The organism is Actinoplanes sp. NPDC051405 (assembly GCF_055586185.1).
Genome location: NZ_JBVJIR010000012.1, coordinates 112,920 through 228,262 on the forward strand (window position 1 = coordinate 112,920; position 115,343 = coordinate 228,262).

Genomic DNA, 115,343 nt, shown 5'->3' on the forward strand with positions numbered 1-115,343 from the left:
ACCGCGACCAGCAGGCGGTCCCCGACGTCGTGGCCGAGCGAGTCGTTGACCGTCTTGAAATCGTCCAGGTCGACCAGCAGCACGGTCGCGGACGCCTCGTTGAGCAGCGCGGCGTGCAGCACGCCGCGGAACCGGGCCCGGTTGGCCAGCCCGGTCAGGCTGTCGTGGCTGACCTCGTGCTGCAGCCGTACCTCCTGGCCACGGATGTCGCTGAGCAGCCGCTTGTTGTCCCGGAAGGCCACGAACTGCCGGGCCGTGACCAGGACGCTGACCAGCACGGCGGCGATCAGCGAGACCCGGCCGGGCCACTGCAGCGGCCCGGCGGCCACGGCGATCAGCGGCAGGTCCGCGGCCGCGATGGCCAGGTACGGCAGCAGCGGCGAGGACCGGCGCGACACCCGGCGACCGCCCAGCGTGGCCTGGGCCTGCGCGCGCACGGCTAGAGTGAGCAGCACCGGCGCGATGGGCAGCACCACGGCCTGCGACGGCACCCCACCGGCGTTGCCGAACGTGGTGGCCAGCACGGCCACCCCGGCCGCGGTCAGGCCCATGGCCGCGACCAGCCGCATCGCGGTCCGGTCGACCGGGCCGTCACCGAGGTACGACACCTTGGTGATGCCGCCGACGGTGAGCAGGAACGCCAGCCCCACCAGGGACAGCGTCTGCGGCGCCCAGCGCTCGGTGGCCGTCAGCATGGGAGCGAGGCCGAAGTGCCACAGCACCGTCGCGCAGCCCAGGAACGCGACGAGCCGGTCCAGATGCATGCGCCAGCGCTCGGCGGGATCCATCGAGCCCGCCGGCACCCGGGCGACGGCCCACATGGCCAGCGCGAAGCCGAGCCCGACGCAGCCGGCGGCGGACAGCGTCATGTCCGGCGGCATGTCGCCGACCGAGAACCGGGCGGCGTTGACGGCCATCAGCACGTAACCGGTGGTCATGAAAGAGGCGGCGATCAGCAGGGTGAGCCAGAAGCGGCTGGCCGTGCGGTCGCCGCGTACGGTGCGCCAGAGCTGGAACAGCCCGATCACCGCGAAGACACCGCCCAGCGGCACCGCCAGGTAGGCGATCGCCACGTGCCCGGCGCCGACGGTGCTGAACAGCAGGAACCACAGCCAGCTGGCGACGGCGAGGGCGGCGGTGATCCACACGTAGCGTGCGGGTGCGCGGGTGTCCTCGGCCATGCTGAAAGCATCGGCGGTGAACGGCTCGGATGTAGCAAAACCGGGCTGACCGGGATTGCTCGCAAGATCGCCGTGGTCCACCGGACCAGGCTGCCGTACGGACGGCCCGCGGGCCATCCGCGAAACGGACTATCGCCCCGGACCGGCCCTGACCACCGCGGCGGGACCGGATCGGCCGAAAGACAGAGGGCCGGCCGGGGTATCCGTCCCTGGCCAGATGTGCGCCGGGGTGGGCCGCCGCGATGCTGACTGCACTGTCGCACTCTGCTCAGGGGGATCCGGATGACGTCCGTACCGCACCACTACGACACCACGCCGCTGGCGCACACGGACGTCCTCGTCCTGGACTACCTGGCCGCGCTCTGGGGCGCCAGCGAGGACCTCGCCCCCGAGCTGCGTGACGAGCTGATGACGACCGTCGCGGACTACATCGCGATGCGGCGTACCTCGGTGGCCGATCCGCTGGAGGACCCGCGGCACATCCTGCACCGGCTCGGTCCGCCGGAGGCGCTCGCGGCCGCGGCCCGCCGCGGCCGGATGCCGGCCCACCTGCGCCGCCCGGTCCTGCCCGCCCCGCTGCCGCCACCGGACGCCACGTCGTCAGCGGGACCCGAGTACGCGGGGATCGCCCTGCTCACCGCCGGCTCGGTGGTGCTGCCGGTGATCAGTCCGCTGGCCGGGCTGATGCTGGTGTCCGGCTCGCCGCGGTGGAGCCCGGCGCAGAAGACCGCCGCCTGGGTGCTGGCCGGGCTGCCGGTCTTGCTCGGCTTCGTGCTGGTGATCGGGGCGGCCGCCTTCGGCGGGGGCGAGGCGGCGGTGCTGCTGGCCTACCTGGGGATGGTCGCCGGCGCCATCATCGCCGGGCTGTCGCTGCTGCCGGGCCTGGCGGCACGCCGCCGGTACTAGAAATCGGCCGGCTGTCGCTGCTGCCCGGCCTGGGGGCGCGCCGGCGCTACCGGGGGTCGGCGGGCTCGCGCAGGGTGGCGCGGGCCAGCACGGCCAGCGCCAGCGCGGAGTGGGCGGGGAGCAGCGCGATCATCGGGAACTCCCCGTCGAAGAGGAAGCCCACGGCCAGGGCGGCCACGATGCCGGCGGCGATCGACAGCGCCCCGGCGACGGCCGCCCGGGTCAGCCCGGTCGCGCCGCGCACCACGGCCACGAACCCGGCCAGCGCGGCGAGCAGGGCGAACAGCACCGCCACCCGGGTGGCCGGGAGGCCGAAGACGGCGGCCCGGCCGACCTGCGGGATGGCGGAACACAGCCCGGCGAGCAGCGGCAGCTCGAACAGCGGCGGCAGCAGCCAGGCCAGCGTGGCGACCCAGCGCAGAGTGGCGGCGCCAGCCGGTGTTTCCGTCATCTGCAGCCGCCTTCGTCGCCCGTTACCGGGACCAGTCTGCCCCTAGCCCGCAACCCCGGCGCCCAGCGGGTCGGCCAGCAGCTGCTCGAAGGCGAGCTCGGCCGCGCCGATCAGGGCGGCGTTGCGGCCCAGGGTCGCGGCCCGCAGCTGCACGTGTTCGCGGGAGGCCGGCAGAGCCATCGCGTCCACGCGGCGGCGGACCTCGCCGGCGCCGGCCGCGTACACCTCACGCAGTGAGCCGCCGAAGACCACCAGGTCCGGGTTGACCACGTTGACCAGGTTGGCCACCCCGAAGCCGAGCCAGTCCGCCACCTGGCGGACCGCCGCGCGGGCCACGGGCTCGCCGCCGGCCGCCGACCCCAGCACGTCGAGGACGGCAGCCCGGTCCCCCGGCCCGCGGCCGGCGTGGCGCAGCAGCGCGTTCTCCCCGATCTCGGTCTCCCAGCAGCCGCGGGAACCGCAGCCGCAGGGCAGCCCGTGCCGGTTGACCACCATGTGGCCGACCTTGCCGCCGTGCCCGCGGTGGCCGGCGACCAGCCGGCCGCCGGTGATGATCCCGGCGCTGACCCCGAGATCACCGTGCAGGTAGATCAGGTCGTCGATGCCCGCGGCCACGCCCCGGACGTGTTCGGCGAGCGCGGCGATGTCGGCCATGTCCCCGGTGACGAAGCCGGGCCCGGCCGGCAGCGCCTCGTCCAGGGCGGCACCGAGCCGCTCGTCCGCGGCGCCGATCCGGATCCGGCCCTCGGCGTCGCGGCTCGTGTCGGCCACCGCGACGGCCCCGCCGATCGGGGGCAGGGCGTCGGACGCGGCCGAGTCCCGCATCGCGCGGAGGAAGCCGGCCAGCGGCGCGACGGTGTCGAGCACCGGCATGCCGGGCGGGCGGGGAATCTCCCGCAGGTCGAGGATCCGGCCGCCGAGCCCGACGCGGGCCGCGCGCAGCTGGTCGGCCTCGATGCTGAGGGCATACGTGTAGACCCGGCCGGAGCAGGGGCTCACGACCAGCGACGGCCGGCCGGCGCGGCGGGCGGCCGTGGGGGCCTCGGCCTCCTCGGTGACCAGGCCGGCCGCGGCCAGGTCGGCGGCGAGCGCCCCGATGGTGCTGCGGTTGAGTCCGAGCCGGCCGGTCAGCTCGGCCCGGGAGGTGGGGCCGTGCACGTGGACGAAGCGCAGCACCGCGCCGAGGTTCTGCCGGCGGATCTCCTCCTGGCTGGCCCCGGGCGCCGCCGGCAGCGGCAGCTCCGCGGGACGCCCCGGGCCGGACGGCTTGGACCGTACGGGTGTCGCCACAGTCCAGCCTCCTCCCGATCGTCCATTTTGTCGGTATCGAGGACGACAAAGGGTCCCCGGAGACGGACTCCGGGGACCCAAGGGCCGTCAGGTACTACCGAGCCGTCACGCCTTGGTGAGCGGGGCGAGCTTCGGGTCGTTCGCGTACGCCTCGGCCGCGTTGGCCTTGGTCACGGCGACCGGCGGGAGCAGGAAGGTGTCGACGACCTTGCTGCCGTTGTTGTAGGACTTCTGGTCGTTGACCTGCGGGGCGTTACCGGCCTGCAGGGCCTTGACCATGTTGATGGTCTCCTTGACCAGGTTCCGGGTGTCCTTGTTGATCGTCATGTACTGCTCGCCGGCCATGATCGACTTGATCGACTCGACCTCGGAGTCCTGACCGGTGACGACCGGGACCTTCTTGCCGGCGCTCTTGATCGAGGTGATGATCGCGCGGGCCAGCGTGTCGTTCGGGGAGAGGACGCCGTCCAGCTCCTTGCTGCCGTAGGTCGAGGTCAGCAGCTGGTCCATGCGGGCCTGCGCACCCTCGGCCTTCCAGCCCTGGATGGCGGTCTGCTTGACCTCGGTCTGCTTCGAGCCGACGACGACGTCGCCCTTCTCGATGGCCGGCTTGAGGACGTCCATCGCACCGTTGAAGAAGACACCGGCGTTGTTGTCGTCCGGCGAGCCGGAGAACAGCTCGATGGTCCACGGGCCGGTCGCCTTCTTGGCCTTCATGCCGTCCAGCAGGGCCTGGCCCTGGAGCTGGCCGACCTTGAAGTTGTCGAACGCGACGTAGTAGTCGAGGTCCGGCGTGTTGGTGATCAGGCGGTCGTACGCGATGACCTTCGCGCCGGCCTGGTGCGCCGCGGCGACCTGGGTCGACAGCTGCGCGGCGTCGGTCGCGCCGATGACGATGACCTTGGCACCCTTGGTCACCATGGCGGTGATCTGGGCCTGCTGGTCGGCCACCGTGGTGGACGCGCCGGCGTACTGCACGTCGCTCTGGAAGCCGGCCTCCTTCAGGCCGTTGGTGAACAGGTCACCGGCGAGAACCCAGTTCTCCGAGGTCTTGGCCGGCAGGGCCACACCGATGAGGGAGTTGGCCGCGAAGCCCTTGGCCGGGGCGTCCGAGCCGGACTCCTCGTCACGGCCGCCGCCGCAGGCCGTCAGGGCCAGCATCGAGATGGCGCCGATGGCCACCGTCTTGGCAAAGAATGTACGCATTGGGGGGAAGTGCCCTTCTTCAGAGGTGATACGGGTGAGAGGGGGTTCGGTGACCGTCAGCCGGCCACCGACGTCTTGGCGGGCTCGCGGCCCGCTTCCGACGTTGCCGGCGGGGCGGATGCCTCCCGGCGGAAGGGCCGCATGATGCTCCCGATGACCGAGAAGCGCCCCTGGCTCTTGTTGTAGACATCCAGCGCGACCGCGAGCAGCAGGACCAGGCCCTTGATGATCTGGACCCGGTCGGTGCCGACGCCCTGCAGCTGGAGGCCGTTGTTGAGCACGGCCATGACCAGACCGCCCACGATGGAGCCGCTGATCGTGCCGATACCGCCGGCCACCGCCGCGCCACCGATGAAGACCGCGGCGATCGCGTCGAGTTCCCAGCCGTTGCCGTCCTGCGGGCCGGAGGCCGCCGAACGCGCCACGAAGATCATGCCGGCCAGCGAGGCGAGCACGGACATGTTCATCATGACGAAGAAGTTGACCCGCTTGAGCTTGACGCCGGACAGCTCCGCGGCGCGCGAGTTGCCGCCGACCGCGTAGATGTGCCGGCCGCCCGCGGTGTTGCGGGTGTAGAACGAGTACAGGATGACCAGGGCGACCAGGATGATGCCGGAGACCGGGAAGCTGGTGCCCACCCGGCCGCTGGCGAAGCGCAGCGCCACGAAGGCGAGCACGCCGACCATGACGGCCATCCGCAGGATCGAGACCCACAGCGGGCCGGCGTCGGCGTCCATCTCGTGCCGGGTACGCCGCGCCTGCACCTCACGCCAGATCACCGCGAGACAGGCGGCCAGGCCCAGCAGCAGGGTCAGGTTGTTGTAGCCGGTGTTCGGCCCCACCTCGGGCAGGAAGCCCGAACCGATCACCCGGAAGCCCTCGGGCACCGGGATCGTGTTGGCGTTGCCGATGAACTGGTTGCCGCCGCGGAAGATCAGCATGCCGGCCAGCGTCACGATGAAGGCGGGCACGCCGATGTAGGCCACCCAGAAGCCCTGCCAGGCCCCGATCGCCGCGCCGATGACGAGGCCGAACAGGATGGCCAGCGGCCAGGGCAGGTCCCACTCCGTCATGGACTTGGCGACCAGGATGCCGGCGAACGCGGCGATCGAGCCGACCGACAGGTCGATGTGCCCGGCCACGATCACCATCAGCATGCCGATGGCCAGGATCAGGATGTAGGAGTTCTGCTGGAACAACGCGATCAGGTTGTCCGACCGCAGCGTCAGCCCGTCCGTCAGGAACTGGAACAGCAGGACGATCGCCACCAGGGTGAAGATCATGCCGAACTGGCGGGCGTTGGAGGTGGTACCTCCGAAGAGGTTCTTCTGAAGGTCCTTGAATCGGCTCATCGGGTCTGCATCTTCTTCGTCGAGGTCATCTGCTTCATGAGGGTCTCCGGATCCGCGTCCTGGCGGGGGATGTCGCCCGTGATCTGGCCTTCGAACACGGTGTAGATGCGGTCGCAGAGCCCGATCAGCTCGGGCAGCTCCGAGGAGATGACGATGACGCCCTTACCCTGGTCGGCGAGCCGCTGGATGATGCCGTAGATCTCGTACTTCGCGCCCACGTCGATGCCACGGGTGGGCTCGTCGAGGATCAGCAGGTCGGGGTCCGTGAACATCCACTTCGCCAGGACGACCTTCTGCTGGTTGCCGCCGGAGAGCTTGGAGACACCCTCGTCGACCGAGGGCGCCTTGGTGCGCAGCTCTTTGCGGTAGGACTCGGCGGCCTTGTACTCGGCCACCTCGTCGAGGACGCCGCGCTTGGTGATCTTGGACAGCTTGGCCGCCACCGTCGACGTCTTGATGTCGTCGAGCAGGTTGAGGCCGATCGCCTTGCGGTCCTCGCTGACGTACGCGAGCCCGTGGGCGATCGCGTCCGCCACCGACTTGAGAACGATCTCCTTGCCGTCCTTGATGATCGTGCCGGACTCCCAGACGCCGTAGGAGCGGCCGAACACACTCATCGCGAGCTCGGTGCGGCCGGCGCCCATCAGGCCGGCGAAGCCGACGATCTCGCCACGGCGCACCACGAAGTTCTCGTTCTTGCAGACCTGGCGCTCGGCCGAGATCGGATGCCGCACGTTCCAGTTGCGCACCTCGAAGAACACCTCGCCGATCTTCGGCGTGTGGTCCGGGAAGCGGCTGCTGAGCTCGCGGCCGACCATGCCCCGCACGATCCGGTCCTCGTCCACGCCGTCGGCCTTGACGTCCAGCGTCTCGACCGTCCGGCCGTCGCGCAGGATGGTGATCTGGTCGGCGATGGCCTCGATCTCGTTGAGCTTGTGCGAGATCATGATCGAGGTGATGCCGCGCTCCCGGAAGCCGCGCAGCAGGTCCAGCAGGTGCCGGGAGTCCGCCTCGTTCAGCGCGGCGGTGGGCTCGTCCAGGATGAGCAGCTTGACGTCCTTGGCGAACGCCTTGGCGATCTCCACCAGCTGCTGCTTGCCGACGCCGATGTCCTTGATCAGGGTGTCCGGGTCCTCGCGCAGCCCGACCCGGGCCAGCAGCTCACGGGCCTGGCGCTGGGCGGACTTCCAGTCGATCGCGCCGCGCCGGCGGGGCTCGTTGCCCAGGAAGATGTTCTCGGTGATCGAGAGCTCGGGGATGAGGGCGAGCTCCTGGTGGATGATCACGATGCCGGCGTGCTCGCTGGCCCGGATGTCCGAGAAGCGGGTCTCGGCCCCTTGGTAAACGATGTCACCGTCGTACGTGCCGTACGGGTAGACCCCGCTGAGCACCTTCATCAGCGTGGACTTGCCGGCACCGTTCTCGCCGCAGATGGCGTGGATCTCGCCGGCCCGCACCACCAGGTTGACGTCGGCGAGAGCCTTGACTCCGGGGAACTCCTTGGTGATGGAACGCATCTCCAGGAGGATCGGCGCGTCGCTCATCGCTCGCACCACCTCGCCAACGTCATGGATGCCTCCGGGAGGGATCTGGCTTTCACATGGTTTTGTTGCCGAAGGCAACCTATTCAGAGCAGAAGATGATTCGCAAGTTTCTAGATCACCGGACAGGTAACAATCCGGCAATAAAGAGCCGGGGGGGGGGGGGGGGGCCCCCCCCCCCCCCCCCCCTTTCCCCCCCCCCCCCCCTCCCTCCCCCCCCCCCCCCCCCCTCTCCCCCCCCCCCCCCCCCCCCCCCCCCCCCCCCACCCCCCGCCCCCCCCCCCCCAACCACCCCCCCCCCCCCCCCCCCCCCCCCCCCCCCCCCCCCCACCACCTTTGTTCAAACGTTGACTTAATTTTTCCTTAGTGGTCCGCGTCACATAGACGATCTTCGTGGCAGCGAAGATCACCTTCGGCCAGCTAGCTTCCTGACGCCCGGTCGACGCCGGGCGCTTTCACGGGGAGAAAGTCTGTGCTGGTCAATCGTCGTTCGCTCCTTCCTGCCCTGGTGACGTGGGGCCTGGTTCCCGCCCTCACCGCCGGGCTCACCATCGCGTGGCAAGCCGAGCCGGCCGCTGCCGCACCGCCGGTCCCGGCCCGGGCCGAGCCGGCCGCCGACGCCGGACCGTCGCCCGAGGACGTCGCGACCCGCCAGGCTCGCGACACCGGCCGGCCCGTGGAGGTGGTCGAGCGGCGGGCCGAGGACGAGATGCTGTTCGCCAACCCGGACGGCACCTTCACCGCGGAGATCACCGCGGGACCGCAGCGGGCCAAGCAGGCGGACGGGTCCTGGTCGGCGATCGACACCACCCTGGTACGCCGGGCCGACGGCTCGGTGGGTCCCCGGGCGGCCGCCGTGGATCTGACGTTCTCCGGTGGTGGCAGCGAGCAGCAGCTGATCCGGCTGGCGGACGACGGCAAGGCGGTGGCCATCGGCTGGCCGGGCAAGCTGCCGGCCCCGGTGCTCTCCGGTGACACGGCCACCTATGTGGAGGCTCTGCCGGGGGTCGACGTCAAGGTGAGCGCGTCGGGCACCGGCTACTCGTACGTGATGGTCGTCAAGTCGGCCGAGGCCGCGGCCGACTCGGCGCTGGCCCGGCTGAGCCTGCCGGTCGAAGGCCACGGCCTGGCGATGCGCGAGACCGGATCCGGCGGCCTGTCCATGGTCGACGCCGACGGCTCGGTGGTCTTCGAGGGCGACCAGCCGGTGATGTGGGACTCGGCCGCCACCGTGACCGGTGCGGCACCCGCGGCCCCGGCCCGGACGACGGCGGCCGACGTCCCGGCCGGGCCGGCGGACGCCCCGGTCCCTGCCGACGAGTCGGTCGCTCCCAGCGCCGGCGACCGGGTGGCGGACGTCGACCTGGGCGTCGCCGCGGAGACCCTGACCCTGGTGCCGGACGCCGCCCTGCTGGCCGACCCGAAGACCGTCTATCCCGTCTACATCGACCCCGATCAGGGCATCAAGCGCACCGACTGGATGTACGTCAGCAGCGCGCACCCGGGCACGGAGTACTACAAGTTCAAGGACGACGAGGGCGTCGGCCGCTGCTCGAACTGGGGCGGTTACGTGTGCAGCAGCAGCGCGTACACCAACCGGATGTACTTCAAGTTCACCCCGGTCAAGGCCGACTGGGCGGACCGGGTCGTCAGCAAGGTGAAGTTCACCGCGGTCGAGACGTGGTCCTTCTCCTGCACGGCGAGCTGGGTCAACCTGAACCTCGTCGACGCCGGCCGGGTCGACTCGGGCACGAACTGGAACAACAAGCCGGCCGACGGTGACCTGATGGTCGACCGCAAGGTGGCCTACGGGCGCGGCAAGTCCTGCGATCCCGATGCGCCGCCGTCGCCGGTCGAGTTCGCCGACAACAAGGAAGAGACCAACGAGAACCTCACCTCGACGGTGAAGGCGAAGCTGAAGGCCGGGTCCCCGATCGCCTTCTCGCTGAACGCCAAGGACGAGAGCGACGGCAACAGCTGGAAGCGCTTCGAGGGTGACACCGCCGCCCTGTCGGTCACGTTCAACACCCGGCCCGGCAAGCCGTACGGCGAGAAGACCACCAGCCCCACAACCGGTTGCGTCACCGGCGCCGCGCGCCCGTTCGTCCGCGACGCCACGCCCGACCTGCAGGTGACCGCGGTCGACGACGAGACCAGCCAGAACCTCAAGGTCACCTTCGAGGTGCTGGACATCGCCACCGGCAAGACGGCCCACAAGGTGACGGTTGATCCGCAGAAGCAGCAGGGCTCCTTCATCGCGCCGGTTCCCGCGGGCAAGCTCGTGCACGGGCACTCGTACAAGTGGCACGCCCTGAGCAACGACGGCCTCGACGACGCCATCGCCTGGTCGGACTGGTGCGAGCTGTCGATCGACCTGGAGGAACCGGCGGTGGCGCCGGTGGTGACCTCGGACGACTTCCCGAGCGAGGGGCGCGGCAAGCCGGTCGGCCAGAGCGGGGTGTTCACCTTCAGCTCCGGTGCGGTGCAGGACCCGGCCTACGGCAACGACATCGACTACTACAAGTGGTCGCTCACCACCGACGTGCCGACCAACACGGTCAACAATTCCGCACTGGGCGGCTCGGGCGTCTCGCCGCCGATCACCCCGACCAGCTTCGGCCCCAACGTGCTCTACGTGCAGAGCTTCGACCGGGCCGGCAACTCCAGCCCGCAGCTGCGTTACGTCTTCCGCCCGACGCGGGCCTGCGACGACCCGGCGGCGGACACCTGTGCCGCCGCGGTGTGGCTGCTCGACGAGGGGACCGGTACGACCGCGGCCGACGGCTCCGGAAAGGGCCACTCGTTGACCGTCTCCGGTGCGGAGTGGGCCTCCGGTCAGCTCGGCGCGGGCGACAAGGCACTGCGTCTCGACGGTACGGCCGACTCCGCGTCCACCGCGGCGGTCGTGGACACCCGTCAGGGGGTGACCGTGGCCGCCTGGGTGAAGCCGTCGAGCTTCGCGCACAACGGCACGGTGGTCAGTCAGGCCGGCACGTACGGCAGCGGCTTCGCGCTGGGCTACTCGGCCGGCACCAAGCGCTGGGTCTTCGGGCGGCACAAGTCCGACAAGGCCAACCCGGCCGCGAGTGACCTGGTGCAGGTGTCGGCCGGGACGATCGAGGCCCCGGAGCTGGACAAGTGGACCTACCTGACCGGCGTCTTCGACCCGGCGGACAACATGCTGCGGATCTTCGTCGACGGCCGGGAGCAGGGCGCGGTCAAGTACACCGGCACGATCTGGGACGCCACCGGCAGCCTGCAACTGGGCCGGGCCCGCGCGAACGACAAGTGGGCCGACCTGTTCGCCGGTGACATCGACGACGTCCGGGTCTTCGCCGGCGTTCTCGACCCCGCCGACATCGACGGGCTCTGGTTCGCCAGCCGCCCCCCGGCGGCCTGATCCGCCGTGCCGACTCTCCGGAAGGAAACATCCATGCGCCGCGCCTCACTGGCTGCCGGCCTGGCGGGACTGCTGCTCACGACCTTCGCGGCGGTACCGGCCCGGGCTGACGACGTCGTCGACGAAGCGGCCCGGGAGGCCCGCCGTCCCAAGACGCAGCAGTCCGTCTCGATCGACGTCGGCGAGGAGGGCATGCAGCCCCCGCTCACCGTCGGCGAGGACAACTCGCCGGCGCGGGTGGCGTGGCCCACCCCCGCCGCGGCCACGGTGGCTGTGCCGGCCGCGGCCGACCAGGGCACTGCCACACCCGGCGGCCTGCCGGTGACCGTGCAGGCCCCGGACCAGACCACCACACCGGCGCCCAGCGCCGTACGCGTGGAAGTGCTGGACCGGGCGACCGCTGACCGTGCCGGGATCGACGGCCTGCTGCTGTCGGTGTCCCGCTCGGACGGCAGAGCCGCGAGCGCCGAGGTGAACCTCGGCCTCGACTACTCCGCTTTCGCGCGGGCCTACGGCGGGGACTGGGCGAGCCGCCTGCGCCTGGCCAGCGTGCCCGCCTGCGCGCTCACCACCCCGGACGAGCCGCAGTGCCGCACCAGGACACCGCTGGACACCCACAACGACCTGGAGAACGAACGCGTCGTCGCCGATGTCCCGGCGCCCCCGGTGGCAACCGGCGGCACCAGGTCCCGGATGGCCTCGGCCTCCGCGGCGGCGGCCGGAGTCGGCCTGCTCGCCGTCTCGAGTGGCGCCAGCGGTGGCACCGGCAGTTACTCGGCGACCTCGCTGGCTCCCTCAGGCAGCTGGCAGAACAGCGGCAACACCGGCAGCTTCTCCTGGCAGTACCCGTTGCGGGTGCCGCCGGCGCTGGCCGGCCCGTCACCGCAGCTGAGCTTCGGCTACTCCTCGGCGAGCGTGGACGGCCGGGTCGGCTCGACCAACAACCAGCCGTCGGTGGTGGGTGAGGGCTTCGACCTCGCGGTCGGCTTCATCGAACGCTCGTACCGCTCCTGCACCGACGACGGCCACGACGAGCGCGGCGAGGAGAAGTACGACCTCTGCTGGCACTCGGACAACGCGACCATGTCGTTCGCCGGCCGCAACGGCGAACTGGTGAAGAAGTCCGCCGACGAGTGGCGGCTCAAGTCGGACGACGGCACGAAGATCACCCGGGAGACCGGCGGCTTCCACGACGGGCACGACAAGCAGAACTGGGTCGTCACCACCACCGACGGCACCCGGTACTACTTCGGCAAGGGCAAGCGGACCGCCGACGACACCGAGAGCACCGAATCGGCCTGGCAGGTCCCCGTCCACGGCGACGACGCCGGCGAGCCGTGCCACGACGACAAGTTCGCCGACTCGCGCTGCCTGCAGACCTGGCGCTGGAACCTCGACTACGTCGTCGACGCGCACGGCAACACGATGACCTACTACTGGAACACCGAGACCAACCGCTACGGCGCGAACCGTGACGACAAGTCCGTGCAGTACGACCGCGGCGGCTACCTCAAGCGCATCGAGTACGGCGAGCGCTACGGCGACGAGCGGGAGACGAAGGCCCCGGCGCGCGTGCTGTTCTCGGTCGCCGAACGGTGCAAGGGCGACGACGCCGACTGCGAGCCGGGGGACCTGAAGGAGGGCACCGCCACCCGGTGGCCGGACGTGCCGTTCGACCAGATCTGCACGGACGACGAGAGCTGCGAGGAGCAGTGGTCCCCGACGTTCTTCACCCGCAAGCGGCTGAAGTCGGTCACCACCCAGGTCCTCGGCGGCGCCGACTATCGTGACGTCGACTCCTGGGAGCTCGCGCAGTCGTACCCCGACCCGGCCGACGCCTCGACCGCCTCGCTGTGGCTCGACTCGATCACCCACACCGGCAAGGCCTCCGGGGCCGACATCACGCTGCCGAAGACGACGTTCACCAAGGCCCCGCTGGACAACCGGGTCGACCGGGACGGCGACGACCGGCTGGCGTTCAAGAAGTTCCGGATCACCGGCATCCAGTCCGAGTCCGGCGGCCTCATCTCGGTGAACTACGCCAAGACCGAGTGCACCTGGAAGGACCTGCCGACCCCGGAGACCAACACCCGGCGGTGCTACCCGTCGTACTGGTCGACCGAGGGACAGATCGGCGAGGACACCGACTGGTTCCACAAGTACGTGGTGGAGTCGATCGTCGAGAACGGCCGCACCGCGAACAGCGTCGCCAAGGTGACGAGTTACCAGTACCTCGGCGGGGCCGCCTGGCACTACGACGACAGCGAGATCACCAAGGCCGACAAGAAGACCTGGGGCCAGTTCCGCGGCTACCAGACCGTGCGCACGATCGTGGGTGGCACGGGCACCGCCGACCGGCTGCGCACGGAGGCGACCTTCCTGCGCGGGATGGACGGCGACCGCAAAGGTGAGGACGGCGGCCGCAAGGGCGAGACCGTCACCGCCAGCGACGGTACGGAGGTCACCGACCACGACCGCTACCAGGGCTTCCTGCTGGAGCAGCGGACGTTCAACGGTGAGTCCGGTGCGGAGATCTCCGGACTGGTCAACACGCCGTGGCTGTCGGAGCCGACCGCGAGCGAGGGCGCCGACGACGCCCGCCTGCTGGCCATCAAGAAGGCCACCAGCCGCACCGCGCTGGACGGCGGCAAGGTCCGGCGCACGTCGGTCGAGCACGAGTACGACGGCTACGGCATGCTCCGGTCCTCCGACGACAAGGGCGACCTCGCCGTCAGCGGGGACGAGTCCTGCACCGAGAACTGGTACAACCGCAACGTCGACAAGCGGCTGCTGACGCTGGTCAGCCGGGTCCGTACGGTCTCGGTGGGCTGCGACGCCACCCCGAGCCTGCCGGCCGACGCGGTCTCCGACGTGCGGACGTCGTACAACGGCAAGGACTTCGACGAGACCCCGGCCAACGGTGACGTCACGCGCACCGAGCAGGCCGAGTCGTACACCGACGGCAAGCCGAACTACCTGACCGTGGCCCGGTCCAGCTACGACAAGTACGGCCGCCTGCGGTACTCGTACGACGCCGCGAACAACCAGACCGAGACCAGGTACGTCCCCGCCGAGGGCGGACCGGTCACCGGCATGTCGGTGATCAACCCGCTGGGCCAGGACACCATCTCGACCGTCGACCCGGCGTTCGGGCTGGTGACCCAGACCGAGGACGCCAACGACCAGCGGACCGCACTGCGCTACGACGCCCTGGGCCGGCTGGTCAAGGTGTGGCTGGCGGGCCGGTCGGTCGAGGCCGACGTGCCCGACATCGAGTACGTCTACTCGATCCAGACCGACAAGCCGGTCTCCGTCACGACGAAGACGCTGACGCCCAACGGTGGCGTCCGGACCTCGTACGCGCTGTACGACGGAATGCTGCGGCCGCGCCAGAACCAGGAACCGTCGCCCAACGTCGGCCGGATCATCACCGACACCCAGTACGACTCGCGCGGCCTGACCGTGGAGCAGGCGGGCCCTTTCTACAACAAGGAGGCGGCCGGCACGACGCTGGCCGACACCTCCTCCGCCGAGGGCAAGCTGCCGCTGACCCAGACCGTCTACGACGCCGCCGGCCGGGCCAAGGAGGAGATCTTCAAGGTCGGCCAGACGGAGAAGTGGCGTACCTCGACGTCGTACCACGGTGATCACACGGACGTGACGCCGCCGAAGGGCCAGACGCCCACGACGTCGTACACGAACGCCCAGGGCCTGACCACCCGCCTGCTGGAGTACCACGGCGCCAAGGCCGAAGGCCCGGCGGACACCACCAGATACAGCTACGACAAGGCGGACCGGCTCGAGGAGATCGAGGACGCCGCGGGCAACCTGTGGAAGTACGGCTACGACCTGCTCGGCCGCCAGACCAGCTCGACCGACCCGGACGCCGGCTTCAGCACCACCAAGTACAACAAGCTGGACCAGGTCGAATCGACGACCGACGCCCGCAAGCGCACGCTGGCCTACAAGTACGACAAGCTCGGCCGGCCCGAACTGCTGGAGGAGGTGCCGGCGGCGCCGGCCACGACCCGGACCAAGCTGGCCGCCTGGACCTATGACACGGCGATCCTCGGCCAGGGCCGGGCGGCGACGGCCACCCGCTACGTCGGCACCAACGCCTACACCTCGACGATCTCCGAGTACGACGTGGCGGGCCGGCCGAAGAACACCTCGGTCACCATCCCGGCGTCGGAGAACAACCTGGCCGGCACCTACGCGGCCAAGGCCACCTACAACATCGACGGCAGCCCGGAGACGATCACCAGCCCGGCGGCCGGTGACCTGACCGCCGAGACGCTGCGCTACGGCTACAACGCGCGCGGCATGCCGACCTTCCTCACCGGCACCTCGGGCTACGTGCGGGACACCACGTACTCGGACTTCGGCGAGGCGCTGCAGTACACCCTGGGCACCAGCACGGCGAGCAAGTACACGTGGCTGACCCAGGCGTACGAGGAAGGCACCCGCCGTCTGCAGAACGCCCGGGTGGACCGCGAGGCGGTGACCGGCACCGACACCAACGCGACGTACGCCTACGACGCGGCCGGCAACATCACCAGCATCGCGGACCAGCCGAGCCAGACCGGCACCAAGGCCGACGTCCAGTGCTTCCAGTACGACTACCTGCGCCGTCTCACCGAGGCGTGGGCCCAGGCGACCACCGCGTGCGCGGCGACGCCGGTCGAGTCGGTGCTCGGCGGCGCGGCCCCGTACTGGCAGAGCTTCAAGTACGACGTGGCCGGCAACCGGACCGAGGAGGTCACCCACCGGACGGTCGCCACGGGCACGGACGTCAAGAAGGTCTTCAAGCCGTACGGCAAGGGGGCGCAGCCGGCCCACGCGGTCGACCGCACGGACGTGACCAGCACGACCGCGGGCAAGGCGGTGGCCACGGCCGACACCTACAAATACGACGCCAACGGCAACACCGTCGAGCGCAACCTCGCCGGCAAGCCGGGTGAGGTGTACCGCTGGGACGCCGAGGGCCGGGTGTCCGAGGTCCTCAAGGCGGGGGTGGTGGTCGCGTCGTTCGTCTACGACGCCAACGGCAACCGCCTGATCCGCCGGGACATCGCCGGCAAGGCGGTGACGCTCTACCTCGGCGGCATGGAGCTGAAGCTCGACACGTCGACGGCTGACGTGAAGACCCAGAAGGTGACGGCGACCCGCTACTACAGCTACGCCGGCATGGCTGTGGCGGTGCGCAGCAAGGCCGCGGTGACCTGGCTGGCCGGTGGCCAGAACGGCACCGCCGAACTGTCGATCAACGCCGCGGACTCGAAGGTGGTCCAGCGCCGCACGCTGCCGTTCGGCGGTGTCCGCGGCAGCACCGGGGCCTGGCCGGGGGAACGGGGTTTCGTCGGCGGGACCAACGACGCGCTGACCGGGCTGATCCACCTCGGGGCCCGCGAGTACGACCCAGCGACCGGCCGCTTCCTGTCGGTCGACCCGGTGATCGACTTCAGCGATCCGCAGCAGCTGAACGCCTACGCCTACGGCCGCAACAACCCGTTCGCCTTCCCGGACCCGTCCGGCATGTGGTGGGGCTGGAGCAACACCGGCCACCTCGCCCTGGACGTGATCGGGCTGGTGCCGGCCTTCGGCGAGGCCGCCGACCTGGTCAACGGCGTCTGGTACGCGGCCGAGGGCAACTATGTGGACTCGGCGCTGTCCTTCGCCTCAGCCATCCCGATCGCCGGATACGGCGCGTCGGCGGCCAAGGGCGCGAAGTACGCCGACGAGGCGATCGACGCGGTCGACGCGGCTGTCGACACAGCCAAGACGGCGGACAACGCCACCGACGCGGCCAAGGCGGCGGACAACGTGGTGCCGCCCGCGGCACCGAAGGCCGCGAATCCGCCGAAGCCGGACCCGCCCGCCAAGCCCAAGGACGCACCGTCCGGCGCCAAGGACGCCCCCAAGAAGTCGGACGGCGACCCCTCGGGTGGTAAGGGCAAGGGCGACGGCGGTGGCGGTGGCGGCGGCAACAACGGCGGTGGCGGCGGGGGGAAGAAGTCCCCGGACGGCGGGGACGAGCCCGACCTGGGCAAGAAACTGGAGTATTTCTTCGGCAATGCGACCGGACGTAAACACAACATCGAACGCTCCGGCGACATGGCGAGCCAGTTGAACAGAATCGGTTTGCAGGACAACGCCGCGGGCCGGGCGATTTTCGAAAAGAATCTTCGCGACACCTATGCCGATCCGGGCTCGGTGATCGGTACGCAGGACAATGGACGAACCCTGCGCAGAGGATTCCTGGCCGGTCCTGGAGGCTTCCTGTCGATCGATACCGTGTGGGACGGCAACAGGCTGGTGACGGGTATGATCTTCGGAAGCAATTCCCGGTACCGGGCGATGAATATCGTCTCGCAGACCGGCCAAAAGGGATAACGTGTCTGCGGCCGGCGCCCCGATGGGGGCGCCGGCCTTCACGTGGAGGTCACTTACTTTGATCATCTCTCTCGGCGACGCCACGGCGATTGTTCGTGAGTGGGCTGACGCCACTGTCGCGGAGGTCTCGGGGCCGGCGGGCATGACGATGCTGAGCAGTCCGCTTTCCGCCGACGGTTCCTTCTTCACGGTGCGGATCGACCGGATCACCGAGCCCGGGAGCACCATCAGCCTCGGCCTGCACGGGGCCCGGCCGTCCATTGCGCCGACCTTGTTGGGCCGCACGTGGGCGGATGCGATCTGGATAGGTGCGGACCTGGCGGCCTATGCCGTGGACCTGCGCTCCGGCCGGGTGACGGAGACCACCTTCGAGTCGCCGTTCATGGAGTTCTTCGTCTCGCGGAAGCTGGACTTGCTCGTGGCGGTCTACGAATCCGGGATGCGCTGTTTCGATGCTGACGGCTCCGAGCGGTGGCGCGCCGACACGGATCTCATCGAGGACCTGCGGTGGACGGATGAGGCGGTGACCGTCGAGCAGTTGGGCCGGCCCCCGGTGGTGCTTTCTCTGGCGGACGGGATCGCCGTCACGGATGAGTGACTCGGAGGAGCAAGCTCTGCGAGAGGTGGTCGGCGGCCGCATCGAGCGGATCCGGCTCTGGTCGGCCGAGGAGACGCCGTCCGACGAGATGAGATCGCCGTGGTCCTCGACGTCGATCACGGCGTGGTGGTCTCGACCACGGCGGGTGAGCTCGCGCTGGCCTGGCGGATCGACGGCTACCACGAATACCTCAGCGTCGTCAGCGATCCCGCCGCCAGCCCGGCGGCCTGGGTGAATCGGCTGGTCGACGTTTCCGACAGCCTGCCCTGGCGCGTGCTGATCGGTGCGACCGTCACGGGCGCGGGCACAGCCACGGCTGAGGCGGAGGACGGCAGCACGCTGCTGTGGCCGGTCCGGCTGGCGACCGGCACCGGGCCCAGCCTGACCGTCGCGCTCGGCGAGGTGAAAGACGGCGAGGTGGAGGACTGCGCGGTGGAGTATCGGCCCAGCAATCTCGTAGCCGTTCTCGACCGCCGGATCGCCGAGGGCTACGCCATCGGGCCCGGTGGCTAGGCCGCTTGGGGTAGCGACCTCGCCGACCTTCGCTGACTGCGGCGGTGGGACGGTCAGTGGGCGGTGGCGAGCGCCGGGTTCGCGTCCTCGACCGGGAGCTGCCACGGGCGGACCACCAGCAGCAGCACCACGTTCGCGGCGAGCATGCCGCCGGCGATCACCAGGGCCATGCTGACCGCGCCGGTGCCGAGGACGCCGACCAGGGGAGCGGCCAGCGCGCCCACGCCGAACTGGACCGCGCCGAGCAGGGCCGCCGCGGTGCCCGCGGCCTCGCCGTGGCGGGACAGGGCCAGCGCCGGGGCGTTCGGCAGGGCCAGGCCGGCCGCGGCCAGGACCAGCCACAGCGGGACCAGCACGCCGGGCAGGCCGCCGAAGCCAGTGGCCGCGAAGAGCAGCAGGACCAGGCCCGCGACCGCGCCGCCGGCCAGGGAGCTGATCAGGATCTGCGACGGGGTCCAGCGGCGCAGCAGCCGGACGTTGAGCTGGGTGGCGGTGATCAGGCCGATCGCACCCGCGCCGAAGACGTAGCCGAACTCCTGCTCGTTCAGGCCGTACTGGTCCTGGAAGACGAACGAGGAGCCGGAGACGTACGCGAACAGCGCCGCCATCGCGAGCCCGGCCACCAGGATCAGCCCCAGGTAGGCCCGGTCGCCGAAGAGCCGGCCGTAGTCGCGCAGGGTGCCGGCCACGCCGCCGTTGCGGCGTCGCTCGGCGGGCAGCGTCTCGGGCAGGGCCAGCGCGGTCACCGTGAGCATCGCGATGCCGAACAGGGCCAGCACCACGAAGACGCCGCGCCAGGATGTCCAGTTCAGGGTGATGCCGCCGAGCGTCGGGGCCAGGATCGGCGCGGCGCCCATGACCAGCATCAGCCGGGAGAGCAGCTTGGCGGCGGCGAGACCGGTGAACAGGTCACGCACGATCGCCATGGCGACGACCGCGGCCGCCGCGGCGCCCAGGCCCTGCAGGACCCGGAGCGTGCCGAGCAGCGCCAGGTTGGGGGCGATGACGCAGAGGACCGACGCCAGGATGTGCACGGCGACGCCGGCCAGCAGCGGCGCGCGGCGCCCGACGGCGTCGGACACCGGGCCGATCAGCAGCTGGCCCAGGGCCAGGCCGGCCAGGGTGCCGGTGAGGGTCAGCTGGACCGCGGCGGTGGTGGTCTGCAGGTCGTCGGTGATCGTCGGCAGCGACGGCAGATACATGTCGATGGTGAGCGGGCCGAGGGCGATGAGGAAGCCGAGCACCAGCACGAGCTGCAGCCGCTCGCGCGGGGACAAGAGCGCCCCGGGCGTCTGCGCCGTCGGCGGTGCTGCGAGGCGTTCGGGCGCCTGGGTCATGAAAGTGGATCCCATCTCGTCGTCCGTTCGGTCGCTGTCCAGCGTCCGACACAGGTATGACAAGTTCGGGCCTCCGGCGGGGATTCCCCGGGCCGCAATTTGGTGCCGCCCGTCACAGTCGCAAAAATTGTTTCGTTTCCGGCGGGTAAAAAGGCCCGGCGCGCCCACCGAAGAATGGTAATTCGGTTGACGCGCCGGGCCCGGTGCCGACTATCGGGGGATCAGAACGGCGTCAGCACGATGCCGGCCTGCCGCGGGTCGCCGTCGTGCACCAGCGACTCCTGGTTCTGCACGTCGTCGAAGGCGAAGCCGTACGCCTTACCGTCCACCATCTGCTCGTGGATGATCCGCGAGTAGTGGTTGGTCAGCGTGCCCTTGTAGAAGTCCGCCGCGGTACCACTGGGCTGGGTGTCCAGCGTGCCGAGCGTGCTGCGGTGCAGCGCCGCGCAGAGCGTCCGCGCGATCGGCCCCACGACCTGGTCGTTCGGCGCGCCCAGGGCCCCGTCGCAGCCCCACACGTTGGCCGTCGAGGGCTTGGTGAAGGAGGCCACCGTCCGGCCGGTGGTGTCGGTGAAGTTCATGACGTTGCCGGAGGTGCGGCCCAGGAACTTGGTGTCCGGGCGGTCGCCGAACGGCACCACGGTCAGCGTCCGGCCGGCGTAGGCGTTCCAGGCCGACGTGATGTACGGGTCCAGGTACGTCGCACTGAACTGTCCGCCGTCAGCCGCCTTGCCCGGGGCGAGCACCCGCAGCACGGTCCCGTCGGCCCGGGTGTAGACGGTCTTCTCGAAGCCCGGCTGGGCCTTGACCCGGTCGATGACCCGCTGCCGGCCGCCGGCCTTGAGCTCGCCGGTCTTGCTGGTCACCCCGTTGCCTCCCTGCACCGAGACGATGTGCGGCACGGCGAACATGTCCACCTGTGAGCTGTTGAGCCACAGGCCGGAGTCGTTGAGCGTGAACTCGCTCCAGTCGAACAGGATGTCCTTGTTCGGGTCGGCGCCGGCCCACGGCGCGGGCTGGACCAGGCCGTCGGTGCTGAGCCGGAAGTCGAGCTTCTTGCCGAAGGACATGTAGAGCCGGCCGGAGAGGTTCTTCGGCATCTTGATGGTGGTGCTGCCGCCGTTGGCCGGTCCGGGGATCGACACGTCGGGGGCCGGCGCCGGGGTGGGCTGGCCGCCGGTCCAGTTGGTGAACGTGCCGGCGCCGTTGACGTAGCCCAGCTTGCCGGTGGTCAGGTTGACGCCGAGCAGGTAGAGGTGAACAGCATCGGAGCGGCCGGTGTTGTTGGTGACCGTGACCGGCAGCAGGTTCGAGGCCGGCGGCGGTGACGGGTTGCCGGTCGGGGCCGTGGTGGGCGCCGTGGTCGGCGGCCGGGTGGTCGGTGCGGTCGTCGGCGGCCGCGTGGTCGGCGCCACCGTGGGGTTGTTCGTGGTCGGCGCGACCGTGGGGGCGGTCGGGCCGCCGCCGCAGGGCTGGCCGTTGAGCAGGCAGTTCAGCGGCGTGCCACCCGCGCCGACCATGCCGAAGGAGACCTTCGCGCCGGCCGCGACGGTGCCGTTCCAGGCCCGGTTGGTGAAGGTTCGGTGGTTGCCGGCGGCGACCATGTCGGCGTCCCAGAAGCTGCCGATCGTGGCGCCGGCGGGCAGGTCGAACTCGACCTTCCAGGAGGTCATCGCCGACGAGCCGCCGTTGCTGATGGTGACGTCGCCCTGCCAGCCGGAGCCCCAGTCGGACGTCTTGGTGAAGGCCGCGGTCGCCGCGGCGGCGGACGCCGGCAGGGCGATCCAGGTCGTCCCCGCGGCGCCGAGCACGGCGGCCACGGAGAGGATGAGTGTTCGTTTGCGGCGCATGGGGGACTGCCTCCGGAGGGGGATGTTCGGGGGATGCGCCTAATTATTAGGACTCCTAACTGCGAATCCGTTAATTAAGACCGTCATTAAAGTTTTTCTAACGGAAGCCGCACACAAAGAGTCGCCCGCCGATCGCGGACAGCGCGATCGGCGGGCGATAACAGTTATTCGCTATGCGCGACGCCACTTCTGGTTCGCGCCGCCGGTGCAGTCCCAGAGGATGAGCCGGGCCCCGTCGTTGGCGTTCCAGGCGTCGATGTCGATGCACTTGTTGGCCTGCGGGTTGACCAGGTCGCCGGCCGCCGACAGGACGAACTGCTGCGCCGGGTTGCCGCTGCAGGTGACGATCTGGATCACCGCCCCGTTGGCCGTCGAGCCCCAGGCGACGTCCATGCACTTGTTGTTGGAGGTCTGCAGCGTGCCGTTGACGAAGTTCCACTTCTGCGCCGCGGTGTTGTTGCAGGTCCACATCTGCAGCCCCACGCCGTCAGCGAAGTTGGCGTTCGGCACGTCGATGCACTTGCTGTTCAGGTTGCTGATCAGCGAGCTGCCCCCGCTGCCGCCGCCGCTCGTGGTGAGCGACAGGCCGTAGACGCCGAGGATCTCGTTGACCGGCTGGAACCACATGGTGCCGCCGGACGAGCAGTTACCGCTGCCGCCGGAGGTCACACCCTGGGCCTGGTTGCCGGAGATCCACGAGCCGCCGGAGTCGCCCGGCTCGGCGCACGCGTTGCTGCGGGACAGGCCGGAGACGGCGCCCTGGGAGTAGACGATGGTCTCGTCGCGGCCCAGGATCGTGCCGCAGCGCCACCCGGTGGTACGGCCCGAGCGGCAGACCGAGCTGCCGATCGCGGCGTCCTGCGAGCCGGCCACCAGCACGTTGTCGCCGGCGTAGTTGTTGACCCACGGCTGCGGGGTCCAGTTGCCGTTGGTCCGGACCCACGCGTAGTCGTTGCCGGGGAAGGAAGAGCCGGCGAAGGTGCCCTGCGCGACGTTGTTGTAGCCCAGGGTCGGGCTGTTCACCCCGCCGCAGTGCCCGGCGGTGACGAAACCGCCCGCGACCGAGAAGCCCACGGAGCACAGCGTGTTGCCGTTGATCACGTACTGGTCGCCGCCGCGGATGTCGTACATCGGCTTGGGCGCCTCGGCCGACTCGACGACGGTGACCGCTCCGGCTCCGCTGCTCTCGGCGAAGGCGCGGGCGGCAGCCGCCTTGCCCGGTGCCGCGGTCACCACGACCTTGTTGGCGGCGACGTCGACGTACCAGCCGCGTACCACCGTGTTCTTGATCTTTGCCGCGTTCTTGTCGAGCTTGCGGCGGGAGGCGGTCAGGTCGGCGTCGCTGTGGGCGACGACCTTCGGGGTCGCGCCGGCCGCGCGGACCGCGTCCGCGGCCGCGGGGTCGGTGACGGCCACGGTCAGCCGGGAGCCGTCCGCGGGAATCCATGCCCCGCCGAAGCTGGAGCCGAGCCGGGTGCGCAGCTGCTTCTCGACCACCGGGGCGCCGGCCTCGGTGGCGAGGCGGGCCGCGATCTGATCGTCGGTCAGCCGTAGATCGCGGCGCATGGCGGCGACCATGCCGGGGGCCATGTCGAACCGGGCGGCCGCGGTGGGTGCGGCCGGCGCCGGTGTGTCGGCGGCGAAGCTGGTGGCCGGTAGCAGGCCCAGAACGGTGAGCGCCGCGGTGGCGACGCCCAGGGAACGGACAGCACGGGACATGGGGGATCCTTCCGCTGAGCTGGGGGAACTCCGGGGGAACGGAGAGCGCTCTCTGAATCGGAGTCTGTCGATTTGTTAACGAAGTGTCAAGAAACTTCGGTGATCGTTGTCCATCGATGTCATCGCGTCGCGCCACGCCGCTTGGCGCCGGAACGTGCTAGCTTTGTCGAGTTGCCGTTCCGATTTCTCATATTTGCCAGAGCCTGGTGGGTATCCGAACCCACTGGGCTTTTGTCGTATGAGTCCGGTTTCCTGATCCTCTACGGGCGGCGACGGAGTTCGCGAGGTGCGGGCTCCCTGTGGTTTCGAAAGGGTTCAGCATGGCTGTCGGCACAGTGAAGTGGTTCAACGCGGACAAGGGCTTCGGCTTCATCACCCAGGACGGCGGTGCGCCGGACGTGTTCGCTCACTTCTCCGCCATCGCCTCTGACGGGTACCGCACCCTCGAGGAGAACCAGCGGGTCGAGTTCGACATCGAGCAGGGCCAGAAGGGCCTGCAGGCGGCGAACATCCGTCCCATCTGACGAACGTCGGCGAGGGCCGTGCTTCCGCGTGCAGCGGAGGGCACGGCCCTCGGTCGTTTTCCCCCCCCGGCTCGACTCCCCGGTTCGACTATTGCAATGAAACGAGATCTGTGAAGACGTACTCCGGAGCCCCTTACGCGGCCGCGACCCACAGCGCGCTGCAGCGGCGACTGCTGCGCAACGCCTCATTCCCGCCGCGCACGGGACAGCAGGACGCCCTGAGGATGGGCCCTGTGCCGATGGTCCCGGAGGTCCACCTCTTCCTGGCCGAGGACTCGGTGCTGCTCTGGGCCCGGCTCGAGGCCGAGGACGGCGGCCCGCTGCCCGCGCCGTACTGGGCGACGCCCTGGCCGGGTGGTCAGGCCCTGGCCCGGTACGTCCTGGACAACCCCGAGGTCGTCGCCGGCCGGCGGGTCCTCGACCTCGCGTCCGGCTCCGGGCTGGTCGCCATCGCCGCCGCCCTCGCCGGCGCCGCCGAGGTGACCGCCAACGACACCGACGGCTACGCCATCGCCGCGATCCAGGCGAACGCCAACGCCAACGGCGTACAGATCGCCACCGTGGTGGAGGACATGACCGACGGTGACGGCGCGGACTTCGAGGTGATCCTGGCCGGAGACTGCCTCTACACCGCTGAGGTCGCCGCCGTGATGCTGCCCTTCATCGGGCGCGCGATGCAGCGGGGCGCGACCGTGCTGCTCGGCGACCCCGGCCGCGGCTACGCACCGCCCGGACTGCTGCGCACCCTGACCACGTACGAATCGGCGCCCCTGGTCTCCGGCGAGGACGGCCAGCGCGACCAGACGAGCGTTCTCACCCCGGTGGCTGTGGCACTCACCAGCTGACGGTCCTCGCGGTTTCCCGGTCGGACGTGCAAGGCTGAACGCTGACACGCGTGCGACCGGGGGTTGCTGGATGATCGTGGGGTACAAGTCGTGGGCATGATCAAGGTGGTCGGGCTCGTCCTGCACCCGCGGCGGGACTGCGGTGCCGCCATCGACGCCATCGTCAGGTGGGCCACGTCGCGGAACGTCACCGTGCTCGGCCTGCACGACGAGATCAACCGGATCGACTGCGACGCCGTCGCGGTCGACGCCGAGGAGATGGTCGAGCGCGCCGGGCTGCTGGTCAGCCTGGGTGGCGACGGCACCATGCTGCGCACGATGCGCCTGGTCGAGGGGCGCAAGACGCCCGTCCTCGGGGTCAACGTGGGCCGGCTGGGCTTCCTCGCCGAGGTCGATCTGCCGGACCTGCCGGGCGCCCTGTCGTCGATCGACGAGCACCGGTTCACCATCGAGCCGCGTACGGCCGTGCGCACGGTGCTGCCCGGCGGCGAGGAAGTCTCCGCCTTCAACGACATCGCGCTGGTCCGGGTGCCCGGTGACGGCCTGGCCCACGTCGGCATCAACGTCGAGGGCAGCAACTTCGTCCGGTACGCAGCCGACGCCGTGATCGTCGCCACACCGACCGGCTCGACCGCGTACAGCTTCTCGGCGGGCGGCCCGATCGTCTCGCCCAACGTCGAGGGCCTGCTGGTCTCCGCGGCCGCCGCGCACTCCTCGTTCAACCGCTCGCTGGTGCTGTCCCCGGACGAGCAGCTCGAGCTCGACGTGCTGGCGACCAGCGGCCGGCTGGCCATCGAGGTCGACGGCATCATCCAGGGCTACGCCGAGGCGGGCCAGCAGCTCGCCATCATCCCGGTGCCCGGCGCCGCCCAGGTCATCCGCTTCGGCCAGACCTCGTTCTACGAGCGGGCGCGGCGCAAACTGCGGGTCGAGGGCAGCGCCCAGGTCGGCTCCGGTGACGTCACGGACGCGACCGTCGTGGACAGCTTCGAGCAGTCCCGCTACGAGATCCTGCTCGGCGGGGAGCTGGCCGGGGTCCTGCACTACCGCCGTCACAGCGGGCAGGTCGAGCTGGCGCACACCGAGATCGACCAGGCGTTCGAGGGCCGTGGGCTGGCCGGCCGGCTGGCCTCCGCCGCGCTCGAGGACGCCCGCGGCCGGTCCACGCCGGTCGTGGTGACCTGCCCGTTCGTCGCCGGTTACCTCGACCGGCACCCCGAGTACAAAGAACTGCTCGCCGCGGAAGGAAACCCCGGATGACCAAGCCCGTCTGTACCCACCTCGATCAGGTCCAGGACGTCAAGCCGTCCGGCGACGGCTGCGTGGAGTGCCTGGCCGAGGGTGGCCGCTGGGTGCACCTGCGGGTCTGCATGACCTGCGGGCACGTCGGCTGCTGCGACTCGTCGCCCGGCAAGCACGCCACCGCCCACTTCCACGCCACCGGCAACCCGATCGTGCAGTCGTACGAGCCGGGTGAGGACTGGTGGTGGTGCTACCAGGACAACGTGGCCTTCGAGGTCGCGGACGCCCCCTCGTTCACGCATCCCTGAGGACTGACGCATGGGCCACCCCGCCATCCTGACCGTCGACGACGATGCCTCGGTGTCCCGGGCGATCGCCCGGGACCTGCGCCGCCGCTACGGCGAGGCGTACCGGATCATCCGCGCCGCCTCCGCCGCCGAGGCCCTCGAGGCGCTCAAGGAGCTCAAGCTCCGCGGCGGCCGGGTGGCCGTGATCCTGGCCGACTACCGGATGCCGCAGATGAACGGCATCGAGTTCCTCGAGCAGGCGATGGACCTGTTCCCCAACGCCCGGCGTGCCCTGCTGACCGCGTACGCGGACACCGACGCCGCGATCCAGGCGATCAACGTGGTCGACGTCGACCACTACCTGCTCAAGCCCTGGGACCCGCCGGAGGAGAAGCTCTACCCGGTCCTCGACGCGCTGCTGGACGCCTGGCAGGCCACCGGGGACCGTGAGGTCGAGGACATCCGGGTGGTCGGGCACCGGTGGAGCGAGCCGTCGTACCAGATCCGGGACTTTCTGGCGCGGAACCTGGTGCCGTACAAGTGGCTCGCCGCCGACGACCCGGAGGGCCGCCGCCTGCTGGAGGCCGCCGGGGTGGGCCCGGAGTCGATCCCGCTGGTGGTCACCGCGGACGGCCGGGCCATGGCGCAGCCGAGCAACTCGGAGGTCGCCGAGGCGGTCGGGCTGTCGACGGCGCCGGAGCGTGACTTCTACGACCTGATCATCGTGGGTGGCGGGCCGGCCGGGCTCGGCGCGGCCGTCTACGGCGCCTCGGAGGGTCTCAAGACGCTGCTGGTGGAGCGGCAGGCGGTCGGCGGGCAGGCGGGGCAGAGCTCCCGCATCGAGAACTACCTCGGCTTCCCCGACGGCATCTCCGGCGCGCAGCTCACCGACCGGGCCCGCCGGCAGGCCGGCAAGTTCTCCGCCGAGGTGCTCAACACCCGCGAGGTGGTCGGGCTGCGCACCGACGGCTCGGCCCGCACGCTGTACTTCGCCGACGGCGGGGAGATCTCCGCGCACTCGATCGTGCTGGCCACCGGCGTCGCGTACCGGCCGCTGGTCGCCGAGGGCGTCGCCGAGCTGACCGGCTCCGGCGTCTACTACGGCTCCGCCGCCACCGAGGGGCCGTCCTGCGCGGGCAGCGACGTCTACATCATCGGCGGGGCGAATTCCGCCGGTCAGGCGGCGCTCTTCTTCGCCCGGTACGCCCGCAGCGTCACCCTGCTCGTGCGCGGCGACTCCCTCGAGGCGTCGATGTCGTACTACCTGATCCAGCAGCTCAACAAGATCGAGAACGTGCACGTCCGGACCCGGTGCGAGGTGGTCGGCGCCCAGGGCAACGGGCACCTGCAGGCGATCACCATCTGTGACAGCAAGAACAACACGGTGACCAGCGTCGAGTGCGGCTACCTGTTCGTCTTCATCGGCGCCGAGCCGCGCACGGACTGGCTCGGCGGCGCCGTCGCCCGCGACGAGAAGGGCTTCGTCTACACGGGCCCGGATCTGCTCACAAATGGCACCCGTCCAGCGGGATGGGATCGGGACCGGGATCCGTTCTACCTGGAGTGCAGTGTTCCCGGCATCTTCGCCGCCGGCGACGTCCGGGCCAACTCGGTGAAACGGGTGGCCTCGGCGGTCGGCGAGGGCGCGATGGCCGTCACGCTGGTCCATCGTTACCTGGAGGCACAGTAGATGTCCGCGCCCGCTGAGAGCGGCAGGCTCACCCCTGCCGAGTTGAGGACCCTGTTCCTGTTCGAGAAGCTGACGGACGAGCAGCTGGGCTGGATCGCCGACCACGGCCGGGTCCGGCACGTGATCGCCGGTGACGTGGTGATCGCGGAGGGGGAACCGGCCGACGAGTTCTTCGTCCTGCTCAGCGGCACCATCGCGCTCACCCGCCGGGTCGGGCAGGACGACGTGCAGACCATCCGTACGGAGCAGCGCGGTGTGTACATGGGCGCCACCCAGGCGTACATCCGCGACGAGGGCCTGGAACGCAAGTACATGGCCTCCATGCGGGCGCTGGACGACTCCGACTTCTTCGTGCTCTCCGCCGCGGACTTCGGCTGGATGATGCGCGAGTGGTTCCCGATGGCGATCCACCTGCTCGAGGGCCTCACCCTGGGCATGCGCAACACCCAGGCGGCCATCTCGGAACGGCAGCGGCTGGTCGCCCTCGGCGCGCTCTCGGCGGGCCTGATGCACGAGCTGAACAACCCCGCCGCGGCGGCGTCCCGGGCCACCGGCGCGCTGCGTCAGCGGGTCGCCGGCATGCGGCACAAGCTGGGCATGCTCGCCGCCGGCAAGGTCGCCCCGGAGCGGCTGGACGCGCTGGTGGAGCTCCAGGAGGACGTCATCGAGCGGGCCGCCAAGGCGCCCACCCTGACCGCCATGCAGGCCGCCGACCGTGAGGACGAGCTCGGCGACTGGATGGAGGAGCACAACGTCACCGGCGGCTGGGACCTGGCGCCGGTCTTCGCCCAGGGCGGCCTCGACATCGAGTGCCTCGAGCTGATCAAGGCCAAGGTCGTCGAGCCGGGCCTGCTCGACCAGGCGATCCACTGGATCGGGTACGCGCTGGAGACCGAGCAGCTGATGAGCGACATCGAGGACGCGACCGGCCGGGTCTCCTCCCTGGTGGCCTCGGCCAAGCAGTACTCCCAGCTGGACCGGGCCGCGCACCAGTGGATCGACGTGCACACCGGCCTGGACAGCACCCTGGTCATGCTCGGCCACAAGATCGGCGAGGGCGTCAAGGTGGTCAAGGACTACGACCGCAGCCTGCCCCAGGTGCCCGCGCACCCGGCCGAGCTCAACCAGGTCTGGACCAACATCATCGACAACGCGGTGCAGGCCATGCACGGCGCCGGCACGCTGACGATCCGCACGTACCGCGAGGACGACCACGTCATCGTGTCGATCGGCGACACCGGGCCGGGCGTGCCCGAGGAACTGCGCAAGCGGGTCTTCGAGCCGTTCTTCACCACGAAGGCGGTCGGCGAGGGCACCGGGCTGGGCCTGGACATCTCGTACCGGATCGTGGTCAACGGGCACGGCGGCGACATCGTCCTGCAGTCGCAGCCCGGGGACACCAAGTTCCTGGTCAGCCTGCCGCTGGCCGAGCAGGCGTCCCGTTAATGAGATGAGCCGCGAGCTCCGGCTCCCTATGATCAGGCACAGCGGTGGGCGGCTCCCCGCGGTGCTTCCTTCTCCACGACTCTTAATCGCAATCTAGCGTCGCGACTCTCCGCCCACCGCTTCCGTATGTCCCGGGGGAGGGCCGGACCATGGATTCACTCGCAGTCGTACTGCTGCGCCGTACCGCCAAGGTCGCGGTCTCCGCGGCCGGGCCCGCCACGACCGACGGCGCGGCCTGGGCCCGCGCCCTGGAGGCCGACCTCGCCGAACGGGGCTGGCTGTTGCACCACGAGCTGCGGTCCGCGGCCGCGCGCCTGCCGCACCCGCTGCGGGTGCAGTGGGCGGACTGGCTGCTCGCCACGGTGGAGCAGATGGTCGGCGCCGACCGCACCATGATCCCGCTGTACCGCTCGTTCCCCGACACCCCGCGCGACACCGACGCGGTCTTCGTCCGCCGGCTGCTGACCCACCTGCTCGCCGTGCCCGGCGCGCCCTGCGTGCTCTGCGGCCGCGACCAGGGCGGCGAGCCCCTGGACCCGTGCGGGCACCCGGTGTGCCGGGCCTGCTTCTCGCCCGAGCAGTTCAGCGCGTGCCCGATCTGCGGCCGCCGGCCCGCGGCCGGCACGCCCTACCTGCCGATGGTCGCGCCGCGCGGGCGCCGGCCGGCCGGACCCCCGATCCAGGTACGGCTGCTGCGCCTCGAAACGGACCCGGCCGTCGCTGCGACCGCGCTGCGCGACGAACTCGTGGCCCGGCCCGCGGCGCTGGGCGAGGCCGACCGGGACGATCTGGCGGTGCTGGTCGCCACTGCCCCGACGGAGCTCGACTGGCTGCCCGAGACGGTGCCGGCGCGGGAGACGCTGGCAGTGGTTCTGGCGTGGGCGCTGCACGCGAGCGCGCTCACCGAGGCGTACCCGGCTGTGCTGGCCGAGGTGCGGCGGCGCTGGCAGACGGCGACCGATGCGGGGCGGACGCTGTGGGCGTACTCCGGGGGAGACCCGGGGCTGATCCTGCCCGCGCGGGCCGACGGGCCGTCCGCGCCGGGTGAGGCCTGGCGGCCGGTGGACGAGCCGGCCACGCCGGTGCCGGTCACCCGGGTGCGGGCCCTGCCGCGGGCGCTGCGACGGGCCGTGCTCGCGCACCTGGAAGCGTGCGGGGCGGGGGCGGCGGCTGAGGACCTGCGGCGGCATGCTGCGGTGTGGAAGCGGCTCGGGGAGCGGCTGCACCCGTACGAGCGAGTGGCGGCCCACCCGGGCGCGGCGGTGGCATTCGCGGCGCTGCGCGAGACCCGGACGGCGCGGGACTCCGCGCTCGGCGCGGCCATCGTGGCCGGTTGCGCTGCGGACCCGCGCCGCCTGGTCCTGACCGGGCACGACGACGGTACGGTCACCGTCCGCGTCCGTTCCCACGCGGCTCTGGTGGAGCAGGCGTTCGCCGAGGGTGACGCCCGCCGGGCGGCGCGGCTGCTCAGCGAACGCCCGGGTGAGCTGTGGCGGCGGGTGGATCAGCTGCTGCGGGCTTCCGGGCCTGAGGGGCACGGGGCGCTGACGGATGTGCTGCGGGACAGTGCGGGGCGGGCCGCGCCGGGCGTGCTGGCCGCGGCGGCCGCCGAGCTGAACGGGCGGCACGAGACGGTGGCGGCGACTCCGGAGCAGCTGGCGGCGGTGTCCGCGGCCCGGGCTGCGGGCGTGGTGCGCGCTCGCGGTGCGGCCTACACGACCGCCTCGGCCGCCGCCTCGGCCGCCGCCACGGCCGAGGCAGTGGGCAACGGCTTGGGGCGGGTGCTTCGGGCCGCCCTCGGAGCTGTCACCGGCCGATCCGTCGCAGATGACGTGCCGCGTCGGGATGTGGGTGCCGCGCGCCGGCCCGGCGACACCGTGCCGGTCCCGAACGCGGTCCCCGACGGTGGCGCCGCTCCCGGCGGTAGCGTGGCCGCCGATGGCAGCGCGGCCGTTGATGGCGGCGCGGCCGTTGATGGCAGCGTGGCCGTTGATGGCGGCGCGGCCGTTGATGGCAGCGGGGCTCCTGGCGGTGGCACGGCCGCTGATCGGGGCGCGGCGTCTGGCGCGGGCTTCGATGCCGCCGGGGGCACGGCGCCCGAGGCGGGCACTGAGTCCGGCGGGGACGCCGGGCCGGATGCAGGTCTCGTCGCGCCCGGGGCGGGTGCCGCCGGGATTGTCGGTGGGCGGCCCGGGCCGGGGATGCCACGGCGCGTCTTCTTCCCGCGGGGCAGCACCGTCACCACCTGGACGGAGCCCGAGCGGCGCGAGCCTCTGCCGGCCGCGGCGATCGCCGCCGTGCGTACCGTCGTCGACGACGAGCTGGCCCGCCGGGCCGCGTCCCTCGATCGTTTCGACGTGGCGGTGATCGACGCCGCCCTGGCGCGGGTCCCCGCGCCGATGCGGGAGCGGGCCGCCTCGGCCCAGTTCGCGGGCTGGCCGCGCGGCAGCGTCCGCGCGCTGCCCGGCGCCTCGGCGCTGCGGTTGTTCCTGCACTGGGAGGACACCGAAGCTTCCCGGGTCGACCTCGACCTGTCCTGTGCCTTCTTCGACGCGGACTGGCGGCGGCTGGGGCACTGCGACTACACGGAGCTGCGGTTCGCCGACGATGCCGCCGTGCATTCCGGTGATCTCACCTCGGCGCCTGCTCCGCTCGGGGCGACCGAGTTTCTCGATCTGCGGCTGTCGCTGCTCGCCGAGCGGGGGGTGCGCTACGCGGTTCCGGTGGTGCTCAGCTACAACGCTGTGCCGTTCGAGCTGCTCACCGAGGCTTTCGCCGGGCTGATGCTGCCGCTCGACGGTGGCGCGCAGTTCGATGCCGCCCGGGTCGAGCAGCGGTTCGACCTGCGGGGTGATGCGCGGATGCTGCTGCCGATGGTGCTCGACCTCGCGGACCGGCAGCTGCTGTGGACCGATCTCACCCTGCCGGGGCGTGGCTACGGCCACAGTGTCGGCCGGCACGGCGATCAGCTGGCGCGGGCCGCCGCGGATCAGTGGGAGCACTTCGCCGGCGGCAACCGGGCGACCCTGCTCGATCTGATGGCGTGGCAGGCGGCCGGCCGGGCGGACCGGGTGCTCGTCGCCCACGCGGACGGGACCTGCACCGAGGTCGCGCCCACCGTCGCGGCGGTTCGTGCTGCCGCCGCCGCGGGCACCGGAGCGCCGGCCGCGGTGGACGGGGTTGAGGGTCGTACCGTGCTGGCCGCGACCACCGACGGTGCGGCGCTGGATCGGCTCGTCCCGGTCCGGGTCGCCGCGGGCTCGGTGGCCCTCACGGTCACCGGCCGGCCGGGCGAGCCCTGGACCCAGCTGCATGCCCCCGAGGCGATGGGCCAGCTCGCTCCGCGGTAGACGAAGCCGTCGGCGCCCCCGCAGTTGCGGGAGCGCCGACGGCCGGCGTTCGTCAGTGCTCGAGCAGCCCGCGCACGTAGGCCGCCTGGCCCACGTGCTGGGTGTCGTCGTTCAGGATGCTCACCAGGCGCACGCCCAGCGTGACCGGCGGATCCCAGGACTCGTCGACCACCCGGTCCAGGTCCCCGTCGGTCAGGCCGCCGAGGTAGGACAGCGTGCGCTCGTGCACCGCCTGGTAGTAGTCGACCAGGACCTCGGCGCTGCCCGGACGGACGGCCTGTACCTGCGCCGTCGTGTGGCCGTAGCCGTTGTCGTCCGGGTCCGGCTTCAGGCCGAACTGCTCGGCCCGGTCACCGGTCACGTACACCTGGTCCTGACCGGTCAGTTCGGCCAGGTAGCCGTCCTGGATCCGGGTCAGGTGCCAGACCAGCCAGGCGACCGTGTTGGCCCCCTCGGCCGGGGGCGTCCGCAACTGCTCCGGGCTCAGCCCGTCGACGGCCGACCGTACGAGCTCGGGAAGCCGGTCGAAGGCCTCGATGAGCAGATCTTTGCTGTGCACTGACGCCCTCCGCGGTGCTACTCGGTCGCGCCCTGGTCCGGGGCGACGTCCTGGTTCGGCTGTTGCTGCTGGTCCTGCTCGCCGGTGCCGTCCGGGGTGGCCGGCTCCGTGCCGGTGTCCGCCGGCCCGGTCGTCGGGGCCGTGGTCGGCTCCGTCGTGGTTTCCGTCGGGGTCCCGGTCGGCTCCGTCGTCGCCGTGGGCTCCGGGTCACCGGTCGCATCCGTCGCGGGCTGCTCGCTCGGCGCGACCGACGGGCCCGGTGCGGGCCGGTCGGTGGACGAGTTGTTGCCGACGGCGTTGCCCAGGGTGGTGCCGGTGGTGTCGGTGACGCCGACCTTGGTGGACAGGGGCTCCCCGAAGGCCTTCTCGGACATCCAGATCGCACCCATGGCGAGCACGAACACCGCGCCGGCGAGCATCGCCGCCCGTCCCCAGCGGACCTGCCGCTTGCGGGCCGGCTCCGGGACCGTGTGCGAGGGCAGGTCCTCCTCGGTCGCCGCGGCGACCTCCGGGGTGCCCACCGCGGCGGGTGCCTTGACGAAGGTGGGCGCGATGGTGCTGAGACGCTTGGCGCCCCTGTTCAAGGACCTCTGGTAGATCTCCGTCCCGACCGAGCCGACGACACTGGCGACCGCGGCACCGGCGAGGGTGCCGGCGACTCCCAGGAAGGAGCCGATGACTGCCGCGGTGACTGCCGCGAGTGTGCCCGCGATGACTTTGGTGATCTCGATGCCGGACCAGAGGCGGTCCGGTGCGTGCTCGCTCATGTCCTCCTCGCATCGAACTGCTGTAAGCGGGCAAAACGTCAATGTTTACCGATGCGCTCGCCGCTAAACCATCCCTTCTCGGCGAGCACCTCCCGCAGCGGCCGGATGATCAGCCCTTGCTCGTCGGCGAGGCGCTGTCTGGCCAGCTTGCGGGTGCGCAGGATACCGATCAGGCCGATCGCGCCGATCGCATACTGCACCGACATCGCGACCTTGAAATCCGCGATGCCGTACGTGGCCTGTCCGCCGGTGCGCGCGTCCAGGATCAGGCCGACGAGCAGGATCGACACCAGCGAGGCGACGAAGCCGCCCACGTTGACGATGCCGGTGGCCGTGCCGAGCCTGTTCGGCGGGTTGAACGTGCGGGCGAACTCGAAGCCGATCATCGAGCCGGGCCCGCCGAGGCCGAGCGCGAGCACCAGCACCACCAGCACGGCCAGCGGGGCCCGCCCCGGCCAGGCGATGATCAGGCCCCAGCCGAGCGCGTTGGCCGCGATGACGCCCAGCACCAGCCAGGAGCGGCGCAGCGGATGTCGCTGCACCAGCACCCCGACGACCGGACCGGCGGCCATGCCGGTCAGCACGAACACGGTCAGCAGCACGCTCGCCGTGCCCCGCGACAATCCCTCCCCGGCCACCAGGAACGGATAGCCCCAGATCAGCGCGAAGACCGTGCCGGGGAACTGGGTGGTGAAGTGGGTCCACAACCCGAGCCGGGTGCCCGGATGCCGCCACGCGCTCGCCAGGTCGGTGCCGAGCTGGCGCAGCGTGAGCGCCTCACCCGAAGTGACCCGGCGCTGCGGGCTGTCATGCAATGCGACCAGCGCGACGACCGCCACGAAGACCCCGGCGGCGGCCGCCGAGACGAACGCGGTGGTCCAGCCCGGACCGGCCAGCAGGGCGGCCAGCGGTACGGCGCTGAGCACCTGCCCCAGCTGCCCGACGAGGCCGGTCAGCTGGGTCACCACGGGCACCCGCCGGCCGGGGAACCATTGCGGCACCAGGCGCAGCACACTGATGAAGGTCATCGCGTCGCCGGCCCCGACCAGCACCCGGGCGACGACCGCCCCGGTGATCCCGTCGGAGAACGCCATCAGGGCCTGGCCGGCCGCCATGATGACGGCGCCGCCGACCACCAGCCGCAACGAGCCGAACCGGTCCAGCAGCACCCCCACCGGCACCTGCAGGCCGGCGTAGACCAGCAGCTGCAGAACGGCGAACGAGGCCAGCGCGCCGGCGCCGATGTCGAAACGGACCTGCGCGTCCAGCCCGGCGACGCCGAGGGACGTGCGGTGCAGAACCGCGACCACGTAGGCCGACAGCCCCACGGCCCATACCGCCCAGGCCCGGGCACCGCCCAGCATGACAACAACTCCATCCGATCGCGTGCCCCCACCCTTGCTCCGAAGGCGGGGGCACGACAACGATCCGGGTCACAAAAGGGACGTGGGACCCGTCACGCCACTCGACCGGGTGGTTCCGCGGCGTCAGCCGAGCAGCGCCGGCGCCGGGGTGAGATGGGCGGTGAGCCAGCCGACCGTCTCCCGCAGATACTCCGCGCGGGAGGCGCGGTGCTGCAGTTCGTGACCCTCGCCGGGGAAGAGCAGATACTTGTGCGGGACGCCGCGCTCGGCCAGGGCCGCCGCCACCTGCTCGGCCTCGATCACCGGCACGTTGCTGTCGTTCTCGCCGTGCACGATCATCAGCGGCGTCCGGAGCTTGTCGATGTGCGTGATCGGGGAGAGATCGCGCAGCAACTCCGCGTCGGCCACCGGATCGCCGTACTTCGACACCGCCGCCGCGGCGATCCACGGCTCGGTGTGCTCGTAGAAGGTCGCGAAGTTCGACATGCCGCACACGTCGATGCCCACGGCGAACATCGACGGGTACGTCGTCAGCGCGGCCAGCGTCAGGTAACCGCCGTACGAGCGGCCCATGCAGCCGACCCGCGCCGGATCCGCCACGCCCTGCGCGACCAGATAGCCCACGCAGGCCGCGACGTCGCCGATCGCGGCGTAGCGCAGGGCGCCGTTGTCCGCGTTGACGAAGCTGCGGCCGAAGCCCGAGGAGCCACGCACGTTGGGCGCGAAGACGGCGATGCCCCGGTCCACCAGCGACTGGAACAGCGGGCCGTGACCCGGCCGCTCCTGCGCCTCCGGGCCGCCGTGCAGCCACAGCATCGTCGGGTGCGGGCCCGCCCCGGACGGCCGGAAGAGCCAGCCGCTGATCTCCAGGCCGTCGTGCGAGGCGAAGCGGTGCAGTACCGGCCGGACCGCGTCCGGTGCCGGCTCCTCGATCGAGACCGGGTGCAGTTCGCCGTCGTACGTCCACACGCCGTGCGGCTGGCCCGGCCCCTCGGCAGTGAACACCAGGGTGCTGCCGTCGAAGCACCAGGACACGCCGGAGGCCACCGCCCCGGGCAGCTCGACCTTCGTGGTGTCGCCGCCGCGCAGTACGGTCAGCTCGGACTCGCCGCCGCGGACGTTCCAGAGCACCGCGATCGCCCGGCCGTCCGCGGTCAGCGCGAACGACTCGACCTCGGCGGTCTCCGACGACGCCAGGATCTCGGCCTTGCCGTCGGCCACCTGGATCAGCACCGGGAGCTCGCCGGCGTCGCTGCGGGCGTACACCGCGCCGTCGGGGCCGAAGCAGGCCTGCTCGCCGCTGGTCACGTACTCCTCGACGCCGGTCGCCAGGTCGCGCACCACGATGTAGCGGCCGCTGCGCGGGCCGTGGCGCAGCAGCGCCCGGCTGCGGTCGGGGGAGACGTCGAACAGCGACACCAGCTCACCGGTGGTGATGACCTCGCGGGTGCCGTGCTCGGCGTCCACCAGCACGGTGGTCTCGAGGTTTTCGGTGACCACGAGCAGCGGGCGCCCGGGCAGCCAGCGCACGTTGTCGGCGCTGTCCGCGCCGAAGCCGGCCACCTGGTGCAGCGCCGAGCCGTCCGGGCGGACCAGCCACACCTCGGTGCGCGGCGCGCCGCCGGGAGCGATCAGGCAGGCGAGCCACCCGCCGCCGGTCGACCACTGCACCGAGACGACGGGGTGCTCACCGGTGTCCACGAGGAAGGTCAGCTCGCTGCCGACCGGCTGCACCCACACCTTGGGCGAGCCGCTGCGGTCGGAGACGTACGCCGCGTGCCGGCCGTCGGGCGAGAGCGCCCCCGACCAGCTGCCGGAGACTTCCGAAGGAAGGGTTCCCGACTGCCGATTCAGCCACCCCACGGGCAGCACGGTGACGTCGACACGGTTGAGCTGACCGGTCATACGGGTCCTCCCTCGGTTTGCTAGATCCCCTTGTCCTGCAACCACATCTCGAGCAGCGCCAGCTGCCACAACTGGTTCGCCCCGAGCGTCGTACGAGCAGTGTTCGGGTCGGCCAGCAGCGCGTCAACGTACTCCTGCCGGAACAGTCCGCGCGCCCGGGCCGCCGGTGCGTGCAGCGCGTCGCGGACCAGCTCCAGCATCGGCCCTTCCAGGTGCCGGATCCCGGGAACCGGGAAGTAGCCCTTGGTGCGGTCGATCACCTCGTCCGGCACCACGCCGCGGGCCGCGTCCTTGAGCACGCCCTTACCGCCCTGGGCCAGTTTCAGCTCGGGCGGGCAGGCGGCGGCCAGCTCGACGAGCTCGTGGTCGAGGAACGGCACGCGCGCCTCCAGCCCCCACGCCATGGTCATGTTGTCGACCCGCTTGACCGGATCGTCGACGAGCATGACCTGGGAGTCCAGCCGCAACGCCGCGTCGACACTCGTGGTGGCGCCGGGCCGGGCGAAGCTCGCCGCGACGAACTCGCGGCTCACGTCGGTGTCGAGCAGCCACTCGGGGGAGAGCTGGCGGGCCAGCTCACCGTACGGCCGGTCGAAGAACTCCCGGGCGTACGCGTCCACGGCCTGCTCGCGCGGCACGTCCCTGAGCGGCGGGTACCAGCTGTAGCCGGCCAGGATCTCGTCCGCGCCCTGCCCCGACTGCACGACCTTGACCTGCTGCGAGACGTCCTCGCTGAGCAGGTTGAAGGCGATGCAGTCGTGGCTGACCATGGGCTCGCTCATCGCGGCGACCGTGCGCGCCACCGCGGGCAGGAAGCGGTCCTTGCCGATCCGGATCTGGTGGTGGGTGGTGTCGAACTGCTTGGCGATGATGTCGGAGTACGCGAACTCGTCGCCGCTCTCGCCGGCCGCCGACTCGAAGCCGATGCTGAACGTGGTCAGCCCGCGCTGGCCCTGCTCGGCCAGCAGCGCCACGATGTAACTGGAGTCGAGCCCGCCGGAGAGCAGCACGCCGACCGGCACGTCGGCGACCATCCGGCGCTCGACGGCGGTGCGCAGCGACTCGTGGACGGCCTCGGCCCACTCGGCCCGCGACTTGATCAGCGTGCGGGTGTGGTCGGCCTCCCAGTAGACGCGCTCGACCGACGTGCCGTCCGCCTCGATGATCCGGACCGTGGCCGGGGGCAGCTTGCGGATGCCGCTGACCATCGTGCGGGGCGCCGGCACGACCGAGTGGAAGGTCATGTAGTGCTGCAGGGCCACCTTGTCGATCGAGGTGTCGACGTCGCCGGCGGCCAGCAGGGCCGGCAGGGTGGACGCGAAGCGCAGCCGGCCGGGGGTCTCGGCCAGGTACATGGGCTTGATGCCGAGCCGGTCCCGGGCCAGCATGACGCGGCCCGTGGCGTGCTCGGCGATGGCGAAGGCGAACATGCCGAGGAAGTGCTGCACGCAGTCGGCGCCCCAGCGGTGGTACGCCTTGATGATCACCTCGGTGTCGGAGGTGGACACGAAGGTGTAGCCGTAACCGCGCAGTTCGTCGCGCAGCTGCTGGTAGTTGTAGATGCAGCCGTTGAAGACCAGGGTCAGGCCGAGCTGGGAGTCGGTCATCGGCTGGGAGCCGGCCTCGGAGAGGTCGATGATCTTGAGCCGGCGGTGCCCGAACGCGATCGGGCCGCGCTGCCAGAGGCCTTCGCCGTCGGGCCCACGGGACTGCAGGCACGGCATCATCCGCCGGACGGCGTCGCCGTCCGCTGCCTGGGCGTCGTACCGCAGTTCGCCGCCGATTCCACACATGGCCTGAACCTCCTTGGGGGCAGTTGGAGGCGCACCCAAGATTGACCAGGGTGTGCTGCTCCCGTTTCGATTGTGTATCGCGCCAGTAACGCTCTTACCCGAAGAGCCAGCTCTACCCGAACAGCCACGTGTCCTTGGAACCGCCACCGCGCGAGGAGTTGACGATCATGCTGCCGGCCGGGGCGACCCGGGTCAGCGCGGCCGGCGCGACCACCGACTGGCTGCCGGTGAAGACGAACGCGCGCAGGTCCACGTGGCGCGGGGCTAGCTGGTGGCCGTCGAAGACCGGGTGGGTGGAGAGGTCGACGACCTCCTGGGCCACCCAGCGGTGCGGTGCGGTGCGGATCTGCCGGCGGACCGCGGCGATGTCCTCGGGCGAGGCGTGCGGGCCGATCACGATCCGGTCGCCGCCGTAGCCGTCGACCGGCTTGCAGACCAGCTCCTCCAGCCGGCCGAGCACCTGCTCGCGTTGCTCCGGGATGCCGCACAGGTACGTCGGCACGTCGGCCAGCAGCGGCTTCTCGCCCAGGTAGTACTCGATCAGCCGGGGCACGTACGCGTACACGGCCTTGTCATCGCCGATGCCGTTGCCCAGGGCGTTGGCCAGCACCACGGTGTCCGCGTGCAGGGCGGTGACCAGGCTCGGGCCCAGCGGCATGCCGTCCGCGCCGGGCGAGTGCACCAGGCTGTCCTCGCCCATCCGCAGATAGATCACGTCGACCGGAAACTTGCGGCCGTTGCGGACGCGGTGCACCCGGCCCTCGTCGACCAGCAGCTCGGTGCTGCGGACCAGCGGGACGCCCATCTCCTCGGCCAGCATCCGGTGCTCGAACCAGGCCGAGTCGTCCGGGCCCTGGCTGAGCACCACCACCGCCGGGTTGTCGCCCGCCGCCGGGCCGGCCGCGTCGAGCAGCGCCCGCAGCAGCAACCGCGGGGTCTCCTCGATGCTGAGCAGGTCGTCGGGGCGGGGCAGCTCCGGCAGCACGCTCTCGGTGAGCCGGCGGTTCTGCATCGCGTACCCGATGCCGGAGGGCACCCGCAGGTTGTCCTCCAGCACGCACCAGTTGCCCTCGCCGTCGCGGACCAGGTCCACGCCGGCCACCTGGGCGCGGACGCCCGGCCGGCTGACCAGGGCGCCGCTGGGGCGCAGCTCCGGGGAGCCGTCGATGACCCACTCCGGCACGATGCCGTCCTTGACCACCACGCGGTCGGTGTAGACGTCGTTGACGAACGCGTCCAGCGCGCGGACCCGCTGGATCAGGCCGGTCCGCAGCTCCCGCCAGTCGGCCGCGGGGACCAGCCGGGGGACCAGGTCGAACGGGAACAGCCGGGTCGCCGCCTCACCGGCCACGCTGAAGGTGATGCCGCGGGCGCGCTGCTCGTCGTCCCTGACGTCCTCGCGGCGGCGCAGCCCGGCCGGGCCGAGTGCGCTGAGCACGTTGACGATTCCCTGGTAGTCCGGCATGACGTCGCCGTCCGGGAACGCCTCGTCACCGGCCACCGCGTACGGGGTGAGCCCGGCCGGGACGGTCTGCCCGCCCGGGCCGATGCCGGTCGCGCCGCCCCGGGTGTCGGCGATGACCAGGTCGACCACGTCGGAGATGCGGCCGCGGCGGGTCATCGCGCGGCGCTGGCGGGCCGCGGAGCTGCCCCGGCTGAGCGCCTGCACGGACAGGTCGAAGACCTGCTCCCAGTCGCCGAGCTCCTCCAGCTGGGGCCGCAGCTCGGCGATGAGCCGCTCGACGGCGACCGCCGCGGGCACCGGCACGGGGGAGCGGGGCAGGTCGAGCAGGTCGCCCTCCAGACCGGACCGGGCGGCCCGCCACATCGCGGCGCGGTGCAGCGGGGGCCGGATCACCTCGATCGGCCTGCCCGCGCGGTAGTCCTGCCGGGCCCGCAGCACGAGCCCGCGGAACAGCCCGGCCAGCAGCACCACGGTGTCGGCGTCGGGGCTGGAGTCGGTGACGCGCAGCTCCACGGTCGGCAGGTGGGCCGAGGGACGGACGTCGAAGTAGACCATCTTCGGGTCGGTGATCGTGCCGGACGCGATCAGGTCGGCCACCAGGGCGTCGTGGTCGGCGGCCGAGGTCACCACGCCGCTGTCGCCGGCGGTCGGCCAGCGCAGCCAGACCAGCGAGCGGACGCTGGCGTAGCCGCTGTCCTCACCCATCCAGTACGGGGAGCTGGCGGACAGCCCGAGCAGCACCGGCAGCGCCGGGGCGACCCGCTGGGCGATCGACACCGCCTCGTCGCGGTCGGGGACGCCGACGTGCACCTGGGCGCCGCAGATGAGCTGCTCGCGGGCCAGCATCTGGTATTCGTCGAGCATCCGGCGGTACCGCGAGGTGGGGGTGACCGGCAGGGAGTCGAGGTCGACCAGCGGGACCGTGCCCGCGGCGACCAGGCCGAGGCCGAGCGACTCGGCGACACCGATGGCCCGGCGGCGCAGCGACACGATCCCGTCGCGCAGCTCGTCCAGCGTGGCCGCCACCGGGGTGTTCGTCTCCACCACCGACCGGTGCAGCTCGGCCGAGAAATGCGCCTCGTCGAGCTGGTCGAGCACCTCCGGGGCCCGTGGCACGAGCTCCCTGGTCTTGAGATCGACGACGTGCAACTCCTCCTCGACACCGAGGGTGAGCTCGGTGCCGGTGCTGCTGTCCGCCTCCTTCGCGCCGTCGTCCTCCGAGACCCTGAGTGACTCCGTCATGCCTGCGACCGCCTATGTCCTCGTCCGTTGTCCGGAGCCTTGCCAGCTCATGTACCGAACCTGTGACGTGCCCATTTCCGGCGCCGACCAAGCATGACGATCCTGACACCCCGATGCTCGCCCGCCCACAGCCCGATGCTCGCAAGCTCGACGCGGCGTGCGCGATCGTGCTCGCGGCTGCGCGAAAAACCGGTTCACTGAGCCCGAGCGCGCTTGCGCTTGTGCAATTACTCACCGGTGCTATGGCGGCCGGTGGCGCGCCCCCTACTCTCCGGACACCATTAACGAACGTTCGAGCGCAGGCGTTCGATGACGCATCACCTGAAGGGGAGGCAGTCGTGACAATGGCCGGCGAGAAGTACGTCTACGATTTTGCGGAAGGTCATCGGGGGCTCAAGGAGCTGCTCGGCGGCAAGGGTGCCAACCTGGCCGAGATGACCCGTCTGGGGCTGCCGGTGCCGGCCGGATTCACGATCACCACCCGGGCCTGCCAGGCCTACCTGGCGACCGGCAGCAACCCCGCCGGGCTGGCCGGGGAGATCGACGAGCATCTTGCCGCGCTGGAGTCCACGATGGGCCGGCGGCTCGGCGACCCCGGCGATCCGCTGCTGGTCTCGGTACGTTCCGGGGCGGCCTTCTCGATGCCCGGCATGATGGAGACGGTGCTCAACGTCGGGCTCAACGACGCCAGCGTGGTGGGGCTCGCGGCGCAGGCCGGCGGCAACGACCGGTTCGCCTGGGACTCGTACCGCCGGCTGATCCAGATGTTCGGCAAAACGGTCTGCGACGTACCCGGCGAGGAATTCTCCGCGGCCCTGGACGAGGCCAAGAACAACCGCGGCGCGACCGATGATCTGCATCTGGACGCCGATGATCTGCGGGCCCTGGTGGATCGCTACAAATACATTTTCGCCAAGCACACCGGCTACGACTTCCCGCAGGATCCGCGCGAACAGATGGAATTGGCGATGGCCGCCGTGTTCCGTTCCTGGAATGCCGAGCGGGCGGTTCTCTACCGCCGCCAGGAACGCATTCCGGCGGATCTCGGCACGGCCGTGAACGTGGTCGCGATGGTCTTCGGCAACCTCGGCGCGGACTCCGGCACCGGCGTGGCGTTCACCCGCGACCCGGCCAGCGGCGCCCAGGGCATCTACGGCGACTACCTGGCCAACGCCCAGGGTGAAGACGTCGTGGCCGGCATCCGCAACACCGTCCCGCTGCAGGAGCTGGCCACCCTCGACCCTCGCTCGTACGAGGAGCTGCTGGGGATCATGGCCAAGCTGGAGGGCCACTACCGGGACCTGTGCGACATCGAGTTCACGATCGAGCGCGGCAAGCTGTGGATGCTGCAGACCCGGGTCGGCAAGCGCACCGCGGGCGCCGCCTTCCGGATCGCCGCTCAGCTCGTCAACGAGGGCATGATCGATCGGGACGAGGCGCTGCGCCGGGTCTCCGGGGCGCAGCTCGCCCAGCTGATGTTCCCCCGTTTCGACCTGGAGACTGAACCGGTCGCGCTGACCAAGGGCATCGGTGCGTCGCCGGGTGCGGCAGTCGGTAAGGCGGTCTTCAGCGCGGCGCGGGCCGTCGAGCTGGCGGCCGCCGGTGAGCAGGTCATCCTGGTGCGCCGGGAGACCAACCCGGAGGACCTGTCCGGCATGATCGCCGCTCAGGGCATCCTCACCGCCCGCGGCGGCAAGACCAGCCACGCCGCGGTGGTAGCCCGCGGGATGGGCCGCACCTGCGTCTGCGGCGCCGACTCGCTGGAGATCGCCGCGGACCGCTTCACCGTGGCCGGCCGGACGGTCGCCGAGGGGGACGTGCTCTCGGTGGACGGCACCACGGGCATCGTCTACCTGGGCGCGGTGCCGGTGCGCCCGTCCGAGGTCGTGCAGTACTTCGAGGGCACGCTGACCCCGGAAGAGGTCGACGATCCGCTGGTCGAGGCCGTCCATCAGATCATCTCGCACGCCGACGCCGCGCGGGCGCTGGCCGTGCGCACCAACGCCGACACCGCTGACGACGCGGCCCGGGCCCGGCGCTTCGGGGCCGAGGGCATCGGGCTCTGCCGGACCGAGCACATGTTCCTCGGCGACCGGCGCGAGCTGGTCGAGCGGCTGATCCTGGCGGCGACGCCCAGCGAGCGGGCGGACGCGCTGGCCGCGTTGCTGCCGTTGCAGCGGGCGGACTTCGTGGACCTGTTCCGGGCCATGGACGGGCTGCCGGTGACCGTACGGCTGATCGACCCGCCGCTGCACGAATTCCTGCCGTCGCTGGAGGAGCTCGCCGTCAACGTGGCCGTGGCCCGCGAACGCGGCGAGGACCACGCCGAGGACGCCGAGCTGCTCGACGCGGTACGCCGGATGCACGAGCAGAACCCGATGCTCGGCCTGCGCGGCGTACGCCTGGGCCTGGTCATTCCCGGGTTGTTCGCGATGCAGGTCCGGGCGATCACCGAGGCGGCGGTGCAGCTGGCCGGCGAGGGCCTGGACCCGCACCCGGAGATCATGGTGCCGCTGGTCGGCGCCGTACAGGAGCTGGAGACGGTTCGCCGCGAGTGCGAGCAGATCGTGGCCGAGGTCGTGGCCGGCACCGGCGTACGGGTGCTGATCGGCACGATGATCGAGGTGCCGCGGGCCGCGCTGACCGCCGGGCAGATCGCCGAGGCGGCCGACTTCTTCTCCTTCGGCACCAACGACCTCACCCAGATGGGCTGGGGTTTCTCCCGCGACGACGTCGAGGGCGCGTTCTTCTGGCGCTACCTGGAGCTGGGCATCTTCGGCATCTCGCCGTTCGAGTCGATCGACCGCGACGGCGTCGGCCGGCTGATCCGGATCGCGGCCGAGGAGGGCCGGGCGGTGCGGCCCGACCTGAAGCTGGGCGTCTGCGGCGAGCACGGCGGTGACCCGGAGTCGGTGCACTTCTTCCACGAGGTGGGTCTGGACTACGTCTCCTGCTCACCGTTCCGGGTGCCGGTCGCGCGGCTGGAGGCGGGCCGGGCGGCGATCACCGCGGGGGATTCGGACAGCCGCTGACGCCGCCGGCGCGTAGGCTCCCGGGCCGTGCGACACGCGATCATCATCGGCAACACCGACGGCATCGGACTGGCGCTGACCCGGCGACTGCTCAGCGACGGCTGGGCGGTCACCGGCCTGTCCCGGCGGTCCGCCACGATCGAGCACGACCGGTACGTGCACGTGGCGGCCGATGTCACCGCCGCCGACTACCCGCAGGAGCTTTCCCGGGCGCTGACCGCCGCGGGCCACGTCGACCTGTGCGTCTACGCCGCCGGGGTCGGTGACCTGCTCGACCTCGACGACCTCGCGGCGCAGACCCGGGCCATCGAGGTGAACCTGCTCGGTGTCGCCAGGACGGTCGAGGTGGTCGTGCCGCATCTGCTGGCGGCCGGCGGCGGGCACCTCGTCGGCCTGTCCAGCCTCGCCGACGCGCTCATCACCCCGCAGGCTCCGGGCTATGCGGCGTCGAAGGCGGGCATGTCGGCGTACCTGCTCGCGCTGGGTGCCACCTTGCGCCCGCGCGGGGTGGCGGTCAGCACCGTGCGGTTCGGCTTCGTCGACACCAAGATGGCCAAGGGACCGGTGAAGCCGATGATGATCACGGTGGACCGGGCGGTCGAGGTGCTGATGCGCTGCGTGCGGACCCGGCCGGCGGTCGTCTCGTACCCGCGGCGGATGGCCCTGCTCGTGCGGGCGGCGGCGCCGATCGCCCGGATCGGCGCTCGCCGAGCTCGCTGAGAAGTGACTGAGAGTGTGGCCTGAGGGGCGAATCTGTAACGGCGCGTTCACGTGGCCACACTAGGGTGGCCCGAAATGCCCCTATTGCGAGCTTATTCGCAGAGATTCGGGAAGGGACCACCGCGCCGATGCGCACCTTGCTGCGACACGACGTACCCGCCTCCATCGTCGTCTTCCTCATCGCCATCCCGTTGTCGCTCGGGATCGCCGCCGCCTCCGGGGCCCCGCTGCTCGCCGGTCTGATCGCGGCGGTGGTCGGCGGCATCGTCGCGGGCGCCCTCAGCGGCTCTCCGTTGCAGGTCAGCGGCCCGGCCGCCGGCCTCACGGTGATCGTCGCGGGGGCGGTGGCCGAGCTGGGCTGGGCCGGGACGACGGCGGTGGTGGCGCTCGCCGGCCTCGTGCAGATCGTGCTCGGCGTGTCCCGGCTGGGCCGGGCCGCGCTCGCGCTCTCACCGGCCGTGGTGCACGGCATGCTCGCCGGGATCGGCATCGTTATCGCGCTCAGCCAGGTGCACGTGGTGCTGGGCGGGGACCCGCAGAGCTCCGCCTGGCGCAACCTGCGCGACCTGCCCGCCCAGATCGCCGGCAACCACGGCGTCTCGATCGGCATCGGCGTGCTCACCATCGCGATTTTGCTGATCTGGCCGCGCTTCGTGAAGATCTCGCTGCTGCCCGGTGCCCTGATCGCGGTCGCCGTGGCCACCGCGACCGCGGCGCTGGCGGGGCTGGACATCGCCCGGGTGGAGCTGCCGGACCGTCCGCTGGACGAGCTGACCTTTCCCCGCTGGCCGGACGCGCCGCCGCTGCAGGTGGCCGGCATCGTGCTGACCATCGCGCTGGTCGCCAGCGTCGAGTCGCTGCTGTCCGCCGTGGCCGTGGACAAGCTGCACAACGGCAAGCGGGCCGACCTCAACCGTGAGCTGCTGGCCCAGGGCGCCGCGAACACCGTGTCCGGGGCGCTCGGCGGGCTGCCGGTCACCGGCGTCATCGTGCGCAGTTCCACCAACGTCGCCGCCGGCGCCCGGACCCGGGCGTCAGCCGTGCTGCACGGTTGCTGGATCGCGGTCTGCGTGCTGCTCTTCGCCGGGCTGCTGGAACAGATCCCCCTCTCCGCGCTGGCCGGGGTGCTGGTGGTGGTCGGGCTGCGGCTGGTCAGCATGGCCCAGATCAAGGCGTACGTGCGGCACCGGGAGCTGCCGACGTACCTGGTCACCGCCCTGGGGGTGATCTTCACCGACCTGCTCACCGGGGTGGCGCTGGGCATGGCCACGGCCGTGCTGCTGATGCTGGCCCGGCTGGCCCGCTGCGAGATCCACCGCTCGTCGCCCGCGCCGGGACGGTGGCTCGTGGTCATCACCGGCACGCTGGCCTTCATCGGTTCCGGCCGGGTCGCGCGGGAGCTCGCCGCGGTGCCGCCCGGCGAGTCCGTCGCGCTGGAGCTGCACCTGGACTACCTGGACCACGGCGCGTTCGAGACGATCCAGGACTGGCGGGACGCCTACGAGCGCGGCGGCGGCCGGGTGCACATCGAGGAGGTCCACGACAGCTGGTTCCACCGGGCCACCTCCGGCCGGCTCGGCGTGAACCGTTCCCAGCCCGGCCGGCTGCCCCGCTTCCTCGGCTCGTGGGCCCAGTGGATCTCCTTGAACGAGCAGCGCCGCGACGCGATGGCCGCGGGCATCGACGAGTTCGAGCGCAGCGTCGCCCCGCTGGTCCGCCCGCACCTGGCCGGGCTGGCCCGCGAGGGTCAGCGCCCGGAACAGCTGTTCATCACCTGCGCCGACTCCCGGGTGGTGCCCAACATGATCACCACCAGCGGGCCGGGTGACCTGTTCTGCCTGCGCAACGTCGGCAACATCGTCCCGGCCCACGGCACCGGCGACTCCTCGGTCGGGGCGGGCATCGAGTATGCCGTGGACGTGCTCGGCGTCGCGACGATCACCGTCTGCGGGCACTCGGGCTGCGGCGCGGTGCGGGCGATGATGGACGGCGCGGCGGGCCCGGACACGGCGCTGGGCTCGTGGCTGGCCTCCGCCGGGACGGACCTCACCGGCCGGGCCCACGAGGACGAGTGCATCGCCGCCAACGTGGAGCGGCAGCTGGCCAACCTGCGGACGTACCCGAGCGTGCGGCGGGCGGTCGAGGAGGGCCGGCTGGAGCTCACCGGCCTCTACTTCGACCTGGCCGAGGCGCGGATGTACAACGTGGCCGACGGCGTCCGGAGCCCGGTTTCTGCACTTTGAGTGACAACTTTGTGCCACATCCGTACGGGCCATTGAGCTGCGGGCCCGGACGGAACAGAGTTGATCGGGGCGTCACCCACCCGGAGGTGACAGACGTGGCGGCTCTCGAGCGGATGGTCAGTGCCGGCGACGTGGTGGTCGTCGGCCGGGCGGCGAGCGTGCAGTTCGCCGGGCGGCTCGGCTTCACGTTCCGGGTGGTGGCGGTGGACGCGCGGCCGACGTACGCGGGCTGGGTCTGGCTGGACGGCTACCAGCTCGACAACCGTGGCCGCGCGGTGGCCCGGCGCCGCATCTTCGTCCGCCTGGCCGGCCTCGGCCGCATCCGCGCTGTCTGAGCCCGGCACTCCTAGGCGACGTCGGGCCGGGTCATCAGCGGTGACCGCAGGTGCAACCTCAGGTCCGAGGTGGTCAGGGGTACGGTGCTCCACGTGGCCAGGGCTGTGCCGGCGCCGGCGTCGAGCACCAGCCGGACCCGGTGCGGGCCGGTGATGACAAAGAGATCGGCGACGAACGTGTCGCCCTGCCAGGCGCCGGCGGCGACGACCGGACGGCCGAGCGGAGAGCTCTCCCGCCAGTCACCGTGACCGGCCGCGAGCTTGAGCGAAGGCCCGAGCTGCAGATGCCACCCGTCGTCCACCGGCTCGACGGTCACCGTGGTGCCGTCGGGCAGAGCCGAACCCTCGGCCGAGGCGTCGACGTCGGCCGTGGTGGAACGGGACGGGTCGGCCGAACCGGGCGGCGGCGGGAACGACAGCCGGCCCAGCCGCTCGGCGAGGACCTCGTCGTCCCGGGCGCTTCCCGGGTTGTCCAGGCCGGGCAGCAGCAGCTCCCACAATGCGCCGGGCATCTCCTGGTGGGGATCGCCGCCCCCGGTCACAGCGACCACGAGATCGTGGGCCGGGACGACCACGCACAGCTGTCCGTAGGCGCCTTCACCGCGGTAACCGTGCCGCGACATCCAGAACTGGTAGCCGTACCCGGCCAGTCCGTCGGGATTCGGCAGGAGATCCGCGTCCTGCTGGGTCGCGATGTGCCAGCTGGTCGCGAGGTCGACCCAGGCGCGCGGGATCAGCTGCCGGTCGCCCCAGGCGCCTCCGTGCAACAGCAGCTGGCCGAACGCGGCGACGGCCTCGGTCGTGAGATGCAGTCCGTGGAAGCCGAAGGCGGCGCCACTGGACAACCGGTCCCACTCGGCGTGCTCGATGCCCATCGGGTGGAAGAGACGCTCGTCGAGCAGCTCGGGCAGACCGCGGCCGGTGACCCGTTCCACGATCCGGGCCAGGACGCCGGTGGTCGCGTTGTCGTAGGCGTGCCGGCTCCCCTCGGGCTCCGGGAAGGGCACGCGCAGAAAGCCCTTGACCAGGTCGCCCGGCTCCAGCTCCCAGGCCTCGGTGAGGCTGTCCATGGTGTGCCCGGTCGTCATGGACAGCAGGTGGTGCACCGTGAGCCGGCGGCCCTGCTCGGAGAGGCCGGCCGGTACGTGATCGGGCAGCACGTCCACCACCCGGTCGCCGAGCGAGAGCAGCCCGTCGGCGATCGCGAGCCCCACGGCGACCGAGGTGAACGACTTGGTCAGCGAGTAGAGCAGGTGCGGGCGGCCGGCCGCGTACGGCGCCCACCAGCCCTCGGCGACGACGTGACCGTGCCGCACCACCATGAGGGAGTGCACCTCGACGGACCGCGCTTCGAGCCGGTCCAGCAGCGCGCCGATCGCGCGGGACGACACCCCCGACGCGGCCGGCGTCGATCGTGGCAGCAGCGCGCGGTGGGAGGGCACCGGGGCACCCTAACAAGGCGTACGCGTGAGGCCCGCACCATTATCGGTGCGGGCCCCCTCTCGTCGCGGTGGCTAGTTGCGGACGATGGTGAACGTGCTGGTCGGGTTCTCGATGTCCTTGAAATTGTTGCTCAGGCGCAGGTTGGTGAAGGTGGCCGAGCCGACCGCCGGCCCCTGCCCGCTCTCCGGCATCGGGTTGGCCCAGATGCCGTAGCCGGACTTGGCGTCGTACGCGTCACCGCTCCTCTGCGCCCCGGTGATCGAGACGTTGGTGAAGACGGTGTCCTTGATCGGGTTCTGCGGGCAGGTCGGGCACGTGTAGTTGGTCTGGAACATGATGCCCGAGTAGGTCGGGTCGACGATGTCGACGTTGCTCACCCGGATGCCCTGGAAGACCTTCGACGCGGAGAAGACCCAGATCGCCGGGAACACCTGGGCGCCCCAGAAGTGGCCGCCCGCCCGCACGATCGAGATGTTGTCGAACACGGTCGGCGGGTCGGCGCCGAAGCCGTTCATCGGATAGCCGAAGTCCAGCGAGCTGATCGTGATGCCCGAGTAGACCAGGGTGTCCGCGATGTAGATGTTCTTGAAGGTGTTGGCGTATCCGCCGTAGACCGCGATGCCCGCGGCGCGCCAGGTCAGCGTGCTGGACAGGTTGGAGTAGACGTTGTTGATCTCGTCGGAGCCGCCCGCGTCGATCGCCGAGAACAGCGCGAAGCTGTCGTCGCCGGTGGCCCGCGCGTCGTTGTTGTCGACCAGGTTGTCGGTGCTGCCGTTGGTCATGTTGACGCCGTCGGCGAACAGGTTGCGGATCCGCGAGTTCTTGATCGTCATGCGGTCGGTGTTCGCGCCCCAGTAGAGGCAGACCGTGTGCTCGGCCCAGATGTTGTCGATGGTGATGTTCGAGACGTTGGACAGGTCGAAGACCTTGCCCGGGCCGTCCTGGCGGATCGTGTAGTTGCCGAAGAACGCGAAGTTCTTGAACGTGGAGCCGTTGGCCGAGGCCTCGGCGCGGAACCCGGCGTCGGTCTCCGTCTGGTTCTCCGGCGTACGGAATCTCGTGTACCAGGGGCCGGCCCCGACGACCTGGATCGCCTTGCCGTACACCTGGAACTTGTTCGAGGTCTGGTAGTCACCGGCGGGCAGGTAGACGCCGGTCTTGCCGCTGTCCATCCGGGCCGCGTCGAACGCCGCCTGCACCGACTGCTGGTCGAAGCCGGCCGGCACCACGTACGTGGCCGGGTTCGGGTTGGCCACCGGCGCGACCTGCTCGGTGTTGATGAAGTCGATCGCGATGTTGCCGCCGTTGCCGGAATCCTTCTGCAGCTTGATGACGCTGCCGGCGGCCACCGTGCCGGCGAGCATGATGTTCGCCTCGTCGTAGATGTGGCGCGGGCCCGTGCCGGAGTTCTGCGGCGCCGTCTCGTTGCCGTAGAGCCACGCGTACTTCGAGGTGAGCGGCAAAGTCCTGTTCAGCGTGCCGTTGACGTAGACGTTGATCGAGCTGGTGGTGTTGTCCGGGATGGAGAAGCGGGCCACCAGGGTGTTGGTGCTGGCCCGGGTCGTCCACTGCACGTAGCTGCCGGTCGAGTTGAGCGTGACGGCCTTACGGCCGGACGCCTCACCGGCCAGGTCACCGACGGTACGGTTCGGGCCGACCACGGCGGCGCCGCCACCGGTCTGGCCGTCCTCGGCCTCGTACATGTCGTACGGCATGTTCGCGCCGCGACCGACGAAGAACGGCTTCTCGCTGGTGTTGTTGGCCCGCTTGACCGGCAGTTCGTTGCCGTCGTCGGCGAGCACGGTCCGTACGGTGTACTTGCCGTTGACGGCGGTCCAGGTGCCCAGGTTGATCGCCGGCGAGGACGCGCCGGCCGCCAGGGTGCCCGAGTAGGAGCCGGTCAGCGTCCGGATCGTGGCGCCCGAGTCGGAGAGCACGGTCACGGTGATCCCGTGCGCGCCGGCCGCCGAGGCCTGGGTGCCCTCGTTCCTGATGGTCACGGAGAAGGTGACCGTCTGACCCGCGGACGGGTTGCCCGGCGACCAGCTCACCACGGAGGCGACCAGGTCCGAGCTGCTCACCGGGGCCACCACCAGGTTGGTGGGGCTGGTGTAGGAGTTGTTCGCGTCGTTCTGCTCGACGACCGTGTTCGCCTCGTCGACCTTCGCGCTGACGACGTAGGTGCCGGCGTTGCGCGCGCCGATGGCCGCCGTGACCGTGGCGGAAGCTCCGGCCGCGAGGGCGCCCACGTTCGCGGTGCCGACCTTGGCCGTACCCAGGTAGAAGTTGACGTTGCTGGCCGGACTGGCCGCGGTGCCCGCGTTGCGCACGGTGGCCGAAAGGGTCACCGTGTCGGTCTCGACCGGCGAGGCCGGCGAGGCCGACAGGCCCGTCACCGTGAGGTCCGGGTTCGGCGCCGGGTTGCCGATCACCTGGAACTCCGCGACCTGGCCGCTCGGCGCGCCGGTGTTGGCGGTGAAGCTCAGCCGGATGTCCGCGGCGGTCGCGCTCACCGGCACGGTCACCGTGTTGCCGGTGCCCGGGTTGAAGGTGTACGTCGCTGAGCCGACGAGCGTGGTGAAGCCGGTGGCACTCTGCTCCCGTCCCTGGACCGAGAAGGTCTGCTGCCGGGTGCCCCACGCGGTGTCGGGGTTGAGCTTGACCACCACGGACTGGGTGGTGGCGTTGGCGCCCAGCTTGACGGTCAGGTTCGCCGGATACGCGCTGCCCTCCCAGTAGGTGGCGGTGTCGTTGTCGTTGGCGTTGGCGGCCACGAAGGTGAAGATCGACGAGGACGCCTCGATCGGCTTGCCCACCGCCAGGTTGGTCCCGTTGGTCACCGTGCCGGTACGGGTCACCGTGTTGCTCGCCGCCGACTCGTTGCCGGCCGCGTCGCGGGCCTTGACGTAGTACGACACCGTCGCGCTCTCGGGCTGGCTGTCGGTGTAGCTGAGCCCGGTGACGGTCGTCTTCAGCGCGCCGTTGGCGTAGACGCTGTAGCCGGTCACGCCGACGTTGTCGCTGGACGCGCCCCAGGCGAGCCGGATCTGCCCGGCGGCCGGCTGGGTGTAGGACAGCGTGCCCGGCGTGGACGGCGCGGTGTTGTCCCCGCCCTGCCCGGTACGGGTGACCGTGTTGCTGTTGCCGGACGCGTTGCCGGCGGCGTCCCGGGCCCGCACGTGGTACGCGACCGTGGCGCTGTCGGGCTGGTTGTCCAGATAGGTCAGCACGTTGCCGGCCACGGTGGTGCGCAGGGTGCCGTTGGCGTAGACCTCGTAGCCGGTCACGCCCACGTTGTCGGTGGACGCGTTCCAGGTGAGCCGGATCTGCCCACCGGCCGGCTGGCTGAGGGCCAGTCCGCCGGGTGCGGAGGGCGCTTGGGTGTCACCGGCGGTGGGGCCGTACACCTCGAGCTCGGAGATCTGCCCGGCCGGCCAGCCCGAGTTGCCGGTGATGCTCAGCCGCAGGTAGCGGGCGGTGGCCGCGCCGAAGTCGATGGTCACGGTGTTGCCCGAGGCCGGGTTGAAGGTGTAGCCGGCGCTCGCCTTCAGGTCGGCGAAGGCGGAGCCGGTGGTGCTGCCCTGCACGGTGAGGGTCTGGGTACGGGTCTGCCAGGCGGCGGCCGGCGGCAGCTTGAGGACGGCCTGGTTGACGCTGACGGACGCGCCCAGGTCCACCTGCAGCCACTGCGGGAAGGCGTTGTTCTGGCTTTCCCAGTACGTGTTCGCGTTGCCGTCGCCCGCGTTGCCGGCGCCGTACACGTCGGCGACGCTGCTGGCGGTGAACGTCTTGCCGGCGGCCAGGTTCGGGCCGGCCGCGGCGGCGGAGGAGGCGGGCAGGACGAGCTGGATCAGGGTGGTGGCTATGGCGGCGGCTAGCAGCTTTCTGACTCTGGACATGTGGGAGCGCGCCCTTCTTGGGTGGGGGATCGGGGAGGGCGGGCTCGGTGGGTCCCGCCCTCCCCGGCTCGCTACGAGGTGTAGGCCTCGAACTCGGAGATCTGGCCCGCGGGCCAGCCGGTGTTGCCGGTGAACGTCAGCCGCAGGTAGCGCTGCGAGGTCGCGGGGAAGGCGACGGTCGCGGTGTTACCGGAGGACGGGTTGAACGTGTAGCCGGCGGATGCCTTGACGGTGCTGTAGGACGAGCCGTCGGCCGAGCCCAGCACGGCCAGGGTCTGGGTCCGGGTGGCCCAGGCGGCCGCGGGCGGCAGCTTGAGCACCACCCGGGAGACCGAACGGGCCTGGCCCAGGTCCACCGTCAGCGACTGCGGGAAGGCGTTGCTGCTGCTCTCCCAGTAGGTGTTCGCGTTGCCGTCGACGGTGTTGGCGGGCGTGTAGACGTCCGCCTGGCTGCTCGCGGTGACCGGCCGGCCGGCGGTGAGGTTCCCGGTCGGAGCCGGCGGGGTCGTGGTGGGCGGCGGCGTGGTCGTGCCACCGCTCGCGTAGGCCTCCAGTTCCGCCAGCTGACCGGCGGGCCAGCCGGTGTTGGCCGAGAACGTCAGGCGCAGGTAGCGACGGCTCCCGGCCGGCAGGTTGATCGTCGTGGTGTTGCCGGAGGAAGGGTTGAAGGAGTAGCCGGTCGCGCCGACCAGCGACGAGTAGGACGACCCGTCGGTGGAACCCGCCACGGCGATGGTCTGGGAGCGGGTCTCCCAGCCCGGTGGCAGCTTCAGGACCAGCCGGCCGACGGTTTGCGAGGAGCCCAGGTCCACCGTGTACGTCTGCGGGAAGGAGCCATTGGCGCTCTCCCAGTACGTGGCCGCGTTCCCGTCGACCGCGTTGGCCCCGATGAAGCCGCCGGAGGTGCTGGAGGTGGTGACGGCCTTGCCCTGCGCGAGATTTCCACTGGCGGGAGGCGTGGTGGCCGGGGGAGTTGTCGGTGGAGTGGTCGGTGGCGTGGTGGTGTTACCCCACTGCGGGGCCGGCCACGGGCCGCAGTCCGGGGCGTCGGTGAACCAGCCGGTGTTGGTGCCGGTCCGGGTGATGTGGAAGCCCGGGCCGACGCAGTTGTGCATGGGCTTGGGCTGGGCGATGCCGCTCGCCCGGACGTTGTTGAAGCTCACCTGGCTGGGCGCCTGCACCTGGAGCGCGTACGTGCCCGCGCCCTGGATGTTCACGTTGTCGAAGTGGATGCCGTTGGTCTGGCCCTCGATCCACATCAGCGCCGCGTACGAGCTGTCCAGGATGTCGGTGTCGGTGATGTTGATCGTCGGGTTCTGGAACGCCTCGTTGAGCGCGGAGAACCAGATCGCCCCGACCCCGAAGTTCCAGTTGTAGTCGGAGTTGCCGGCCCGGATCAGGGTGTTGCGGGCCAGTGTCCAGGTGCCCTGCACGCCGGTCGCGCCGTTCACGCCGGGGTAGCGGTTGGCGACGTGGATGCCGCCGCCGTTGGTCACCGTGTCCGAGACGACGTTGTCGGTCATCACGATGTCTCGGCCGCCGTAGCTGACCAGGTTGTTGGCCAGGATCGGCGCGACCACGGTGTTGCGGGTGAAGGAGTTGCCCACGTTCGGGACCCGCTCGGCCCACATGGCCAGCCCGTCGTCGCCGGTGTTGCGGACGAAGGTGTTGGTGACCGTGGAGTTGGTGACGCCGATGTGGAAGTTCACGCCGTCGGCGGTCTGGTCCAGGATCCGGCTGTTCCTGATGGTGAACCGGTCCATCGGGCCGTCCATCCAGGCGCCGACCTTGGTGTGCTGCATCCACACGTTGTCGATGGTCGAGTTGGACATCGCCCCGCCGAACGCGTTGACCTGATCGTCGTCGACCCGTTCCCGGATGTCGCCGATGATCGCCAGGTCCTTGACCGTGACGTTCTGGCTGGGTCCGCCCTGGCCGTTGTACTTGCCGTAGATGCCGGCGGCCAGGTTGCGCTGGGTGGGGTGCCGGCCGCCGAGCACCGTGTACCAGGGCCCGGCGCCGACCAGGCTGACCCGGTCGACGATGACGTGGCTGTGCAGCGTGTAGTTGCCCGGCGGGAGGTAGACGGTGCCACCGGCGTTGACGGCTGCCTGGATCTTCGCCGTGGAGTCGGTGGCCCCGGTCGGGTCCGCGCCGTACTGGGCCACGGCGTCGACCGCGCCGGCCGGTTTGCCGATCGGGTCCGGAACGTTCTCGAAGTCGGCCAGGTCGATGGTGAAGCTGGGCGACTGCGCGGTGGAGCTGACCTGGAGCCGTACCTTGGTGCCGGCCGCGTACGTGGTCCCGAACATGGTCCGGGCCTCGTCGTAGAAGTGGTGCGGGTTGGTGTCACCCGGGTTGTTGTTGAACGGGTAGCCGCCGTAGAACCAGCTGTACTTCGAGGTCACCGGCACGGTCCGGACGACCGCGTTGCCGACCCGGACGTCGATGGTCGCGTCCCGGCCGGCGCCGTTGTTGCCGTCGGGCAGGCTGTAGCGGAACGTCACCGCGTTGGCCGGCTTGGTCAGGGTGAACTCGACGTACTCGCCGGCGCTGTCCAGGGCGACAGCCTCGCGGCCGGACGCCTCGGAGGACAGCTGCCCGTAGTAGCGGCTGGTGCCGGTCCTGGTGCCGGTGGTGGCGGCGTTCTCCGCCTCGATCTCGGTGAACGGCACGGTGGCACCGCGACCGGGGATGTCGAAGGGGGACAGTCCCGCCGCGGCGGCCGGGGAGGCCGCCCCGGCGATGACGGCGGTGACGGCGGACGCCGCGGTGAGTATCGCGAGGGACAGGTAGGCGGTGCGGTTGGCCATGGGGATCCCTTTCATCAGGTGGCCAAGCCCCCTCGGTGGTGCTTACTTCCTTTCGGTGCGCAGGTGCAGCCAGACGGCGGTGTCCCGGGGGAGGAGGTCACCGTCGAGCGGACCGCTCGCGAGCAGGCATCGGTGGTGGTCCGGCAGCGCGACCGCGACGTCGGACATGTTGAGGACACAGGCGAACTCAGGGCCCCGGGTGTAGGCGAGCACCCCGGGGGCGACGCTCAGCCACGCCATATCGGCGGTGTGCAGACCCGGTTCGGCCCGGCGGAGTTTGATCGCGCCGCGGTAGAGCTCCAGCATCGAGCTCGGGTCGCCGGTCTGGGCCTGGACCGTGCGGTCCTTCCACTCCGGCGGCTGCGGCAGCCACGGCGTCGCGGTGGAGAAGCCGAACGGCGGCTCGTCACCGCTCCACGGCAACGGCACCCGGCAGCCGTCCCGGCTGTGCCCGCGGCGGGCCCACATCGGGTCCTGGAGCTGCTCCACCGGGATGTTCTCGTTCTCCCAGAGGCCCAGTTCCTCGCCCTGGTAGACGTAGGTGGCGCCGGGCAGCGACAGCGACAGCAGCGCGGCGGCGCGGGCCCGCCGGGTGCCGAGCTCCAGGTCGACCGGGCTGCCGTCGAGGTTGTTCTCGAAGCTGAAGGTGGTCATCTGCCGGCCGTACCGGGTGACGTGCCGGGTGACGTCGTGGTTGGACAGCACCCAGGTGGCCGGGGCGCCGATCGCCCGGTGCGCGTCGAGGGTCCGGTCGATGCACTCGCGCATCAGCGCCGGCTCCCACGCGCAGCCGAGGAAGTCGAAGTTGAACGCCGCGTGCAGTTCGTCCGGCCGCAGGTAGTTGGCGAACCGCTCGACCTCCGGCATCCACACCTCGCCGATCAGGGCCCGGTCCGGGTAGCTGTCCGAGATCCGGCGCCAGGCCCGGTAGACGTCGTGCACCTCGTCCAGGTCGTGGAACGGGTGCGGCCGGCCCTCGACCACGGCCGGCAGGTCCCGGTCCTTGATCAGCAGGGCGGCCGAGTCGATCCGGATGCCGTCCACGCCGCGGTCGAACCAGAACCGCAGGATGTCCTCGAACTCGGCGCGCACCGTCGGGTGCTCCCAGTTGAGGTCGGGCTGCTCCGGGGTGAACAGGTGCAGGTACCAGTCGCCGGGAGTGCCGTCCGGGTTCGTGGTGCGGGTCCAGGTGCTGCCGCCGAACTCGCCGACCCAGTCGGTGGGCATCTCGTCGCCGGCCGGCCCGCGCCCGGGCCGGAACCAGAACAGCTCCCGCTCCGGGGCAGCCGGATCGGCCAGCGCCTTGGAGAACCAGACGTGCTCGCTGGAGATGTGGTTGGGCACGATGTCGACGATCATCCGGATGCCGGCGGCGTGTGCCTCGGTGATCAGCGCCTCGGCGCCGGCCAGCGTGCCGAAGACCGGGTCGATGTCGCGGAAGTCGGCCACGTCGTAGCCGGCGTCGGCCATCGGGGACGGGTACCACGGGCTCATCCAGATCGCGTCCACGCCGAGGTCCGACAGGTGGCCCAGGCGAGCGCGGATCCCGTCGATGTCCCCGATGCCGTCGCCGTCGCTGTCGGCGAAGCTGCGCGGGTACACCTGGTAGATGACGGCGTCTCGCCACCAGGGATCCTGGTCGGAATTAGCCACGATGACCTGCTTTCTGGGGTGTCTCGAGAGAGGAAGAGGGCGCACTGGTCCCGGCGGTCGACGCTGACCGCCTGGGGGACCGGGTGGGGATCAGCCCTTCATCGAGCCCGCGGAGAGTCCGCCGATGATGCTGCGCTGGAAGATCAGGAAAACGACGATCATGGGTACGCTCGCGATGGCCAGCCCGGCCATGAACTCGGTCGGCGGCACCTGACTGGTGTTGGCCAGCCGGCTCAGCGCCACGCTCAGCGTCTGCGCCTCCGGTTCCGGCAGCACCAGCAGCGGCCAGAGGAAGTCCTTCCAGAGCGCGATGATGATGAAGATCGAGACCACCCCGAGCACCGGGCGCGACAGCGGCAGCATGATGGACCACAGCTGGCGCAGCTTGCCCGCGCCGTCGATCGACGCCGCGTCGAGCAGGTCGTCGGGGATCTGGTCGAAGAACCGCTTGAGCACGTAGACGTTGAACGCGTTGGCGGCGGCCGGCAACCACAGGGCCCAGGGCGTGTTGAGCAGGTTGACGTGGATGAGCGGCACGTCCACCACGGTCAGGTAGGCCGGGACCAGCAGCGCCGAGGCCGGCAGCATCAGGCTGGCCAGGACCGCGCCGAGCAGGATCTTGCCGAAGATCGGCTTGAGCTTGCTGAGGGCGTACGCGACCCCGACGTCGAAGATCAGCGCGATGAGCCAGCCGCCGGCGGCGTACAGCACCGTGTTGGTGAAGTACTTGGCGATGCGCATGTTGTCCCACGCGGTCGCGTAGTTCTCCGGGTGCCAGGAGTGCGGGATGAAGGTGGGGGTGCTCAGGGCGTACTCGGCCGGCGACTTCACCGCACTGGCGAACATCCAGTACAGCGGGACCAGGAAGACCAGCACGAAGACGGTGATCGTCAGGCCCAGCACGGTGAAGTAGAGGCCGCGGTGGCGTTGCAGGTCGACGCTGGAGATCAGCGTACGGGTGGCCGGGTTGGTGCCGGCCAGCCTCCGCTTGCGGCGCGGCGGGACCGGCGCCGGGGTGGCGCCGCTGATCGGGGTCTGCGGCGGGGCGGTCAGTGTCATCGGATTTCCCCTCAGTCCGCAGTCCGGGTCAGCCGCAGGTAGAGCGCCGAGAAGGCGCCCAGCACCACGAAGAGCAGCATGCTCATCGCGGCCGCGAGGCCGAAGTCCTGGTTGACCGTGAAGGCGTAGCGGTAGACGAGCACCAGCACGGTGATGGTGTCGGGATTGGAGGTGCCGGTCAGCGCGAACGGTTCGATGAAGACCTGCATCGTCGCGATGATCTGCAGCAGCAGCAGGACCAGCATGATGAAGCGCATCTGCGGGAGCGTGACGTGCCGCAGCCGCTGCCAGACGCTCGCGCCGTCGAGCTCGGCGGCCTCGTAGAGCTCACCCTGGATGCCCTGCAGCGCGGCCAGATACATCAGCGTCGCGCCGCCCAGGTTGGCCCACGTGGACACCAGGACCAGCGAGATCATCGCGGTGCTGGACGACTGCGTCCACTGCGACTCCGGCAGGCCCACACTGCGCAGCAGCGAGTTGAACAGGCCGTTGCCGGGGTCGTAGAAGTAGCGCCAGAGCAGCACCGCCACGATCGGCGGCAGCATCACCGGCAGGTAGACCAGGATCCGGAAGAAGCCGCTGAAGTGGCGGAACTCGTTGAGCAGCACCGCGATGAAGAACGGCAGGACGAAGCCGAAGACCAGCGCCAGCCCGGTGAACAGCAGGGTGTTCTTCCAGGCCGTGTAGAACAGCGGGTCGTCGAAGAGCGCCCGGTAGTTCTCCAGGCCCACCCAGTACGGCGGCACGACGAAGTTGTTCTGCTGGAAACTGAGGATGACGCCCCGGACCAGCGGATACCAGGAGAAGAAGGCGAAGCACAGCAGCCCGGCTGCCATGAACGCGTACGCCAGCAGGTTGTCCTGGATCTTGCGGCGCAGCCGGTCCGTCAGAACCGCCATCGTCACTCCTTGTCTTGAGGACGGGCCGCCGGCGGATGGCCCGCCGGCGACCCGCTGCGATTACTTGACGCCGGCCAGGATGGAGTTGGCCTGGGTCTCCGCGTCGGTGAGCAGCTTGTTGATGTCGGCGTTCTTGTCGGTCAGGACCTTCTGCATGGCCACGTCGAGCGCCGCGTAGATCTGCTGGGCGTTCGGCGGCTCCAGCTTCACCGGGATGGTCGGCATGGCGGCCACGAACGCGGCGTAGTTCTCCTGCGGGACGTTGGCGTACTTCTTGTCGGCCGCGGCCTGGGTCTGCGCCGCCGCGCCGGTGAAGATGGCCGGCTCGGGCAGGCCGACCGGCTGGTCGGTCTCGCTCGACCACTTGTTCTCGGCCTCGAAGCGCTCGGCCGAGGTGAACCAGAAGGTCAGCCACTTGAGACCGGCGTTGATCTTCTCGGGGCTCAGTCCGGCCTTGAACATGTAGCCCTCGCCGCCGCCCAGAGTGCCCTTGCCGTCCGGGATCGGGCCGAGGCCGTAGGTGGCGTACTTGCCCTTGTACTGGTTGACGATGGTCGGGATGTTGTCGGCGGTGGCCAGGTACATGCCGAGCTTGCCCGAGCCCATCTGCTGCAGCAGGTCGGCCCACTCCAGCAGCTGCTTCTGGCCCATCGAGTTGTCGGTCCAGCGCATGTCCTTGAGCTGCTGCAGGACCTGCTGACCCTGGGGGCTGTTGAACGCGGCCTTCCAGGTGCCGCCGTTGTTGACGGCCATCTCGCCGCCGAGCGAGTAGAGCTCGGTGGTGAAGTGCCAGCCGCCGGTGTTGTTCTTGCTGTAGTCGCCGTAGCCGACCGTGCCGTTGCCCAGGCCGGCGATCTTCTTGGCCGCCGTCCGCACGTCGGCCCAGGTCTTGGGCGGGCTGTTCGGGTCCAGGCCGGCCTTGGTGAACAGGTCCCGGTTGTAGAGCAGGCCCATCGAGTAGTTCTTGTACGGCAGCCCGTACGTCTTGCCGCCCTCGTCCTGGAACACCCGCAGCACCTCGGGCTTGATCTGCGAGGTGATCGGATAGTCCTTGAGGTACTTGCTGATGTCCGACACCTGGCGCTTGGCGATCAGGCTGGCCGGGTCGGTGAAGTAGACGTAGAAGACGTCCTCGAGCTGGCCGCCGGCGAGCTTGGCCGGGAACGTCTGCGGGTCCATCTTGCCCTCGCGGGCGTCGATCTTGATGTTCGGGTTGGCCTTCTCGAACTCGGCCACGTTGGCGAGGAACCGCTCGTGGGTGGCCTTCTCGGTGGCCGGCGGGAGGCCGTTGACCACCAGCGTGACCTTGCCGTCCTTGGTCGCCGCGGGGGTGTCGTCGCTGTCGCCGCACGCGGCGGCGGACATCGCGACCCCGGCGACGAGCAGCAGCCCGAGGGCACTGCGCAGCCTGGTTCTGAACATGGGAAATAGACCCCTTCCTGGGGTGGGGTGCGCGCCTAAGGGGGTTCACTCATCGGTGCGATGTTTCGTGGAGGTGACGATACAAAGTCCAACGGTGTCCCGCAAGAAGTGAACCAACAACAGAAAAAACTCGACGGGTGTGGCCCAGGGCACAAAAAGGGCGGGCCCGGTGGGCCCGCCCTGATGATGAGGATGAATGTGCTGGTCAGCCGGTCTTGACCGGCACCGGGCCGGTCGAGCCGCGCACCACGAGCTCCGGTTCGAAGAGCAGCTCGTCGGTGGTGGCCGCGGCGCCCTCGATCTGGTTCACCAGGACGTCGACGGCCGCCTGGCCCATCAGCTCGATCGGCTGCCGCACGGTGGTCAGCGGCGGATCGGTGCACGTCATCAGCACGCTGTCGTCGAAGCCGACCACCGACACGTCCCGCGGCACGTCGAGGCCGAGCCGGCGGGCGGCCCGGATCGAGCCCAGGGCCAGCACGTCGCTGGCGCAGATCAGGGCGGTGACGCCGCGCTGGATCAGGCGGGTCGCGGCCAGCCGGGCACTCTCCATCGAGAAGTTGGTGCGCTCGACCGGCCACTGTGCCGCGGGGCCGGTCCACTGGGCGACCTCCTTGACCGCGGCCAGCTTGCGGCGCGACGGCACGTGGTCCTCCGGGCCCATCACCATGCCGATCCGCTCGTGCCCGAGCGAGCGCAGGTGCCCGAACGCCTGCTCGACCGCCACCGCGTCGTCGGTGGAGATGTGCGGGAAGCCGAGATCGTCCACGCCGCCGTTGACCATCACCACCGGCATCCGCCGGTCCAGCAGCTGGCGGTAGTGCCCGTGCTCGGCGTCGGCCAGCGCGTACGAGCCGCCGGCGAAGACCACCCCGGACACCTGGTGGTCCAGCAGCATCTCGATGTAGTCGCGCTCGGGCACACCACCGATCGTGCGGGCGCACAGGGCCGGGGTGAACCCGCGCTGCGCCAGCGACGCGGTCACCACCTCGGCCAGCGCCGGGAAGATCGGATTCTGCAGCTCGGGCAGCACCAGGCCGACCAGCCGGCCGCGCTCACCACGCAGCTTGGTGGGCCGTTCGTAGCCCAGCACATCGAGGGCCGTCAGCACGGACGCCCGGGTCGCCTCGGACACGCCGCTGCGGCCGTTGAGCACCCGGCTGACGGTCGCCTCACTGACGCCGGCCTTCTTCGCCACTTCGGCGAGACGTTTGGTCACGCCGGAATCCTACGTCAGCGCTCTGCAAATCCTGTACTGGACCTTGCAGCGGCGGACGAACGGCTGACCGGTCTTGCGGATACTGTCAGGTCGCCGTTGCAACGTTCGCGTACGCGGCGACCCGCCAGCCGTCCGGCGTACGCCGCAGAGTCCACGTCGCCCGCCGTTCCCGGTCCGCCGGCAGCTCGGTCTCGCCCGCCAGCAGGAAGCCGGTCCGGCTGACCACCACCGCGCTGTCCCCGGCGACCCGCACGAGCTCCGGCTCGTCGATTCCCCGGGTGCCCTTCAGCGGCCCGTCGAAGCCCGCGGCCATGGAGGCGCGGATCTCCTCCCGGTCGCGGTGGAAGACGCCGCCGCCCAGCACCACCGTCGCGTTCGGGGTGTAGGCAGCGGCGAAGGCGTCGGCGTCGTTGGCGTCCCAGGCGGCGGTGATCGACCGCAGTACCGCACGCACGTCGTTCTCGTCGGTCATGACCTGTCCTCTCGAGTGTCCGATGGTTCCGGCCGTACCTACCGCGGCCGCCACGGGAATTCATCGCGGGACGGGCGATGACTTCCGGGCCGCCCGGCGGTATCCATGGGCGTGGAGTTCGAGGCACTGACCGCGCCGTACCGACGTGAGCTGCTGGCGCACTGCTACCGGATGTCCGGTTCAGCGCACGACGCCGAGGACCTGCTGCAGGAGACGCTGCTGCGGGCATGGCGGGCTTTCGGCACGTACGACGAGACCCGCGCGTCCCTGCGCACCTGGCTCTACCGGATCGCGACGAACGCCTGCCTGACCGCGCTCAAGGGCCAGGCCCGCCGCCCGCTGCCGTCCGGCCTGGTCGGCGCCCTCGACGACCCGCAGGCGCCGATGACCGCCCGGCCGGAAGTGCCGTGGTTGCAGCCCTGGCGCACCGACCCGGCCGACGTGGTCGCCGCCCGCACCCGGCTGCGGCTGGCGTTCGTGGCCGCCCTGCAGTTCCTGCCGCCCCGGCAACGGGCGATCCTGCTGCTGCGCGACGTGCTGGAGTTCTCCGCCGCGGAGGTCGCCGCGACCCTGGGCACGACCACGGCGGCGGTGAACAGCGGCTTGCAGAGGGCCCGGTCCCGGGTGGGCGACGTGGCGGAGGACGACCTGCGGCCGCCGCCCGATCCGGCCGTCGTCGAGCGGTACGTGGCAGCCTTCGAGAACGCGGACCTGGACGCGCTGCGCCGGCTGCTGGTGGCCGACGTGGTGCTGGAGATGCCGCCGGTGCTCAACTGGTACGAGGGCGCTGACGCGTACGCCGGGTTCATCGCCCGGGTCTGGGCGATGCGCGGCACCGACTGGCGGTTGCTGCCGATCGAGGCCAACGGCGGTCTCGCGGCGGCGGCCTACGCCGACGGCCGCGCCCACACCCTGCAGGTCTTCGAGGTCGCCGGCGGCGCTGTCACCCGCACCGTTGTCTTCATGGACGACAGCCTGTTCACCGCCTTCGGACTGCCGCTGATATTGCCGCGCTGACGAGCGCCGGTGTTGACACCATGGCCCGATGACCGACGCCCTGACCGCCGCGCTCGACACGCCTGCCTACGACGACGAGGCACTGCTGCGCCTGATCGAGCTGCTCGTGGAGGCGGACTTCCGCGACGACGAGTACGCGGCTCGGACGGCTCTGGCCCGGCTGGGCGGCCGGCCGCGGTTGCTGCTGCGTCTCGACGAGCGGATCCGCAGGATCACCTGGCGGTACGCGGACCGGCCGGCGCCCGCGTTCGAGGCGCTGCTGGAACGCTTCGCCCGGGGCCGCCGGACCCCGATCGCCCTCACGGTCGCCGCGCTGCACCGCGACGGCCGGGTCCGGGAACGGGCCGTCGTCGCCATCGCCGCGCGCCCGCTCCCGGAAATGGTGGCTCTGCTGGTGCTGCGGGCCGACGACTGGGCTCCACAGGTGCGCAACCCGGCCCGGACGGTGCTGACCCGGCTGCTCAGCGACGAACCCGGGCGGTTCCTGCCTGGGGCCGTACCAATGGCGGTCAAGCTCGCCGATCGCTACCGCGGGCGCTTCGCCCGCGAGTTGGTCACCGCCGCGGTGCTCGCCGCGCCGGACGACGTGCGGCGGCAGCTGGCCGCGTCGCCCGATCGCGACCAGCGGCGGCTGGCCTTCGACGCCGACCTGCAGCAGGACCGCCTCGACCTGGCCGCCCTGGCGGACCTCGCGGTGCGGGAGAGCGACGCGCGGATCCGGAACCGCGCGGCGCAGGTGGCCTACGAACAGGCGGTCGGGCGGCAGCACCGGCCCACCCTGGAACGGCTCTTCGCCGCGCGGCCGGCCGGGGTGCGGGCCCTCGGCCTCACCGGGCTGCTCCGGCTCGGACCGGCGGCCGAGGCGGTGGCGGCCCTGGACGACCCGGCGCCGCTGGTCCGCGCGATCGCCCGGGACGCCGCCCGCCGCGCCGGTACGGACGTCGTCGCCCACTACCGCACCGCCGAGCCGTCGCCGGGATCGGTGGCCGGGCTGGCCGAGGCCGGCTCAGACCGTGACGCCCCGGTGCTCGTCGCCCTGCTGAGCCACCCGTCCGGGCCGATCCGGGCCGCGGCGGTACGGGCGCTCGGCCACCTCGGCGCCGTACCGGTGGAGCTGGTGGTGCCGTTGTTGCGTGACCCGGCCGCTGCCGTGGTCCGGGAGGCGGCCCTGGCGCTGCGCCCGTTCGACCGGCGGCTGCCTCCCGCCCTGGGCTGGGAGTTGCTCGGTGACAGCCGGCCCGAGGTGCGCCGGGCGGGCTACCGGCTGCTGAACGGCCGGGACGCGGCGACCCGCTTGCGAGCAGCACTGCGGCTCGCCGGCGACCCCGACCCCCGGCTGGCGACGCGCGGCCGGGCCGACGCGACCAGATAGCGCGAATTCGCCGCGAACGGCAACCGCGGGGTGCGATGTTGGAGGTAGGGCCGGCGAGGGGTGGAGCGCGATGACGGACTGGCAGAGCGGTGACGGATTCCCCGACAGCACGGCGCCCGGCTCCGCGCATCGGCTCGCCGATGTCAGCAGTGACATGGCGACGGCGACCCGGTCGGCGGTCCGCGCGGCGCAGACCGCCGTCGAGGTGATCCAGCGGCTGGAGGCCAGCAGCACGGAGATCGGTAAGGTCGTCGAGCTCATCGCCACCATCGCCAAGCAGACCAACCTGCTCGCCCTGAACGCCACCATCGAGGCGGCCCGGGCGGGTGAGGCCGGCCGGGGCTTCGCCGTGGTGGCCAGCGAGGTCAAGGACCTGGCCAACGAGACCGCGGTGGCCACCAGCGAGATCGGCGGGCAGGTCGGCGGCATCCGCAGTGACACCCGCAACGCCGTCTCGGCGATCGAGGAGATGCGCGGCCTGATCGAGGAGCTGGACCGCTGCCAGCAGGTGATCAGCGCGATCGTGCTGGACCAGCAGGGCCGCTGAGCCTCAGGCGGCGCGATCCAGCCGGTCGCGCTGGGCGGCGTCCAGCTTGATCTCGTACGCGTCCAGCGCCTCGTCCAGCCGCTCCACGGTCGTCGCCCCCACGATCGGCCACACGCCGGGGCTCCCACCCAGCAGCCAGGACAGCACGACCTGGTGGCGGCCGGCCCCGAGCTCGGCGGCGACCGCGTCCAGCTCGGCCAGCCGGCGGGTGGTGCCGCGGTGCTCGTACGCCTCGTCGAGCCGCTCCGGCCGCACATAGCCCCCGTTCAGCAACGCCGTGTACGCCCACAGCACCACGTCCTCGTTGCTCCGCGCGAAGTCCAGCACCTCGTCGCTGACCACCCGGTGCGCCGACGCGGGCAACGCCGCCCCCGGCCGCGGCCGCAGGTACGAGTGCCGCAGCTGCAGAGCGGTCCAGCCCGCGACACCCTGCGCGGCGGCCAGCTGCCGGCCGCGCTCGACCCGCCACGCCGGGTGGTTCGACGCGCCCAGCCGCCCCACCACGCCCCGCGTCACCAGCTCACCGAACGCGGTCACGGTCTCGTCCAGCGGCACGGACCGGTCCTCGATGTGCGCCCAGAGCAGGTCGATGTGCTCGATGCCCAGCCGGGCCAGGCTCTGCTCGGTGGCCCGGCGGATCACCGGTGCGGACAGGCCCTCGGCCGACGGGAAGCCGATGGCGGGGTCGGTGGGCTGCGCGCCGAGCTTGGTGCTGATCCGTACCCGGTCGCGCAGGCCGGGCCGCGCGGCCAGCCAGCGGCCGACGACCTGTTCGCTCTGGCCGCCGAGGCCGCTCTCGTGCAGCCAGAAGGCGTAGTTGTTCGCGGTGTCGATCCACCGCCCGCCGCGCTCGGTGAAGTGGTCCAGCAGGGCGAACGACTCCCGCTCGCCGATCCGCGTGCCGAACAACATGGCCCCCAAAACGATTTCGCTCATGGCGGCACGGTGCCACCTGGAGCGCGCTCCAGATCAAGGGCAGAATCGCGGGATGCCGACCTATTCTCCAGGTGAGATCGCCGACAAGACCGGCTTCAGCCTCGACACCCTGCGCTACTACGAACGGATCGGGCTGCTCGACGACATCGCCCGTACCCCCGGCGGCCAGCGGGTCTTCGACGACGACGACATCGCCTGGCTGGGCATCCTGCGCTGCCTGCGCGACACCGGCATGCCGATCGCCCAGATGCGCCGCTACGCCGACCTGACCCGCGACGAGCGCACCATCCAGGAACGCGTGGAGCTGCTCGAGGAGCACGACCGGGAGATCGGCCGGCGCCTGGCCGAGCTGGCCGAGCAGCGTGAGCACATCCGCGGGAAGATCCGCTACTACCGGTCGCTCGACACCGCGGGTGAGCAAGAATGAGGGCATGGCCCGACGCGTATCCCGCCGCACCACGACGCTGACCGGCTTCGACGACGCGAAGCCCTGCCCGTGCGGGCTCGGTCAGCCGTACGGTGAATGCTGCGGCCCGGCGCACCGGGGCCATGCCGCGGCCACCGCGGAGGGGCTGATGCGCTCGCGCTACGCCGCCTTCGTGCTGGACGACGCGGCGTACGTGCTGCGGTCCTGGCACCCGGACACCCGGCCGGCCGACGTCGAGCCGGACCCGGGCCTGCGCTGGACCGGGCTCGACGTGCTGGGCACCAGCCGCGGCGGGCTCTTCGACGCCGAGGGCGTGGTGGAGTTCCGGGCCCACTACCGCGACGCGGGCCGGCCTGGGGAGATGCACGAGCGCAGCCGCTTCGTGCGGCACGACGGTCAGTGGGTGTACTGGGGTCCGATCCTTACCGACGGGCCCCTCGCCAACATCTGACGGGTGTGATCTCCTTCAGGTGAATCATCTGAGGAGGGCAGGCACGTGTCGTCGAATCAACGGCCCCTGGAGGCCGGCATCGTCCGTGACTTCAAGGTCAACATGTCGTACGGGCGGTATCTGCGGCTCGACCAGGTCCTCTCGGCGCAGCACCCGGTCAGCGTCCCCGAGCACCACGACGAGCTGCTGTTCATCCTGCAGCACCAGACGTCGGAGCTCTGGCTCAAGCTGATCCTGCACGAGCTGCGCGCCGTGCAGCGCAAGCTCGCCGCCGACGACCTGCGGCCCGCGCTCAAGGGACTGGCCCGGGTCAAGCACATCCAGCGCTGCCTCACCGAGCAGTGGTCGGTGCTGGCCACCCTCACCCCGTCGGAGTACGCCGAGTTCCGCAGCTTCCTGGGCACGTCGTCGGGCTTCCAGTCGTACCAGTACCGCGCGGTCGAGTTCCTGCTCGGCAACAAGGACCGCCGGATGCTCGCCATCTTCGACGACGACCCGGCGGCGCAGGAGCTGTTGCTGGGCGCGCTGGAGGCGCCGACCGTCTACGACGAGTTCCTGCGCTACCTGGCCCGGCACGGCCACGACGTCCCGGTCTCGCTGCTGGAACGGGACGTGACCGAGGGCTACCGGTACCACGAGGAGCTCGTCCCGGTGTTCACCAAGATCTACGAGAACGCGGACGCCAACTGGGAGGCGTACGAGGCCTGCGAGGAGTTCGTCGACCTGGAGGAGAACTTCCAGCTCTGGCGCTTCCGCCACCTCAAGACCGTGGAGCGCACGATCGGCTTCAAGGCCGGCACCGGCGGCTCCAGCGGCGTGAACTTCCTGCGCAAGGCCCTGGACCTGACCTTCTTCCCGGAGCTGTACGCGGTCCGGACCGAGATCGGCGTGGCGGGCGCGTGAGCGACGACCTGCTGGCCCGGGCCGAGGCCCTCGACGCCGCCGACCCGCTGGCCCACCTGCGCGAACGTTTCCTGACCCCGGACGGCTTCGACGTCGTCTCGTACCTGGACGGCAACTCGCTCGGCCGGCCGCTGCGGGCCACCGCCCAGCTGCTCGACGAGTTCGTCCGCGAGCAGTGGGCCGGCCGGCTCATCCGCGGCTGGACGGACGGCTGGCTGGAGTGGCCGCTGCAGCTGGGCGACCGGCTCGGCGCGGTCGCGCTCGGGGCCGCCGCCGGCCAGGTCGTGGTGGCCGACTCCACGACGGTGCTGCTCTACAAGCTGTCCCGGGCGGCGGTCGACGCCCGTCCCGGCCGGCGCAAGGTCGTGCTGGACACCGACAACTTCCCCACCGACCGGTACGTGCTGGAGGGCATCGCCGCCGAGCGCGGCCTGAGCCTGGTGTGGATCGAGACGGACCCGGCCACCGGCATCACCCCGGCCCAGGTCGCCGAGGTGGTCGACGAGGAGACCGCGCTGGTGCTGTTCAGCCACGTGGCGTACCGGTCGGGCTGGCTCGCCGACGCCGCGGAGATCAACCGGATCGCGCACGCCGCGGGCGCGCTGACGCTGTGGGACCTGAGCCACTCGGTCGGCTCGGTGCCGGTGCGGCTCGACGACTGGGGTGCGGACCTGGCCGTGGGCTGCACGTACAAGTACCTCAACGGCGGCCCGGGCGCGCCCGCCTTCGGCTACCTGCGCCGCGAGCTGCAGGGTGAGCTGCGGCAGCCGATCCAGGGCTGGATGGGCCACCGGGCGGCGTTCGAGATGGGCCCGGGCCACGAACCGGCCGAGGGGGCGCGAGCGCTGCTCAGCGGCACGCCGCCGATCCTGGCCATGGTCCCGCTGCACGCCAACCTCGACATGCTGGCCGAGGCCGGCATCGAGGCCGTACGGGCCAAGTCCGTGCTGCTCACCGGCTATGCGCTGGAGCTGGCCGACCGCTGGCTGGCGCCGCTGGGTGTCGAGGTGGTCAGCCCACGGGAGCCGGAGCACCGCGGCGGTCACGTCACGCTGCGCCGCCCGGGCTTCGAGCAGCTGCTGGAGAGCCTCTGGGACAACGGCGTCATCCCGGACTACCGGCGCCCGGACGGCATCCGGATCGGCCCGGCCCCGCTGAGCACCAGCTTCACCGAGGTGCACCGGGGCCTGGCCGTGCTGCGCACCCTGCTCGAGAAACAGTCGTGAGCCCGGCGGGCCCGGACTGGCTGCTGCCGGACTCGTTGTGGTGGGACGGCCGGCTGCGGACCGGCGTGGCGCTGGGCCCGGCCCGGCCACTCGCTGAGGCCGGCTCGGCCGCTGGGGCCGGCTCGGCCGCTGGGGCCGGCTCGGTCACTGAGGCAGGGACGGCTGGTGGCCCGGAGGCCGGGCCGGTTGCTGGGGCCGGGGTGTCCGGTGGCCGGGAGGCCGGGCCAGATGCTGGGGCCGGGGTGTCCGGTGGCCGGGAGGCCGGGCCAGATGCTGGGGCCGGGGTGTCCGGCGGCCGGGAGGCCGGGCCAGATGCTGGGGCCGGGGCTTCCGGAGGCCGGGAGGCCGGGCCGGTTGCTGGGGCCGGGGCTTCCGGAGGCCGGGAGGTTGTGCCGGTCGCCGAGGTGCCGGCCGGGGCGGCGCGGCGGCGGTTGCCCGGGACGGTGCTGCCCGGGCTGTGCGACGCGCACGTGCACTCGGCGCTGGTGCATCTGCCGACGGTGCGGGCCGGGGGCATCTCGTCGGTCTGGGACCTGGGCGGCGTGCCGGCGAAGGTCGCGGCCGAGGCGGCGCGCGGTGTTCCGGCCGTACGCTTCGCTGGTCCGTTTTTGATCGCTCCTGGCGGTTATCCCAGCGATCGCTCGTGGGCGCCCGCCGGCAGCTGCCGCGAAGTGCGGTCGGCGGCGGACGCGGCCGCGGCGGTCGACGAGGTGCGGGCCGGCGGCGCGACGCTGATCAAGGTGACCGCGCACGCGGGCGGCCCGATGCTCAGCGACGCGACGCTGGCCGCGGTGGTCGAGGCGGCCCACGCGGCGGCGCTGCCGGTGGTCGTGCACGCGGAAGGGCCGGGCACGGTCACCGCCGCCCTGGCCGCCGGGGCCGACGTGCTCGCGCACACCCCGTGGACCGAGGCCCTCGACGACGGCCTGGTCCGGGACTGCGCGGCCCGGATGATCTGGATCAGCACGCTGGACATCCACGGCTGGGGCACCGCGACGCCCGAGCGGGACGTGGCGCTCGGCAACCTGCGGCGATTCCTCGGCCACGGCGGGAAAGTGCGCTACGGCACCGACCTGGGCAACGGCCCGCTACCACCGGGGATCAACCCGCGCGAGCTGGGCGCGTTGCTGGAGGCGGGCCTGAGCCCGGCCGACATCCTGGCTGCTGCGACCGATCCGGATCAGGGCGAACCGGCCTGGCTGCCGGCCGGCCTGGACCTGGAACCGGCCACCTTCGCCGGCTCGCTCGCCACCGCCCGCGTCCTGGGCCCGCACGTGCGGCCCCGTTAGAGGCCGATCTCGCGTCCGGGGCCGGCATGTGCGGCCGCGCGCTAGAGCCCGATCGCGCGTCCCGGCCCCGCATGTGCGGCCGCGCTAGAGGCCGACCGCGCGTCCGGGGCCGGCATGTGCGGCCGCGCGCTAGAGCCCGACGGCGCGTCCCGGCCCCGCATGTGCGGCCGCGCTAGAGCCCGACCGCGCGTCCGGGGCCGGCATGTGCGGCCGCGCGCTAGAGCCCGACGGCGCGTCCCGGGCCCGCATGTGCGGCCGCGCTAGAGCCCGACCGTCTCGCCGGTGGTCGCGCTGATCCGGGCCGCGTCCAGCACGTCCATGTTGCGGACCGAGTCCCACGGGTCGACCGGGACCGGCGTCTCCCCGCGAACGGCCGCCGCGAACGCCGGGTAGTAGGTGTCCCACCGGCCGCGCTCGCTGCGGACCGGTGCGCCCGTCGCGCCGCGGTAGAGCCGTCCCCACACGTGCTCCGGCTCGGCTCCCCAGCGGTCGCCGAGGTCGGCGGGGGAGCGGCCGGCCTTGAGCGCCGCCTCCTGGCCGTCGATGCCGTCGACGATGTAGGTGCCGGTCGTGCCGCTGACCCGCAGGCGTGGACCCGGCGCCGCCTGCCGCCAGCTGCCCCACAGGTGCGACTCGACGCCGCTCTCGTGGTGCAGGGCCACGAAGACGTCGTCGTCCAGGTCGCCGTCGCCGCGCAGTTCCGCGTACACCCGGGTGGCCGGGCCGAAGAGCAGGTGCGCCTGGTCCACCAGGTGGGCACCGAAGTCGAGCAGCGTGCCACCGCCCGCCGCGGGTGGCTCCCGGTCCGGCGCCCAGCGCTCGAATCGCGACTCGAACCGGCGGACCTCGCCGAGCGCCCCCTCGCCGATCAGGCGCCGCAGGGTGAGCAGGTCGGAGTCCCAGCGGCGGTTCTGGTAGACGCTGAGCAGCACACCCGCGTCGGCCGCCAGCGTGGTGACCTCGCGGGCCGCCTCCGCGTCCAGCGCGAACGGCTTGTCCACCACCACGGCCAGGCCGAGCGCGATCGCCTCCCGGGCCAGGGCCGCGTGGGTGGCCGCCGGGGTGGAGATGGTGACAGCTTCGACACCCGCCGCGGCGAGGTCGGCGAGCGAGTCGAAGGCGGGCACGTCGGGGTGGCCCTTGGCCAGCTCGGCGCGCCGCTCGGCGGAACGCGTCACCACGCCCGCGAACTCGACACCGTCCGCCGCCGCGAGCAGGGGGGCGTGGAAGATCCGCCCGCCCGAGCCGTACCCCACCAGTCCGATCCGGGTAGCCGTCATGGACCGGATCCTACGTCCCGCGATCTTCACCGCTGCCGGGCACCGGACAGCCGGGCCGCTCAGGCCGGTTGCAGCCGGTCGGGGTCGTAGCGCTCGACGCGGTTCTTGCCGTGCGCCTTGGCCGCGTACATGGCCTCGTCGGCGTGCCGGGTGAGCTCGCCGGCGCCGCAGCCCGTAGTGGCCGCGGCGATCCCGATCGAGGCGCCGACCGTCACCGTGGCGGCGGTCAGCCGGGCCGGGGCGACGATGGCGGCGCTCACCGCGCGGGCGGTCGCGTCGGCGTCGCCCGGGGTGCCCAGCCCGGTCAGCAGCAGGGCGAACTCGTCGCCACCGAGCCGGGCGGCCACACTGCCGGGCCCGCCCGCGCCGACGATCCGGCCGGCCAGCTCGACCAACAGCTCGTCGCCGGCCGCGTGCCCGTACGTGTCGTTGACCGCCTTGAAATCGTCCAGGTCGATGAGCAGCAGCGCGACGCTGCCGGGCGCCCCGGCCGCCGTCGCCGCGTCCAGCTCGCGGAAGAACTTGTCGCGGGTGGGCAGCCCGGTCAGGTGGTCGTGGTGCGCCCGGTGGTCGAGCTCGGCGTGCGAGACGCAGGCCGCCTCCCCGAGCACCACCTGGTTCGACACCGTACGGAACGCCGCCACGACGTCCTCGGCCACCGGGTTGCGCCCGCCGACCAGCAGATGCAGGTCCGCGGAGAACGTCTCGACCCGCCAGTGCCGGAACCCGGGCGCCAGCCCCCCGAGCCCGGCCGGACCGGTCACCACCGACTCGGGCACGGGCCGTTGCAGCAACGACTCCGGCAGACCGGCCACGGCCTTGACGAACAGGCCCCGCTCGTCCCGGCGCAGGATCGCCATCGCGACCCCGGGGGTCAGGGCGACGATGGCGTTCGCCGCCTCGACGCCCAGCCGGCGGACGGCGGTGACCTCGGTCAGGCTGATCATGCGGCTGCCGGTCCGCGCCAGCACCGCGTCGCGGGCGCTGACCCGTTCCTGGTGCCGCAGGGCCAGGTAGATGCCGCGCATCATCGCGCTCGTCAGCCCCAGCAGCGGCAGCATGCCGATCACGGTGGGGGAGTGCCAGGAGATGACCCGGCCGAGCGAGACCGGCGAGATGGCCAGGGCGGCCGGGATCGCCGCGAACCCGCCGACCGTACGCAGGATCCACAGGCCCGTCGGGCCGTACAGGCTCAGGGCCAGGGCGACCGCGAAGGCCAGCCCGATCGTCGCGAGCGGGTCCCGCAGGCCGGCGCCACCGATGGTGATCAGCACCGGCAGCGTGATCGAGTCCCACCACGGCGCCCGGCCGCGCAGGTGGGTCAGCACGACCGCCAGCATCACGAGCAGGATGGCCAGGAAAGAGGCCAGGTGCCAGCTCGGCGACCGCTCCTCGTTGCCGACCTGGGCCAGGCCGGCGGCCAGCCCGAGGCAACCGAGGATCGTCGCGGCCAGCCGGGTGCGGTCCAGGTTGCCGTCGGGCAGCAGCTGCCGAATGCGGGTCACAGTCACCCGATCGGTGAAAACTTCCGGAATCCGAGCCTTCCCGTGTCGGAAGGTTGACCGCTGCCCGCAGCGTGGCCCGCGCCGCGCGACGATCGGAGCCATGGAGCCCGCACAGCTGGACCGCACCCCCTTCGCGGACCTCGACGCCATCCCGCCGGACATGTTCGCCATGCTGGTGGCCGCCCTCGAGGGCATGTCCCGCCACCCGGAGATCCGCCGGGTCCGGCACACCGCGTGGCAGGCCCTGCGCCCGGCCGCCGGGCAGCGCCTGCTGGACGCCGGCTGCGGCGCCGGCGACGTCGCCCGGGCCCTGGCGACGGCCGTCGCGCCGGGCGGCGAGGTGATCGCCCTGGACCATTCCGCGGCCACGCTGGCCGCGGCCCGCGACCGCCACGACGGCGGCGACATCCGGTACGTGACCGGCGACGTCTCCAACCTGGATCTGCCCGACGACAGCTTCGACGGCGTCTGGTGCGAACGGGTGCTGCAGCACGTCGACGACGCGGACGTGGCGATCGGCGAGCTGATCCGGGTGATCCGCCCCGGCGGCCGGCTCTGCCTGCTCGACACGGACTGGGACTCCCTGGCCTTCGACGGCGTCGACACCGGGCTGGCCGAGACGATCGTCGCGCACATGCACGGCCGGCTCACCCCGCGCCGGCTCGACATGGGCCGCACGCTGCGCCGCCGGCTGGTCGGCTACGGCCTGCGCGACATCAGCGCCACCCCGGTGACCTGCTACTTCCCCGACCCGGACTCGGCCGCGGTGGTGCTGCCGATGGTCAACCCCCAGGTGCCGCAGGAGTCGTGGATGACCCCGACCGGGCTGCGCGAGCGCTGGTTCGACCAGGTGGAGCAGGCCGGCGCGGACGGCGAGTTCCTCGCGGTCCTGACCATCTGGGTGGTCGCGGCGACTGTCTAGGGTCCTTCCACCCGGCGGAAGTGCTGGCGCTTCTTGCGGTCGAGCAGCACAAAACCGAGCCGGGCCAGCTCCTCGCGCAGGTCCCGGGCGTCGTCGCTGTCACCCTTGTCCAGGGCCTGCTGCCGGGCGGCGAAGAGCGCCGCCGCCTCGGCCGGGACATCGGGCAGCTCCGGCACCCAGCGCCGGTAGGAGCCGGCGTACGGGTCCTGGGCCGACCACACCGGGCCGAAGGCCGCGGCGAGCCGCGCGACCGACAGGTGCGACGGCTCCCGGGCCACCTCCCGCCCGGTCGGCCCGAGCAACACGAGCTGGTCGCCCTCGCGGTAGGCCACCGCCACCGTGCCGCGCGGCACTGCGCGGGTGGTGCCCGGACGGGTCAGCGTCACCTGGGTGCCCGAGATGCGCACGGTCAGCGACTCCCGGTCGACGAGCCCGGCCAGCACCAGGCCGGCGATCGTGCCCAGCACCATCGCGCCGAGCGTCGCCCAGGGTTCGTCCAGCCGGTCCACCAGGCGCAGCGGCCCCCGTACCGGCACGAACGGGATCCGCAGCACCCAACCCGGCACCTCGCGGATCACCCAGCCCAGCCCGGCCCCGGCCGCCGGCAACGCCGTCCACACCGCCACCCGGGCCCACCACGGGGTCGCCACAATCGTCTCGTCCACGACCGCCGAGTCTTCGGGCCGCCGCCGGGCTCCCGCTAGCGGCGGTGGTCGCACCCGCGTCGACCAAAGTCGACGCCGCGGCCGCCGACCGGCCACTGCGCGAGCCGGCCCCGGCGCAGTACGGTCCAGTCATGAGGCGCTGGCTCGTCGAAGCAGCCCTGGCCGGCATCGCCCTGGCCCTGGGCGGTTTCTTCCTGGCGTCCACCCTGAGCGAGGGCGACGGCTGGCCGATCGGCGTCGAGCTGGTCGCCGGCGCGGTCGCGGTCACCGCCCTGATCCGGTACCGCCGCAGCCGCCCGGTCGCCCTCGCCCTCGTGCTGATCGTGCTGGGCCTGCTCTTCGGGCTGCCCATGGGCGCCACCCCGATCGCCCTGTTCTCCGTCGCGCTGTACCGCTCGGCCGCGGTGGCGGTCGCCGTCACCACGGTGCACGCCGTCTCTCTGGCCACCGTCTACCTGGTCGCGCTCGGCCCCACCCGCACCTACTGGGAGGCGACGACGTTCCTGGTGCTGCTGCACGTGATCCTCGTCGGGATCGGCATGCTGGTCCGCGCCCAACGCCGGCTGGTCCGGTCCCTGGCGGAACGGGCCCGCGAGGCCGAGCAGGGCGAGGAACTGCGCCTCGAGCAGGCCCGGCTGGCCGAACGGGAACGCATCGCCCGCGAGATGCACGACGTGCTGGCCCACCGGATGTCGCTGCTCGCTGTGCACGCCGGAGCGCTGGAGGTGCGCCGGGACGCCCCGGCGGGCGAACGGCTGGCGGCCGGGGTGATCCGGCAGAACGCCTACGAGGCGCTGGAGGAACTGCGACAGGTGATCGGCGTGCTGCGCGAACCGGCCGAGGACCGTCCGCAACCGACCCTCGACGACGTGCCCGCGCTCGTCGCGCAGTCCCGGGAGGCCGGGGAACGAGTGGAGCTGCGACTGGCCGCCGACGGGGTGCCGGCCGGGGTCGGCCGGCACGCCTACCGCATCGTGCAGGAGGCGCTGACCAACGCCCGTAAACACGCACCGGGCGCGCGCGTACGGGTCGCGGTCACCGGCCACGCCGAACAGGGACTGGTCGTGGAGGTCGGCAACGTGCTGCGGACCGGCGGCTCCGGGCTGCCGGGCTCGGGCACCGGACTGGTCGGGCTGCGCGAACGGGTGCAGCTCGCCGGTGGCCGCCTGGACCACGGCCCCACCGCCACCGGCGAGTTCCACCTGCGGGCCTGGCTGCCGTGGACCCCGTGACCGCGGCGCCGCAGCCGGTCCGGGTGCTGCTCGTGGACGACGACGCGCTGGTCCGGGCCGGCCTGACGATGATGCTGGCCGCGTTCGACGGCATCGAGGTGGCCGGCGCGGTCGCGGACGGCACCGAGGTCGCCGGCGCGGTCGGCACCCACCGCCCGGACGTGGTGCTGATGGACATCCGGATGCCCGGCATGGACGGCCTCACCGCCACCGAAACACTGCGCGCCCGCCGCGAACCACCCGAGGTGATCGTGCTGACCACCTTCGACACCGACGCGCACGTGCTGCGGGCGATGCGCGCCGGAGCCAGCGGCTTCCTGCTCAAGCACACCCCGCCCGAGGAGATCGCGCGGGCGGTGCGCCGGGTCGCCGCGGGTGAGCCGATGCTCTCCCCCGAGGTGCTGCGCCGGATGATGAACCACGTCGCCGCCGCGGCGCACGATCCGGGACGCGACCGGGCCCGCGCGGCGCTGCAGCGGCTCAGCCCCGGCGAGCACGACGTCGCGCTGCTCGTCGCGCAGGGCCGCACCAACCAGGAGATCGGTACGGCCCTGCGGATGAGCACGGCCACGGTCAAGGCGTACGTGTCGCGCATCCTCACCAAACTGGACCTGACGAACCGCGTCCAGGTCGCCCTGCTGGTGCACGACGCGCGTTAGACGACCGGGACCATCGCGGCGAGCAGCTCGTCGAGCGGGATGCTGGCGAAGCCGACCCGGACGTCGCTGGCCCCGTACGGCAGCCAGAACCGCCCCGCGTGCACCAGCCCGCCGCAGGAGTAGACGACGTTCGGGACGTACCCCTCGCGCTCGGTCTCGTCGGGCTCCAGCAGCCCGTGCGGCAGGTCGGCGATGACCCGCTCCGGGTGGTCGAGGTCGAGCAGCATCGCGCCGATCGCGTACCGCCGCATCGGGCCCACGCCGTGGGTCAGCACCAGCCAGCCCGCCTCGGTCTCCACCGGCGACCCGCAGTTGCCGACCTGGATCAGGTCCCAGCCGCGGTGCGGCATCAGCAGCGGCACCGCGTCCTGCCAGCGGTTCTGCTCGTCGCGGGTGCTCAGCCCCAGGGTCTCGCCGTCGGAGCGGCACAGCGCCAGGTGCCGGCCGTTCACCGTACGCGGGAACAGCGCCATGCCCTTGTTGCGGGCCGCCGGGCCCCGCAGCGCGGTGACCTCGAAGTGCCGCAGGTCGCGGGTGTGCATCATCCGCCCGCCGATGTGCCGCCCGTCGTACGCGGTGTAGGTGGCGTGGTACGCCATCCGCCCGTCCGCCTCCTCGACCTGCACGAAGCGGGCGTCCTCCATGCCGTTGCTCTCGGCCGGGGTGGCCGGCCACAGCACCCGCTCGTGCAGCGGCACAGTGGCCGGGAAGGTCACCGCGTAGTCGCTGGCCACGATGCGCCGGATGGCCTCCAGCGTCTCGTTGGCGGCGGGCCGGGCCAGCAGCTCGCCGGGCAGATGGCCGAGCACGTCCTCGAACTCGTCGTCGTCGTAGCGCTCGGGCAGCGAGGACAGCGCCGTGGCGGTGATCTCGTTGTCCAGGTCCTCCTCGGCCAGCCCGGCGGCGAGCAGGTCACGGTGGTGCTTGGCGCCGACCCGCTGGCCGATCATCAGCGGCCCGTCCCGGTCCTCGAGCCGGATCTGGTCGTCCGGACCGAGCACGGCCGAGCAGAAACCCACCGAGGAGATGTGCCCCTCGCCGATCTGCCGCAGGCTGATCGCCGCCCGCAGCTCACCCGGCCCCAGGTCGCTCTGATCCGGGTGCGGCACCATCGACGGATTGCACAGCGCCGCCGCCTCGACGGCGAACTCGTGGCTGAAGTAGGCGCCGATCAGCGCCCGGGCGCTCGGGGACAGCTCGATGTCCGGTGGCACCCGGTGCTGCACCAGGTCGTAGTGGTGCTGGAAGGTGGCGCAGATGTCGTGGTGGCGCCCGGAGAAGCGGGCCAGCACGTCGTCGAGCAGCCGGATGATCTCGTCGTCGTCGAGCTGCAGGATCCGCTCGATGATCAGCGAGGCACGGTTCTGCCCGAGTTGGGCGTCCTCACCGGGCACGAAGAGCTTGATGACGACCCGCCGGCCGTCGGGCTGCATGGTGAGCGCGTGCCGGTGGGCGAGCGAGGTGGTCCGGACGTTCTGGGGGTCCATGGTTGCGGTCATGCCAATCCGCCTGAGGGTCGGGTCGCGCTCCGCGCCGCCAGCGCGCGGGCGTGCTGGAGGGTGGAGACGAGGGCGAGGGTGGATTCGGCGCCTTGGTTCAGGTTAGGCCCGTCCGGGGTCAATCCGTCATATCCGCCACCCGTGAGGGGGTCGTACATGACGGTGCCGGAGTCGTTGTCGCCCAGGAACCAGGCGATGGCCTGGAACAGTGGCGCGTCCCACCGGTCGTCGCCGGTCACCGCCCCCGCGGTCGCGCACGCGTCGGCCGTCGCGGCGGCCTCGATGGGTTGCTGGTCGTAGCGGTGCCGGGGCACGTCCGGCCGCCAGCCGCCGACCGGCACAGTGGACAGGTGGCCCTGGTGCTCCTGCGTCCGGCACAGCCAGCTCAGCATCCGCAGCCCGTCGGTGAGCAGCGGCTCGTCGCCGAGCAGGTCACCGGCGGCGATGAGGACCTCGGCCAGGGCCGGGTTGGCGTAGGTCAGTTCGCGTTCCGGCCACACCCATTCGGGGTCGGAGTCGGGCAGCCCGACCACGGTGGCGGCGTCGCCGAGCAGTTCGGCCGCCGCGCCGGCGCGGGGGTCGGCGCGCAGCACCTCGGCCGCGCCCAGGCCGGCGAAGGCCATCGCGCGGGGCCAGGGTGAGCGCTTGCGCGCCGCGATGGTGAACGCCGTACGGGCCTCCGCCCGGATCCACGGCACCGGGCAGCGAGCGGCGGCCGTGCCCAGCCCCCATACCGCCCGGCCCCACCAGTCGCCCAGGTCGGGCTCGTCCAGCCAGCGCCGGTCGTAGCTGAGCCGGTTGTGGCACCGGCCGTCCGGGGTCAGGGCGTGGGTGAGGAACGCCAGGTAGCGTTCGGCCAGCCCGGCCACCAGGGCGGTGGGCTGCGGTTCCCGGCTGGCGACGAGCAGCCCGCGGGCCACGTCGTCGACGCAGTAGCCGTGCTCGCGCCGCGGGGTGGCGTGCCGGGCGTGTTCGAGCAGCCCGGTGTCGTCGGAGAGCCGGGCGATCTGCGACCAGTTGGGTTCGGGTGCGTCGACGAGCCGGATCGGCGGCGGCACGAGCCGCAGCGAGACGCTCACGCGGGTACGGGGGCGGTGGCGGGCTTGCGGTCGTGCACCAGGCGGGTGGCCAGGGCCTGGTAGCGGGCCGCGACGGCGGGCCAGCGCAGGGTCGGGGCGCCGCCGAGTCCGTTGAGGTGCGGCGCCGCGTCCGGGGTGGACAGCAGGTGCCGGATCGCGGCGGCCATGGCCGCCGGGTCGTGGTGCGGTACGAGCAGGCCGGGCCCGTCGGCGAGCAGCTCCACGGCGTGCGGGAACTCGGTGGCCACCACGGGCACGCCCGCGCCGACGGCCTCGATGAGCACGCCGGAGGTGACCTGCTCGGTGGAGTCGTACGGCAGCACCACCACGTCGGCCGAGCGGATCAGCCGGCTGAGCGTCGCCTGGTCGTGGTAGACGTCGTCCCACCGGACGGCGTCGGCGACGCCCAGCTCGGCGGCCAGTGCCTTGAGCGACTCGCGGTAGACGTCGCCGTGGTGTTCGAGCACCTTGGGGTGGGTCCGTCCGGCCACCGTGTACGCCGGCATCGGGCTCAGGTCGCGCAGCAGGGCGAGCGAGCGCAGCGCCCACTCGATGCCCTTGCCGGGCCCGAGCAGCCCCCAGGTGAGCAGGTGCGGGACGTCGTGGGCCTCGCGCGGGGCGCTGGAGTGGCTGCCGGCGCCGTGCGGGATGACCGTGACCTTGCGGGCGTCGATCCGGTAGCCGGTGCTGAGGCGCTGCCGGGCGGTGTCCGTCATGGTGACCACGGCGTCGGCGGCGGCCACGATGCGTTCCAGCACGATGCGCTGGGTGATCGAGGGTGTGCTGAGCACGGTGTGCAGCACGACGATCGTCGGCACCTTGAGGGCGCGCAGCAGCGGCAGCACCTCGTCGCCGTCGAGGCCGGGGTAGATGCCGTACTCGTGCTGGACGATGGCGACGTCGAAGCGGTTGAGCACGTTGGCCGCGGCCACCCAGCCGCCCGGGGTGTCGGTGTGCCAGGTGTGCGCGACCCGCGGCGCCGTACGGTCGACCGCCAGTCCGCCTCCGGCGGCGTCGGCGGAGAGCAGCCGGACCACACCGCTGCCGGGCGTGCCGCCCGTCAGGTGACTGGCGAGCGCCGCGTTGAACGTCGCCAGACCGCATTGGGTGGGGGGATAGGTGCTCAGGAAACCGTAGGTCGCGGGCATTGACGGGCCTTTCTGATCAGAGGCTGCCTCCCCGCAGCACAAACCGGCGCGCGCGGGCGTGGAGCGTGAGCGCACGCTTCAGCTTTCGGCGGCGACTGACTGTGAAAATGCCGCAATTCGGTAATAAGACATTAACAAGAACGGCTGTTCAGCCGACCAGATCGCGGTAAATCGCCAGGTAGTCCTCGACCATGCGGTCCGCGCCGAAGCGCGAGCGGGCCCGCGCCCGGCAGGCCGAGCGGTCCAGCCGCGCGACGTCGGCCACCGCGGCCACCGCCTGGTCGACGTCGTCGGCCAGCCGGCCGGTGAGACCCTCGTCGACCACCTCGGGCATCGATCCCTTGCGGTACGCCACCACCGGCGTCCCGCAGATCATCGACTCCACCACGGAGAGCCCGAACGGCTCGGCGAACAGGATCGGGTGCAGCAGGGCGGCGCTGCCACCGAGGATCGCGGCCCGTTGCGCCGGCCCGACCGAGCCCAGGTAGACCACCCGGTCCCCGTCGATGTGCGGTTCCACCTGCTCGGCGAAGTAGCGCCGGTCCTGCACGATCCCGCAGAGGGTCAGCCGGCGGCCGGCCCGGCGGGCGATCTCGATGGCCGTGTGCGTGCCCTTGTCCGGGTGGATGCGCCCGAAGGCCACCAGGCCGTCCCCGCCCACCGGGTCGAACGGCAGGCCCTCGAGGTCGACGCCGTGGTAGACGGTGGCCAGGTAGTCCAGATCGGGGGAGCGGTCGGCGTCCGAGATGGAGACGTAGTGCGACCGGCCCCGCCGGTACGCCGGCAGGATGTTCGGCCCCGAGAAGCCGTGCACCGTGGTCAGCATCGGCGCCTTGCAGTGCGCGGAGAACGCCAGAGGGAGCCAGTCGAGGTGGTTGTGGACCAGGTCGAAGTCGCCGGAGCGCTCCAGCGCGTACGCGACGTGCAGGGCCTCCCAGACCCGGCCGTCGAGCTCCGGGGTGTCCTCGTAGCCGCTCGGGCAGATGCCGTCGAGTGTGGCCTTGGTGACCGAGTCGAGCGTCGCGAACAGCGTCACGTCGATCCCGCGCGCGGTCAGGCCCTCGGCGAGCAGACTGGTGATCAGCTCCCAGGGTCCGTAGTGAACCGGCGGGGTGCGCCAGGCGACCGGTCCGAGCAGTGCCACTCTCATGCGCCCCAGTATGGGAGCGGAACCGATGTTTCGCGGGAGGTTCCCGTGTTAAGGAGTGACTATGCAGAACCCCTGGTGGCACCGCGCCGTCGTTTACCAGATCTATCCGCGCAGCTTCGCCGACGCCGACGGGGACGGCCTGGGCGACCTGCGCGGGATCAGCGCGCACCTGGACCATCTCGCGGGTCTGGGTGTGGACGTGATCTGGCTGTCCCCGGTCTATCCGTCGCCGCAGGACGACAACGGCTACGACATCAGCGACTACCAGGACATCGATCCGGTCTTCGGCGACCTGGCCGGTTTCGACGAGCTGCTGGCCGGGGTGCACGCCCGCGGCATGAAACTGATCATGGATCTGGTGGTGAACCACAGCTCGGACGAGCACCCGTGGTTCGCCGAGAGCCGCTCGGCCAAGGACAACCCGAAGCGCGACTGGTACTGGTGGCGCCCGGCCCGCGACGGCATGGAACCCGGTGCGCCCGGCGCCGAGCCGACCAACTGGGGCGCGGCGTTCGGCGGCCCGGCCTGGGAGTACGACCCGGCCACCGGCGAGTACTACCTGCATCTGTTCAGCCGCAAGCAGCCGGACCTCAACTGGGAGAACCCGGAGGTTCGCGAGGCGGTCTACGCGATGATGAACTGGTGGCTGGACCGGGGCGTGGACGGCTTCCGGATGGACGTCATCAACTACATCTCCAAGGACACCACGCTGCCGGACGGGCCGGTGCGGCCCGGGATCGCGTACGGGGACGGCTCGGCGTCCTACATGAACGGCCCGCGGATCCACGAGTTCCTGCACGAGATGCACGAGCGGGTCTTCGCCGGCCGCCAGCAGGAGCTGCTGACCGTGGGCGAGATGCCGGGCGTGACTATCGACGAGGCGAAGCTGTTCACCGACCCGGCCCGCGGCGAGGTCGACATGGTCTTCCAGTTCGACCACGTCTGGGTCGACCGGGGCGAGGACCCCTGGCTGCTGTACCCGTTGCGGCTCACCGACCTCAAGGCGATCCTGGGCCGCTGGCAGGCCGGGCTGGCCGAGCACGGGTGGAACAGTCTCTACTGGAACAACCACGACCAGCCCCGGGTGGTCTCCCGCTTCGGTGACGACTCACCGCAGTACCGGGTCCGGTCGGCGCAGATGCTGGGCGCGGTGCTGCACCTGCATCGCGGGACGCCGTACGTCTACCAGGGCGAGGAGCTGGGGATGACGAACGCGCCGTTCGCCACCATCGCCGACTTCCGCGACATCGAGGCGCTGGGCCAGTACGTGCAGGCTGTCGACCAGGAGGGCCGCTCCCCGGAGGACGTGCTGACCGTGCTGCGGGCCCGCGGCCGGGACAACGCGCGCACCCCGATGCAGTGGGACGCCTCGCCGCACGCCGGCTTCACGACCGGCACGCCCTGGCTCGCCGTCAACCCGAACCACATCCAGGTGAACGCGGAGGCCGCGGTCAAGGACCCGGACTCGGTCTATCACTTCTACCGCAAGCTGATCACGCTGCGGCACGAGGAGCCCGCGGTCGTCTACGGCGACTTCACGATGCTGCTGCCGCACGACGAGCGGCTGTACGCCTTCACCCGCACCCACGGCGACACGACCTTGCTGGTCATCGGCAACTTCTCGGGCGAGACCGTCCGGGCCGAGATCGACGACGCCGCGGCGTGGGAGGGAGCGGAACTGCTGCTCACCAACGCCGCGGCGCCCGAGGATCTGGTCCTGCAACCGTGGCAGGCCGTCATCTATCGCCGGATCAGCCGGTGATCGTGTCCCAGGAGAAGGCCAGCAGCGCGAACGCGGCGCCGAGCAGGGCCAGCGAGATGCCCCGGGTGCCGATCGGCAGCGCGGCGAGCACGAGCAGGATGACGGCGATGAGGTAGAAGAGAGCCTGGATGCTCATTGGTGTTCCTCAATTCGTGTGGGGGATGCGGCGCGGCATGTACCCCCCGGTCGAGTCGAGCCAAACAACCGTGACCATCCCGTTGTACGCCTCAGACCGTGCTGGTCTGCCGCACACCGGCCTGCTCGCGCAGCGCCCAGCGGCGGGCCAGCACGGTGGCGCCGGCCAGCGCGGCCAGCACCAGCAGCATCTCGGTGAGCACGACGGGCGTCCAGGTGCTGTACCCCGTCAGCGCGGCGAAGCCCATGGTGATCGGCGTGATGACGATGCCGGCGAGGGGCAGCAGCAGGCACATCGCGTGCACGGTCGCCCGGATCCGCGGCACCGCGCGCAGACGGTAGCGGACGGCGGCCACCGCACCGACGACGACGAGCGCGGCCGGGATGCCGTAGAAGATCGCGACGGCGACCTGCACCGGCACCTGCGTGTCGCGGGACACGTCGGCCAGGCGCCCAGCGATCCGGAAGAGGAGCAGGAAGAAGGCGTAACCGACGGCCGCGCCGAACACCGCGCCGGTCAAGGCGGTGCCGATCAGTCGCCCCAGCTCCGGTGACTCGCGCCGGACGCCGGCCTCGTCGGCCAGCCGCCGCGCGAAAGCGGGCACGTCCTCGCCGAGCAGCCGGTCCGGAGCGACCCCGTCCGCGGCCGCCGACTCCAGATCCAGGCGCAGGTCGGCGGCCAGCGCCTCGCGGTCGTTGCGCTGCACGCCGTGCTGCCGCCAGGCGCGGTCGGCGGTGGCCAGCGCGTCGTCGATGGGGTCCACGGTCAGCTCCTCGGGCTCTCGGTGACGGTGTCGCTCAGCATGGCGTCGACGACGCCGACGAACCGGGCCCACTGCTGCTGCCACGACCCCAGCCGGGCCCGGCCGGCGTCGGTGAGCGCGTAGACCTTGCGCGGTGGCCCGGCCGGGCTGGCCTGCATCTCGTCGGCGACCAGCCCGAGCCGGCGCATGCGCGTCAGCAGGGGGTAGACGGTGCCGTAGCCGACCGCGTCGAAGCCGGCCGCCTCGACCCGGCGGACCAGCTCGTAACCGTGGGCGGGCTCGCGGGCCAGCAGGGCGAGCAGGCACATGTCGAGCGCCCCCCGCAGCAACTGGGTCTGCCGCTCGGCGTCCCCCGGATCGATCGCTATCATGCGTCACATAATAGCTCCGGTATTAGGCGGCGCCAAGTACCTCCCGGTGCAGCGGGAGGATCACCGCGGACGGGCGTTCCGGATCGTGGTGCACGGTCGTGCGGGTGGCGACCAGCTCGGTCGCGGTGGCCAGCGGCTCGCCGGTGCCGTAGTTGCGGGCGAAGCGGGGATGCGCGCCCCCGCTGACCTGCAGGCGGATCCGATGACCGGGCTCGAAGCGGTGACCGGCCGCGCCCATGGGCACCCGCACCAGGTCGGCGTCCGCGTGGTCCGGGGTCAGCCGGGTGAAGCCGTCGCACACGTTGATCGAGCGGCCGTCGGGGTGCACGTCGCAGAGGCGGACGAACAGGTCGAAGTGGCCGGTGCTGCCGCTCGCGTACAGCTCCGCGGTGGGCGTACCGATGATCTCCAGGGCCGAGGTCAGCGGCGCGGTGGTGAAGGTCCGGACGTCGGCCCGCGCCTCTAGTGTCTTGTTGTCCCGGGCCCCAGCCGTGCGGGACTGCAACTGGCCGGCGAACGACGGCGTCGGGTCGGCCGGGTCATAGTCGAAGGCCGTGCTGCCGGCGTCGAGCTCGCCCAGCTCGCCGCCCGGCCGCAGGTGGTAGCGGACCGGGGTGCTCGGGGGTGGCCAGGCGTTCAGCTCGCGCCAGGCGTCGTTGACGTGCACCCGGATCCGGGTCCCGCGCTCGCCCTCGCCACGCAGGTGCACCCGCAGATGCTCCAGGGCGTCGGCGAAGACGTCGGACCGGCCCTGCTCGAACAGCGAGGTGTGGGTCCAGGGCCCGATCATGAGGGTCGGCTCCTGGCCGGCCCGGCGCAGGCGGGCGTACTGCCGCAGGGTCTGGTCCAGGGCCAGGTCGTGCCAGCCGGAGACCAGGCTCACCGGCACGGTCATCCGGTCCGCCGCCGGCCCGGCGTCGGCGCCGGCCCAGAACAGATCATCCTGGTACGGGTGGGTGAGCCAGTCCTCGAACTCCTGCCGCCGACCCCCGAGTGCCCGGCGGTAGGAGTCGAGGACGGGCACACCACGCACGGCGTACCTCAGATGCCGTGCCAGTCGCAGCAGGGCGCGGAGATAGCGGCCCGTGCCCGCTCCTTGATGGAAGAACGTCACGCCGGCGATCAGGGCCAGCTCGAGCCGGAAGGCGCAGTGCTGGTCCGGATACATGCCGTCGTAGAAGTCGTGCACGGCGACCTGCAGCACCGCCGCCCGCCACTCGGGTGGCGGGTCGAGGCCGAGGGCCCACTGCGCATAGCTGAACTGGCTCGGCCCGATCGTGGCGAAGGCGCCCGGGAACCACTCCTGCTTGCGCAGCCAGTCGACCGTCGCCTGGCCGTCGGCGGCCTCGTTGCGCCAGATGTGGAAGTCGCCGCCGGAGCCGCCGGTGCCCCGGGTGCTCTGCAGGATCACGCGGTAACCCTGGGCGGCGAACGAAGCGCCGAACAACGAGTTCCACGGGAAGCCGCGGCCGTAGGCGCTGCGGATCAACAGGACCGGGCATTCCTCGTCGGTGACCGGGGCGTAGTGGTCGGTGATCAGCGGGCTGCCGTCGGCGGCGGGCACTTCGATCCCGGGCTCCCACCGCACCTCGTACGGCATGGCCTCCCGCGCGCGGCGGCGCAGCAGGCGGAGGAAAAATGGCAGTCGTTCCATGACGGACCTCTTTCCCGTACGTTGTACTGAAAATAGCATCCCGGAGGAATCCGTGCCACGAGGCCGCCCGCCCAAGCACTCGCGTACGCAGGTCGTCGCCGCCGCGATCGCCGTCGCCGACGCCGAAGGGCTGGACGCGCTCACCATGCGGCGGCTGGCGGCCGAGCTCGGAGCCGGGGTCATGTCGCTGTACACGTACGTGCGGGACAAGGACGACCTGGTGGACCAGATGGTCGACCAGATCAGCGCCTTCGATCCGGAGCACGAGGGCACGGACCTGCTCGACCTGGTCCGCTGGCAGCGGCAACTGATGCTGCGCCACCCCTGGCTGCCCGCCGCCCTGCCCAACCGGCAGCTCACCGGCCCCAACATGCTCGGCTACCTGGAACGCGCGCTGGCCGCCCTGGCCCCGACCGGGCTTCCCGGCGGCGCCAAGATGGAGATCCTCGCGCTGCTGACCGGCTTCGTCGCCAGCTACGTGAGCCATGAGCTGGCCCAGGCGCAGGCCGGCATCACCGACCCGGAACGGATCGCGGCGCACGTCGAACAGCTGCAGGCGGCGGTGGCGACCGGCGCGTACCCGGAGCTGGCCCGGGTGCTGACCGAGAACGCGCCCGCCGCCGAGCCGAGCTTCGACGCGATCGCCCAGCGCATGATCAACGGTCTGCTGAACGGTTAGCCCGGCCGGTTCAGCCACCCGTCGATACCGTCGAGCAGCCGCGCCAGGCCGAAGCGGAAGAGCAGGTCGAGATCCAGGTCGAAGTCGTCGCTCTCGACCAGCTCGGCGAAGCGCGGCAGGGCGTCCGTGCTCAGTGCGGCCGGCGGTGCCAGCGAGCCCATCCACTCGTCGCTGCCCACCCCGGTCTCCCGCAGCGCCTCCGCCTCCGGTTCCAGCGCCGTCGCGATACCGCGGGCGAAGCTGAACAGCAGGATGTGCACGTACAGGCGTTGCCGCCGGTCGAGCCGGGTCGGTGCCAGCGTCTCCAGCACCCATTCGACCAGCAGCAGCCCGTTCGGCGCCGGTTGCGGCCGGGTCAGCGACATCGCCGGGGCCAGCCACGGATGCCGGCGGAACAGCCGCCACAGCAGCGTGGTGGAGACGATCAGCCCGGCCCGCCACCCGGCCGGCCGGACGGCCGGCAGCCGCTCCTCGCCCAGGGCCGCGTCGATCATCAGCAGGATCAGGTCGTCCTTGCCCGGCACGTGCCGGTACAGCGACATCGTCGCCACCCCCAGCTCGGCCGCGACCCGGCGCATCGACAGCTCGCCCAGGCCGTGCGCGTCGGCCACCGCGGTCGCCACCCGCACGATCCGCTCCCGGCTCAGCTCGCCGTCCGCTGGGCGGCTCAGCGCGACGGTCGCCCGTGGTGCCACCACCGTCCCCACGCCGGGCCGGACGACCGTGAAGCCCTGCTGTCTCAGGACCGCGAGCGCCTTGGTCGCAGTGGCGACCGCCACTCCGAAGTCGCCGGCCAGCCGCCGCGTCGACGGCACCCGGTCGCCCGGCGTCAGCTCGCCGGCGGTGATCCGGCGGCGCAGTTCCTCCGCGATCCGGCGATACGGCGGCACGGTATCCGTCACCGCGCCTCCCCAGTCCTAGTACACCGGCGTCGGCAGGGCCGACCGTACTAGGGCAGTTTGCTTGTTCCCGCTGGGCTGAGCAAGCTGCGCGTACACAGTACGCATCGAACGGGGGAGAAGCATGCGGGTACTCATCTCGGGCGGCGGGATCGCCGGGCCGGCCCTGGCCCACTGGCTCGGCCGGCACGGTATCGGCGCCACCATCGTGGAACGTGCGGCGGCGCCCCGGCCCGGCGGCCAGACCGTCGACATCCGCGGGGCCGCGCGCCGCGTCGTCGAGAGGATGGGACTGCTGGCCGCGATTCGCGCCCGGTGCGTCGATGAACGGGGCGTGGCGCTGGTCGACAGCTCCGGCCGGCGGCTCGCCGAGCTCGGCGCAGGCCTGTTCGGTGGCGAGGGCATCGTCGCCGAGCTCGAGATCTTGCGCGGTGACCTGGCCGCTGTCCTGCGCGAACACGCCGGACCCGGGGTCGAGCACCGGTTCGGTGACCGCCTGGTCGCGCTGGCCCAGGACGAGCGCGGGGTCGATGTGCGGTTCGCTTCCGGCCGCACCGAACGGTTCGACGTGGTGGTGGGGGCGGACGGCGTCCGCTCGGCCGTGCGCCGGCTGGCCTTCGGCCCGGAGCAGGACTTCGTCCGGCACCTCGGTGCGTACACGAGCTATTTCACCGTGCCCGATCCCGGCGATCTGGACCACTGGTTCCTCATGCACAACGCCCCGGGCGGACGGGTCGCCGGGCTGCGGCCGGCCCGCCCCGGCACCGCGATGGCTTCGCTGACCTTCACGTCGCCGCCCCGGCCCGTCTCCCGGGATGTGCTCGCCGAACGCATGGCCGGCGTCGGCTGGCGGGTGCCCGCGCTGCTCGCCGCGTTGCGGGACGCCGACGACTGCTACCTGGACGCGATCAGCCAGGTGCGGGTCGAACGGTGGGCGCGCGGGCGGGTCGTGCTGCTCGGTGACGCCGGGTACTGCGGGTCGCCGCTGGCCGGGCAGGGCACGAGCCTCGCACTGGTCGGCGCGTACGTCCTCGCCGGCGAACTCGCCGGGAATCCCGGTGACCCGGCCGCGGCGTTCGCGGCGTACCAGCGGGAGCTGAGTGACTACGTGGCGGCGGGCATCCGGTTGCCGCCGGGCGGCGTGCGGGCGTTCGCCCCGAACTCGGCCGCGATGATCGCGTTGCGGGCCGGGTCGATGCGGATGATGACCCGGCCGCCGCTGCGGGCGCTCATGACCCGGCAGTTCGGCAAGGCCGAGCGGATCAGACTCAAGGACTACGCGGTGGCGCGGAGTTAGCCGAGCGGCGGCCACGGGTATGCCCCGGCCATGACCACTGCGCCCGCTGTGCATCGGCCTTCCTGGTGGGGTCTGCTCCCGTTCGCCGCCGCGGTGGCGGCCGCCGCGCTGATCGGCGGCCTCGGTGTTGCCGGCACGGCCGCCGAATACCAGAACCTCGACCAGCCGTCGTGGGCGCCGCCGTCCTGGCTGTTCGGCCCGGTGTGGACGATCCTGTACGCGATGATCGCCGTCGCCGGCTGGCTGGTCCGGCGCCGTACCGGCTGGAACCGCGCCCTCACCGTCTACGCCGTGCAGCTCCTGCTCAACGCACTGTGGACACCGATCTTCTTCGGCTTCGGCCGGTACGGCCTGGCCCTGGTCGACATCGTGGCGATGTGGCTGCTGATCGGCGCGACGATCTTCCTGTTCCGGCCGATCTCCCGGGTCGCGGCGTGGCTGCTGGTGCCGTACTGGGCCTGGGTCACCTTCGCGACCGCCCTGAACGCCGCCATCTGGTCGGCCAACTGACCTCACGTCGGACATGCTCGCGGCCTGCTACTGAGAGGCGGCTGAGAAGCCGGGCAGCTCAGCCCAGCGCCGTGCAGGCCTGGGCGATGGCCGGCCGCAGGTCCGCGTCGCCGCAGTCGATGCTCGCGCCGCGGCCCACCAGTGTCCAGGTCCCGTCCACCAGGCGGAGGAAGAGCTGGTCACCCTCGAACCGCTGGGGCGTACGGGCCGGGACGGTGAACACCCGGGCGTACCCGTTGCGGCAGACCGGGACCTGCACGGCCTGCACCTTCAGCCCGGCGGCCGGGTCGTCCACCAGCCGCTTGGCCGTCGGCAGGATGGCCGCCGGCGCGCACGCCGGATCGGTCGGCGGGGGCCCCGGATCGAGCGGGCGGGCACCGGTCGCGGCCTTCTTCACCGGCGCCTTCTTCGCCGGGGTTGTCGTCACGGGCACGGCCGCCGCCGAGGTCGCCGGCGCCGCGGCTGATGCTGCCGGCGCCTTCGCTGAAGCTGCCGGCGCCTTCGCTGATACTGCCGGCGCCGGAGTGGTGGACGTCGGCGCCGGGGCGCCGCCCGGTGTGGCGGTGTCGCTCGAACAAGCAGCCACGGCGGCGGTGAGGCAGAGCGTCGTCGTGACCAGGGACAGCTTCGCAAGTCTCATCGAGGTCTCCGTTCGGGTGCGGTGCGGCGCGGTCACGCTACGAACCACCACCTACAGGAACCTGGAACGTTTCTTGCAGGCCCGTCACGGACACGAGGGCAGGGTGCGCTCGGCATCGTCCCCGGTGAGCCAGACGTGGTCGCAATAGCAACCCCACCTGCGGATCCACCAGTTCAACTCGCCGGCCTCGCGCAGGCCGAGCCGGCTGAAGGTGGTGTACGCCGACTGCCAGGCCTGGTGGGCCGACCCGCAGTCGCCGCTCAGCACGTGCGCCGCGCCGACGTCGCGCAGGGTACGGGCCCGGCCGAGCTCGTGCCCCAGCTCCGTCCACACCGCGAAGGCCAGGAAGAGGTCGCGTAGCGCGTCGTCCGGCCGGCCCGCCGCCAGGTGCATCTCGCCGAGCGTGCGGCGCAGCAGCGCGGCACCGAAGCGGTCCTGCGCGTCGACGCAGAGCTGCAGGCTGCGGGCGAGCGGCTCGGCGGCCTGCTCGGGCCGGCCCTGGCGGATCCACAGCTTGGCCAGGCTCTGCGTCGTGTAACAGGCCAGCAGCCGGTCGCCCCGGCGCAGCACCATGTCGTGCGCCTGGACGAACCACACCTCGGCGGCGTCGAGGTCACCGCGGGCCCGGTGGACCAGCCCGATGCCGCGGACGGCGATCGCCTCGCCGCGCCAGTGCCCGGCCGAGCGGTACAGGTTGCGCGCCCGTTCCAGGTATCGCATCGCCTGGTCGTCGTTGCCGAGCTCGCGGTGGGCGTGCCCGAGACCGTAGGCGGCGTGGGCCGCGCCGGCGCGATCACCGACGCGTTCCAGGACCGGCAGGGCGCGCTCCAGCATCGGCACCGCCTCCCGGTGCCGGCCCACCTCCCGCAGCACAGTGCCCAGACCACTGACAGCAGCGGCCCGGCCGTGCTCGTGGCCGACGTCGCCGAAGAGCTCGATGGCCGCGGTGAAGTGGTGCTCCGCGTCGGTGAACCGGTCCTCCTTGTACCTCAGCAGGCCCACCCCGCAGGCCATCACCGCCTCGGCGACGCGGTTGCCGCTCGCCCGCGCGGCGGTGTGCGCGGCGGCGTGGGCGCGGTTCCACCGGCTGAAGTCGTTGTTGAGCGCGAACGAGGAGTAGACCAGCGCGTCGGCGAGCACGCAGGCCTCCTCGACGAGGCCCGCCCCGGCGGCCCGTACCACGGTGGCGACCAGCGCGTCGGCTTCGGTGGCCAGCCAGTCGGGGCCGCTGCAGTCGGTCTGCAGGACCGTCGGGTGCACGCCGGCAACCGGGCTGATGCCCTGGTAGGACCGGGCCACCGCGTACGGCAGCGACTCGCCCAGCCGGTCGACGATCTCGGTGGCGGCGGCGACCGTCCGTCGCACGGAGCCGGTGAGATCGGCTTCGCTGTCCTCCTCGAGGGCGCGTTCGCGGGCGTACAGGCGCACCAGCTCGTGCATCCGGTAGCGCACGACCGAGTCGACCGGGCTGTCGTCGATCTCCACGAGCCGGGCGTCGAACAACTGCTCCAGCAGATCACCGGCATCGCCGACCGATTCGCCGAACAGGGCCGCGGCCATCCACTCGGCGAACGTGGCACAGCCGAGGAAACCGAGCAGCCGGAAGGCTTTCCGTACGGCCGGCGGCAGGCCCTCGTAGCTCACCCCGACGCTGATCCGCACGGCCAGGCCGTCGACCGCCATCTCGTCGAGCCGGCGCCGCTCGTCGCGCATGCGGTCGAGCAGCCGGGTGATCCGCCAGTGTGGACGGGCGGCCAGCCGTGCCGCCACGATTCGCAGAGCCAGCGGCAGGCCGGCGCACATGGTGGCCAGGGCGACGGCGGCCTCCGGCTCGCGGGCGACCCGCTCCCGTCCGATGATGCGGCGCAGCAACGTCAGCGACTCGTCCCGGGAGAACAGGCGCAGCTCGACGTGCTCGGCGCGGGGGATGGTGGTGAGCCGCGCCCGGCTGGACACGATGAGTGCCGTTCCGGGCGCGCCGGGCACCAGCGGCCTGATCTCGCCGGCCCCGGCGGCGTTGTCGATGATGATCAGCAGACGTCGGCCGCGGATGGTCGCCCTGTACCGGGCGACCTTGTCCTCGATCGTGCCGAGGCGGTGGGCGTCCTGCACGCCGAGGGCCCGCAGGACGCGGTCGACCAGGTCACCGGTCTGGCCCTCGCGGCCCTCGGAGCCGACCAGGATCTGACCGTCCGGATAGTGCGGGCCCAGCAGGTTCGCCAGGTGGACGGTGAAGGACGTCTTGCCGATGCCGCCGGGGCCGGTGACCACGACGACCTGACGGTTGTCCTCGCCGGGCCGGCTGCCCAGGGTGGTGAGCACCTGCGCGATCTCCGGCTCGCAGCCGGTGAAGTCGTCGAGGCCGACCGGGAGCTGCCGGCCGGGGACCCCCTCGTCGGAGCCGGCGGACGGCGGGTCGGCGATGGGCTCCGCCGGCCTCGCGGCCTCGATCGGCTCGGGTGACACAGTCAGCGGCGTGACCGCACCGGCGGCGGGCGGCACCGGCCGCTCCGAGGTGCCTCGCAGAATCCGCTGGTGCAGCTCCTGCAGCTCGGCGGAGGGGTCGATGCCCAGCTCGTCGGCCAGATGCTGACGGGTACGGCCGTACCGCTCCAGGGCTCCGGTCCGGCGGCCGTCGAGTGACAACGCCCGCATCAGGTGCAGGATCAGCGGTTCGGCCAAGGGGTGACTGTCGACGACGGGGGACAGCCGGTCGACCACTGTGGCGTACCGGCCGGCGGTGATCTCGGCGTCGGCCCAGTCGGCCAGCAGTCCGTGGATCTGCTGACGGGTGCCTTCCCGGATCCGGGCCACCCACTCACCGCTCAGCCCGGCCAGCGGCTCACCGCGCCACAGGTCGACGGCCCGCCGTAGCAGCGCCAGCCGGGCCGGATCGCCCTCCGGGTGCTCGCGGGCCTGCGTGGTGAGGCGGCGCACCAGGTGCAGGTCGATCAGCGCCGGGTCGACGTCGAACAGGTAACCGCCGGGCTTGCGCAGCAGCGACGGCGCGTCGGCGGACGCCGTGAGCAGGACCCGGCGCAGCCGGGCCATGTACGTGTAGAGGACGTTGCGTGCCTCCGCCGGCGGGGCCTCGTCCCACACCCTGTCGATGAGCGTGTCCGTCGGCACCGAAGTGCCCGCGTCGATCAGCAGCGCGGCCAGGACGGTCCGCTGCTTGAGCGGGCCGAGCGCGACCGGTTGGCGGGACACCCACATCTGGACCTCGCCCAGCAGCCGGAACTCGATCATGCCGGCGCGGGATCAGGGGCGGTCAAGGATCGGTCAAGGTTCGTTCCCGCTCGGTGCGCGATGGTCCTGCCAGCCGAGAAGTCCGGCCGGAAGCCGCGAAAGGAGACGCCCGAAGAGACGAGCCCCGAAGAGACGAGCACTGCACACCCCGTATGTGAGTGAGGCCGCCGACTGGCTCCTCACCCGGTTGCTTGCTGCCTCAGGCCACCTTAAGCGCGCCTCCGCACCGTCGCCAGTAGCGACCGGTGTCAATTCACTTCCACATTCGACTGTCGATCAATCGAAAGCAGGGATGCAGCCATGCCCCTTCGCCCATCGCACAGCTCCCTTCTCGCCACCGTTACCAGCGTGCTCGCCATGGCCGCGGCCGGCATCGGCTTCGGCGTGAGTTCAGCCGTCGTCGCAGCCCCCGAGGCCGCGCACGCGTCCGTCATCAATGGATCCATCGGCCGCTCCGAGGTGCTGGCCCGGGCCCAGTTCTGGGTGGACGCCGGAATCACCTACACCCAGACCGGCACCTGGTTCCGGGACGCCTGGGCGGACAAGACCTACCGGCGCGACTGCTCGGGCCTGGTGTCGATGGCCTGGCACCTGAGCCAGAGCTACGTCACCGGCGACTTCCAGGGTTCCTCGCCGTACTGGACCAGGCTGGCCGGCCGGGATCAACTGGCGCCGGGCGATGCGATCGTGCGCAACGGGCACATGGAACTGTTCTCCCACTGGAAGAACTCCGGCGACCACAACCAGGGCGCGTACGTGTACTCGTTCAACAGCGACGGCGAGACCGTGCAGAATCCGTGGGGACCCAACAACGTCGGCAGCCTCGGCTTCAACAAGGCGGACGACCTGATGTCGTACACGCCGATCCGGCGTACCAACCTGGCCGCCGCCCGCCGCGACTCGCTCTCCGCCGACGGCCACGCGGAACTGGTCCGTAAGGACGCCGCGGGCGACCTTTACGCGTATTACAACAACGGTGTCGACAGCGCCGGAGCCGTCGCCTGGGGCGGTGCGGTCAAGATCGGCAACGGCTGGACCGGTTCGGACAACGCTCTCTATCTCGCCGACCTGGACGGCAACGGCCAGACCGACGCCATCCGCAAGGACTCGGCCGGGGCGCTCCAGGCCTATTACAACCACGGCGTCACCAGTTCCCTCGGGGTCCGCTGGACCGGGCCGAAGCAGATCGGCGTCGGCTGGACGATGGCCGACGACTCGGTGTACTTCGCCGACATCTCGGGTGACGGCTACGCCGAGGTGATCCGCAAGGATGCCGACGGCGCCCTCTTCGCCTACTACAACAACGGCGTGCACGGCAACGGAGCGGTGATCTGGGGCAGTCCCGTGCGCATCGGCGGCGGCTGGACCGGAGCCGACAACGCCGTCCAGTTCGCCGACATCTCGGGCGACGGGTACGCCGAGGTGATCCGCAAGGACAACGGCAAATTGTTCGTCCACTACAACAACGGCATCAACGGCGACCTGACCGTCCGGTGGGGCGATCCGATCGAGGTCGAGTCGGGCCTGACCGTGGCGGACACCTCCGTCTACTTCGCCGACCTGAACGGCGACGGTCGCGCCGACCGCATCACCAAACAGGACGGTGAGCTGGTGGCCCGCTACAACAACGGCATCACGTCGGACCTGAAGGTCACCTGGGGCAGCCCGACCGTCGTGGGCTCCGGCTGGACCATGGCCGACACCGCCATCTACGTCGCGTGAGCGGGGAGCCTTCCATGAGAACCCTCACCCGACGCCTGTCCGGGCTGGCCGCGACCCTGCTCATCGCCACCGGCGTCGTCGCGGTCACCGCGGCACCGGCCCACGCCTGGGTCACCGTGGCGTGCGACCCCGCCGGCGTCACCGGCCGCGACAACGATCTGGCCCGGCAACTCAACCCGCAGCTCACCGGGCAGCTCCGCAACAAGCTGACGGGATACAAGATCTCCTGCGCCCGCAAGGTCGTCGAGGCCGTACGGGCCCGCAACCTGCCCGTGCACGCCGCCACGATTGCGGTCACCACGACGATCCCCGAGTCGACCATCGAGAACATCTCGCACGAGTACGACCACGACAGTCTCGGCCTGTTCCAGCAGCGGGCGTCGTGGGGCACCCGCGCCCAGCGGCTGGACCCGACCTGGGCGACCAACGCGTTCCTCAACAAGATGCTGTCGCTGTACCCCAACGGCAGTTGGCAGAACGCGGTCGTCGGCGACGTCTGCCAGCGTGTGCAGGTGTCGGCGTACCCGGCCCGGTACCAGCCGGAAGCGGCCGACGGCGCGCGCATCGCCGCCGCACTGTGGCAGACCCGCGGCGACTCACTGTCGGGCGACCGGCACGCGGAGGTGATCAGCAAGGAGAGCGGTCTGCTGCGGGCGCGCTACAACAACGGCATCAACGGTGACCTGACCGTCCGCTGGGGCAGCCCGGTCGACATCGGCTCGGGGTGGACCGGAGCTGACGGCGGTGTGTATTTCGCTGACATCTCCGGAGACGGTTTCGCCGAGGTGATCCGCAAGTCTGACGGCAAGTTGTTCGCGTACTACAACAACGGCATCAATGGTGACCTGACGGTGCGGTGGGGTAATCCGGTGGAGATCGGTTCGGGGTGGACCGGTGCTGACAGTGCGGTCTACTTCGCGGACATCTCGGGTGACGGTTTCGCCGAGGTGATCCGGAAGGACAGCGGCAAGTTGTTCGCGTACTACAACAACGGCATCAACGGTGACCTGACGGTGCGGTGGGGTAATCCGGTGGAGATCGGTTCGGGGTGGACCGGTGCCGATGGCGCGGTGTATTTCGCTGACATCTCCGGAGACGGTTACGCCGAGGTTGTCCGCAAGGACAGCGGCAAGTTGTTCGCGTACTACAACAACGGCATCAACGGTGACCTGACCGTGCGCTGGGGCAACCCGGTGGAGATCGGTGCCGGCTGGACCGGTGCCGACGGCGCGGTCTACTTCGCGGACATCTCGGGTGACGGCTTTGCCGAGGTGATCCGCAAGGACGACGGCAAGTTGTTCGCGTACTACAACAACGGCATCAACGGTGACCTGACCGTCCGCTGGGGCAACCCGGTGGAGATCGGTTCCGGCTGGACCGGTGCCGACGGCGCTGTGTACTTCGCCTGAGCGAAGTCAGATCTGGTCCCGGGCGGCGAGGTAGCGGCCGAGATGCGGCTCGAAGCGAGCCGGGTCAGCCGCCGCCAGCTCCGCCCGGGACCACCACCGCACCCCGGCGAACTCCCGCTCGTCCACCCGCAGCGGCTCGTCCCGGCCCACCACGGCCGGGAACCACAAACTCACGTCCGTGTGCCCCGCGTCCACGCCGACCGTCTCGGTCACGGTCAGGAAGACCGGCTCGGCCGCCACGCCGGTGCAGCCGAGCTCCTCCTCCAGTTCGCGGGCGGCTGTCAGCGCCGGATGCTCACCCGGTTCCACGTGGCCGCCCGGCGGCAGCCAGAGCTTCGCGTTGCGGTGGTCCACCAGCAGCACGTCGCCGGTGGCCGGGTCGGCCGGCACCACGTACGACACCAGGTGCTTCGGCGGCGTCGCGGGCTTGACCCGGCGGTACACGTCGTCCGTGCCGGCCAGCCAGGCCAGCGCGTCGGCCCGGTGCGCGGCGGCGAGATCGTCGTGCGGGGTCAGGGCGGCGATGAGGTCGGCGAGCATCACCGGATGATCTCAGGCCGCGAGCGACATGTCCGGCCGTACCGTTCTGGTGTCGCGGGGGAGCGCCAGCAGGACCATGACGCCCGCGACCGCATAGCCCGCGCCTTGTGTCGCGATGACCGGCAGAATGCCGATCCGCTCGCCCAGCGCGCCGGCCGCGATCGTGCCCAGCAGCATCGCGGCCCCGGTCACCGCGACCCGCGCGCCGTGGACCCGGCCGCGGTGGCGGTCGTCGGTCGCCTGCTGGAACACGGTCGTGCCGCCCGCGGCCAGGAAAGCGACCGGCACCCCGACCAGCACCATGAGCACAACCGCCGGCCACAGCGCCCGGCTGAGAAGTGGATAGAGGAAGAGCACCAGGTCCAGCCCGCCGAAGATCGTCGCGCCCCAGCCGAACATCGCCCGCGGCGGGAACCGGTGGCCGATCATCGTCACCACCAGGCCGCCGGTGATGCCGCCGACCGCCTGCGCCGCCATGACCAGACCGTAGCCGCGGGCGTCGCCGCCCAGTACGTCACGGATGAACGGCGCCATCAAGGTGCCCATGATGCCCTCGCCGATGCCGGTCATCAGCATGAAGGCGAGGAAGATCCGCAGCGTCCGGCCGGTGACGGCGATCCGCAGTCCGGTGGCCCACTCGCGGAACACGTGCGGGCGCTGCGCGGGTCCGGACACCGACCGCCCCCGGATGCCGGCGATCAGGGCCGCCGCCAGCAGGAAGGTGGCGACGTCCGCGACGGCCAGCAGAGCGATCCCGCCGAGGCCCGCGATGACCCCGCCGAGCGCCGCGCCGGCCAGCCGGGCCACATCGCGGACCTGGCTGTTGAGCGCGTTGACTGTGACGAGCTGGTCGGCGGGCACCACGGACGGCACCAGCGCCGCCTCGGCCGAGCCGAAGAAGGGCGCCAGGCAGCTCTGCACCGCGATGACCGCGTAGACGATCCAGGCCCGGCCGGCATCCTGCACCGCCAGCAGCGGGAGCAGGGCCGCCGCCATCAGCAGATTGGTCACGGCCATGGTCCGCCGCCGGTCCCACCGGTCGGCGTAGACCCCGGCCACCGAGCCGAGGACCAGCTGGGGGAGCAGGGAGGCCAGCACGGCGGCGGCCGAGGCGAGCGTGGAGCCGGTCAGGACATAGATCTGGTACGCGACCCCGGTGCGCAGGATCCAGTCCCCGGTCAGCGAGACCAGGTTGGCGGCCAGCAGCAGCCGCAGATCGCGATTGCCGCCCAGTACGGTCCGCAGCCGCCCCATGTCAGCCGCCCGAGGGCGTCGGCCGCAGCGGGGCCTTGACCAGGGTGAGGTTGACCGGCACCACGCCCGGGCCCCGGCTCTCGGCGTCACCGAGCGGTCGCCGCCGGGCGTACTCGGCGGTGAGGTCGCGCCAGGCCTGGCCCAGCTCGGCCAGCTCGTCGACGGTCAGGTAGAGCAGGCTCTGTGAGACGCCGCTGTGCTCGGACCAGCCGGGGTCCTCGTCGGCGCGGCGCTCCTGCCACTCCGCGAGCTGGGTGACGGCCTGCTCGGCCAGGTAGCGGTCGAGGAACTCGACGGCCTCCCAGCCCTCGGCGGAGTCGTCGCCCTTGAACCGGTGCGAGGTGGCGGTGAGCTGCCAGGGGCGTTCGCGCTGGTTCTCCGCGCTGCCGCGTTCGACGTAGCCGTACTTGGCCAGCTGGCGCAGGTGGTGGGAGGCCAGGGCCTGGCTGATGCCCAGCTGGCGGGCGGCGTCGGCGGCGGTGAGCCGGCCCTCCCGGCCGACCAGGTTCCAGATCTTGAGTCGCAGCGGGTGGGCGAGGGCGCGCAGGGCCAGCGGGTCGGTGACGACCCGCCGCGCCGGGTTGGACTCCAAGGACATGCTTGGAGTCTGCGCGGCGCGGCGGAAAACGTCAAGCGGTTGCTTGGAGTCCGCCGATCACGAACGCAGGCAGAGGTCGAACGGGTGGCCGCCCGGGTCGAGCAGCACGCGCCAGCGGTCCGGGGTCGGCTGCTCGGCCGGCTTGGTGGCGCCCAGGGCCAGCGCCTGCTCCTCCGCCTTGTCCAGGTCGTCGACGTAGAAGTCCAGGTGGAAGCGCTTCGGGGCGGTCTCCTGGGGCCAGCCGGGCGCCGAGTAGCCGGGCAGCCGGCCGAAGCCGATGCTGGTGGAGCCGTCGCCGATCATGGCGTACTCGGCCTCGCTGTGCAGGACGTCCCAGCCCAGCACCTGCGAGTAGAACGTCGCCAGGCCGGGAGGATCCGCGGCGTCGAGATTGATCATGGCGAGGGAGGCGAAACCGGGCATGGCAGGAGCCTTTCGGGTACGGGCGGCGCTGATCGTCGCCCACGCACTGAATCCTGCCTCCGGTACCTGACACCTTCTGTCAGGTACCGCGTTGCGCCGCCAGCCAGCCCGCCACCTGCGCCCGGGACGTGAAGCCCAGCTTGCTCAGGATGTTCTCCACGTGGCCCTCCGCCGTACGCTGGGCCACCACCAGCCGGGCCGCGATCTCCCGGTTGCTCAGCCCCTGCGCGATCAGCGTGATGACCTCGCGCTCGCGCCGGGTCAGGCCCAGCTCGGCCAGCCGGGCGTCCGCGGTGGGAGCCGGCTCGGCCGCGGCCGTACGCGGCGCCGGGATCCCGGGAGAAGGCGAGCGTTCCAGCGCCATGGTCAGCGCCTCGGCGGTGCTGAGCTCGCTCCCGCGCCGGAACGCCGCGTCGAACGCCCGGTCGCCGAGCCGCGCCCGGAGCGTGGCGACCGCCTCGTCGTGGTGGTCCTGCAGGCCGTGGAACGACGCCAGCGAGGCGTGCATCGCCTGCCACACCCGCTCGGCCGCGCCCAGCAGTTCGGCCGCGCGCTGGTCGCGCCGCTCGGTGGCGCACACCCAGCCCAGGCTCTCCAGCGACAGGCCCACGCTGAACTGCTCGTCCTCGACCAGCTTGCCGACCTCGAGGCTCTCCTTGGCCGCCTCGGCCGCGCCCGCCAGGTCACCCGCCAGCCAGCGCAGCACACTGAGCGCCCACATCGCGAACGAGCGCCACCACACCTCACCGTTGGCCGCCGCCAGGTCCCGGCACGCCAGCAGGTCCGGGTAGCCGTCGGTCGGGTCGTCGTCGGCCAGGCCGCGGGCCAGCCCCAGCACCGCCAGCGTCCACATCTCGCCGCTGAGCGAGCCCAGCTCCCGGAACCGGATCAGGGCCTGCTCGAACAGCGGCAGCGCCTTGGCGTGGTCGCCGCCGAACATGGCGATGTTGCCCTCGATCAGCGGGATGAACGCCAGCTCCGGCGACGGCGGCAGAGTCATCGCCAGCGACCGGGCGTCGGTCAGCAGGGTCTCCGCGCGTGACGCGTCGCTCTGCACGCAGGCGATCCATCCCGCCACCCGCAGGGCCTTGACCCGGGTCCAGTGCCGCGGCGCGGGCATGGCCAGCGCCCGGTCCAGCCAGTGCCGGCCCTCGGAGAGGAAACCGCGGACGAACCAGTGGTTCTGCAGGTCGGCGGCGAAGCGCAGAGCGGTCTCCGGGGCGGCCGAGGTGACCGCGTACTCCAGGGCGACGCGCAGGTTGGCCTGCTCGTGACGCAACCGCAGCATCAGCGCGGCCTGGTCGGGGCTCACCCAGTGGGTGTCGCCGTACGCGGCCAGGCGGGCGAACCAGTCGCAGTGCCGCCGCGCGACCTCCGCCTGCTCACCGGCGGCGGCCAGCCGGGCGACGCCGTACTCGCGGATCACCTCGAGCATCTTGTAGCGGGCCCGCGGACCGTCCCCGGTGCGGACGATGATCGACTTCTCCACCAGCGACGCGACCACGTCCAGGATGGCGTCGGCCGGCAGCTTGGAGTCCGCGCCGACGTACTCGGCGGCGTCGAGCTCCAAGCCGCCGGAGAAGACCGACAGGCGGGACCAGAGCAGCTGCTCCGGCTCGGAGCAGAGATCCCAGCTCCAGTCGATCAGGGCGCGCAGCGTCTGCTGGCGGGCCGGCGCGTTGCGGGCACCAGCGGTGAGCAGCCGGTACCGGTCGGTCAGGCGGTCCAGGATCTCGTCCAGCGTCAGCACCCGCAGCCGGGCCACGGCCAGCTCGATCGCCAGCGGCATGCCCTCCAGGGCCTGGCACAGCGCGCTGATGGTGGCGCAGTTCGTGTCCGTGACGGCGAAGCCGGGCAGCACCGCGGTCGCCCGTTCCACCAGCAGGCTGGCCGACTCGTAGCGGGACAGGTCGGCCGGGGTGCAGTCCTCGTCCGCGTCGGGCACCGAGAGCGGATGCACGGTCAGCGTGGCCTCGCCGGCGATCCGCAACGCCTGCCGGCTGGTCACCAGGATGCGCAGCCCCGGGCAGCTGCGCAGCAGGGTCTCGGCGAGATCCGCGCAGGCGCCGACCAGGTGCTCACAGTTGTCCAGGATCAGCAGCGCCTGCTGGTCGGCCAGGAACGTGACCAGTCCGGGCGCGCCGGAACTGACCGACTCCTCGCGTACCCCGAGGGCCTCGGCCACCGTCACCGCGACCAGGTCCGGATCGCGCAGCTCGGCCAGCTCGACCAGCCACACGCCGTCGGCGAAGGCCCGCCGCATGTCCAGCCCGATGCGCTGGGCCAGCCGCGTCTTGCCGACGCCGCCCGCCCCCGTCAGGGTCACCAGCCGGCTGGTGGCCAGCATCCGCCGGACCCCGGTCAGCTCGTGCCGCCGGCCGACGAAACTGGTCACCTCGGCGGGCAGGTTGCCGGGGGAACCACGCGCGGTCGTGGCGGTGCTCATAGGAGCACGTTAGTGGGTGTGACCTCCGGTTGCCGTCGCGTGGATGCCCACGGACACCTCGGGTCGCGCCGCGAGCGCGAGTCCGGCGCACACCCGCGGCGCGGTGACGCGGCCGTCGGGGAGCAGCTCGCCGTTGTCGTCGAAGGTCACCACGCCGTTGCAGAGCAGGCTCCACCCCTGCTCAGGATGGGTGGCGACCACCCGCGCGGCCTCGTGGTCGGTCTGGGTCGCCCCGGGACAGGGCGGCACGTGCACGCACAACATGTCGGTCCTCCAGCGACCAACAGTTCACCTCGGCCCCGCGCGCGGACACGGGGGAACTACCCGATCCGTACCCGAATACCTGATCGTGGGTACTTCTCCCGTGTCCGTGGGCGGTCCGACGGCCCAGCATGGAGGCTCACCGCATCAGAGAGGGGCACCCATGGGCCGCCACGCGGCCGACCGGCCTCGTAATCCTCCGCTGCACGCGGACCTGTTCGTCCCGACGCCGGGCAGCGCCGCCGCCCGCACCGCGCAGCAGCGCGCCGGCTCGGCGTTCGACACCCTGGTGGAACCGCACCGGGAGGCGCTGGAGACGTACGTGCTGCGGCTGACCGGCGGCGACGAGGCGGCCGCCGAGAGCCTGCTCAAGGAGACGCTCTACCGCGCCGCCCAGGACCCGTCGCGCTACCCGCAACGGGCCTCGGCCGTACGCCCGTGGCTGGTGCTGACCGCCCGGACGATCCTGCGCGACAGTGCCCGGATGGCCGGCCACGACGACCGGCAACCGCTCGACACCCCGCCGTCCCCGCGCGCCGGCACGACCATCGTCCGGGCCATGGACGACCTCGCCGCGGCCCACCGGGACGTGCTGATCGAGCTCTTCTACCAGGGTGTCTCGCTGGAGGACGCGGCGGCGGCCCGGGGCGTACCGGTCGAGACGCTCAAGTCCCGGCTCTACTTCGCCATGCGGTCCCTGCGGGTCGTGCTCGACCAGCAGCTCGCCGACCGGCCCGACCCGCAGGGTGGCGGTCACCGCAGATAGACCAGCCCGTCGGCGATCACGCCGGGGCGGCCCGCGGTGCCCTCGACGACGATCCGGACCGTGTGCTGCACGCTGTCGGGCCAGGCCCGCGTCCACACCGCGCGCCGGTGCAGCGTCTCGGGCGAGCGCAGGTCGATGATCCCGGCCGGCGCGTCGTCGACGAAGACCTGGACCCGGCCGGACACCGCCGTGCGGGACACCGCCAGCGCCGCCGACCGGCCGGTGAAGGTCCAGCTCAGCGAGGACTCCGCGGCCGTACTGCGCAGCGCCTGACCACCCAGGTACGCCGTCCCGGTCACCGTGCTCCAGGTCCCGGTCCGCTCGCCGGCCGTCTCCGCGGTGACGGACGCGGTGCGTTGCACGGCCACCGAACTCCCGTTCCCGGCCCGGTCGGTGGCGCGCAGCCCGTACGAGGTCTCGGCCTCGGGCTTGACGCTGCCGGCCCAGGTCGTCGTGGTGGTGGCCAGCTTGACCGGCGCCGGGGCGGTCAGGGCCAGGCTGCCCAGCCCGCCCGCGTCCGTGACTGCCCAGCGCACCCGGACCGGCACGATCCCGTTGACCGACCCGGTCCGCAGCGAGACGCTCGGTCCGCTGGTGAACTCGGGCAGGGTCCGGTCCACCAGCACGGCCACGCTGGTGATCGATGTCCTGCCGTTCAGGCCGACCGCGCGGATGCGCAGGGTGTGCGGGCCCGAGCTCAGGGTGAGCAGTCGCTGCCGGTCGCCCCGCGGCGCCGATGCGGTGACCACGTCGTCGACGAGCACGTCGAACCGGTACAGCATGCTCGTCGCGGTGCTGACCTGCCAGAACGGCCGGATCGTGCCGCGCGTGTAGTAGGTGGTGCCGACCTTGGTGGCGCCGTTGACCTTGGTCACCGCGAGGCCGCTGGGCGCGGCGCCGGCGATGCTGCGGATGGAGCCGAGCTGCGCGTACAGGGTGTTGCCGGGGCATTCGGTCTTGCCGGTGTCGCGGTGCCCGGAGACCCGGTTCAGCATCGCGGTGCTGCCCTTGGCGTAGCGGTCGCTGCCACTGGAGGTCATCGCGACCCGGCCGGTCGGCGTGTTGCCGTACGCCCCGATCTTGTACGCCGCGACCTGCGCGATCACCCGCTTGACCCGGGCCGGGACGCCGGTGCCGGAGTAGTTGCCGAGCACCGCGATGGCGCTGCTGCGGGCGTTGAAACCGAGGGTGTGCGCGCCCAGCACGGGCCGGGAGACGCCGCCCGCGCGGCCCTCGAACAGGGTTCCGCACTTGTCGACCAGGAAGTTGTAGCCGATGTCGTCCCAGTGGTTGCTCTTCACGTGGTACGCCTGGATGCCCCGGATGATCGCCGCGGACTGGGAGCAGCTGTAGTTGTTGGTCCCGGCCGTGTGGTGCACGAAGACCACCTGCACGTCGGTGGAGTATTCGGGAGCCCCCTGCACGATCTTCTCGTTGGCGCCCCACCGGGCCCGGCTGAACACCGTCGGCGCCGGTCGCGGCGGCACGGCGACGTCGGCGCGGGCCCGTCCGGCCGGCGCCGGCAGCGCGTCGGCAGCCGGGGTGGCCGGCGGTGCCGACGTCCCCGGGTCACCGGGGTGGACCAGGTCCATCCGCAGTCCGGCGGGCAGCGGGCGGGTCCGGCCGGCGTCGGCGATCCGCGCCTGCACCCCGTCCGACTCGCCGACCCAGAGCGGGTCGGTGCTGCCCCGGGCCGCTTCCGCGTCGCCCGAGCCCGGCTCGGCCGGCGAGGCACCGTCGGACTCCAGCCGCTGCCATCCGGTCCAGGCGCCGTCGGCGGCCCGCCGGGTGCGGATCTCCACGACGCCGTCGAGCTTGCGGTGCGGGTCGCTCCAGGTGACCCCCACCATGCTGAACCGCCCGGTGGTACGCGGCGCGACAGCCCGGGCGCCGGCGGCGGACGCACTGCGCCCGGTCACCGAAGATCCGGCCACCGGGGTCAGGTCGATCGTCTGCAGAGTGGGTTCGGTGGCGGGCGCCGTCAACACCTCCGGGCGGGCCGCCGCACCACCTCCGGCGGCCAGTACGGGCACCGCGCCGCTCATCATCATCGCCGTGCCGACAACAGTGGCTATGACTCGTCTCTGGGTCTTGTTCTCCACGCGTTTCCCCCCGCGAAAGGCTTCGGACCAGGCCAGATCAGGATGAAACGTATGCGGCTCTCATGTGTGGGGTTGCCGATTCCCGTGACACCGGTCACCCTGTTCCGGGTGCAGGGCACGGGGTTCGTTAATGCGTCGCGCCGTTCTGCCGAAGGTAGGACGTGACCTCTGTGCTGGCGCCCGTCCGAGCCGGCGACGACCTGGACACGCCGACCGCGGCGTACCCGGTGCTGCCCCGGCGCAGCGCCGCGCTGGCTTGGTCATACATCGCCGCGGCAGCCGTCGCCATCACCCTGTTCGCGGCCGGGCCGGCGTCGTTGCAGCTGCCGCTGATGCTGACCGCGATCGTGGGCGGGCTGTGGGCCACCACGTACGCGGTCCGCCGGATCGCCGTCCCCGCCCACCGCAAGCCCTGGCGCCTGCTGCTCTGGTCGGCCGGGATGTTCTTCGCCGGCATCGTGCTGCGGGTCGTCGTGCCCGGCGCCGGTGCCTCTCCGCCGACCTCGATGGCGCTCATCCCGGACGCTTTCGTGCTGCCCGGCTACCTGCTCATGGGCTACGCCTTCGCGGACATGCTGCGCCGCCGGCGGGCCGCGGACGACGACCCGGCCCGGGTGGACGCGCTGCTGGTCGGGCTGGCCGCGGCGTTCATGTGCTGGACGTACCTGATCGTGCCCTCGATGGCGCAGACCGACCTGACGCCGCTGCGCATCGCCAACTCGTTCTTCCCGGTCATCGACGTGGTGCTGGTGGTGCTGGCCGCCCAGCTGGCGATCTCCGGCGGGGCCCGCCAGCCGTCGCTGTGGCTGCTGCTGTCGGCCTCGGCGACCATGTTCGTCGGCGACTTCCTCTTCATGCTGCGCGACGGCGCCCTGGCCGACGTGCCCCAGCACGCCGTCGACGTGCTCTTCATGGCGACGTTCCTGCTCGTCGGCGCGGCCGGCCTGCACCCGTCCATGCGCACGCTGACCGAGCCGCAACGCGTGGTCGTCACCGACCTCAGCAAGATCCGCACCGGCCTGATCGCCCTGATGGTGGTCGTGCCGACGATCATCACCACCATCGTGCCGGCCGGCTCCACCCTCAACGGCGTGGTCCGCTCGGTCCTCTGCGTGCTGCTCATCCTGGCCGTGTTCGCCCGTGTCGTGCGTTCCAACAACTCGCGGGCGCGCGCCGAACGGGCCACCCGCCGCCGGGCCACCCATGACGCCCTCACCGACCTGCCCAACCGCGAACTGCTCGCCGAGACGATCGCGGAGTGGGGCGACCGGGCCGCCGCCGACGAGCAGGAGATCAGTCTGCTCTTCATCGACCTGGACCGCTTCAAGATGGTCAACGACCACTGGGGTCACCAGGTCGGCGACGAGCTGCTCTGCGCGGTCGCGGGCCGGCTGAGCGCGCAGATCCGCGGGGCCGACCTGGTCTGCCGGATCGGCGGGGACGAGTTCGTGATCGCCTCGGCCAGCCCGTCGCACTCCGCGCTGGCCGAGTCGCTGGCCGACCGGGTGCTGGCCGAGTTCGCCCGCCCGTTCGAGCTCTCCGTCGGCAACGTGGTCATCTCCGCGTCCATCGGGGTGGCCAAGTCGCTGGGCGGGGCCCAGGCGCTCGAACTGATCCGCGATGCCGACACCGCCATGTACAAGGCCAAGGGCAGCGGGCGCAACGCGTACGCGCTGTTCGACACGTCCCTGCGTGACGAGGTCCGGGACCGGATGAACCTGGAGCAGGCGCTGCGCCGGGCCCTGCCGCGCGGTGAGCTCTCCGTGCACTACCAGCCGATCGTGGACCTGGCGACCGACGAGCTGGACGGCTTCGAGGCGCTGATGCGCTGGCAGCACCCGACGCTCGGCGCGGTCTCACCGGTGGACTTCATCCCGGTGGCCGAGGAGACCGGCCTGATCGTGCAGAGCGGCGCCTGGCTGCTGCGCGAGTCCGCGGCCCAGCTCGCCGCCTGGACGGCCGAACGCGGCCCCGGCGCCCGGCGGCTGCACGTCTCGGTCAACGTCTCGGTCCGCCAGCTGCGCGACGGTGCCCTGGTCACCGTGGTGCGGGACGTGCTGGCCGACACCGGGCTCGCGCCGGAGCAGCTGTGGCTGGAGATCACCGAGTCCGGCGTGATGGAGGATCTCGACACCGCGCTGATCACCCTGAACCAGCTGCGCGGCCTCGGCGTGACGCTGTGCATCGACGACTTCGGCACCGGCTACTCGTCGCTGAGCTACCTGAACCGGCTGCCGGTCGGCATCGTCAAGATCGACCGCTCGTTCGTCAGCCGGGTCGGCGAGGACGGCGCCGACGAGCCCATCGTGCGCGCGGTGCTGGCCATGACCCGGGCGATGAACCTGCGCGTGGTCGCCGAGGGTGTGGAGACCGAGGTACAGCGCGACTGGCTGCGCGAGCAGGGCTGCGATCTGGGCCAGGGCTGGCTCTACGGCAAGGCGGAACTGCCTGCCGACTTGGAGAGCTGGATCCACCGTCCGGCCATCGTCTGAGATCGATGGGAAGGGGCGTGAGAGGAGAACCCACTCTCCGCCACTTCTAACGTATATCGCACCCCGGGGCTTGTGGCAAGACCCCGTGCATGGCGCAGAATCGTCCGCCGAGCCCGGAATCTGCGCAATCGAGGTGTGAATGAATCCCTTGGCGACCAGCGCCTTCGATCTTCCCGACCGGCTGGCCCCGAAGGCCGACCCGAAACTGATCGCTGCCGACGAGCGGCACTTCGCGGCCATCGCGGAAAGCCTGCGGCAGTCCATCGCCGACCTGTCCGACCGGCTGGAGGCCGAGCGCCGGGCCCCCGCGGGCAAGGGCCGGCAGGCGGTGGACCGCGACACCGAGGTACGGCAGCTGACCGCCCGCCTACGGGCCCTGCGCCGTTTCGGGATGGACCTGTGTCTCGGGCGCATGGTCAGCGCCGACGACGCCGAGCCGGTGTACGTCGGGCGGTTCGGCCTCACCGACAGCACGGGCCGCCGGCTGCTGCTCGACTGGCGGTCGCCCGCGGCCGAGCCGTTCTTCGGGGCGACCCACGCCAACCCGATGGGTCTGGCCAGCCGCCGCCGCTACCGCTGGACCCGCGGCCGGATCAGCGACTACTGGGACGAGGTGTTCAGCCCGGACGGGTTCGAGGGGCACGCCGCGCTCGACGACCAGTCCGCCTTCATCGCCAGCCTGGGCGGCAACCGGTCCGCCCGGATGCGGGACGTGCTCGGCACCATCCAGGCCGACCAGGACGCCATCATCCGCGCCGGGTCCGGCGGCGCTCTGGTGGTCGACGGCGGCCCGGGTACGGGCAAGACCGTCGTCGCCCTGCACCGCACCGCCTACCTGCTCTACGCCGATCCCCGCCTCGGTCACCGCCGTGGTGGCGTGCTGTTCATCGGCCCGCACCAGCCGTACCTGGCCTACGTCGGCGACGTCCTGCCCAGCCTCGGCGAGGAGGAGGTGCAGATCTGCACCCTGCGCGACCTCGTCACCGAGGGAGCCGCGGCCGCGCCCGAGACCGACCCGGAATTGGCCGGGCTCAAGTCGTCGGCGCGACTGGTACGGGCGATCGAGGCAGCCGTCCGGTTCTACGAGGAGCCGCCGGCCGCTGCCATGACGGTCTCCACCGGCGAGGCCGACATCCGGCTGAGCGCCGACGACTGGGCCGAAGCGTTCGAGGCGCCCGGCCCTGGAACGCCCCACAACGAGGCACGGGACGAGATCTTCCAGGAGCTGCTCACGATCCTGGTGGAGAAGTACGACGGTGATGAGCCGGAGGCCTTCGTCCGGCGGTCCCTCGGGCAGAACAGGGAACTGCTCGCCACCTTCAACCGCGCCTGGCCGGTGCTCGAGGCGACCGACCTCGTCGCGGACCTCTGGTCGGTGCCCGCGTACCTGCGCAAGTGCGCGCCCTGGCTCACCCCGGACGAGCTCCGCACGCTGCGCCGGGACGCCGGACAGCCCTGGACTGTGTCCGACCTGCCGCTGCTGGACGCGGCCCGGCGGCGGCTCGGCGACCCCGAGGCGTCCCGGCGCAACCGCCGGCAGGACGCCACTCTCGCCGTCGAACGCGAGCGCATGTCCGCGGTCGTCGACGAGCTGATCCACGCCCACACCTACGACGACGGGGAAGGGGTGCTGTCCAGCCTGCGCCAGCTCGACCTCCAGGACGCCCTGGTCGACGAGACCGCAGTGCCCGCCGCCGAACCCGACCGGCTGGCCGGCCCGTTCGCGCACATCGTCGTGGACGAGGCCCAGGAGCTGACCGACGCGCAGTGGCAGATGCTCCTGCAGCGCTGCCCGTCCCGCAGCTTCACCATCGTCGGGGACCGGGCCCAGGCCCGGCACGGCTTCACGGAGTCCTGGCGGGAACGGCTGGAAAGGATCGGGCTCGACCGGATCACCATGTCCTCGCTGACCATCAACTACCGGACGCCGGAGGAGGTCATGGCCGAGGCCGAGCCGGTCATCCGGGCCGCACTGCCCGACGCCAACGTGCCGACCTCCATCCGCAGCAGCGGCGTCCCCGTACGGCACGGATCCGTGGCCGAGCTGCAGTCCATCCTCGACAGCTGGCTCGCCGCGCACGCCGAGGGGATCGCCTGCGTCATCAGCGCCGGCGGCACCACCGTCCCGGCCACGCCCCGGGTCCGGTCGCTGACCCCGGAGCTGTCCAAGGGCCTCGAATTCGACCTCGTCGTCCTCATCGACCCGGAGGCGTTCGGCCCGGGCATCGAGGGCGCGGTCGACCGGTACGTCGCGATGACCCGCGCCACCCAGCAACTCGTCCTGCTCACCACCACCGAGGGAGCTCGATGACCTCAGTCACCACCCCGCCCGCCGCCCGGATGTCGCGCCGGGAGGTCGTCCAGGCGCTGTCCGGCCTCATGCTCGGCCTCTTCGTGTCCATCCTGGCCTCCACGATCGTGTCCAACGCGCTGCCCCGGATCATCGCCGACCTGGGTGGCTCGCAGTCCGTCTACACCTGGATCGTCACCACCGAGCTGCTGGCCATGACGGCGACCGTGCCGCTGTGGGGCAAGATGGCCGACCTCTACAGCAAGAAACTGCTGATCCAGCTCTCCCTGGGCCTGTTCGTCGCCGGCTCACTGATCGCAGGCTTCACCCCGAACGTCGAAGTGCTGATCGTCAGCCGGGTGGTGCAGGGCATCGGCGCGGGCGGCATGACGGCACTCGCCATGATCGTGATGGCCGCGATGATCCCGCCGCGCGAGCTGGGCCGCTACTCCGGCATGTTCGGCGCGGTGTTCGGCGTCGCGACCATCGCCGGCCCGCTGATCGGCGGACTGCTGGTGGACACGTCCTGGCTGGGCTGGCGCTGGTGCTTCCTGATCGGCGTGCCGTTCTCGCTGGCCGCGATCGTGTTGCTGCAGAAGACGCTGCGCCTGCCCCCGACCCCGCGCCGAGCGGTCTCGATCGACTGGCTCGGTGCGACCCTGATCACCGCGGGCGTGTGCGACCTGCTGATCTGGTCGACCCTGGCCGGCAACCACTTCGCCTGGGGCTCCTGGCCGACCGCAGTGTTCGTGGCGGCCGGGCTCCTGCTGCTCGCTCTCGCGGTCCGGGTGGAATCGCGGGCCAAGGAGCCGATCATCCCGCTGAGCATCTTCGGCAACCGCACGGTCTCCCTGGCCATCCTGGCCAGCGTGCTGGTCGGCCTGGCCATGTTCGGTGGCACGGTGTTCCTGTCGCAGTACTTCCAGATCTCGCTGGGCAAGTCCCCGACGGTCGCCGGCCTGATGAGCCTCCCGCTGATCTTCGGCCTGCTGGTGTCCTCGACGGTGGCCGGCCAGCTGATCACGAAGTACGGCCGGTGGAAGGCGTATCTGGTCGCGGGGGCGGTGGTGATGACCGCCGGCATGGTGCTGCTGAGCACGATCGACGCCCACACCAGCGTGCCGATGCTCGCTCTGTTCATGGCGGTGCTGGGGGTGGGCGTCGGCATGCTGATGCAGAACCTGGTGCTGGCGGCGCAGAACGACGTACCGGCCCAGGAACTCGGGGCGACCACCTCCGCGCTGACGTTCTTCCGCAGCATGGGCGGCGCGATCGGGGTCAGCGCCCTGGGCGCGGTGCTGGCCTCCCGGGTGACCACGATGCTGGCCGAGCGCTTCGGCCCGCCGGCCACCGGTGGCACGGCCAAGGTGCCCGACCTGTCCACCCTGCCACCGGAGGTGCTGACCGTCGTCCGCGAGGTCTACGGCGAGGCCACGGCCGGCCTGTTCCTGATCGGCGCCCCGATCGCCGCGCTGGCCGTGCTCGCCGTCCTGTTCATCAAGGAGAAGCCGCTGCACACGCTGAGCGGCGACGAGCGCCGGGCCCAGGAGGAGGCCGCAGCCGGTGCGCCGCTGACCTGATCGGCTCCCTCAGAGCTCCTCCGGCTCGACGATCAGGACCACCTTGCCGCGGCCGTGCCCGGCCTGCACGGCCGCGTGCGCCGCGGCGACCTGGGCCAACGGGTACGCCCGCAGCGGCATCGTCAGCACCCCCCGTCCGGCCAGCGCGACGACCTCGGCGAGCCGGACGGGGGAGCGGGGCGCCCGCACCACCGGGGTGCCGAACCCGGCGGCGCCCTTGTCGTCGGCGATCGTGCCGATCCGGTCCCGGGGCACGCCGAGGGCCACCGACGCGGCGACTGCCCCGCGCCCGGCCGCGTCCAGAGCCACAGTCACCGGTCCGGGCGCGACCGCCCGGACCGCCTCGACCAGGCCCTCGCCGTACGCGACCGGAACGGCGCCCAGCTCCCGCAGGTAGTCGTGGTTGGCCGGGCCGGCTGTGCCGATCACGGTGGCGCCGGCCAGCCGGGCCAGTTGCACGGCCAACGTGCCCACCGAGCCGGCCGCCGCGTGCACCAGCAGCACGTCGCCCGCGGTGACGCCCAGCTGGGTCAGCGCCCCGGAGGCGGTCTGGCCGGCCGCCACCAGCGCGGCCGCCGCGGGAAAGGACAGCTGCGGCGGTTTCACGACCAGATCCGCGGCCGGCACGACCACGTGGGTCGCCTGACCGTTCATCATCGTGGAACCCAGCACCGCCGTGCCGGGGGCGGGGCCGGAGACACCCTCGCCGAGCAGGTCGACCACCCCCGAGAACTCCTGGCCGACCTGATGCGGGAAGTGCCCCGGCCCCCGTCTCATCCACCCCTCACGCACGCCGACGTCGAAGGGCTGCACGCCGGCCGCGCGTACCCGGACCCGTGCCTCGCCCGGACCCGGCACCGGATCGGGCAGCTCAGCGATTCGCAACACCTCGGGCGGGCCGTACCGGTCGAACACCGCTGCTCTCATCCGGCCACCCTGCACGCTGAAGCCGGGTTGAGGTCAAGAGCCGCACGCGAACTGCACGCGAACCGCACGTGGCCCGGTCCACGGTGGTCCCATGACGACCACCGAGAAGACCGCCGAACGCCTGCTGGGCGCGCTGACCGCCGCCGCCGAGCTGTTCACCGTCGAGCTGGGCCGTGAACTCGGCCTCTACCGGGCCCTGCGCGGCGCCCGGCTCACCCCGCCCGAACTGGCCAGGACCGCCGGCATCGACGCGCGGTACGCCCGCGAATGGCTCGAACAGCAGGCCGCCGCGGGACTGCTGACCGCGTTCCCGACGGCCGGTGACGACCCGGACGAGCGGCGGTTCACGCTGAGCGAGGAGGTCGCCGCCGTGCTGCTCGACGAGACCGGGCCGGCGTACCTGGGCACGGCGGGACAGTTCGCGCTCGGGCTCGGGCTCACGTTCCCGGCGGTCACGGAGGCCTTCCGGACCGGGGCCGGTGTGTCCTACGCCGACTACGGCCAGCACATCCGGCACGGGATCGCCGCGTTCAACCGGCCGATGTTCACCCATCAGCTGACGGGCGAGTGGCTGCCCGCCGTACCGGAGCTCGACCGGAGGTTGCGGGCCACGCCCGGTGCCCGCGTGCTCGACCTGGGGTGCGGGCTGGGACATTCGTCGGTGGCGCTGGCCCTCGCTTACCCGGCGATCACCGTACGCGGGGTGGACCTGGACGAGGCGTCGGTGGCGGAGGCGCGGCGGAACGCGGCCGCGGCCGGGGTGGCCGACCGGGTGAGCTTCACGGTCGGTGACGCGGCCGTACCGGCCGGGCCGGGCGTGGACCTGGTGACCATCTTCGAGGCCCTGCACGACATGGCCGACCCGGTCGGCGTGCTGGCCGCCGCCCGCGCCTGTCTGACTGAAGGCGGCAGCGTCCTGGTCGGTGACGAGCGCGTCGCCGACGAGTTCACCGCACCGGCGGACGAGATCGAGCGACTTCAGTACGCCTTCAGCGTCCTGCACTGCCTGCCCGCCACCCGCGCCGAAGGCTCGGCCGACGCGAACGGGACGGTGCTGCGCGCCCCGACGATGCTCGGCTGGGCCCGCGCGGCCGGCTTCACCCGGCCAGAAGTGCTCGGCATCGCCAACGATTTCTGGCGTTTCTACCGGTTGCAAGGCTGACCGGCGGCTCCGGCAGCCGGAAATACGACGGCGCCGGGCGCCCCGGCCGCCCTAGGGTCATCGCATGCGGGTGCGGGTGCTCGGGCCGTTCGAGGCGGACGGCCCGCACGGACCGTGCGTCGTGGCCGGCGCGCGGCAGCGAACCGTGCTCGCCGTCCTGGCCCTGCACGCCGGGCGTCCCGTCACGATCGGACGGCTGATCGACGCCGTCTGGCCTGACGATCCGCCGCCCTCGGCCCGCAACAGCCTGCAATCACACGTGGCCCGGCTGCGGGCGGTGCTGCCGGACGGCGTCCTCCGGCACGAACCCGCCGGCTACCGCCTGATGCTGGCGCCGGATCAGGTCGACGCGCTGTGCTTCGAACGGCTGCTGAGCGAGGCCCGGACCGGCGCCGGCCCGGCCGGGCGCGCCGAGCTGCTCGATCGTGCGCTGGCGTTGTGGCGGGGACCGGCGCTGCCCGAGTTCCCCGCCGGTCCACTGGCCGGCTGGGCGGCGCGGCTGGGCGCGGCCCACCGCACGGCGCTGGCGGACCGGGCCGAGCTGGGCGGCGGCAGCGAACGGCTCGCGGCTGAGGTGGCTGCCGACCCGTGCTGGGAGCGGGGTGCGCTGGTGCTGGCCCGGATGCTGCCGGCCGCCGAGGCGACGGCGGTGCTGCGCGGGCACGCCGAGGCTGTGGTG

General features: G+C 71.7%; 86 protein-coding genes (2 of these 86 cut by a window edge). 39 read left to right on the forward strand and 47 right to left on the reverse strand.

From position 1 onward, the window contains the following. On the reverse strand, positions 1–1,181 hold the 5' portion of the coding sequence (locus tag ACZ6S4_RS25315; protein ID WP_465477283.1) for a putative bifunctional diguanylate cyclase/phosphodiesterase. Its footprint begins 1,120 nt before the window's first position; 1,181 of the gene's 2,301 nt are visible here — the first part of the coding sequence; it begins with the start codon at positions 1,179–1,181; its stop codon lies beyond the left edge, outside the window. A gap of 282 nt (positions 1,182–1,463) precedes the next feature. On the opposite strand from ACZ6S4_RS25315, the gene ACZ6S4_RS25320 reads away from it, so the two are divergent. Further along, positions 1,464–2,087 (forward strand): HAAS signaling domain-containing protein, encoded by a 624-nt coding sequence (locus ACZ6S4_RS25320; protein WP_465477284.1) that lies wholly within the window; start codon positions 1,464–1,466, stop codon positions 2,085–2,087. Positions 2,088–2,133: 46 nt separating this feature from the next. On the opposite strand, the gene ACZ6S4_RS25325 is transcribed toward ACZ6S4_RS25320, so the two are convergent. The 5 genes from ACZ6S4_RS25325 to mmsA all read right to left on the reverse strand — a co-directional run bounded on the left by ACZ6S4_RS25325 (position 2,134) and on the right by mmsA (position 7,930). Then, complete coding sequence (locus ACZ6S4_RS25325; protein ID WP_465477285.1) at positions 2,134–2,538, reverse strand: hypothetical protein; 405 nt, start codon at positions 2,536–2,538, stop codon at positions 2,134–2,136. Between the two features lie 42 nt (positions 2,539–2,580). Continuing rightward, a complete protein-coding gene (locus tag ACZ6S4_RS25330; protein ID WP_465477435.1) occupies positions 2,581–3,777 on the reverse strand; it encodes an ROK family protein in 1,197 nt (398 codons plus the stop codon). Positions 3,778–3,933: 156 nt separating this feature from the next. Further along, complete coding sequence (locus ACZ6S4_RS25335; protein ID WP_465477286.1) at positions 3,934–5,034, reverse strand: substrate-binding domain-containing protein; 1,101 nt, start codon at positions 5,032–5,034, stop codon at positions 3,934–3,936. A 56-nt stretch (positions 5,035–5,090) separates the two neighbouring features. Next, entirely contained in the window at positions 5,091–6,386 is a 1,296-nt protein-coding gene (gene mmsB, locus ACZ6S4_RS25340) for a multiple monosaccharide ABC transporter permease (protein ID WP_360827655.1), read from the reverse strand. Then, entirely contained in the window at positions 6,383–7,930 is a 1,548-nt protein-coding gene (gene mmsA, locus ACZ6S4_RS25345; RefSeq protein ID WP_465477287.1) for a multiple monosaccharide ABC transporter ATP-binding protein, read from the reverse strand. Before mmsA ends, mmsB begins: the two co-directional genes overlap by 4 nt. A 505-nt stretch (positions 7,931–8,435) precedes the next feature. On the opposite strand from mmsA, the gene ACZ6S4_RS25350 reads away from it, so the two are divergent. The 4 genes from ACZ6S4_RS25350 to ACZ6S4_RS25365 all read left to right on the forward strand — a co-directional run bounded on the left by ACZ6S4_RS25350 (position 8,436) and on the right by ACZ6S4_RS25365 (position 18,831). Continuing rightward, the gene (locus ACZ6S4_RS25350) at positions 8,436–11,327 is read left to right on the forward strand and encodes a LamG domain-containing protein (RefSeq protein WP_465477288.1); all 2,892 of its coding nucleotides are present in this window, start codon (positions 8,436–8,438) and stop codon (positions 11,325–11,327) included. 33 nt (positions 11,328–11,360) lie between these two features. Further along, the gene (locus ACZ6S4_RS25355; protein ID WP_465477289.1) at positions 11,361–17,720 is read left to right on the forward strand and encodes an RHS repeat-associated core domain-containing protein; all 6,360 of its coding nucleotides are present in this window, start codon (positions 11,361–11,363) and stop codon (positions 17,718–17,720) included. A gap of 58 nt (positions 17,721–17,778) precedes the next feature. Next, the gene (locus tag ACZ6S4_RS25360; protein WP_465477290.1) at positions 17,779–18,318 is read left to right on the forward strand and encodes a hypothetical protein; all 540 of its coding nucleotides are present in this window, start codon (positions 17,779–17,781) and stop codon (positions 18,316–18,318) included. Between the two features lie 99 nt (positions 18,319–18,417). Continuing rightward, positions 18,418–18,831, forward strand: a complete 414-nt coding sequence (locus ACZ6S4_RS25365; RefSeq protein WP_465477291.1) for a hypothetical protein — start codon at positions 18,418–18,420, stop codon at positions 18,829–18,831. A 53-nt stretch (positions 18,832–18,884) separates the two neighbouring features. On the opposite strand, the gene ACZ6S4_RS25370 is transcribed toward ACZ6S4_RS25365, so the two are convergent. From ACZ6S4_RS25370 to ACZ6S4_RS25380, 3 genes are all read right to left on the reverse strand, one after another. Then, on the reverse strand, positions 18,885–20,183 hold the full coding sequence (locus ACZ6S4_RS25370; RefSeq protein ID WP_465477292.1) for a multidrug effflux MFS transporter: 1,299 nt from the start codon (positions 20,181–20,183) through the stop codon (positions 18,885–18,887). A gap of 206 nt (positions 20,184–20,389) precedes the next feature. Beyond that, positions 20,390–22,018, reverse strand: a complete 1,629-nt coding sequence (locus tag ACZ6S4_RS25375) for a beta-1,3-glucanase family protein (protein ID WP_465477293.1) — start codon at positions 22,016–22,018, stop codon at positions 20,390–20,392. Positions 22,019–22,189: 171 nt separating this feature from the next. Next, on the reverse strand, positions 22,190–23,737 hold the full coding sequence (locus ACZ6S4_RS25380; RefSeq protein WP_465477294.1) for a ricin-type beta-trefoil lectin domain protein: 1,548 nt from the start codon (positions 23,735–23,737) through the stop codon (positions 22,190–22,192). Between the two features lie 320 nt (positions 23,738–24,057). Here ACZ6S4_RS25380 and ACZ6S4_RS25385 point away from each other — a divergent pair, with 320 nt between their 5' ends. From ACZ6S4_RS25385 to ACZ6S4_RS25415, 7 genes are all read left to right on the forward strand, one after another. After that, positions 24,058–24,261: a cold-shock protein gene (locus tag ACZ6S4_RS25385; RefSeq protein ID WP_023561244.1), complete on the forward strand. Its 204-nt coding sequence runs from the start codon at positions 24,058–24,060 to the stop codon at positions 24,259–24,261. 110 nt (positions 24,262–24,371) lie between these two features. After that, complete coding sequence (locus tag ACZ6S4_RS25390; protein ID WP_465477295.1) at positions 24,372–25,106, forward strand: class I SAM-dependent methyltransferase; 735 nt, start codon at positions 24,372–24,374, stop codon at positions 25,104–25,106. A 96-nt stretch (positions 25,107–25,202) separates the two neighbouring features. Next, positions 25,203–26,366: an N-acetyltransferase gene (locus ACZ6S4_RS25395; protein ID WP_465477296.1), complete on the forward strand. Its 1,164-nt coding sequence runs from the start codon at positions 25,203–25,205 to the stop codon at positions 26,364–26,366. Next, a complete protein-coding gene (locus ACZ6S4_RS25400; protein ID WP_451908679.1) occupies positions 26,363–26,656 on the forward strand; it encodes a UBP-type zinc finger domain-containing protein in 294 nt (97 codons plus the stop codon). Before ACZ6S4_RS25395 ends, ACZ6S4_RS25400 begins: the two co-directional genes overlap by 4 nt. Positions 26,657–26,666: 10 nt before the next feature. Then, positions 26,667–28,325, forward strand: coding sequence for an NAD(P)/FAD-dependent oxidoreductase (locus ACZ6S4_RS25405; protein ID WP_465477297.1), 1,659 nt, complete (start codon positions 26,667–26,669; stop codon positions 28,323–28,325). Further along, the gene (locus ACZ6S4_RS25410; protein ID WP_465477298.1) at positions 28,326–29,771 is read left to right on the forward strand and encodes an ATP-binding protein; all 1,446 of its coding nucleotides are present in this window, start codon (positions 28,326–28,328) and stop codon (positions 29,769–29,771) included. Positions 29,772–29,920: 149 nt separating this feature from the next. Further along, positions 29,921–33,121: an MXAN_6230/SCO0854 family RING domain-containing protein gene (locus ACZ6S4_RS25415; RefSeq protein ID WP_465477299.1), complete on the forward strand. Its 3,201-nt coding sequence runs from the start codon at positions 29,921–29,923 to the stop codon at positions 33,119–33,121. A 52-nt stretch (positions 33,122–33,173) separates the two neighbouring features. Here ACZ6S4_RS25415 and ACZ6S4_RS25420 read toward each other — a convergent pair whose 3' ends face one another. The 6 genes from ACZ6S4_RS25420 to ACZ6S4_RS25445 form a co-directional block, all read right to left on the reverse strand. Then, a complete protein-coding gene (locus ACZ6S4_RS25420) occupies positions 33,174–33,680 on the reverse strand; it encodes a mycothiol transferase (RefSeq protein WP_465477300.1) in 507 nt (168 codons plus the stop codon). 17 nt (positions 33,681–33,697) lie between these two features. Continuing rightward, a complete protein-coding gene (locus ACZ6S4_RS25425; RefSeq protein ID WP_465477301.1) occupies positions 33,698–34,447 on the reverse strand; it encodes a hypothetical protein in 750 nt (249 codons plus the stop codon). 38 nt (positions 34,448–34,485) lie between these two features. Beyond that, positions 34,486–35,811 (reverse strand): MFS transporter, encoded by a 1,326-nt coding sequence (locus tag ACZ6S4_RS25430; RefSeq protein ID WP_465477302.1) that lies wholly within the window; start codon positions 35,809–35,811, stop codon positions 34,486–34,488. 123 nt (positions 35,812–35,934) lie between these two features. Continuing rightward, positions 35,935–37,716, reverse strand: coding sequence for a S9 family peptidase (locus tag ACZ6S4_RS25435; RefSeq protein ID WP_465477303.1), 1,782 nt, complete (start codon positions 37,714–37,716; stop codon positions 35,935–35,937). Between the two features lie 20 nt (positions 37,717–37,736). Further along, positions 37,737–39,509 (reverse strand): N-acetylglutaminylglutamine amidotransferase, encoded by a 1,773-nt coding sequence (locus ACZ6S4_RS25440; RefSeq protein WP_465477304.1) that lies wholly within the window; start codon positions 39,507–39,509, stop codon positions 37,737–37,739. 112 nt (positions 39,510–39,621) lie between these two features. Beyond that, positions 39,622–42,216, reverse strand: coding sequence for a glutamate--cysteine ligase (locus ACZ6S4_RS25445; RefSeq protein WP_465477305.1), 2,595 nt, complete (start codon positions 42,214–42,216; stop codon positions 39,622–39,624). Positions 42,217–42,560: 344 nt separating this feature from the next. On the opposite strand from ACZ6S4_RS25445, the gene ppdK reads away from it, so the two are divergent. From ppdK to ACZ6S4_RS25465, 4 genes are all read left to right on the forward strand, one after another. Continuing rightward, a complete protein-coding gene (gene ppdK, locus ACZ6S4_RS25450; protein WP_465477436.1) occupies positions 42,561–45,248 on the forward strand; it encodes a pyruvate, phosphate dikinase in 2,688 nt (895 codons plus the stop codon). Positions 45,249–45,275: 27 nt separating this feature from the next. Continuing rightward, positions 45,276–45,968, forward strand: a complete 693-nt coding sequence (locus ACZ6S4_RS25455) for an SDR family NAD(P)-dependent oxidoreductase (RefSeq protein ID WP_465477306.1) — start codon at positions 45,276–45,278, stop codon at positions 45,966–45,968. A gap of 128 nt (positions 45,969–46,096) precedes the next feature. Then, positions 46,097–48,211: a bifunctional SulP family inorganic anion transporter/carbonic anhydrase gene (locus ACZ6S4_RS25460; RefSeq protein WP_465477307.1), complete on the forward strand. Its 2,115-nt coding sequence runs from the start codon at positions 46,097–46,099 to the stop codon at positions 48,209–48,211. A 113-nt stretch (positions 48,212–48,324) separates the two neighbouring features. Beyond that, positions 48,325–48,546 (forward strand): hypothetical protein, encoded by a 222-nt coding sequence (locus ACZ6S4_RS25465; RefSeq protein WP_360821719.1) that lies wholly within the window; start codon positions 48,325–48,327, stop codon positions 48,544–48,546. An 11-nt stretch (positions 48,547–48,557) separates the two neighbouring features. On the opposite strand, the gene ACZ6S4_RS25470 is transcribed toward ACZ6S4_RS25465, so the two are convergent. The 9 genes from ACZ6S4_RS25470 to ACZ6S4_RS25510 form a co-directional block, all read right to left on the reverse strand. Next, positions 48,558–49,988 carry a serine hydrolase domain-containing protein gene (locus ACZ6S4_RS25470; protein WP_465477308.1) on the reverse strand — a complete coding sequence of 477 codons (1,431 nt, stop codon included), beginning with the start codon at positions 49,986–49,988 and terminating at the stop codon, positions 48,558–48,560. Between the two features lie 72 nt (positions 49,989–50,060). Then, complete coding sequence (locus ACZ6S4_RS25475) at positions 50,061–53,888, reverse strand: discoidin domain-containing protein (protein WP_465477309.1); 3,828 nt, start codon at positions 53,886–53,888, stop codon at positions 50,061–50,063. A gap of 71 nt (positions 53,889–53,959) precedes the next feature. Beyond that, complete coding sequence (locus ACZ6S4_RS25480) at positions 53,960–56,701, reverse strand: discoidin domain-containing protein (protein WP_465477310.1); 2,742 nt, start codon at positions 56,699–56,701, stop codon at positions 53,960–53,962. Between the two features lie 42 nt (positions 56,702–56,743). After that, positions 56,744–58,354: a glycoside hydrolase family 13 protein gene (locus ACZ6S4_RS25485; RefSeq protein ID WP_465477311.1), complete on the reverse strand. Its 1,611-nt coding sequence runs from the start codon at positions 58,352–58,354 to the stop codon at positions 56,744–56,746. 90 nt (positions 58,355–58,444) lie between these two features. Continuing rightward, a complete protein-coding gene (locus tag ACZ6S4_RS25490) occupies positions 58,445–59,413 on the reverse strand; it encodes a carbohydrate ABC transporter permease (RefSeq protein ID WP_465477312.1) in 969 nt (322 codons plus the stop codon). Positions 59,414–59,424: 11 nt separating this feature from the next. Then, entirely contained in the window at positions 59,425–60,312 is an 888-nt protein-coding gene (locus tag ACZ6S4_RS25495) for a carbohydrate ABC transporter permease (RefSeq protein ID WP_465477313.1), read from the reverse strand. 60 nt (positions 60,313–60,372) lie between these two features. Beyond that, the gene (locus ACZ6S4_RS25500) at positions 60,373–61,734 is read right to left on the reverse strand and encodes an ABC transporter substrate-binding protein (protein ID WP_465477314.1); all 1,362 of its coding nucleotides are present in this window, start codon (positions 61,732–61,734) and stop codon (positions 60,373–60,375) included. A 205-nt stretch (positions 61,735–61,939) separates the two neighbouring features. Beyond that, positions 61,940–62,953, reverse strand: coding sequence for a LacI family DNA-binding transcriptional regulator (locus tag ACZ6S4_RS25505; protein ID WP_465477315.1), 1,014 nt, complete (start codon positions 62,951–62,953; stop codon positions 61,940–61,942). Positions 62,954–63,038: 85 nt separating this feature from the next. Further along, positions 63,039–63,425, reverse strand: coding sequence for an SgcJ/EcaC family oxidoreductase (locus ACZ6S4_RS25510; protein ID WP_465477316.1), 387 nt, complete (start codon positions 63,423–63,425; stop codon positions 63,039–63,041). A gap of 105 nt (positions 63,426–63,530) precedes the next feature. On the opposite strand from ACZ6S4_RS25510, the gene ACZ6S4_RS25515 reads away from it, so the two are divergent. The 3 genes from ACZ6S4_RS25515 (at position 63,531) to ACZ6S4_RS25525 (ending at position 66,361) form a co-directional block, all read left to right on the forward strand. Further along, complete coding sequence (locus ACZ6S4_RS25515; RefSeq protein ID WP_465477317.1) at positions 63,531–64,442, forward strand: RNA polymerase subunit sigma-70; 912 nt, start codon at positions 63,531–63,533, stop codon at positions 64,440–64,442. Between the two features lie 28 nt (positions 64,443–64,470). Next, positions 64,471–65,814: a HEAT repeat domain-containing protein gene (locus tag ACZ6S4_RS25520; protein ID WP_465477318.1), complete on the forward strand. Its 1,344-nt coding sequence runs from the start codon at positions 64,471–64,473 to the stop codon at positions 65,812–65,814. A 70-nt stretch (positions 65,815–65,884) separates the two neighbouring features. After that, positions 65,885–66,361, forward strand: coding sequence for a methyl-accepting chemotaxis protein (locus ACZ6S4_RS25525; protein ID WP_465477319.1), 477 nt, complete (start codon positions 65,885–65,887; stop codon positions 66,359–66,361). A gap of 3 nt (positions 66,362–66,364) precedes the next feature. Here the strand turns inward: ACZ6S4_RS25525 and ACZ6S4_RS25530 are convergent, their stop codons facing one another. Next, positions 66,365–67,297, reverse strand: a complete 933-nt coding sequence (locus ACZ6S4_RS25530; protein ID WP_465477320.1) for an aldo/keto reductase — start codon at positions 67,295–67,297, stop codon at positions 66,365–66,367. 52 nt (positions 67,298–67,349) lie between these two features. Between ACZ6S4_RS25530 and ACZ6S4_RS25535 the strand changes: the two genes are divergently transcribed. Genes ACZ6S4_RS25535 through ACZ6S4_RS25555 form a run of 5 tightly spaced genes read left to right on the forward strand, consistent with a single transcriptional unit; the run spans position 67,350 to position 71,593 of the window. Next, a complete protein-coding gene (locus ACZ6S4_RS25535; protein WP_465477321.1) occupies positions 67,350–67,724 on the forward strand; it encodes a MerR family transcriptional regulator in 375 nt (124 codons plus the stop codon). Positions 67,725–67,728: 4 nt separating this feature from the next. Beyond that, on the forward strand, positions 67,729–68,175 hold the full coding sequence (locus ACZ6S4_RS25540; protein ID WP_465477322.1) for a YchJ family protein: 447 nt from the start codon (positions 67,729–67,731) through the stop codon (positions 68,173–68,175). 45 nt (positions 68,176–68,220) lie between these two features. Further along, positions 68,221–69,078 carry a tryptophan 2,3-dioxygenase gene (locus tag ACZ6S4_RS25545; RefSeq protein WP_465477323.1) on the forward strand — a complete coding sequence of 286 codons (858 nt, stop codon included), beginning with the start codon at positions 68,221–68,223 and terminating at the stop codon, positions 69,076–69,078. After that, positions 69,075–70,304, forward strand: coding sequence for a kynureninase (kynU, locus tag ACZ6S4_RS25550; RefSeq protein ID WP_465477324.1), 1,230 nt, complete (start codon positions 69,075–69,077; stop codon positions 70,302–70,304). The genes ACZ6S4_RS25545 and kynU overlap by 4 nt, the downstream gene beginning before the upstream one ends. Further along, complete coding sequence (locus tag ACZ6S4_RS25555; protein ID WP_465477325.1) at positions 70,301–71,593, forward strand: amidohydrolase family protein; 1,293 nt, start codon at positions 70,301–70,303, stop codon at positions 71,591–71,593. The genes kynU and ACZ6S4_RS25555 overlap by 4 nt, the downstream gene beginning before the upstream one ends. Before the next feature lie 260 nt (positions 71,594–71,853). Here ACZ6S4_RS25555 and ACZ6S4_RS25560 read toward each other — a convergent pair whose 3' ends face one another. Both ACZ6S4_RS25560 and ACZ6S4_RS25565 read right to left on the reverse strand, forming a co-directional pair. Next, entirely contained in the window at positions 71,854–72,873 is a 1,020-nt protein-coding gene (locus ACZ6S4_RS25560) for a Gfo/Idh/MocA family protein (protein WP_465477326.1), read from the reverse strand. 59 nt (positions 72,874–72,932) lie between these two features. Further along, positions 72,933–74,378: a diguanylate cyclase domain-containing protein gene (locus ACZ6S4_RS25565; protein WP_465477327.1), complete on the reverse strand. Its 1,446-nt coding sequence runs from the start codon at positions 74,376–74,378 to the stop codon at positions 72,933–72,935. 100 nt (positions 74,379–74,478) lie between these two features. Between ACZ6S4_RS25565 and ACZ6S4_RS25570 the strand changes: the two genes are divergently transcribed. After that, a complete protein-coding gene (locus ACZ6S4_RS25570) occupies positions 74,479–75,300 on the forward strand; it encodes a methyltransferase domain-containing protein (RefSeq protein WP_465477328.1) in 822 nt (273 codons plus the stop codon). On the opposite strand, the gene ACZ6S4_RS25575 is transcribed toward ACZ6S4_RS25570, so the two are convergent. Next, a complete protein-coding gene (locus ACZ6S4_RS25575; protein WP_465477329.1) occupies positions 75,297–75,965 on the reverse strand; it encodes a YqeB family protein in 669 nt (222 codons plus the stop codon). The genes ACZ6S4_RS25570 and ACZ6S4_RS25575 overlap by 4 nt on opposite strands. 131 nt (positions 75,966–76,096) lie before the next feature. Here ACZ6S4_RS25575 and ACZ6S4_RS25580 point away from each other — a divergent pair, with 131 nt between their 5' ends. Further along, positions 76,097–77,197: a sensor histidine kinase gene (locus ACZ6S4_RS25580; RefSeq protein WP_465477330.1), complete on the forward strand. Its 1,101-nt coding sequence runs from the start codon at positions 76,097–76,099 to the stop codon at positions 77,195–77,197. Beyond that, the gene (locus ACZ6S4_RS25585) at positions 77,194–77,856 is read left to right on the forward strand and encodes a response regulator transcription factor (protein WP_465477331.1); all 663 of its coding nucleotides are present in this window, start codon (positions 77,194–77,196) and stop codon (positions 77,854–77,856) included. Before ACZ6S4_RS25580 ends, ACZ6S4_RS25585 begins: the two co-directional genes overlap by 4 nt. On the opposite strand, the gene ACZ6S4_RS25590 is transcribed toward ACZ6S4_RS25585, so the two are convergent. From ACZ6S4_RS25590 to ACZ6S4_RS25605, 4 genes are all read right to left on the reverse strand, one after another. Then, positions 77,853–79,355 (reverse strand): glycoside hydrolase family 130 protein, encoded by a 1,503-nt coding sequence (locus ACZ6S4_RS25590; protein WP_465477332.1) that lies wholly within the window; start codon positions 79,353–79,355, stop codon positions 77,853–77,855. The genes ACZ6S4_RS25585 and ACZ6S4_RS25590 overlap by 4 nt on opposite strands. Beyond that, the gene (locus ACZ6S4_RS25595) at positions 79,352–80,434 is read right to left on the reverse strand and encodes a glycosyltransferase (protein WP_465477333.1); all 1,083 of its coding nucleotides are present in this window, start codon (positions 80,432–80,434) and stop codon (positions 79,352–79,354) included. Before ACZ6S4_RS25595 ends, ACZ6S4_RS25590 begins: the two co-directional genes overlap by 4 nt. Continuing rightward, positions 80,431–81,582 (reverse strand): glycosyltransferase, encoded by a 1,152-nt coding sequence (locus tag ACZ6S4_RS25600; RefSeq protein WP_465477334.1) that lies wholly within the window; start codon positions 81,580–81,582, stop codon positions 80,431–80,433. The genes ACZ6S4_RS25595 and ACZ6S4_RS25600 overlap by 4 nt, the downstream gene beginning before the upstream one ends. 148 nt (positions 81,583–81,730) lie before the next feature. After that, positions 81,731–82,732 carry a glycosyltransferase family 4 protein gene (locus tag ACZ6S4_RS25605; RefSeq protein ID WP_465477335.1) on the reverse strand — a complete coding sequence of 334 codons (1,002 nt, stop codon included), beginning with the start codon at positions 82,730–82,732 and terminating at the stop codon, positions 81,731–81,733. Between the two features lie 61 nt (positions 82,733–82,793). On the opposite strand from ACZ6S4_RS25605, the gene ACZ6S4_RS25610 reads away from it, so the two are divergent. Further along, positions 82,794–84,494: a glycoside hydrolase family 13 protein gene (locus ACZ6S4_RS25610; RefSeq protein WP_465477336.1), complete on the forward strand. Its 1,701-nt coding sequence runs from the start codon at positions 82,794–82,796 to the stop codon at positions 84,492–84,494. On the opposite strand, the gene ACZ6S4_RS25615 is transcribed toward ACZ6S4_RS25610, so the two are convergent. The 4 genes from ACZ6S4_RS25615 to ACZ6S4_RS25630 all read right to left on the reverse strand — a co-directional run bounded on the left by ACZ6S4_RS25615 (position 84,484) and on the right by ACZ6S4_RS25630 (position 87,418). After that, positions 84,484–84,630, reverse strand: coding sequence for a hypothetical protein (locus tag ACZ6S4_RS25615; protein WP_212990991.1), 147 nt, complete (start codon positions 84,628–84,630; stop codon positions 84,484–84,486). The two genes, ACZ6S4_RS25610 and ACZ6S4_RS25615, sit on opposite strands and share 11 nt — an antisense overlap. A 91-nt stretch (positions 84,631–84,721) precedes the next feature. Beyond that, positions 84,722–85,393, reverse strand: coding sequence for a hypothetical protein (locus tag ACZ6S4_RS25620; RefSeq protein ID WP_465477337.1), 672 nt, complete (start codon positions 85,391–85,393; stop codon positions 84,722–84,724). 2 nt (positions 85,394–85,395) lie between these two features. Further along, positions 85,396–85,764: a PadR family transcriptional regulator gene (locus ACZ6S4_RS25625; RefSeq protein ID WP_465477338.1), complete on the reverse strand. Its 369-nt coding sequence runs from the start codon at positions 85,762–85,764 to the stop codon at positions 85,396–85,398. Between the two features lie 22 nt (positions 85,765–85,786). Continuing rightward, the gene (locus tag ACZ6S4_RS25630; protein WP_465477339.1) at positions 85,787–87,418 is read right to left on the reverse strand and encodes a CocE/NonD family hydrolase; all 1,632 of its coding nucleotides are present in this window, start codon (positions 87,416–87,418) and stop codon (positions 85,787–85,789) included. A 52-nt stretch (positions 87,419–87,470) separates the two neighbouring features. Between ACZ6S4_RS25630 and ACZ6S4_RS25635 the strand changes: the two genes are divergently transcribed. Further along, positions 87,471–88,097 carry a TetR/AcrR family transcriptional regulator gene (locus ACZ6S4_RS25635; protein WP_465477340.1) on the forward strand — a complete coding sequence of 209 codons (627 nt, stop codon included), beginning with the start codon at positions 87,471–87,473 and terminating at the stop codon, positions 88,095–88,097. Here the strand turns inward: ACZ6S4_RS25635 and ACZ6S4_RS25640 are convergent. Then, complete coding sequence (locus tag ACZ6S4_RS25640) at positions 88,094–88,999, reverse strand: GntR family transcriptional regulator (RefSeq protein WP_465477341.1); 906 nt, start codon at positions 88,997–88,999, stop codon at positions 88,094–88,096. The two genes, ACZ6S4_RS25635 and ACZ6S4_RS25640, sit on opposite strands and share 4 nt — an antisense overlap. 121 nt (positions 89,000–89,120) lie before the next feature. On the opposite strand from ACZ6S4_RS25640, the gene ACZ6S4_RS25645 reads away from it, so the two are divergent. Further along, positions 89,121–90,293 (forward strand): FAD-dependent monooxygenase, encoded by a 1,173-nt coding sequence (locus ACZ6S4_RS25645; protein ID WP_465477342.1) that lies wholly within the window; start codon positions 89,121–89,123, stop codon positions 90,291–90,293. Between the two features lie 30 nt (positions 90,294–90,323). Then, entirely contained in the window at positions 90,324–90,803 is a 480-nt protein-coding gene (locus ACZ6S4_RS25650) for a TspO/MBR family protein (RefSeq protein WP_465477343.1), read from the forward strand. 58 nt (positions 90,804–90,861) lie between these two features. On the opposite strand, the gene ACZ6S4_RS25655 is transcribed toward ACZ6S4_RS25650, so the two are convergent. Together ACZ6S4_RS25655 and ACZ6S4_RS25660 are read right to left on the reverse strand one after the other, a co-directional pair. After that, entirely contained in the window at positions 90,862–91,443 is a 582-nt protein-coding gene (locus tag ACZ6S4_RS25655; protein WP_465477344.1) for a hypothetical protein, read from the reverse strand. 84 nt (positions 91,444–91,527) lie between these two features. After that, on the reverse strand, positions 91,528–94,692 hold the full coding sequence (locus ACZ6S4_RS25660; RefSeq protein ID WP_465477345.1) for an AfsR/SARP family transcriptional regulator: 3,165 nt from the start codon (positions 94,690–94,692) through the stop codon (positions 91,528–91,530). A gap of 300 nt (positions 94,693–94,992) precedes the next feature. Between ACZ6S4_RS25660 and ACZ6S4_RS25665 the strand changes: the two genes are divergently transcribed. Both ACZ6S4_RS25665 and ACZ6S4_RS25670 read left to right on the forward strand, forming a co-directional pair. Beyond that, positions 94,993–96,414, forward strand: coding sequence for a hypothetical protein (locus tag ACZ6S4_RS25665; RefSeq protein WP_465477346.1), 1,422 nt, complete (start codon positions 94,993–94,995; stop codon positions 96,412–96,414). Positions 96,415–96,428: 14 nt separating this feature from the next. Beyond that, positions 96,429–97,823 carry an FG-GAP repeat domain-containing protein gene (locus tag ACZ6S4_RS25670; protein ID WP_465477347.1) on the forward strand — a complete coding sequence of 465 codons (1,395 nt, stop codon included), beginning with the start codon at positions 96,429–96,431 and terminating at the stop codon, positions 97,821–97,823. 6 nt (positions 97,824–97,829) lie between these two features. Here ACZ6S4_RS25670 and ACZ6S4_RS25675 read toward each other — a convergent pair whose 3' ends face one another. The 6 genes from ACZ6S4_RS25675 to ACZ6S4_RS25700 form a co-directional block, all read right to left on the reverse strand. After that, complete coding sequence (locus tag ACZ6S4_RS25675) at positions 97,830–98,363, reverse strand: NUDIX domain-containing protein (protein WP_465477348.1); 534 nt, start codon at positions 98,361–98,363, stop codon at positions 97,830–97,832. 12 nt (positions 98,364–98,375) lie between these two features. Continuing rightward, the gene (locus ACZ6S4_RS25680) at positions 98,376–99,617 is read right to left on the reverse strand and encodes an MFS transporter (protein ID WP_465477349.1); all 1,242 of its coding nucleotides are present in this window, start codon (positions 99,615–99,617) and stop codon (positions 98,376–98,378) included. A 1-nt stretch (position 99,618) separates the two neighbouring features. After that, complete coding sequence (locus ACZ6S4_RS25685; RefSeq protein ID WP_465477350.1) at positions 99,619–100,215, reverse strand: ArsR family transcriptional regulator; 597 nt, start codon at positions 100,213–100,215, stop codon at positions 99,619–99,621. 57 nt (positions 100,216–100,272) lie between these two features. After that, positions 100,273–100,638: a VOC family protein gene (locus ACZ6S4_RS25690; RefSeq protein WP_465477351.1), complete on the reverse strand. Its 366-nt coding sequence runs from the start codon at positions 100,636–100,638 to the stop codon at positions 100,273–100,275. A 79-nt stretch (positions 100,639–100,717) separates the two neighbouring features. After that, the gene (locus tag ACZ6S4_RS25695; protein ID WP_465477352.1) at positions 100,718–103,084 is read right to left on the reverse strand and encodes an ATP-binding protein; all 2,367 of its coding nucleotides are present in this window, start codon (positions 103,082–103,084) and stop codon (positions 100,718–100,720) included. A gap of 9 nt (positions 103,085–103,093) precedes the next feature. Beyond that, the gene (locus tag ACZ6S4_RS25700; RefSeq protein WP_360821393.1) at positions 103,094–103,345 is read right to left on the reverse strand and encodes a DUF5999 family protein; all 252 of its coding nucleotides are present in this window, start codon (positions 103,343–103,345) and stop codon (positions 103,094–103,096) included. A gap of 163 nt (positions 103,346–103,508) precedes the next feature. Here ACZ6S4_RS25700 and ACZ6S4_RS25705 point away from each other — a divergent pair, with 163 nt between their 5' ends. Then, positions 103,509–104,111: a sigma factor-like helix-turn-helix DNA-binding protein gene (locus ACZ6S4_RS25705; RefSeq protein WP_360553006.1), complete on the forward strand. Its 603-nt coding sequence runs from the start codon at positions 103,509–103,511 to the stop codon at positions 104,109–104,111. On the opposite strand, the gene ACZ6S4_RS25710 is transcribed toward ACZ6S4_RS25705, so the two are convergent. Beyond that, positions 104,099–106,213 carry a peptidoglycan recognition protein family protein gene (locus ACZ6S4_RS25710; RefSeq protein WP_465477353.1) on the reverse strand — a complete coding sequence of 705 codons (2,115 nt, stop codon included), beginning with the start codon at positions 106,211–106,213 and terminating at the stop codon, positions 104,099–104,101. The genes ACZ6S4_RS25705 and ACZ6S4_RS25710 overlap by 13 nt on opposite strands. A gap of 161 nt (positions 106,214–106,374) precedes the next feature. Between ACZ6S4_RS25710 and ACZ6S4_RS25715 the strand changes: the two genes are divergently transcribed. From ACZ6S4_RS25715 to ACZ6S4_RS25725, 3 genes are all read left to right on the forward strand, one after another. After that, the gene (locus ACZ6S4_RS25715) at positions 106,375–108,705 is read left to right on the forward strand and encodes a putative bifunctional diguanylate cyclase/phosphodiesterase (protein WP_465477354.1); all 2,331 of its coding nucleotides are present in this window, start codon (positions 106,375–106,377) and stop codon (positions 108,703–108,705) included. A gap of 139 nt (positions 108,706–108,844) precedes the next feature. Continuing rightward, positions 108,845–111,016, forward strand: coding sequence for an RNA polymerase recycling motor ATPase HelR (gene helR, locus ACZ6S4_RS25720; RefSeq protein WP_465477355.1), 2,172 nt, complete (start codon positions 108,845–108,847; stop codon positions 111,014–111,016). Beyond that, positions 111,013–112,575: an MDR family MFS transporter gene (locus ACZ6S4_RS25725; RefSeq protein ID WP_465477356.1), complete on the forward strand. Its 1,563-nt coding sequence runs from the start codon at positions 111,013–111,015 to the stop codon at positions 112,573–112,575. The genes helR and ACZ6S4_RS25725 overlap by 4 nt, the downstream gene beginning before the upstream one ends. A gap of 9 nt (positions 112,576–112,584) precedes the next feature. Here ACZ6S4_RS25725 and ACZ6S4_RS25730 read toward each other — a convergent pair whose 3' ends face one another. Continuing rightward, positions 112,585–113,502 carry an NADP-dependent oxidoreductase gene (locus ACZ6S4_RS25730; protein ID WP_465477357.1) on the reverse strand — a complete coding sequence of 306 codons (918 nt, stop codon included), beginning with the start codon at positions 113,500–113,502 and terminating at the stop codon, positions 112,585–112,587. A 91-nt stretch (positions 113,503–113,593) separates the two neighbouring features. Here ACZ6S4_RS25730 and ACZ6S4_RS25735 point away from each other — a divergent pair, with 91 nt between their 5' ends. Together ACZ6S4_RS25735 and ACZ6S4_RS25740 are read left to right on the forward strand one after the other, a co-directional pair. Continuing rightward, entirely contained in the window at positions 113,594–114,664 is a 1,071-nt protein-coding gene (locus tag ACZ6S4_RS25735; protein WP_465477358.1) for a class I SAM-dependent methyltransferase, read from the forward strand. Between the two features lie 64 nt (positions 114,665–114,728). After that, positions 114,729–115,343: the 5' end (the start) of an AfsR/SARP family transcriptional regulator gene (locus ACZ6S4_RS25740; protein WP_465477359.1), read on the forward strand. Its footprint extends 2,349 nt past the window's final position; 615 of the gene's 2,964 nt are visible here — the first part of the coding sequence; it begins with the start codon at positions 114,729–114,731; its stop codon lies off the right edge, out of view.

What these genes read in the sequence shown, in the direction of transcription:
- ACZ6S4_RS25670 (WP_465477347.1), top strand. Translation starts at nt 96,429, where the DNA reads ATGAGAACCCTCACCCGACGCCTGTCCGGGCTGGCCGCGACCCTGCTC.
- ACZ6S4_RS25405 (WP_465477297.1), top strand. Translation starts at nt 26,667, where the DNA reads ATGGGCCACCCCGCCATCCTGACCGTCGACGACGATGCCTCGGTGTCC.
- ACZ6S4_RS25570 (WP_465477328.1), top strand. Translation starts at nt 74,479, where the DNA reads ATGGAGCCCGCACAGCTGGACCGCACCCCCTTCGCGGACCTCGACGCC.
- ACZ6S4_RS25395 (WP_465477296.1), top strand. Translation starts at nt 25,203, where the DNA reads ATGATCAAGGTGGTCGGGCTCGTCCTGCACCCGCGGCGGGACTGCGGT.
- ACZ6S4_RS25735 (WP_465477358.1), top strand. Translation starts at nt 113,594, where the DNA reads ATGACGACCACCGAGAAGACCGCCGAACGCCTGCTGGGCGCGCTGACC.
- ACZ6S4_RS25680 (WP_465477349.1), bottom strand. Translation starts at nt 99,617, where the DNA reads ATGGGGCGGCTGCGGACCGTACTGGGCGGCAATCGCGATCTGCGGCTG.
- ACZ6S4_RS25725 (WP_465477356.1), top strand. Translation starts at nt 111,013, where the DNA reads ATGACCTCAGTCACCACCCCGCCCGCCGCCCGGATGTCGCGCCGGGAG.
- ACZ6S4_RS25370 (WP_465477292.1), bottom strand. Translation starts at nt 20,183, where the DNA reads ATGGGATCCACTTTCATGACCCAGGCGCCCGAACGCCTCGCAGCACCG.
- ACZ6S4_RS25335 (WP_465477286.1), bottom strand. Translation starts at nt 5,034, where the DNA reads ATGCGTACATTCTTTGCCAAGACGGTGGCCATCGGCGCCATCTCGATG.
- ACZ6S4_RS25535 (WP_465477321.1), top strand. Translation starts at nt 67,350, where the DNA reads ATGCCGACCTATTCTCCAGGTGAGATCGCCGACAAGACCGGCTTCAGC.
- ACZ6S4_RS25520 (WP_465477318.1), top strand. Translation starts at nt 64,471, where the DNA reads ATGACCGACGCCCTGACCGCCGCGCTCGACACGCCTGCCTACGACGAC.
- ACZ6S4_RS25705 (WP_360553006.1), top strand. Translation starts at nt 103,509, where the DNA reads ATGGGCCGCCACGCGGCCGACCGGCCTCGTAATCCTCCGCTGCACGCG.
- ACZ6S4_RS25560 (WP_465477326.1), bottom strand. Translation starts at nt 72,873, where the DNA reads ATGACGGCTACCCGGATCGGACTGGTGGGGTACGGCTCGGGCGGGCGG.
- mmsA (WP_465477287.1), bottom strand. Translation starts at nt 7,930, where the DNA reads ATGAGCGACGCGCCGATCCTCCTGGAGATGCGTTCCATCACCAAGGAG.
- ACZ6S4_RS25530 (WP_465477320.1), bottom strand. Translation starts at nt 67,297, where the DNA reads ATGAGCGAAATCGTTTTGGGGGCCATGTTGTTCGGCACGCGGATCGGC.
- ACZ6S4_RS25660 (WP_465477345.1), bottom strand. Translation starts at nt 94,692, where the DNA reads ATGATCGAGTTCCGGCTGCTGGGCGAGGTCCAGATGTGGGTGTCCCGC.
- ACZ6S4_RS25445 (WP_465477305.1), bottom strand. Translation starts at nt 42,216, where the DNA reads ATGACGGAGTCACTCAGGGTCTCGGAGGACGACGGCGCGAAGGAGGCG.
- ACZ6S4_RS25730 (WP_465477357.1), bottom strand. Translation starts at nt 113,502, where the DNA reads ATGAGAGCAGCGGTGTTCGACCGGTACGGCCCGCCCGAGGTGTTGCGA.
- ACZ6S4_RS25480 (WP_465477310.1), bottom strand. Translation starts at nt 56,701, where the DNA reads ATGGCCAACCGCACCGCCTACCTGTCCCTCGCGATACTCACCGCGGCG.
- ACZ6S4_RS25495 (WP_465477313.1), bottom strand. Translation starts at nt 60,312, where the DNA reads ATGGCGGTTCTGACGGACCGGCTGCGCCGCAAGATCCAGGACAACCTG.
- ACZ6S4_RS25525 (WP_465477319.1), top strand. Translation starts at nt 65,885, where the DNA reads ATGACGGACTGGCAGAGCGGTGACGGATTCCCCGACAGCACGGCGCCC.
- ACZ6S4_RS25410 (WP_465477298.1), top strand. Translation starts at nt 28,326, where the DNA reads ATGTCCGCGCCCGCTGAGAGCGGCAGGCTCACCCCTGCCGAGTTGAGG.
- ACZ6S4_RS25630 (WP_465477339.1), bottom strand. Translation starts at nt 87,418, where the DNA reads ATGGAACGACTGCCATTTTTCCTCCGCCTGCTGCGCCGCCGCGCGCGG.
- ACZ6S4_RS25460 (WP_465477307.1), top strand. Translation starts at nt 46,097, where the DNA reads ATGCGCACCTTGCTGCGACACGACGTACCCGCCTCCATCGTCGTCTTC.
- ACZ6S4_RS25375 (WP_465477293.1), bottom strand. Translation starts at nt 22,018, where the DNA reads ATGCGCCGCAAACGAACACTCATCCTCTCCGTGGCCGCCGTGCTCGGC.
- ACZ6S4_RS25685 (WP_465477350.1), bottom strand. Translation starts at nt 100,215, where the DNA reads ATGTCCTTGGAGTCCAACCCGGCGCGGCGGGTCGTCACCGACCCGCTG.
- ACZ6S4_RS25490 (WP_465477312.1), bottom strand. Translation starts at nt 59,413, where the DNA reads ATGACACTGACCGCCCCGCCGCAGACCCCGATCAGCGGCGCCACCCCG.
- ACZ6S4_RS25320 (WP_465477284.1), top strand. Translation starts at nt 1,464, where the DNA reads ATGACGTCCGTACCGCACCACTACGACACCACGCCGCTGGCGCACACG.
- ACZ6S4_RS25435 (WP_465477303.1), bottom strand. Translation starts at nt 37,716, where the DNA reads ATGACCGGTCAGCTCAACCGTGTCGACGTCACCGTGCTGCCCGTGGGG.
- ACZ6S4_RS25645 (WP_465477342.1), top strand. Translation starts at nt 89,121, where the DNA reads ATGCGGGTACTCATCTCGGGCGGCGGGATCGCCGGGCCGGCCCTGGCC.
- ACZ6S4_RS25515 (WP_465477317.1), top strand. Translation starts at nt 63,531, where the DNA reads ATGGGCGTGGAGTTCGAGGCACTGACCGCGCCGTACCGACGTGAGCTG.
- ACZ6S4_RS25675 (WP_465477348.1), bottom strand. Translation starts at nt 98,363, where the DNA reads ATGCTCGCCGACCTCATCGCCGCCCTGACCCCGCACGACGATCTCGCC.
- ACZ6S4_RS25610 (WP_465477336.1), top strand. Translation starts at nt 82,794, where the DNA reads ATGCAGAACCCCTGGTGGCACCGCGCCGTCGTTTACCAGATCTATCCG.
- ACZ6S4_RS25690 (WP_465477351.1), bottom strand. Translation starts at nt 100,638, where the DNA reads ATGCCCGGTTTCGCCTCCCTCGCCATGATCAATCTCGACGCCGCGGAT.
- ACZ6S4_RS25430 (WP_465477302.1), bottom strand. Translation starts at nt 35,811, where the DNA reads ATGCTGGGCGGTGCCCGGGCCTGGGCGGTATGGGCCGTGGGGCTGTCG.
- ppdK (WP_465477436.1), top strand. Translation starts at nt 42,561, where the DNA reads ATGGCCGGCGAGAAGTACGTCTACGATTTTGCGGAAGGTCATCGGGGG.
- ACZ6S4_RS25605 (WP_465477335.1), bottom strand. Translation starts at nt 82,732, where the DNA reads ATGAGAGTGGCACTGCTCGGACCGGTCGCCTGGCGCACCCCGCCGGTT.
- ACZ6S4_RS25655 (WP_465477344.1), bottom strand. Translation starts at nt 91,443, where the DNA reads ATGAGACTTGCGAAGCTGTCCCTGGTCACGACGACGCTCTGCCTCACC.
- ACZ6S4_RS25475 (WP_465477309.1), bottom strand. Translation starts at nt 53,888, where the DNA reads ATGTCCAGAGTCAGAAAGCTGCTAGCCGCCGCCATAGCCACCACCCTG.
- mmsB (WP_360827655.1), bottom strand. Translation starts at nt 6,386, where the DNA reads ATGAGCCGATTCAAGGACCTTCAGAAGAACCTCTTCGGAGGTACCACC.
- ACZ6S4_RS25400 (WP_451908679.1), top strand. Translation starts at nt 26,363, where the DNA reads ATGACCAAGCCCGTCTGTACCCACCTCGATCAGGTCCAGGACGTCAAG.
- ACZ6S4_RS25465 (WP_360821719.1), top strand. Translation starts at nt 48,325, where the DNA reads ATGGTCAGTGCCGGCGACGTGGTGGTCGTCGGCCGGGCGGCGAGCGTG.
- ACZ6S4_RS25650 (WP_465477343.1), top strand. Translation starts at nt 90,324, where the DNA reads ATGACCACTGCGCCCGCTGTGCATCGGCCTTCCTGGTGGGGTCTGCTC.
- ACZ6S4_RS25580 (WP_465477330.1), top strand. Translation starts at nt 76,097, where the DNA reads ATGAGGCGCTGGCTCGTCGAAGCAGCCCTGGCCGGCATCGCCCTGGCC.
- ACZ6S4_RS25615 (WP_212990991.1), bottom strand. Translation starts at nt 84,630, where the DNA reads ATGAGCATCCAGGCTCTCTTCTACCTCATCGCCGTCATCCTGCTCGTG.
- ACZ6S4_RS25695 (WP_465477352.1), bottom strand. Translation starts at nt 103,084, where the DNA reads ATGAGCACCGCCACGACCGCGCGTGGTTCCCCCGGCAACCTGCCCGCC.
- ACZ6S4_RS25500 (WP_465477314.1), bottom strand. Translation starts at nt 61,734, where the DNA reads ATGTTCAGAACCAGGCTGCGCAGTGCCCTCGGGCTGCTGCTCGTCGCC.
- ACZ6S4_RS25385 (WP_023561244.1), top strand. Translation starts at nt 24,058, where the DNA reads ATGGCTGTCGGCACAGTGAAGTGGTTCAACGCGGACAAGGGCTTCGGC.
- ACZ6S4_RS25415 (WP_465477299.1), top strand. Translation starts at nt 29,921, where the DNA reads ATGGATTCACTCGCAGTCGTACTGCTGCGCCGTACCGCCAAGGTCGCG.
- ACZ6S4_RS25600 (WP_465477334.1), bottom strand. Translation starts at nt 81,582, where the DNA reads ATGCCCGCGACCTACGGTTTCCTGAGCACCTATCCCCCCACCCAATGC.
- ACZ6S4_RS25325 (WP_465477285.1), bottom strand. Translation starts at nt 2,538, where the DNA reads ATGACGGAAACACCGGCTGGCGCCGCCACTCTGCGCTGGGTCGCCACG.
- ACZ6S4_RS25355 (WP_465477289.1), top strand. Translation starts at nt 11,361, where the DNA reads ATGCGCCGCGCCTCACTGGCTGCCGGCCTGGCGGGACTGCTGCTCACG.
- ACZ6S4_RS25425 (WP_465477301.1), bottom strand. Translation starts at nt 34,447, where the DNA reads ATGAGCGAGCACGCACCGGACCGCCTCTGGTCCGGCATCGAGATCACC.
- ACZ6S4_RS25590 (WP_465477332.1), bottom strand. Translation starts at nt 79,355, where the DNA reads ATGACCGCAACCATGGACCCCCAGAACGTCCGGACCACCTCGCTCGCC.
- helR (WP_465477355.1), top strand. Translation starts at nt 108,845, where the DNA reads ATGAATCCCTTGGCGACCAGCGCCTTCGATCTTCCCGACCGGCTGGCC.
- ACZ6S4_RS25625 (WP_465477338.1), bottom strand. Translation starts at nt 85,764, where the DNA reads ATGATAGCGATCGATCCGGGGGACGCCGAGCGGCAGACCCAGTTGCTG.
- ACZ6S4_RS25510 (WP_465477316.1), bottom strand. Translation starts at nt 63,425, where the DNA reads ATGACCGACGAGAACGACGTGCGTGCGGTACTGCGGTCGATCACCGCC.
- ACZ6S4_RS25540 (WP_465477322.1), top strand. Translation starts at nt 67,729, where the DNA reads ATGGCCCGACGCGTATCCCGCCGCACCACGACGCTGACCGGCTTCGAC.
- ACZ6S4_RS25440 (WP_465477304.1), bottom strand. Translation starts at nt 39,509, where the DNA reads ATGTGTGGAATCGGCGGCGAACTGCGGTACGACGCCCAGGCAGCGGAC.
- ACZ6S4_RS25380 (WP_465477294.1), bottom strand. Translation starts at nt 23,737, where the DNA reads ATGTCCCGTGCTGTCCGTTCCCTGGGCGTCGCCACCGCGGCGCTCACC.
- ACZ6S4_RS25665 (WP_465477346.1), top strand. Translation starts at nt 94,993, where the DNA reads ATGCCCCTTCGCCCATCGCACAGCTCCCTTCTCGCCACCGTTACCAGC.